Genomic DNA, 104194 nt, shown 5'->3' on the forward strand with positions numbered 1-104194 from the left:
GCGATCATGGGGCCGAACGGCTCCGGCAAATCGACGCTCTCGCACGTCATCGCCGGCAAGCCCGGCTATGAGGTCACCGGCGGACAAATCCTGTTCCGCGGCGAAGACCTTTTGGAGATGGCGCCGGACGAGCGCGCCGCCAAGGGCGTGTTCCTGGCGTTCCAGTACCCGGTCGAAATCCCCGGCGTCGCCACCATGAACTTCCTGCGCACCGCGCTGAATGCGCAGCGCAAGGCGCGCGGCGAGAGCGAATATTCGACACCGGACTTCCTGAAGAAGGTCCGCGAAGTCTCCAAGTCGCTCAACATTCCGCAGGACATGCTCAAGCGCGGCGTCAATGTCGGCTTCTCCGGCGGAGAAAAGAAGCGCAACGAGATCCTGCAGATGGCGCTGTTCGAGCCGAGCCTCTGCATCCTCGATGAAATGGACTCGGGTCTCGACATCGACGCGCTGAGGATCGCGGCCGACGGTGTCAACGCGCTGCGCTCGCCCGAGCGCGCCATGGTCGTGATCACCCACTACCAGCGGCTGCTCAACTACATCGTGCCGGACTACGTGCACGTGATGGCCAAGGGCTCGGTGGTGAAGACTGGCGGCAAGGAACTGGCGCTGCAGCTGGAAGAATCCGGCTATGCGCAGTTCGAAGACGCCTAAGCCTGAACGGAATTCGTGATGAACGTCGTGTTGGCAAAAACCGATTCTGGGCGCGCAGTGAGCACCAGCTTTGCGCTCGCGCGTGAGCGGTTGCCTGGCTCGGGCAAGGTCGCCGAGCAAAGGCAGCAGGCCTTTGAAGCCTTTGAGCGCGCGGGCCTCCCGCATCGCCGGATCGAGGACTGGAAATACACCGACCTGCGCGTCCTGATGCGCGAAGTGCTGCCGCTGGCGGCTGCACCCGATACGGCGGCGCTGTCGCGCGCGGAAGCCGCGCTCAAGCTGCATGCGATCGAAGGCACGCGGCGGCTGGTGCTGGTCGACGGCGTATTCGCGGCAAAGCTTTCTGATCTCGGCAAGGGCGAAAAGGGCCTTTCCGTCCGCACGCTGCGTGAGGTGCTGGAGGCGGGGGACGGCGAGTTGCTGGCCTCCGATAACTCCAATCCCATGATCGCGCTGAACACGGCGATGGCGACCGACGGCGTCGTGATCGAAATTGCCAACGGCACTGTGCTGGAGCAACCGCTGCACGTGGTCCATGTCGCGAGCACGGGCACGCCGGCTGCGATGTACACCCGTTCGCTGCTCCGCCTGGGCCGCGACGCGAGCGCGACGCTGGTGGAAAGCTTTGTCGCCACCGAAGGTGCAAAGGCGTATCAGACCTACGACTCCCTGATCGTTTCGCTCGGCGACAATGCGCGGCTCGATCATCTCCGTCTGGTTGAGGACGGGTTGGAAGCCTTCAACATTGCTTCCGCCGCGGTGACGCTCGGCGCGCATGCGCAGCTCAACACCTTTGGCATGGTGTCGGGCGCGAGCGTCAGCCGCTATCAGCCGACCATCATCTTTGCAGGCGAGGGCGCGCGGGTCGACACCAACGGTGTCAACCTGATCAAGGGCCGGCAGCATGCCGACACCACGCTGTTCATGGATCACGCGGTGCCGCACTGCGCCAGTCGCGAAGTGTTCCGCGCCGTGATCGACGACCGCGCCCATTCGGTGTTCCAGGGCCGCATCGTCGTCCGTCCGGACGCGCAGAAGACCGATGCCAAGATGATGACGCGGGCGCTCCTGCTCTCCGATGAGGCCGAGGCCGACAACAAGCCTGAGCTCGAGATTTTTGCCGACGACGTCACCTGCGGCCATGGCGCGACCACCGGTGCGCTGGACGAAAGCCTGTTGTTCTATCTGCGCGCGCGCGGCCTTCCCGAGAAGGAAGCGCAGGCGCTCCTGATCCAGGCCTTCGTCGGCGAGGCCATCGAATCGATCGCGAACGACTCGCTGCGAGAGCATGTGATCGCGGCGGCACAGCGCTGGCTGGAGGCACGCGCATGAGCACGCATCCGGCGGTCGCCAACGGCGCCTATGATGTCGCGCGGGTGCGCGAGGATTTTCCGGCGCTGGCGCTGCAGATCTACGGCAAGCCGCTGGTCTATCTCGACAACGCGGCCTCCGCGCAGAAACCGAACGCGGTGCTCGACCGCATGGCCGAAGCCTACAAGACCGAATACGCCAATGTGCATCGCGGCCTGCATTACCTCGCCAATGCCGCGACCGAGGCTTACGAAGGCGCCCGCACCAAAGTGGCGCAGTTCGTCAACGCGCAGCGCAGCGAAGAGATCATCTTCACTCGCAACGTCACCGAGGCGATCAATCTGGTCGCTTCGTCATGGGGCGAGCCCAATATCGGGCAGGGCGATGAGATCGTGCTCTCGATCATGGAGCACCATTCCAACATCGTGCCCTGGCATTTCCTGCGGGAGCGGCATGGCGCCGTCATCAAATGGGCGCCGGTCGACGACGACGGCAATTTCCTGATCGAGGAGTTCGAGAAGCTGCTCTCGCCGCGCACCAAGCTGGTTGCGATCACGCAGATGTCGAATGCGCTCGGCACGCTGGTTCCGGTCAAGGAGGTCGTCAGGATCGCGCACGATCGCGGCGTTCCGGTGCTGGTCGACGGCGCGCAGGGCGCCGTGCATCTGCCGGTCGACGTCCAGGACCTCGACTGCGATTTCTACGCCTTCACCGGCCACAAGGTTTACGGCCCGACCGGCATTGGCGTGCTCTATGCCAAGCATGAGCACCTGGTCGCGATGCGGCCGTATAACGGCGGCGGCGAGATGATCCGCGAGGTCGCAAAGGACTGGGTCACCTATGGCGACCCGCCGCACAAATTCGAGGCCGGAACCCCGCCGATCGTCCAGGCGATCGGGCTGGGCGCTGCGATCGACTACGTCAATTCGATCGGCAAGGAGCGCATCGCCGCCCATGAGCACAGCCTGCTGACCTACGCCCAGGAGCGCCTGCGCGAGATCAATTCGCTGCGGCTGATCGGCACCGCCCGGGAGAAGGGGCCGGTAATCTCTTTCGAGATGAAGGGCGCCCATCCCCACGATGTCGCGACCGTAATCGACCGCCAGGGGATTGCGGTGCGGGCCGGCACCCATTGCGTGATGCCGCTCTTAGAGCGGTTCAATGTCACAGCCACATGCCGGGCCTCGTTCGGCATGTATAATACGAGGGAAGAGGTCGACCATCTGGCGCAAGCCTTGATCAAGGCTGGGGAATTGTTCGCATGACCGAGACTGCCGACGACGTCAAAACCGCCCATGTGGAGACAAGCTCCGCCTTGCCGCCGGAAGAGACCGAGCGTCTCAGTCAGGAGATCGTGGCGGCGTTGAAGACGGTGTTCGACCCGGAAATCCCGGCCGACATCTATGAGCTCGGATTGATCTACAAGGTCGATCTCAAGGACGACCGCAGCGTCGACGTCGAGATGACGCTGACCACGCCGAACTGCCCGGCGGCCGGTGAATTGCCCACCATGGTGGAGAACGCGCTGGCCAGCGTTCCCGGCGTAGGCGTCGTCAATGTCAACCTGGTCTGGGAGCCGGCGTGGACGCCGGATCGGATGAGCGACGAGGCCCGCCTCGTGCTCAACATGTGGTGAGGTTCGTTGCCGAAGCTATCCGGTGTCATCGAGACTGCACTCTATGTCGATGACCTCGACCGCGCCCGCGCGTTCTACACCGATGTGCTCGGTCTTGAGCCTCTGACGAGCGACTCGCGGTTTATGGCCTTCGACATAGGAGGCCGGAATCTGCTGCTGCTGTTTCGTCGCGGGGCTACGCTTGAGACGGTCCATCTGCCCGGCGGCACCATTCCGCCGCACGACGGCAGCGGCCCGATCCATGCGGCCTTTGCCATCGCCGCAGATGAATTGCCAGCCTGGGAAAAGCGGCTTGGCGAGCACGATGTCGCGATCGAAGGCAGGACCGATTGGCCGCGCGGCGGCAAGAGCATCTACTTCCGCGATCCGGACAATCATTTGCTGGAACTGGTCACACCGGGAGTATGGGCGATCTACTAGGTGTGTGTCGTTCGGAGAAGTTCTAGCCAATTGCGAACATGAGACCTTCACAGCCGGAATTTCGTTGTTATTTTTGAGATGACAGACTTTGCCGCTCTGCATCGTAGGGAGAGAGAGCCGCTGCAATGGATACCATCGCACCAGTTGCCAAGCCGAAGCCGCGGCCCCGCCCGCAGGTCATGAAGCTGACGGACGCCGCGGCAGCGCGGATCATGGAACTGACCAACCGGGCCGATTCCGAGATCGTCGGCCTTCGCGTCGGCATCAAGAATGGCGGCTGCGCGGGACAGTCCTATACGGTCGAATACGCCCACGAGATCCGGCCGACCGATGAGGTGGTCGAGGACAAGGGCGTGAAGATCCTGGTCGATCCCAAGGCAGTCCTGTTCCTGCTCGGCACCGAGATGGACTACAAGGCCGATAAGATGCAGGCGCAGTTCATCTTCAACAACCCGAACCAGGTTTCCGCCTGCGGCTGCGGCGAGTCGGTTCAGCTGACACCGGCGAAGGTGTAGACCGCTCGCCAAGCACACGGGACCTCATCCGAGGAGGCCGCGCAGCGGCCGTCTCGAAGGATGGCCGCGGGTGAGATCGGGGCCTCATGGTTCGAGACGGCGCTGCGCGCCTCCTCACCATGAGGGGTGAGAGCGGGGCTGGGGCCATGATGGACCGCGAATTCCTGATCGACCTGTTTGCCGATTTCGGCCCGGTCACCATCCGCCGCATGTTCTCCGGCTACGGCATCTCTGCCGACGGCACCAACTTCGCGTTATCGCTGCGTGCTGGGCTCTATTTCCGCGCCGACGAAGAGACCATTCCGCGGTTTGAAGCGGAAGGCTCGAAGCCGTTCCAATATCAAACGAGCACCCGGACCGTCACGGTGAACTCCTACTGGCAGTTGCCGGCGCGGCTGTTCGACGATTCGGAAGAGCTGGCGCAATGGGCAAGGGCCGCGCTCGCCGCCGCGCAACGCGCCGCATTGCGCAAGCGGCCGAAAGCAAGGAAGGCGGCGAAGAAGGCCTCGGCAAAGAAAGCCAAGAAGACGCCAAATCGTAGGGTGAGCAAAGCGAAGCGTGCCCACCGTTCCAGATAGCGCGTGCGATGGTGGGCACGGCGCAAGTGCGCCTTTACGCACCCTACGAAGCTACAGCCCGTCATTGCGAGGAGCGCAGCGACAAAGCAATCCATGCCTCCACAAGCGGTGAGATGCATTGCTTCGCTTGCGCTCGCAATGACGGGGGAGAGAGCGTGACAGAACGTTCGCCTACGAAATCATCACGCAACGCGGCTGCGGATTTCGGCGGTGTATTCGGGGTCGACTTCGCAGACCACGCGGTTGCGGCCGGCGCGCTTGGCGGCATAGAGGCAGGCATCGGCGCGCTCGATCAGCGCATCCGTGTCGTCGCCCGGCTTCAGCAGGGAGACGCCGACCGAGATGGTGACGCGGCCAAGGATCTCGCCGGTGGATTTCTTCTTCAATTCCTTCGCCATCACGGCGCGGCGGATATGGTCGGCCACCGTCAGCGCCTGGCGCAGGCTGGTGTTGGGCAGCACAACCGCGAATTCCTCGCCACCGTAGCGCGCGGTGATATCCTGGCCCTTGATGGTCTGCTTCAAGGACATGCCGACCAGCCGCAGCACCTGATCGCCGGTGAGATGGCCGTAGGAATCGTTGAACGATTTGAAATGGTCGATGTCGAACATCAGGAGCGACAGCGGCTGGTCATTGGCGATCGCGGTCTGCACGGCCATCTCGATCGAGCGGTCGAAATATTTGCGGTTGCCAAGCCCGGTCAGCGGATCGGTCAGGCTCTCGGCGCGGATCGCCTCCAGGCTGTGCTGGAGATTGCTGATCTCGGTCTTTGACAGCGCCAGGCGATTCTCGAGTGCCTTGTTGGTTTCGCGCATCTCATGCGTCGACTTCACAAGCTGCTCGATGATCGGCTTGAGCTGGTCGCGATTCTTCACGCTCGCGAGCCTTTCGCTGGCGCCGCTCAGGCTTGCATCGTAGCTCGCGGACATGCCGAGCGCGTCCGAGATCAGCGTTACGACATCGTCGATCTCGCCGATGACGCGCGCGCCGACCTTGTCGATGCGATCAGATGTCTTGATGTGAGAGAGATAGGTCTCGTAGATCTGCTCGAGATCGGCTTCGCTCAGCTTGCCGTTGCGCGCCAGAGTCTCGTTGATGATCTTGTTGAGGGGAGCATTGTATCCGGTCGCGTAGACATACCAGATTTCGTAGTTGCGGGGGACGGCGGGCTGACGAAGCGACCTGATCTGCCCAAGCGCAACCTCGGCAAAAGCCATCGTGCGTTCGTGTTCGTCCAGCAGCTTGACCACTGACTAAGTCCCCAATACCGAGCCGCGCCGCTCAGCCGCAATGAATAAAAGTATCGTTGCCACGCTAATGGAGGATAATGAACGCCCCGTAAATAGGGGAATCGCACGCCGCGCGCCGACGATTCTGATGGAAGAATCGGCGGCACGAAAAAAACGAACCAAGCCAAGAGATTAGGGCGTCGGCCTGATCCGGGCCGACGCTGCGCAAAGCGCTAGACGCGGGCCCGCACGGGGCGCAGCAGAAACGCGGGGAGATGCGAGTGATCGGCTGGTTCTGAGTCGACGTCGCGCTGTGTGCGTCGCGGCTCCGGGCGGCCGATCGAAGGCACGCGCGGGCTGGTGGCGGCCGGCGGCTGCGAATTGGCATTGCGGCTATCGCGGCCGTGACCAACTCGCGGCTCACGTTCGCGCCGCGAGTTGCGGCCGCTGCGCTCGCGCGACCCGTCGCGCCGCCGCGCCTCGCGCGGCTGCTCGTCGGTCTCGTTCTCATCCGATTGAACCGAGAAGTCGCCTTCAGCGCGCGGGATCGGCTGGCCGATCAGCTTCTCGATTGCAGCGACCGACTTGGTGTCGAGCGGCGTGACGATCGAGATTGCGGTACCGGTGCGGCCCGCGCGGCCGGTGCGGCCGATGCGGTGAACGTAATCGTCGGGGTGATGGGGGACATCGAAGTTGAAGACGTGGCTGACCGCGGGAATGTCGAGGCCACGCGCCGCGACGTCGGAAGCGACCAGCAGCGGCAGCTCGCCCTTGCGGAACTGATCGAGCGCGGCCGTACGGGCGGACTGGTCCATGTCGCCGTGCAGTGCGCCGACACTGAAGCCGTGCTTCTGCAGCGACTTGTGAAGAACGGCGACTTCGCGCTTGCGATTGCAGAAGATAATCGCGTTGTTGAGATCTTTGGCCCCGCGCAGCAGGCGGCGGAGGATTTCACGCTTCTGGTGCGGCTCGCGTCCGGAGGGCACCTGCGATTGCGTGACGGTGACAGCGGTAGTGGCGGGCTTGGAGACTTCGACCTTCACGGGGTTGTGGAGGAAAGCCTCGGTGATGCGCCGGATTTCCGGCGGCATGGTGGCGGTGAAGAACAGCGTCTGACGGGTGAAGGGCACCAGTTTGCAGATGCGCTCGATATCGGGGATGAAGCCCATGTCCAGCATGCGGTCCGCTTCATCGATCACGAGCAGCTCGACGCCGGTGAGCAATAGTCCGCCGCGCTCGGTATGGTCGAGCAACCGGCCGGGGGTCGCGATCAGGACATCGACGCCACGGGTCAATTTGCTGTCCTGGTCGCCGAACGAGACGCCGCCGATCAGGAGCGCCACGTTGAGTTTCTGTCCGGCCCCATAGCGGTCGAAGTTTTCCTTCACCTGGGCGGCGAGCTCGCGTGTCGGCTCGAGGATCAGGGTCCGTGGCATTCGTGCCCGGGCCCGGCCTTTCTCGAGGATGGTGAGCATCGGAAGCACGAAGGCGGCGGTCTTGCCGGTGCCGGTCTGGGCGATGCCGAGGACATCGCGGCGGGCGAGAACGTGGGGAATCGCCTGTTCCTGGATGGGCGTGGGATTGGTGTATCCGGTGGCCGCTACGGCGGCCAAGACCTTGTCGGAAAGGCCGAGATTGGAAAAAGACATTGAGCCTCTTGTCGACACCGCCGTTCGGAATCGAGGGTAAAAAGGCTGGTCGCGTTTCGCCCCGAAACGGCGTTGCTTCTCAAAAAAGCTCGGGGGCTCTGACTGACGCTGACAGGCGGCAAACTCAGGGAATCGCGTTTCGATCCAAGGCCGCGTTGTCCGGAACATAGGTTCGAAATCGCCAAAGTCAATCTGGGAACTGCCCAAATGCTCGAAAAAGCTTAATGTTTTCGCACAAATAAGGGGCGAGCTGTCATTTGGCCGTCAAATGGCGGGGCGGTACTGGCCGAACGCGAAAGCTCGTACACTGAACCCGTTGGGGCGGTGTACCGACTATGGCATCGACGGTCGCGCGTTACGGGGCGCTTGGTGAGACGGGGCAGAGAATGGCTGGCTTTCTTTCGAGAGTTCTGATGGTCGCGGGCATTGCCCTGGCATCGGCAACTCTCGCCGCGCCCGCGCTGGCTGAAAAGCGCGTTGCGCTGGTCGTCGGCAACAACGAGTACAAGAACGTCCCCAAGTTGCAGAAGGCGGTGAATGACGCCCGCACCATGGCGGACACGCTGAAGCAACTCGGCTTCTCCGTCATGATCGCCGAGAATCAGAACCGGCAGCAATTCTCCGAGACGCTGCTCGCCTTCGACAAGGCGATCGAGCCTGGCGACACCGCGTTCTTCTTTTACGCCGGCCATGGCTTCGAGATCGCCGGCCAGAACTTCCTGCTGCCGACCGACGTGCCGGCGGCGACCGAGGGCCAGGAAGAATTGGTGCGCGACGCATCTGTTCTCGCCGACCGCATCGTCGAGCGCCTGCAGAACAAGAAGGCGCGCACCTCGATCCTGGTGTTCGATGCTTGCCGCAACAATCCGTTCGAGCGGCCGGGAACGCGCGCGGTCGCCGGCGGTGGCGGGCTGGCGCCGCTGACGCAGTTGCCGGAGGGCGTATTCTCGGTGTTCTCGGCCGGCCCGCGCCAGACCGCCCTCGATCGGCTGTCGAACGACGATACCAATCCCAATTCGGTGTTCACCCGTACCTTCGCCAAGCAGTTGCTGCAGCCCGGAAAGAATCTGGTCCAGGTCGCCCAGCAGACACGGCGCCTGGTCAGCGAGGCGGCTGAGACCATCAGGCACAAGCAGATCCCTGTTTATTTCGACCAGATGGTGGATGACGTGTTCCTGAACGGCATGACGAAAGCGCAGGATGTGGCGGGAGCTGCCGAGGTACCGCAGAAGCTTGCAGCATTGCCGCCGGTCTCGGTGCCGCGTATTCCGAAGGACGATTCCGTCAACGCGCCGATCGCAAGTTTCTCCCGCCATAATGGCGGCTGGACGGTGGTGTTCTCGATCGCGGACCCTGCGCTCGGAATCTCCTGGCGGATGGGCGACGGCGGCGATTTCCGCGAGACCGGATTCATCGACGCGCTTGATCCGCGCACGCGCAAACGGATGCCCAATCCGTCGATCGAACTGGCAGCCGATGCGCCGGCCGGCACCATCCAGGTCCGCTATGTCGATGCGGCCGGGGAGATGCAAGGGCCATTTCCGATCCGGTTCGACCCCGAAGCGGCATTGATCCGCGACCAGCGCAAGATCCTCGACATGACTGCGACGAGCTGGCTGTCGTTCCGCGAGTTCAACGGGCTCCTGGTCTATTACACCCATCTGATGTCCTACCGCTGCGCGATCCGCGAGGCGCGTATCGGTATCGACAGCGCAGTGCCGGACAAGGTGCTGAAGATGCCGCCCTGCGATCCGCGCGACCCCAGCGTGATCCCGCACGAGGCGCAGCCCTATCTGAAGCTTGCGCCGCAGACCAAGTCGGTCTCGGTGGAGCTGACCTATCGCGACGGCAGCGTATCGGAGATCAAGATGTTCCGACGCTAGTCGTCTGATTGGCGCTATAGTTCAAGCCGGGTCTCGACGAGGGCATCATGAGCGCAAGCGTATCGCAGCATCCGTCGGTGCGCAGGATGAAAGTGCGCTGCTGCATCGTCGGCGGCGGGCCGGCGGGCATGATGCTTGGCTACCTCCTGGGCCGCGCCGGCGTCGATGTGGTGGTGCTGGAGAAGCATGCTGACTTCTTTCGCGACTTTCGCGGCGACACCGTGCATCCCTCGACCTTGCAGGTGATGGACGAACTCGGGCTGATCGACGGCTTCCTCAAGCTACCGCACCAGGAATTGCAGAAGCTCGAAGGGATGTTCGGCGGCACCAAGGTCCGGATCGCCGATCTCTCCCGCACGGACGCAAAATACCCGTTCATTGCTTTCATGCCGCAATGGGACTTTCTCAACTTCCTGCGCGAGAGCGGCAAGCGTTTCGCTTCACTGCAAGTGCTGATGAGCACGGAGGCGACCGATCTGATCCGCAATGGCGAAGCGCTTGCCGGCGTGAGGGCCAAGACGCCGGAGGGCGCGCTCGACATCGAGGCCGATCTGACGATTGCTTGCGACGGCCGTCACTCGACTGTGCGCGAGCGCGCCGGACTTGCGGTCGAGGAGATCGGCGCGCCCATGGACGTGTTGTGGTTTCGCGTCGGGCGGCGGCCGGACGAAAACGAGAACCTGTTCGCGCGGGTCGAGCCCGGCAAGATGATGGTCACGTTCAACCGAGGCGATTACTGGCAATGCGCCTATGTGATCGCCAAGGGACAATACGACGCGGTGAAGGCGAGGGGACTTCCGGCGCTGCTGGATGACGTGGTGCGGCTGGCGCCGGTCCTGAAGTCCGGCATTTCCGATGTCAAAAGCTGGGACGACGTGAAGCTCCTGACGGTTGCGATTAACAGGCTAAAGCGCTGGACGCTGCCGGGGCTGCTGTGCATCGGCGACGCCGCGCATGCGATGTCGCCGGTCGGCGGCGTCGGCGTCAACCTGGCGGTGCAGGATGCGGTCGCGACCGCCAATCTGCTGGCGGCAAAGCTTGCGGGCGGCTGCCCGACCGAGGATGAACTCGACGCGGTACGCAAGCGGCGCGAATTTCCGATGAAGATGACGCAGACGATGCAGACCATCGTGCAGAACAGGATCATCAGCACGGCGCTCGGACCCGCCAATCAGCCAGTCAAGGTTCCGCTGGCGGTGCGGCTGGTCACGGCGATGCCCTGGTTGCAGGGCATCACCGCGCGCTTCGTCGGGATCGGCGTGCGTCCCGAACATGTGCAGTCGCCCGCGCTCTCCTGAATCAGCCCATGATCGAATAGCCGCCGTCGACGGGGATGGCGCTGCCGGTGATGAAATCGGAAGCCGGCGACGCGAGGAACACCGCGATCCCCGAGAGATCGTCGATATCGCCCCAGCGCGCCGCCGGCGTGCGCGCCAGCACCCGCTCATGCAGCCCGGCGATCTCGCTGCGGCCGCGCCGGGTCAGGTCGGTGTCGATCCAGCCGGGCAGGATCGCGTTGATCTGGATGTTATCGGCCGCCCAGGCGCAGGCACAGGAGCGCGTGAACTGCACGATGCCGCCTTTGCTCGCGGCATAGGCCGGCGTGAAGCTGGCGCCGAAGATCGACATCATCGAGCCAATATTGATGATCTTGCCGCCGCCGGCTTCTTTCATCGCCGGATGGACCGCCTGCGAGCATAGGAAGGCGCTGGTGAGGTTGGTCGCGATCACGCTGTCCCATTCGCCGATATCGAGCTCATGCGGCGGCTTGCGGATATTGATGCCGGCGTTGTTGACGAGGATATCGATTCGCCCGAACTCGGCTTTGACGCGCGCCACCATGTCGGCGACGGCTTTGCTGTCGGTGACATCGGCGGCGATCGCAACGGCCTTGCCGCCGCGCTGCTTAAGTTCGGCGACCGCGGCCGCCGACTTCTCTTCGTTGCGGCCGACGACGGCAATCGCAGCGCCGGCATCCGCCAGCCCGCGCGCCATCCCAAGCCCGATTCCACCATTGCCGCCGGTGACGATCGCAACCTTGCCAGTAAGGTCGAAGAGGGGCGTTCCCATTGTTGTTTTCCGCTTCTGTTGTCGAGATTGAGGGAAGATGCCGACTGGGGCGAGGCTTTGCCAGCCCCGGATGTCGCAGACGTGCCAGTCTTGCAACGAACCCCAGGCGCAAACGCAAAAAAAGCCCCGGGCGATGCCGGGGCTTCTGCCTGCCAGTTCAGCAGAGATCAGTACCTGCCGACGACCGGGGTACCCCAGTTGAAACGGTAGACGATCGAGGTGCTGATCGTCTGCACCCAAGGCTTGAAGGTCGTCGAAATTCCCGTCGGTGTGCCATCAAGGAACGATGAGGGCAGAGAGATGCGGTCGTAGAACGCGGAGCGATATTCGGTCTTCATGAACCAACCAGGTGCGCTGATGCCGAAGATATCGAGGTTGTTCTCAACGCCGCCACCGACGAACCAGCCGTCACGACGGAACGAAGGAGTGGTCGCACCGACCGGGTTTCCGGCGAGATCGGAAAGGGTCGTGCCCGACCATTCCGAACCCGAATAGCCGCCGTTGACATAGGAGTAGACATTCGGCGCAACCAGATAGCCGAGGCGCACACCGGCCGCATAGCTAGTCCGAAGCTTCACACGCCCCTCGACCTGGTCGATCGGGTCGGTCAACGAACCACGAAGGCTGCCGAACTGGCCGTCGGCGAACACGCCGGCAACCCACCGGCCGTTGAACTGCCAATCGTAGCCGATACCAACGGTACCGAACCAGCCGTCGCCGCCGAGCCGCGTGTCGCGCGACAGCGGAATCGCGCCAACGGTGGTTTGAACGTTGCTGTCAGCATCCCACAGACCGCCGCCGCCACCGCCGAAGACATAGAAGCCGGTCCAGTTATAGACGGGCGCCACCGGCGGCGGCGCCTTCGTATACGGCCGAGCGCCAAGATCAGCCGCCGAGGCCGACCCCGTCAGTGCTGCAACCGCCGCCACAGCGAGTGCCAATTTCTTCATGTTCAAATCCCCAACTTGCAAGACGAGCGCCTGACGGCTGCGTCGATTCCATTCCGTAGCTGCACAAACTATAGCTATTTCAACCAGGAATGCTGTTGCGGGACAGGCACACTTGCCTGAAAACGCTTCGGTTCGTCTTCGGCCCGGAGCGGTGGGCGTGCCGCGGCAGGTTAAAAATCTACCGCGCGTACAGAGGGTTATTCTGGAAAGCGATGGTTAGACGTCAAGCAGGTCGTCGCTGGCAAATTCAGCCTTGTCCGAAATGAAGGCGAACCGCGCCTCGGCCTTGGTGCCCATCAATCGCTCAACCGAATCGGCGGTGCCCTCGCGGTCATCGGCAAGCAGAACGACCCGCAGCAGGGTGCGCTTGGCCGGGTCCATCGTGGTTTCCTTGAGCTGCGCCGGCATCATCTCGCCCAGGCCTTTGAAGCGGTTGACCTCGACCTTGGCGTTGGCATTGAACTCGCTCTTGATCAGCGCATCCTTGTGCGCGTCATCGCGGGCATAGACCGATTTGGAGCCGTGAGTGAGCTTGTAGAGCGGCGGTACCGCCAGATAGAGGTGCCCTTCGTCGATCAGCCGCGGCATCTGGCGGTAAAAGAAGGTGATCAGCAGCGACGCGATATGGGCGCCGTCGACGTCGGCGTCGGTCATGATGACGATGCGCTGATACCGCAGGTCCTCTTCGCGATAATGCGCACCGGTGCCACAGCCGATCGCCTGCACAAGGTCGCTGAGCTGGACATTGCCCATCAGCTTGTCCTTGCCGGCAGAAGCGACGTTGAGGATCTTGCCGCGCAGCGGCAGCACGGCCTGCGTCTTGCGATCGCGCGCCTGCTTGGCGCTGCCGCCGGCTGAGTCGCCCTCGACGATGAAGAGTTCGGAACCTGCAAGTCCGGCGTCGGTACAATCGGCGAGCTTGCCGGGCAGGCGAGCCTTTTTGCCGGCGGTCTTGCGTGCAATCTCTTTCTCCTGGCGGCGGCGCAGCCGTTCCTCGGCGCGTTCGACCACGAAATCGAGCAGCCTGTTGGCCTGCACCGGATTGCCCGACAGCCAGTGATCGAACGGATCCTTGATGGCCTGCTCAACGATGCGCTGGGCCTCCGCCGTGGCCAGCCGGTCCTTGGTCTGGCCCTGGAACTCCGGCTCGCGCACGAACACGCTGAGCATCACCGCGGCGCCGACCATGACGTCTTCCGAGGTGACCGATGCAGCCCGCTTGCCCTGGCCGACGCGCTCGGCGTGATCCTTCAGGCCGCGCAGCAGCGCGCTCCGCATGCCGGATTCATGGGTGCCGCCATCGGGGGTCGGAACGGTGTTGCAGTAGGAGGACAGGAAGCCGTCGGCGTCCGCCGTCCAGGCCACCGCCCATTCGCAGGCGCCGTGGGCGCCGTTGCGGCCCGACTTGCCGGAGAAGATGTCCGGATGCACCAGCGTGTCGGCATGGATCGCGGCGGCGAGGTAATCCTTCAGGCCGCCGGGGAAGTGGAAGGTTGCCTCCGCCGGCACATCCTCGACGCCCTTCAGGAGTTCCTGGTCGCAATGCCAACGGATCTCGACGCCGCCGAACAGATACGCTTTGGAGCGCGTCATCTTGAACAGGCGCTGCGGTTTGAATGTGGCCTTGGCGCCAAAGATGTCGGTATCGGGCTTGAAGCGGATGCGCGTGCCGCGGCGGTTGCTGACCTTGCCGAGGTCTTCGAGTTTGCCCTTCGGATGGCCGCGCTCAAACGTCATGCGGTGGAGCTTCTGGCCGCGCGCCACCTCGACCTCAAGCCGCGAGGAGAGGGCGTTGACCACGGAAACGCCGACGCCGTGCAGGCCGCCCGAGGTCTCGTAGACCTTGGAGTCGAACTTGCCGCCCGAATGCAGCGTGCACATGATGACTTCGAGCGCGGATTTCTTCGGGAATTTCGGGTGCGGATCGACCGGAATGCCGCGGCCGTTGTCGGTGACTGTCAGGAAACCGTCCGCGGTCAACTCCACCTCGATGAAGGTGGCGTGCCCCGCCAGCGCCTCGTCCATGGAGTTGTCGATGATTTCGGCGAACAGATGGTGGAGCGCCTTTTCGTCGGTGCCGCCGATATACATGCCGGGCCGCCGGCGGACCGGTTCCAGCCCTTCGAGCACCTCGATATCAGCGGCGGTATAGTCAGCCTCAGCGGAACCCGACCGCGCAGCGACCTTCAGCTGCGCCCGGCCCTTGTTGGGTTCGGCACCGGCGAACAGGTCGTCATTGGATTTGGTTTTTGCGGCGGGTTTCAGTGATTTGGACATGGCTCTTCATAGATTGCGCAAACAGCGCGCAGCGAATCAGTCACTCTGACTATGACACGGATAGGCTTAAAAAGTGACCGCCGGGCAGCGGCAATCGATGCCTCGCCCGGCGGTCACAGAATAGATAGGGACTCTCGATCAGGCGCGCGAGGTGCGGAACACGATCAGGGCAAACAGGGCCATGGAGCCGACCACCAGCAATGAGCCCACGACCGGAGCGATCTCGAAAGAGGATCCCTTAAGGAGCACGATGGCCACGCCCGCGGGGAACAGGATCGCGCCGAGAATGTGCATCCAGCCCTGGATCCGGGCCAGCATCGTCGCCCCCGCGGCCGGAATCAGGTGGTAATAGAGCCCAAACAGGAACAAAAGCACGCCGCCGACGAGATTGAGATGGGCATGCGCCGGCGCCAAAGTGAAGTTTTGCTGGATACCCATAGCGATGCCGCCCAGCATTCCGAGCAGCAGAACGACAGCACTCACGCACATCATCAACGATCCAATCATCAAAAACCTCATCTTGTGGGAAAACGCCGCGGCCATGGGGCCGGGAACTGAAATCACGCCCCTTCCTTCGGCTTTGTGACTTGATTGTCACGCAAGGGGCTGGCTTACCTGTCCTTAGGCTATGAGCCCGCAGAAAGGTTCAAGCCACCTGAGCGGGGCGGGGAAGGCGTTCATTATATGGAAGAATTTGCGCGTGCCGTGGCCGATTTCGTGCGCGACCACCAGGCTTGGGCCGCGCCAATCGTGCTCGTGCTGGCGTTCGGCGAGTCGCTCGCCTTTGTTTCGTTGCTGATCCCAGCCTGGGGTGCGCTTGTCGCGATCGGTGCGCTGATCGGGGTGAGCGGTATTAGTTTCTGGCCGGTCTGGATCGCCGGCGGCATCGGCGCGGCGCTCGGCGACTGGGTCTCCTATTGGTTCGGCTACCGCTACAAGGAAAAGGTCGCGCAGATGTGGCCGCTATCGCGCTACCCGGAGATCCTGCCGCGCGGCGAAGCCTTCGTACGCAAATGGGGCGTGCCCAGCATCTTCATTGGCCGCTTCTTTGGACCCTTGCGTGCCTCGGTTCCGCTCGCGGCCGGTATCTTCGAGATGTCATATTGGCCATTCCAGATCGCCAATTTCATCTCCGCGCTGGTGTGGTCGGCGGTGCTGCTGCTGTTCGGGGACGTGATGGCGCGCATCGCCGAGTGGTTGTGGCGAACGGTGTGAGACGTGGAATAAGCGCCTCAGGCGGGGGTTAGCTCCGTCGATACTGGGCGCTCCATTTTCCGGTAGATTGGGTCCTTGCAGGAAGCCAACGCGGAAATACCGCGATCATCGTTTCAGTGGGAGAGCATCATGGAAATCACACGTCGTCATGCCCTCGCGGGCGCAGCCGCTATTGCTGCTGCGCCACTGTTGCCGAACGTTTCCGCACAGGCCGCGGCGCCGCTCGCGGACAAACAGGCGCCGAGCTTCTACCGCTACAAGGTCGGTGACATCCAGATCACCGTGGTGTCCGACGGCAAGAACGTCTTCAAGCTGGAAGACTCCTTCATCACCAATGCGAAGAAGGAGGAAGTGAACGCGGCGCTGGAGAAGGCGTTCCTGCCGCGTGACGTCTTCACGATCCATTTCGCCCCGCTCGTGATCAACAGCGGCGGCAAGCTCATCGTTCTCGACACCGGCAACGGCCCCACTGCCAAGGTCAACAGCAAGGGCGCCAACGGATTGTTCATCGACAACATGACGGCTGCGGGATTCGATCCCAAGGCGGTGGATATGGTCGTGATCTCCCACTTCCACGGCGATCATGTGAATGGCCTCTTGACGGCGGACGGCACGCCGGCGTTTCCGAACGCCGAGGTGCTGGTGCCTGCGGTGGAATGGAAGTTCTGGATGGACGATGGCGAGATGAGCCGCGCTCCGGCCGGTCGCATGCAGGGTCTTTTCAAGAACAACCGCAGCACCTTCGAGGCGAGCCTTCAGAAGAAGGTGACGCCCTACGAATGGGGCAAGGAGGTCGCGCCGGGACTGCTCGCGGTCGACAGCTGGCCACACTCCGGGCCACACCTCCTACGTGTTGTCGTCCGGCTCGGGGAAGGTGTTCATCCAGTCCGACGTCACCAACAATCCGAATCCGTTCGCGACCAATCCGGGCTGGCACGCCTTCTTCGATCAGGACGCCGACATGGCCGAGAAGACCCGTCGCCGGGTCTACGACATGGTGGCCGCCGAGAAGCTGCAATTGCAGGGCTTCCACTATCCGTTCCCCGGCCTCGCCAATATCGAGAAGGACGGCAATGGCTACCGGGTGATCCCGGCGCCGTGGAATCCGGTGATCTGAATTGGTCCCACGCTCGTCATTCCGGGGCGCGCGCCTTTAGCGCGCGAACCTGGAAGCTGGAGGTTGTGGCGCGCGATTCCGGGTTGGACGCTACCGCGTCGCCCCGGAATGACGGCGTTGCGCCTTGACGATCAGGCTCCGCACCCCTATAGGCTCACGCATGATCCACGTTGCGACCAATTCCATCGCCCGTCGCCGCCGGGCTTGCGCGGTATGGGCGGTCGTCTGCGTTTAAGATCATCGCCTCTGCCGCCGGATCATCTCCCGCGGCATCTTTCCCAAGAAAAGCAACGCGGTCGATCTGGCGGCTCCTAGCCACCTCCGGAGTTCGACATGTATACGCCACCGCCGTTCAAGCCCGACCGCGCCGCAAGTCTCGCCTTTGCGGAAGCGCGCGGGTTCTGCCTTGTCTGCGCCTGGGACGGCGCCAAGCCGATCGCTTCGCCGCTGCCGTTCTATCTGTCCTATGCTGCCGACGGGACGCCGCGCGCGGTGTTTCATCTTGCCCGTCACAATCCGCTGATAAAGCTTGCGGGGACTTCGTCCTGGCTGCTGGCCGTCACTGGATCGGATGCCTATGTGTCGGCGGATTGGTACGTCTCGCGGGATCAGGTGCCGACCTGGCTCTATCAGGCTGTGCACCTGAGCGGTCCGGTGCGGCCGCTATCGGATGATGAGCTTGCGGTGCAGATCGATACGCTCAACGCCAAGTTCGAGAACAGGCTGTTGCCGAAGAAGCCGTGGACGTCGGCGAAGATGACCGCCGCGCGGCTGGAGGCGATGAAGAAGGCAATCGTGGGCCTTGAGATGACGGTTGAAGAGGTCGAGGGCAGCTTCAAGCTCAACCAGCACAAATCCGAAACCGACTACGCGGCGGTGGCGGGCGCGCTCGCCTCGCAGACCGATGCCGGCGCGCAGCAGATTGCGCATCTGATGCGGGAAGCGCGGCCGCAAGCCTTTGCAAATGAACCGAACACGCTCGAAAGGAGCGAGCCATGAGCCTCTCTGACGTCAAGCCATCCCCGACCGTCGGCAGCTCCGCAAAGGCCGCCGTCTTCGTCGACGGTGCCAGCGGAACAACGGGCCTCGGCATCAATGAGCGGCTTCGGCTGCAGAACGACGTGGTGGTGAAGAGCATTGCCGAAGAAAAGCGCAAGGACGCAGGTGCCAAGCGCGCGCTGATGGAGGAGGTGGATCTGGTGATCCTCTGCCTGCCGGACGATGCCGCGAAGGAGACCGTAGCGCTGATCGACAGTATGGGCACAGCGGCCCCCCGCGTGCTCGACGCGTCGACGGCGTTCCGCGTCGCCAGCGACTGGGCGTACGGCTTTCCGGAGCTCGCCCCGGATCAGGCGGACAAGATCCGCACCGCCCGGAAGGTCTCCAACCCCGGCTGCTATCCGACTGGCGCGATCGCGCTGCTCCGCCCGCTGGTGGATGCTGGCGTCCTGCCGGCGGACTATCCGATCACCGTCAACGCCGTCAGCGGCTATTCCGGCGGCGGAAAGTCGATGATCGCAAGCTTCGAGGATGGCACCGCGCCAGCCTTCGAACTTTATGGTCTCGGCTTCGAGCACAAGCACGTGCCGGAGATGCAGCTCTACTCGCGGCTGACGCGCCGGCCGATCTTTGTGCCGTCGGTGGGCAACTACCGGCAGGGTATGCTGGTGTCAGTGCCGTTGCAGCTCGAGACGCTGCCGGGCAACCCCGGCGCGGCCGACCTTCACGACGCGCTGGCGAGACGCTACGCCGGAAGCCGCTATGTCTCGGTCATACCGCTTGAGAATGAGGCTGCCAAGAGCGGGCGGATCGAGCCCGAGGCGCTGAATGAGACCAATAGGCTCGAACTGTATGTCTTTGCCAGCGACAAGCACCATCAGGCGGTGCTGGTCGCGCGGCTCGACAACCTGGGCAAAGGTGCCTCGGGCGCGGCGGTGCAGAACATGCGGCTGATGCTGGGGCTCGCTGAGGCCTAAGCCTGAAGTGGGCGACACTGTTCCCGTCAGCGTGACTGCGTTGCGCACAGCGATGCGGTCACGATTCTGCCGGAGCGACATTGGACGATCGGCACAATAGGGACGCGCTCAAAGGCTCACCAGAAAACTGGATGAGGTCAGTTGCCGCAGATGAGGGCGCGCGCCCGCGATCCGATGGCTGGCGCGCACAGGGCGCATCCTGTCTGCGTACGCTTTTTGCGAACACAATGCGCAAAAAATGATGCTCGTACGCAACGCTTTGCAGTGCAAGACTTCCTATTGCCTTGCAATCCAGTGGTCGCGAGCGCTCCGCAAACACGGAGATGAAGCTGGCTCGCAGGCTCAGCTTGCCGTTGTGGTGACGACGATGGCTACCCGACGGTCGGCTGAATCATTTCCAGTCCAAAGGGGCAGGCATGCGGACCGCTACACTCATGAAACAGTGCCTTGCTATCTGTGCGATGGCCTTGTCGGTCATGGGTTCGCCAGCCCAGGCGCTCGATAAGGTTGTTTACGGCCTAAACTGGGTGCCACAAGGGGAGCACTGCGGGTTCTTCCAGGCCCAGGCCAAGGGCTACTACAAGGACGCAGGCCTCGACGTCGAACTTCGTCCCGGCAATCCAAACGTCAATATGCCCCTCATGGTCGCTGCCGGCGAAATCGACATGGGCATGGGGTCGAGTTTCACAACGCTCAATCTGGTCAATCGGGGCGTTAAGGCCCGTACGGTCGCGGCATTTTTCCAGAAGGACCCGCAGACGCTGGTGGCTCATGCGGGCCAGGGCGTTTCCACCCTGCAGGACGTGAAGGACCGGCGGATCATGATCGGCCAGTTCTCACGAAACGAATTCTGGCAATTCCTGAAAGCCAAGTTCGGCTTCTCGGATGATCAACTGGCGGCCTACAGCTATTCGGCTGCGCCGTTTCTTGCCGATCCCAAGGCCGTGCAGCAAGGCTATATCACCGAAGACGCCTTGCTGCTCGGCAAGGCCTTGCCTGCACCGCCCGTATCGATCCTGCTTGCCGACTATGGCTACGACAATTATGCGACCACGATCTTCGCCACTGACGCCTATATTGAAGGTCATTCCAACACCGTTCAGGCCTTCGTCGATGCAACCCGAAAGGGGTTCGAAGAATGTATGACGGGTGACGCCACACCGGCCATGAAAGCTATCCTCGCCGTCAATCCAACCGGGGGAGAGGAACTGTTCCGCTTCAAGCTCGATCAGATGCGCAAGCGCGAGCTTGTCCTTGGAGGCGATGCCGACAGGCTGGGGATTGGCGCCATGACCGACGAACGCTGGACCCGCTTCTTCGACACGCTCGCCACGGCAGGAGTCTATCCGAGAACGCTCGACGTGAGATCCGCCTACACGCTGCGATTCAGCAACATCAAATGACCGCTCGACCACCTGATGTGTTTGCCGAGAGATTTCGATGCCTCAGATGACCCTTCCCATCGTCGATATAGCCCCCTTCGTCCAAGGTGACGGTGCGGCCCGCCAGAAGGTCGGACTGGCGTTTGGTCATGCGTTCGAAAGTATCGGTTTCGCCGTTGTGGTCGGGCACGGGGTGCCGGAACAGCTCGCGAGCGACACCTATGGCGCTGTGAAGGATTATTTCGCGCAGTCCATGGCGACGAAGCTGCAGAATGCGGCACCCGAGAAGACCAAGGGGCGCGGCTATCTGCCGATCGGAATCGAGAGTGTCGCCAAGACCCTGTCGGGCGAAACGCCGCCTGACCTGTGCGAGGCCCTGGTGTTTGCGGCTCCGCACCGGGAAGCCCACAGCGGCCGGCCGAATATATGGCCCGCCAGTCCGGTCGGGCTTCGAGACTTGGTTGAAGCCTGGTCGGCCGAGATTATGACGCTCGCCGCCCATCTCACGCGTCTTTCGGCGTTGGCCCTCGATCTGCCAGAAGACTATTTCGCGTCTTCGTATGCCGATCCATCGATCACGCTGCGCTTTGTGCATTATCCCGATCAGCCGCAACCGCCTGCGCCGGGTCAATTGCGCTATGGCGCCCATCATGACTACGGTGGCCTGACCATCCTGCGGCAGGACGAGGCGCCGGGCGGTCTCGAGGTCTGTGATCGCGACGGGACATGGAGCGAGGTTGGCGTCGTCCCGAATTCCTTCGTGATCAATGTCGGCGATCTGATGTCGCGATGGACCAATGGCCGCTGGCGCTCGACGCTGCATCGGGTATCCAACCCCGATCGCAGCCTCACAGGCTCGACCGCGCGCCTCTCCATGGTGGCCTTCACGGGACCGAACGAGTCGGCCGAAGTCGCCTGCCTCCCGACTTGCGTCGATGCGGAGCATCCCGCGCTGTACGAGCCCGTGTTGGCTGGCGACTACATTCGCGCCAAGCTGACGGCATCCATGGATTTGGGCGTGAAGCCCGAGGCCAGGCCACAGCCGTGAAGCACTGTAATCAGAACACCCTGAAGATCGCCACCGCGAGTACGGCCTGCGCCAGGAAGCCGACGACGAAGGCGAGGGTGCGGAACACCGGCAGGCCGAGCGTATAGACGATCAGGTGCGCGACGCGGGACCAGAAATAGACGGCGCAAGCGAGCACGGTCCATTTGGTCGAGTAGTCGATTGCGTTGAGGATCAAGACCAGCGGCGCGAAAATGATGAGGTTCTCGACCGCGTTGTCATGCGCGAACATCAGCCGGTTCGCCCAGTCGGCGTGAGGCTTGTCGTTGCGCGACGGATTGGCCATCGCGCCGGCGAGGCCGCGGACCTGGCAGCGGTTGATGGCGTAGGGAATCCACAATATTCCGGTCAGAATTACCGTCAGCGTCAGCCAGAACAGTTCGCGCGTCATTGGTTTCCCCTCGGTTGAGCTGCGTCCCGTCTGGAGCGTGATGGTTTTTCTGCTCCGATGGACGCTTGATTATACCGAAGCGGCGCGCCTCGCGCTATGCGCGAACCCGGACATAGCTGCCGGGAGCTTCTTCGATCGGTGGCAGTGCCTCCGAGCCGACCGCGCGCGCAGGCACTGTCTCGGCATCGATGCTTTCCAGCCATTCGCGCCAATCGGGCCACCACGATCCCTTGTGCTCCTTGGCGCTCTTCAGCCAGTCGGAAAGCTTGGCGTCCTTGATGTTGTCGTTGGTCCAGTACTGGTACTTGTTGGCCGCAGGCGGGTTGACCACGCCGGCGATATGGCCGGAGCCGGACAGCACATATTTCACCGGCCCGCCGAAGAATTGCGATCCGTACAGCACCGACTCGGCCGGCGCGATGTGATCCTCGCGGGTCGCGAGGTTGTAGACCGGCACCTTCACCTTGGAGAGATCGAGCAGCGTGTTGTCCAGCACCATGGTGCCGGAGGAAAGCCGGTTCTCCAGATAGCAGTTGCGCAGGTAATAGGAATGGTTCGCCGCCGGCATCCGCGTCGCGTCGGAGTTCCAGTGCAGCAGGTCGAACGAGGAGGGCGGCTGCCCCTTCAGGTAGTTGCTGACGACATAATTCCAGATCAGGTCGTTCGAGCGCAGCATGTTGAAGGCCATCGCCATCTTGCTGCCCTCGAGCACGCCACGCTGCTCCATGTCGCGCTCGAGCGCGGAAATCTGGTCCTCGTCGACGAACACCAGGAGGTCGCCGGCATGGGTGAAGTCGACCTGCGAGGCGAAGAACGTGGCCGAGGTGACGCGCACCCGGCGCTTCTCGGCGAGCCAGGCGAGCGTCGCGGCAAGGAGGGTGCCGCCGACGCAATAGCCGACGGTGTGAACCTTCATCTCGCCAGTCACCTTCTCGATGACGTCCATCGCGGTCAGCGGTCCTTCGGTCATGTAGTCGGAAAAGGTCTTCTTGCCGAGATCGCGATCGGGATTGACCCAGGAGATCACGAACACGGTCAGTCCCTGGTCGACGCACCATTTGATGAAGGACTTCTCGGGCCTGAGATCGAGGATGTAGTACTTGTTGATCCATGGCGGCACGATCAGGAGCGGCGTGCGCAGCACCGCCTCCGTGGTCGGCGAGTACTGGATCAACTGCATCAACTCGTTTTGATAGATCACCTTGCCCGGCGTGGTCGCCATGTTGACGCCGACCGCGAGGTTGGTCGGGTCGGACTGGCGGATCCGCAGCGTGCCGTGGCCGGCCTCGATGTCCTCCGCCAGCATCTTCATGCCGCGAACGAGGTTGTCGCCGTTGGTCTCCATCGTGGTGCGCAGCACTTCCGGATTGGTCAAAACGAAATTCGACGGCGCCAGCGCGTTGGTGATCTGCTGGACGTAGAACTCGGCCTTTTTGCGGGTGTGTGGGTCGATGCCCTCGGCGTTGCGCACCAGCTCCTGCGCCCATTGCGTGGTGAGCAGATAGAGCTGCAGGATGAAGTCGAAGAACTGGTTCGATCGCCATTCCGGGTCGGCGAAGCGCTTGTCGCGCGGTGCGGGGTCAATCGCGGCCTTGGCTTCCTGGCCGGCCAGGCGGCGGGCGGCTGAGCCGAACAGGTCGAGATAGGCCTTGCCGAGCTTGGTCTGCAGGTCAGCGGCCCGATCCTGGTCCGAGAGCCAGTATTCGGCGACCGCGGTGAAGGTCTTGATCACCTCCGCAAACTCGCCTCCCGCCTTGTCCTTGATGTCAGCGTTTTCGCGCGGCTTCAGATAGGCCGCAAGCGCTTGGCCGGAGCTCTCCAGCGCACGCGCAATGTTCATTGCGAAGGCTTCGCCGTCGAACTTCTTTGTGGCCTGGGTTTCGAGGGTAACGTCGCTCATGCAGTGGACACTATCGCTTCAATTGAGCCGCGTCATCGCGCGGTGCGGCAAGCAAGATGTAGGATTTCTCTAGGTTTTCGCATTGTTGCACTGCGACAAATTCCTCCCAGTTCCGACACATTGAAGCCGCATCAATCGGATTTGTTGTTCACGACTTAATCGTTTCGGGCGACAATGGTTTGAACGGTTAGGGCAGAGCCGAAGCGATTAGACGATTTGTCGCTGCAAAGCTCGTACCAGTGATTGGTTACCGGCAAGTGGGGACTTCCGGACGTATGCGTATCGATCGAATGAAAAGGCTGCTCGCGGTCGGCGCGCTGCTCGGGTGCGCGGTTGCGCTTGGCGGCTGCTCCACGTCGATCGCGGATCTTCCCGGCGTCGGGGTGCCAGCCGATGCCCCGGCGCGTCCGAAGGAGGCCAGCGGCTATCTTCCGGTGCACGATATGCCGCCGGATCGTGAGGAGGCGCCGATGAAGCCGGCGGAGCAGGCCAAGATCGAGGCCGAGCTGAAGGCCGCGCGCGACCGCCAAGCCACGGCCGCACAAAACGCCGGCAAGTGAAGCGGCAGCAAGCTAATCGCTGGCGCTGCCACCGCTACATGCTAAAAGAACCTCAATTCAACCGCATATCCGGTCGCCGAGCCCAGATTTTGCGTCTGGAAACGCTCTAAGTCATTGATTGGGCGTAATTTCCGGGCCAAACCGGGCTTGGTCTCGGCAAACCGCGTAAAGGCGCGCGATTCTGCCGTGCCGGTCGTCGGAGCAAAGGTCCCATGGAAGAGTTCTATCGCATTCGCCGTCTGCCGCCTTACGTGTTCGAGAAGGTCAACCAGGCCAAGGCAGCGGCGCGTAATGCCGGGGCCGACATCATCGACATGGGCATGGGCAACCCGGACCTGTCGACGCCGCCCCATGTGCTCGAGAAGTTGAAGGAAACCCTCGGCAAGCCGCGGACCGACCGCTATTCGGCCTCGCGGGGCATCAACGGCCTTCGCAAGGCGCAGGCTGCGTATTACGCGCGGCGATTCGGCGTGAAGCTCAATCCGGACACCCAGGTGGTGGCGACGCTAGGCTCGAAGGAGGGCTTTGCCAATGTGGCGCAGGCGATCACCGCGCCCGGCGACGTCATCCTGTGCCCGAATCCGAGCTATCCGATCCATGCCTTCGGCTTCCTGATGGCGGGCGGGGTGATCCGCTCGGTGCCGTCGGAGCCGACGCCGCAATTCTTCGAGGCGGTGGAGCGCGCGATCATCCATTCGATCCCGAAACCGCTCGCGCTCGTGGTCTGCTATCCCTCCAACCCGACGGCCTATGTCGCCGATCTCGACTTCTACAAAGACCTCGTCGCCTTTGCGAAGAAGCACGAGATCTTCATCCTGTCGGATCTCGCTTACGCCGAAGTTTATTTCGACGACAACAATCCGCCGCCTTCGGTGCTGCAGGTGCCGGGCGCGATGGATGTCACCGTCGAATTCACCTCGATGTCGAAGACCTATTCGATGGCCGGCTGGCGCATGGGCTTTGCGGTCGGCAACGAGCGCATCATCGCGGCTCTGGCGCGGGTGAAATCCTATCTCGATTACGGCGCCTTCACGCCGATCCAGGTGGCCGCGACTGCGGCGCTGAACGGGCCGGACGACTGCATCCGCGAGATGCGCGAGACCTATCGCCGGCGACGCGACACGCTGGTGGAAGCCTTCGGCCGCGCCGGCTGGGACATCCCGCCGCCGCAAGCCTCGATGTTCGCCTGGGCGCCGCTGCCGAAAGCGTTCGAGGATGTCGGCAGCATGCAGTTCGCGACCCTGCTTGTGGAAAAATCCGGCGTGGTGGTGTCGCCCGGCGTTGCCTTCGGCGAGCACGGCGAGGGCTTTGTCCGCATCGCGATGGTGGAAAACGAGCAACGTATTCGCCAGGCCGCGCGCGGTGTGCGCCGCTTCCTTGAAAGCGGCATCGAAACGTTGCACAACGTGGTTCCTCTCGCCAACCGGCGTTAATCTCCTCCGGCAGGTCTGTTTGCAATGGTCGCACCGCTGAAAGTGGGCATAGCGGGGCTCGGCACCGTTGGCGCCGAAGTCGTCCGCCTTATTGAGCAGCAGGGTGCCGCCTTGGCGGCGCGCAGCGGCCGCGGCGTGCGCGTCGTCGCGGTCACCGCGCGTTCGAAGAAGAAGCGCGGCCTCGATTTGCGCGGCATCGACTGGGCCGAAAGCCCGCAGGCGCTGGCCGAGGATTCCAATGTCGATTGCTTCGTCGAATTGATGGGGGGCGCCGATGATCCCGCCTTCTCGGCCATCGAGACTGCGCTGAGGGCCGGCAAGTCGGTGGTGACAGCCAATAAGGCGCTGATCGCCAAGCACGGGCTGAAGCTTGCCAAGGCCGCCGAGCAGAATGGTGGCGCACTGAATTACGAAGCTGCCGTCGGCGCGGCCATTCCCGTGATCAAGACGCTGCGCGAGGGGCTCTCCGGCACCAGCGTCAATCGCGTCTACGGCATTCTCAACGGCACCTGCAATTACATCCTGACGCGGATGGAGCATGAGGGACTGTCGTTTGAGGAATGTTTGAAGGACGCGCAGCGGCTCGGTTATGCCGAAGCCAATCCGTCCTTCGACGTCGACGGACACGACACCGCGCAAAAGCTCGCGATCCTGGCGAGCCTCGCCTTCGGGACCAAGGTCGCGCAAACCGCTGTCTATGTCGAAGGCATTTCCTCGATCACGCCCGAAGACCTGCGTGCGGCGGAGGAACTCGGATATCGCGTCAAGCTGCTCGGCGTTGCGGTGCGAACTGCAAAGGGCATCGAGCAGCGCGTGCATCCCACCATGGTGCCGAAATCTTCGTCGATTGCCCAAGTGATGGGCGTCACCAATGCGGTGACGATCGACGGTGAGGGCATTCCGCCGATCACACTGGTCGGGCCGGGCGCTGGCGGGGCGGCGACCGCGTCCGCCGTCGTTGCCGATATCGCCGACGTCGCGCGCGGCATCCGCGCAACGCCGTTTGGCCGGCCGGTCGACAGCCTGCGCGCGACGACAAAGGCGCCGATGGAGCGCCATGAGGGCGGGTATTATATCCGTCTTCTGGCCCGCGACCACGCCGGCACCGCCGCGACCATCGCAACGCGGCTTGCGGAACAGAAGATTTCGCTGGAATCGATCGTGCAGCGCCACCGCAATGACGGTGATGTTAACGGTTCGGCCAAAAAAGCTTCACCGGTTCCTGTCATTCTGATTACCTATGCGACCAGTGAAGATGCGGTTCACCGGGCGCTCAAGGCCGTGCAGCGCGACAGGGTCATCAGCGGTCGCCCGCAGGTGATCCGAATTGAGAAAAATTAGTGTGCGATAGCGAACGCCTTCTACGTTAGATGATTGAATGCGGGCGAGGGGCCCGAAGGCTGAAGGAGTGCAGAGATGTCGACCCATATTTCCGTCCCGCCGCAACTTTTGCTCGAGCGCATTCTCACGCTCGAAATCGTGCGGGTGACGGAGCGGGCGGCGGTGTCGGCCGCGCGGCTGCGCGGCCACGGCCAGGAGAAGGCGGCCGACCAGGCCGCGGTCGACGCGATGCGCCGCGAACTCAACAAGTTGCCGATCGAGGGCACCATCGTGATCGGCGAGGGCGAGCGCGATGAGGCGCCGATGCTGTTCATCGGAGAAAAGGTCGGGCTCAATGCCGGGCCGAAGGTCGATATCGCCGTCGATCCGCTGGAAGGCACCACGCTCTGCGCGAAGAACATGCCGGGCGCGATCGCCACGATGGCGATGGCCGATGGCGGCACGCTGCTGCACGCGCCCGACGTCTACATGGAGAAGATCGCGATTGGTCCGGGCTACGACAAGAACGTGATCGAGCTCGACGCGTCGCCGGCTGATAACATCCAGCGGCTCGCCAGGGCCAAGGGCGTGCCGGCATCGGCGATCACAGCGCTGGTGCTCGACCGTCCGCGCCATGCCGACATCATCACGAGCATCCGCTCGACTGGCGCCGCCGTGCGCCTGATCACCGACGGCGACGTGGCCGGCGTGATCCACACCACCAACCCGGACGAGACCGGCGTTGACATCTATATGGGCACCGGCGGTGCGCCCGAGGGCGTGCTGGCCGCGGCAGCGCTGCGCTGCATCGGCGGCCAGATGCAGTGCCGCCTGATCCTCGACAGCGAGGAGAAGCGCGAGCGCGCGCACAAGATGGGCATCACCGATCCGAAGATGATTTACGGCATCGAGGACATGGCGCGCGGCGACTGCTTGTTCGCCGCCACCGGCGTCACCACGGGCTCGCTGCTGACGGGCGTCAAGTTCAAGAAGGACACGATCGAGACCGAGACGGTGGTGATGCGCTCGGTCACCGGCACCGTGCGCTACATCAAGGCGGAGCACCGCCAGCTCGAGAAGTTCCATCTCGATTGAGGATACTCCTTCGTCATTCCGGGGCGATGCGAAGCATCGGACCCGGAATGACGGCGTCAGAAACAAACGGGAGGCGAGCATGGCCGATCTTTCGGCGGTGAAGGCGCTGGTGTTCGACGTGTTCGGCACCGTCGTCGACTGGCGCACCAGCCTGATCAACGACTTCACGAAATGGTCGAAGACGCGCGGCATCGAAGCCGACTGGACCGCCCTCGTTGACGGCTGGCGCGCGGTCTATGCCGCCTCGATGGACGAGGTGCGCAAACATCCCGAACGCGGCTATGTCATCCTCGACATGCTGCACCGCCGCTCACTGGAGAAGCTGGTCGAGCAGCAGGGCATCAAGGGATTGACGGACGTCGACCTGCATTACCTCACCACGGGATGGCACCGCCTGCATCCCTGGCCCGATAGCGTAGCGGGGCTGGCGCGGCTGAAGGCGAAATACATCATCTCGCCGCTCTCGAACGGCAATGTCGCACTGCTGACCAACATGGCGAAGTTCGCAGGGCTGCCCTGGGACCTCGTTATGTCGGCCGAACTGTTCGAGCACTACAAGCCTGATCCCGAGACATATCTTGGCGCCGCGAAATTGCTGTGCCTGCCGCCGGAGCAGGTGATGATGGTGGCCGCGCACAACGGCGATCTCAAGCATGCGCAGCAGAACGGCCTGAAGACCGCCTTTGTGGCGCGTCCGACCGAATACGGCCCGCTGCAGAAGGTCGACTTCGAAGCAACCGGCGACTGGGATATCGTCGCCAAGGATTTCGGCGCGATCGCCGATCGGATGGGTTGCTAGCTGAGCAGCTCGTCGCGAAAAGCCAAGAAGAGCGCCACGCAGAAAGCCCTCAGCCTGAGGAGGCCGCGCAGCGGCCCTCTCGAGGGATGGGCCGCGGGCGAGATCGGGGCCTCATGGTTCGAGACGCGCTGGCGCTCCTCACCATGAGGGGACACCACACCGATCTAGGCCTAGGAAGCCGCCCCGCAGAGAATGACGCCGTACCAGCCGAGACCCTTGTAGGTCTCGTAGCCCGGCGTGGCGTGGAAGGCGACCAACGCGCCGGAGCGGTCGTGGTAGAAGCCGCTGCGCTGGCCGCCGAGTGACAGCGAGACGTGCTCGGTCAGAAGGCCCTTGCCGTCGGATGCCGCGATCACCCGGAAATGGGAATCGACCAGCAGCACGCGCGCTTTATCGGCGGCGCCGACGCGCACGCCCTGCACGATGGCGCGTGCCTGCGGCTCCCAGTCGAAATGGATCGCGAGCACGCCGGTCGGCTTGCCATGGGCCTTGCCGCCTTCGCGGACGCTGGCGCAATAGGTCGCGACTTGCGCGTTGCCGAGCAGCGGCTGGCACTCGACGTCGCCAGCGACATAGTCGTCGCCCGAGCGCAGGTCGCGCGCCTGGCGAAACCATTTTGTGGCCGCGACGTTCTGGCCGATCACCTTGAAGCGATCGGCGCGCCCGTTGGCGAGCACGTTGCCTTCGAGATCGCAAAGCCAGAGATCGAGGTAGACGGTGTACGCGGAAAGGATCACGCCCAGCCGCTCGGACGTGTGCGCGACCACCGCCGGTTGCGGTGACGCAGCGCAGTCGACGACGGCAGAATCGGTCGCCCACCAGCGCACATCGCAGGTGCGTTCATAGAGGTTGCGGTCGATCAGCTCGATCGCGTTCAGCGACAGGTCCACCATGCGCTCGCCGCGCGAGCGGTCGGTCATGCGCTCGATCGAGCTCATGAGACTGCCGGTGCGCCGCGTTAGTTGCGTCTCGAGCTCGCGCGCGATGGTCTCGACCTGCTGGCCGACGCCGCGCACTTCCTGCGCCACCACGGCAAAGCCCGCGCCTTGCGCGCCGGCGCGCGAGCTTTCGATCAGCGCATTCAGCGCCAGCATCTTCATCTGGTTGGTGATCTTCTGGATCGACCTGGTCTTCTCGCAGGCGATCTGATTGACCTCCGCGGTCAGCCGCGCGATCAGCGCCGAAATGTCGGATTCATCGTCGATGTCAGGCGAGACCGCCGATTCGCTCGCGATTGATTTCGCGCGCGGGAGCGCGATGGACATAGCCGGACTTCCCTTGCATTAAGCCTTTGACCGCTTCCTGCGGACGGAACGGAACCAAAAAATCGCACATCAAACACGCGTCCTTTTTCGGCGATTTCGGCTAACATCGGCTTAATTTTCCGAAATTGCCACCTATGTGGGACTGCACTTTATTTGGGCACTCCGCCGTTTCCCGTTGTGAATCCCTCTCCTGACACCGCCCGACGAAGGCCTCGACACCCCCGCAAGCCAATTCCGCAACGTCCGTCTCCTGCGAAAAGCGGGCAAAACCGCCTGGCAGCGCTTCGCGATCGCCCGCTCAGGGTCGAGGATGGCAGCTCTGATTCGCTCTCATGCGAGCGCCACTCGTCGTCGGGATCGTTATGACGCTGCACACCGCCATCCTGCCCGTGGAGATGCCGCCGGCCTTTCTCGGCGTGGCGCGCTCGCTCACGGGCAAATTCTGGCGCGACCGTTTGGACGCGCGGGGAGCGGCGCGCGCGCTCGCGATCGCGCAGCGCCACCAATTGCCGGAAATGCTGGCGCGGGTGCTCGCGGGTCGCGACGTCGCGATCGATGATGTGCCGGATTTCCTCGATCCCACCATCCGCAAATTGATGCCGGATCCCTTCACCGTGACCGAGATGGAGGCCGCGGCAAGGCGGATCGCGGATGCGGCGATGCGTAATGAGAAGGTCGCGGTCTTCGGCGACTACGACGTCGACGGAGCAACCTCGGCGGCGCTGCTCACCTGGCACTTGCGGCATTGCGGGCTCGATCCGCTGATCCACATTCCCGACCGCCTGTTCGAGGGCTACGGCCCGAACACGGAGGCCGTGCGCGCGCTCGCCGCCAAGGGCGCGACGTTGCTGGTCACCGTCGATTGCGGCACCACGAGCCTGGAGCCGCTGGCGGAGGCGCGGCGGCTCGGCATGTCCGTGGTCGTGATCGATCACCATCAATGCGGCGAGGTGCTGCCCGAGGTGGACGCACTGGTGAATCCCAACCGGCTCGACGATCTGTCCGGCCTTGGTCATCTCGCGGCCGTCGGCCTCGTGCTGGTAACGCTGGTCGCGGTGAACCGGGAATTGCGCCAGCGCGATTTCTGGACTTCGGAAATGCCGGAGCCGGATCTCTTGGGCATGCTGCATCACGTCGCGCTTGGAACGGTGGCTGACGTCGCGCCGCTGATTGGGCTCAACCGCGCTCTGGTCGCCAAGGGGCTGATCGCGCTGCGCCGGCGCGACCATGTCGGGCACACCGCGCTGATGGATGTGGCCCGGCTCAACGGCCCGCCGGAGGCCTGGCACCTCGGCTTCATGCTGGGACCGCGCATCAATGCGGGCGGGCGGATCGGGCGCGCCGACCTCGGCGTGCGGCTACTTCTGGAATCCGACCCCTCGGAGGCGGCACGGATCGCGGCCGAACTCGACCGCCTCAACAGCGAGCGGCGCGTCATTGAGCAGGCGGCCGAAGCGCAGGCCGAGGCGGAGGCGCTGGCCTCGCTCGGATTGGAGGACAAGGGCGCTGTCATCGTCACGGCCGCCGAGGGCTGGCATCCCGGCGTCGTCGGCCTCGTGGCCTCGCGCCTGAAGGAGAAATTTGGCAGGCCGGCCTTCGCCATCGCGCTCGAGCCGGGCGGCATCGGCACCGGCTCGGGTCGCTCGATCGGCGGCGTCGATCTCGGCAAGGCGGTGCGGCAGGCGGTGGCGGACGGCCTGCTGCTCAAGGGCGGCGGCCATGCGATGGCTGCAGGCGTAACGCTGCGAAAGGAGAAGCTCGCCGAGTTCCGCGCCTATCTGGAAAGCGTGCTCGCCGCCGACGTCGCCAATTCGCGTCACGAGAATGAATTGTTCATCGACGGCGCGGTGAGCGCTCGCGCCGTAGCGGTGGAATTTGCCGCGATGCTGAACCGCGCCGGCCCGTTCGGCAGCGGCAATCCAGAGCCGGTGATCGCGCTGCCGTCGCACCAGCTCGTCTATGCCGATGAAGTCGGACAGGCGCATCTGCGACTGCGCTTCAAATCGGGCGACGGCGCGATCGTGAACGGCATGGCGTTCCGTTCCGTCGGCCAAAAGCTCGGCAATGCGCTGATTCAAAATCGCGGCCAGCCGCTCCATGTCGCGGGCTCCCTTGCGATCGACCGTTGGCAAGGCAGCGAACGTGTGCAATTGCGTGTGCTCGACGTCACGGTCCCCGATCAGGGGCCCGCGGTGATCAGATAAGAAAACAGTCGGGGAGAGCACATGGCAGGACAGGTGGAAGGCAAGGTGGCGCTGGTCACCGGCGGCGCCTCGGGCATTGGCGCGGCGGTCGCGGAATTGCTGGCGCAGGAGGGCGCCACGGTCGTAGCGACCGATATCGACGAGCTCAGGGGACCGGAGCTCGTTACCGGCGTCAACAAGGCCGGCGGCAAAGCGGTGTTTCTGCAACAGGACGTCACCAGCGAGGCACGCTGGGCGGAGATTATCTCGGAGATCGAGAAACGGTTTGGCCGGCTCGATGTGCTGGTCTCCAATGCGGGTATCGGCATCTCCGTGCCGTCGATCACCGACATGACGCTCGCCGACTGGCGCCGGCAGACCGCGATCAATCTCGACGGCGTTTTCCTCTCGGTGAAATATTCTCTGCCGCTGATGCGCAGGAGCGGTGGCGGATCCGTCATCATGATGTCCTCGCTCGCGGGCCTGCGCGGCGCGGCGGGCCTTGCCGGATACTCCGCGACCAAAGGCGGCGTGCGGCTGCTTGCGAAGTCTGTCGCGATGGAATGCGCCGCTGCGGAAGACGGCATCCGCGTCAACTCGGTCCATCCCGGCATCATCGACACTCCGATCTGGAGCAAGATCCCGACGGAGGCGACGGGGAACCGTGCGAACGCGCCGATCGATCCCGAAGAACGTGCGAAGATTGCAACCCCGCTCGGCCGCGCCGGTCAGGCGGCGGAGATCGCCAGCGGCGTGCTGTATCTGGCCTCCGATGCGTCGCGCTACGTGACCGGGACTGAGCTTGTCATCGACGGCGGCATGAACGCGGGTGCTGTTGTACGGCGACCATGACACCTGCGTCATTGCGAGCGCAGCGAAGCAATCCATCTCTCAACTCGCGGCGACGTGGATTGCTTCGCTGTGCTCGCAATAACGGTTGCGCTAATTCCCCTGCCGCAACCGCGCCAGCACCTTCAGCCCGCCATAACCGTCGGCCGGCAACAGGCTCATCTTGGTCTGATAATCCCGGATCGCCTTCATCGTGTCGTTGCCGACCCGGCCGTCGGTGCCGCCGGTGTCGAAGCCGGCCTTGCTGAGCCGGGTCTGCATTTCCTGCACCTCGGCCAGCGTCAGCGCGCGCTCGGAGCCAGGGAAGGGATGGATGAAGGGCGGCGCGCCGAGGATGCGGTCGCCGAGATGGCAGATCGCCAGCGCATAGTTCATCGAGGGGTTGTAGCTGCGCACGGCATAGAAATTCGGACCCAGCAGGAAGGCGGGGCCGCCCACGACCGGAATCCATAGCTGCGCCGATGCATTCGGCTGCGGGAACGGCTGGCCGTCGGCCCGGGTCACGCCGGCGCTGGCCCAGGCCGCGTAGGTGCGGCTGCCGCTCATGTTGCCATTGGCCCGCACTTCATAGCCCCAATGTTGCCCGCGGTGATATTTGCCGCGGTTGACGAGGTATTTCGCGGTTGATCCGAGTGCATCGTCCGGCCGGCCGAATGGCGAGACCTTGCCATCGCCGTCATAGTCGAAGCCGACATTGAGCCACACTTCCGGCATCCATTGCGAATGCCCCATGGCGCCGGCCCAGGAGCCGCGCATCTCCTCGGGCGTGCTCCAGCCGCGGTCCACGATCCTGAGCGCGTTGATCAACTCGGTCTCCCAATAGGCCTTGCGACGCGGTTCGTTCCAGGCGAGCGCGGCAAGTGCAGGGAATACCGGCTTCATGTGGTTCTGCTGCACCAGCGGATCGCCGTAAGCGGATTCAACGCCCCACAGTGCCAACAGCGTGCCGCGCTCGACGCCAAAATCCTTCTCGATTCGCGCGAACAGCGCCTCGTTCTTCTTGAGCGCCTCACGGCCATTGATGATGCGCCAGTCGGAGACGCGACGGTTGATGTATTGCCAGATTTGTTCGTTGAATTCCGGCTGCTTCTGCATCTGCCGGAACACGCTCATGTCAGGCTCGATGCGGCCCATCACGCGGGTCCAGGTCGCCGCCGAGATTCCCTTGGCGAGCGCGCGCGCGCGGAAATTGTCGCGCCATTGGTCAAAGCCGGGTGGCGCGGCAAGCGCAGTGAACGGGCCGGCAAGTAGGGTGCCGGCCGCGATGCTGCCTTGCAGGAAAGCTCGGCGGGCGTGGGATTTCAAAGAATCAAGTTGCTTCATGCTGCCAATCTAGCGGCGCCATCCAAGGACACAAAAAGTCACATCGCCGCGGGAACCTAGCTATCCTGCAGCTCTGTGGCGATTTTGGACAGCCAGCGCCGCACGATCAGTTCTGCCCTGGGGTTGAGCCCCTTGGCCAGCCGCCGGTCCACGGCATGGGCGTGACGCCGGCATTTTTCCAGGAGCGCGGTTCCGCGCCTGGTCAGCGTCCATTGCAGGACGCGGCCGTGAACCGGATGCGGTGTCTTCCGGATCGCGCCGTCGCGCTCGAGATTGCGGATGATGACGCCGACGGTCTGCGGCGTCAGCAACGCCACCCGCGCGAGATCGGCGCCGGACAGCCCGGGATAGGCGCGCAGCATCGTCAGCACGACGAACTGTGGCGGGGTAACGCCGAGCTTTCCCAGCGCCCGCTCCATCGTCAGCCGCGTCGCCGCCTGGGCCTGCCGCAGGAGATAAGCGAGATAGCCTTGCTCGCCGCGCTTGCCCTGGCCGGGTCGTGGTGGGCGGATGATTGCAAGTGCCGGATCTGTCTCGGCGGGCGCTTTCCGGCTCCGAGTGGGATTTTTCGATTTTTCGATTTTTGATGTCTTACGAACCGTGCCGGTGGACCGTGCAGTCTTGCGCGCCATATCAGTGCTCTTATAATCTACCAGCATACTGATAACATGAGGCGAAACTGATGTCACACGCGAGAGCCGAATACGCTGACTTTCAGAAGCTTGCACCCGATGTCTACGATGCGGTGCGGGCGCTGGGTCAGATGGCGGCCAAGGCAGGGCTCGACAAGCAGTTGCTCGAACTGGTCAAGCTGCGCGCCTCGCAGATCAACGGCTGTGCCTTCTGCGTGCAGTTTCATATCCTGCAGGCCGAGAGCCTCGGCATATCGGCCGACAAGCTCAACCTCGTCGTGGTCTGGCGCGAGGCCCCGCAATTTTCCGCGCGAGAACGCGCTGCGCTGGCATGGACCGAAGCGCTGACGAAACTCGGCGACGGCGTGAGCGACGAGGTTTATGCTGAAGCGCGCGCGGAATTCTCCGAGCCGGAACTGAGCTATCTCACCTCGGCGATCGCGGCGATCAACGTCTGGAACAGGTATGGCGTCGCCCATCGCTGGACGCCGCCGGCGCGAAAGCCGTCCTCGGTCGGCGCAGCCGCGTCGTGAATAGAGAAGGCAAAGGGGCGAATAACGTCTTTCTCCAAAGGAGAACAACATGGCATCGATGCTCGCGACAACTCCTTTCGCATCGACACGGCCCATTTCGCTCGCGGTTATTGCGGGTCTTGCCTGCGCCTTGGTCACCGCAAGGACATTGCCGGCGATGATGGACACGGTATCCGGCGCCATCGCGCCGCTTTGCGCGAACGCCGCCGAGGGATCGCCGCTCGACAAGGTTGAGCCAATCGGCTCGTACGCGCTGCCAAACGTGCCGGGCAAGCGTGTCACCATCGTGCGCGTGTTCTACGGCCCCGGCGGTTTCACGCGCCCGCATCGGCATGCCGGCTCGGTGACGGCCTATATCACAAAGGGCGAAATCCGCTCGCAGCTCGGCGGCGGACCGCTTGAGACGTTCAAGGTCGGCCAGTCCTTCTTCGAGCCGCCGGGTTCGACGCACCTGGTCTCAGCCAATGCAAGCAACACGGAGCCGGCGGAGTTGATTGCCGTATTCGTAGCCGACGAGGGCGCGCAGCTTACGACACTCATTGAGTAACGGAGGCCTAACGCCGTCATTGCGAGCGAAGCGAAGCAATCCACGCCTCCACAAGTGGCGAAATGGATTGCTTCGCTTCGCTCGCAATGACGTGGAAAGAGCGTGCCCCGCACGCGAAATCTTCCAGCGCCCTTGTCCGCCTACGATTCGAGTCTAGTTGCCGCCGCCTTCCTGCGGATCGAGACGTTGGATCACGTCTTCCGGCTGCGCATGCGCCACCGCGGCCGCTGCCGGCGGTTCTGGGCCGATCTCACGGCCGCGGCCGCGGATCAGGCGTTCATAGGCTGAGACCAGCGTGGTGTAGGGATTGACCCAGAGCCAACCGTCGCGCGTGAACACCTGCACGTCGAAATGCAGGTGGCGCGTGGTGCCGTTGGGATGATCGAGATAATTCGAGACCGCGCCGATCTTTTCGCCTTCCGTGACGCGGCGTCCGTTGAGAAGGCTGTCCGCATCCATCGCCGACGGGGTCATATGCATATATCGGAAGCGAATATGCTCGGTCTGGGTGTTGACCTGCAGCGTCGCCCCCTGTTGGCCCCGTGAACGGATCACGACACCATCGCGCACGGCAACGATCGCCTGTCGCTTGGGATCGCAGGGTTCTCCGCTTTCGTTGTCGCGCGGGCAGGGGCCCGGGCGGATATCCTGCCCCTGGTGGCCAAAGCCGTTGGCGCACTGGCCGACTTCGAAACTGCGCGCCTCGCAAAAGCTGTCCTGCCAGGGATATTGGTCGGCGCGCCTGCCGAACGATTGCGAATGGATGAAGGCCGGCGCTTTCGCCAATGGGAAGCGGATCTGCGAATAGACGGTCAGGTCGGTGCGGCCACCCTGCTTGTGGTAACCGCTGTTGGCGACGATGTCGCCGCTTGTGCGATAGGTGAACTCAGGTGAAATGGCGGCCGGCCGCTCGGCGCTGACGGAGGCGATGTCCCGCCGCAGCCGCGAGGGTTGGCCGCCGGCGATGCGCAGCGCCTTCAGGAAGCGTTCGGCGACCGGATAGGCCTCGCGGCAGGCCAGCCGTCGCAGCCGCGGCGTGCTATCGAGGCAGTGGATCGAAACCACATAGGGTACGCCGAAGCGGGTGAAGGCATAGCGCACATAGCCTTCGCGGATGAAGCGTCGGATATCAGGATATTGTGCCGAAAGCGATTTGACCGGTTCGCCTTTGCCGCCGGGCCGATCGTTGAGATCATAGAGCAGCAGCGAACCGGTGATATGCACCTCGATCGGTCTTGCGTAAGTCCGCTCCGGCATTCCGTTGCCTGCGCCCGGCTCGAGTGCGAACATCGCATCATAACCGGCGGCTCCTGCAGTGAAGAGATCCACCGGACGGAAGTCCGCCTGATAGCGCGACATCGACAAGCTATCCGGCGTGCCGCTCCGCCGCGCTTCGAGATAGGTTGCGGTATCGAACGGCAAGAGCACCGGGATCGGGCTGCGGCCGATGCCGGGGAATAGCTGCGAGGTGATCGCGTTCAATTGCACCAGCGCGGGCCGTGCGCGCGGATCGTATGAAGGTACGCGGCGCTGGCTCGCAAATGTGAAGTTCGCAGCGATCGAAGGCTGGCTATTGATCTCGGCGCGGAGCTGATCGAGCACCGCGCGCCATTCGACGCGCACGGCCGAGATCGAAGGGGTACGGAATTCGTCGGCAGAAGCGGCGAGGGGGTTGGCGAGAAGCGACGCGAAAGCTGCCAGCCAAGGTGCCACAAAGCAGACAGCTTTCACTTTCAACGCGTCGTCCCCCGGCGCGGTCCCCCCTTAGCTCGATCGGCTAATCCTTCGCGCGTTCGACGTATGAGCCGTCTTCGGTCATCACCACAATGCGCGTGCCGGTCGAGATATGCGGCGGCACAGCGGTGCGAATGCCGTTCGACAGCACGGCCGGCTTGTAGGAGGAGGAGGCGGTCTGGCCCTTCGTCACCGGCTCGGTCTCGACGACCTCCAGGGTGGCGCGCTGCGGCAATTGGATCGCGACCGGATTGCCCTCATGCATCGAGAGCTTCACGGTCATGTTTTCCTGCAGATACGGCGCGGATGACCCGACGATGTCCTTCGACACCTGGACCTGGTCGTAGGTCTCGCCATTCATGAAATGGAAGCCGTCGGCGTCCTCATAGAGGTAGTTGAAGTTGCGATCCTCGACGGTCGCCTTCTCCACCTGGTCGGTGGTCTTGTAGCGTTCGGAGACTTTCACGCCGTCGCCGATGCGACGCATTTCGATCTGACTGACCGGGGTTCCCTTACCGGGATGGATGTTTTCGGCGGAAAGGACAACGTAAAGCTTGCCATCCTGCTCGATGATGTTGCCCTTGCGGATGGAACTGGCGATGACTCTCAAAGTGGTTTTCCTGAATGGTTCGGCCGCCGGCTCGGCTCGGCTGATGCGCTCGGCGGCCTGGCGGCAGTTTCGGGCTGCAACATACTGATTTGCCCCCGAGATGCCAGCCTTTTGCGGCCGGTTTCGGCAGGTTGCTGACAGGTGTGGCGTCCTCTACGAGGTGTCAACCGCGCGAACGGCGGGCCGGAACGTGGTGCCGCCCCGCTCTATGGACAACACATTCACCGTCAGGCATCAAGGGGTCGCCGGACGTCGAGGAAATCGAGCGATTTCAATGAGATTTACCGATTTTCTCAACTTGTTAATGGATAACCCGACGCATCGCGTGAAGCGTCCTTTGGCAGGAGCGCAGCCATGAGCGGCGTCGACCGCCCGTCCCCCTGGTGGAATCCAGCCCGGCACGCCGACAGAAAACCGTTTCTCGAGGCGCGGAGCGCTGTGACGAAGGCGGTGCGGGCTTGGTTTGAGGGGCGGGGATTCTTGGAAGTCGAGACCGGCATCCTGCAGATTTCGCCTGGCAACGAGACCCATCTGCATGCGCCGCGCACGGAGTTGACGCGGGCCGATTGCAGCCGCGTGCCCCGCTACTTGCGCACGTCACCCGAATTCGCCTGCAAGAAGCTACTCGCGGCGGGTGAAACAAAGATCTTCGAGTTCGCGCGCGTGTTCCGCGACCGTGAACGCGGTGACCTCCATTTGCCCGAGTTCACCATGCTGGAATGGTACCGCGCCAATGATGATATCGACGCCGTGGTGACCGACACCCTCTTGATCATCGCCGAGGCCGCGCACGCGACGGGCATCAAACAATTCTCGTTTCGTGGCAAGACCGCAGAGATCGGCGGGGTGCCTGAACTGCTGACGGTCTCGTCCGCCTTCGAGTGCTTTGCCGGGATCGATCTCCTGGCGACCGTCGTTGACGGCGAGGGTGACCGCGCGGCGCTAGCGGATGCGGCGCGGGAACGGGTACGGATTGCCGAGGATGACACTTGGTCGGATATTTTCAGCAAGGTCCTGGTCGAACACGTCGAGCCGCATCTCGGCCAGGGGCGTCTGACCGTGCTGTCCGACTATCCGATTCCAGAAGCTGCGCTGGCGCGCGCGGAACCGTCCGATCCGCGCGTCGCCGAGCGCTTCGAGGTCTATGCCTGCGGCGTCGAACTCGCCAACGGGTTTGGCGAACTGACCGATGCCGCCGAGCAGCGCCGCCGCTTCGCTGCGGCCATGGACGAGAAAGAGCGTCGCTACGGCGAGCGTTATCCGCTGGATGAGGATTTTATTGCCGCCGTCGGCGAGATGCCTGAGGCGAGCGGCGTCGCGCTCGGCTTCGACCGGCTGGTGATGCTGGCAAGCGGCGCGCTAAGGATCGACCAGGTGGTGTGGACGCCGCCGGCAGGAGAGACATGAACCGGATCGACCGAAAGCTGGCCGCAACCCTGCGCCAGCCCGCCGAACTGATCGAGCGCGGCCTTGCGCGGCAGGAGGCGCTTGCCGATCTGGAGCAGGTCGCCGCGCGCTACGCGATCGCGGTGACGCCTGACATTGCGGCGCTGATCGACCCGAATGATACGAACGATCCGATCGCGCGGCAATTCATCCCCGCCGCGGATGAACTCGTGACGCATCCCGGCGAGAACGCCGATCCGATCGGCGATGATGCGCATGCGCCTGTTCCCGGCATCGTGCACCGTTATCCGGACCGGGTGTTATTCAAGCTCGTGCACGTCTGCGCGGTCTATTGCCGGTTCTGCTTCCGCCGCGAGATGGTCGGGCCGGGGAAGGCGACGGCGCTGTCGGAGGACGCCTACCGCGATGCGCTCTCCTACATCCGCTCGCAGCCGGAGATCTGGGAGGTGATCCTGACCGGCGGCGATCCGTTGATGCTGTCGCCGCGGCGGCTCGCGGAGATCATGGCCGATCTCGCTGCCATCGATCACGTCAAGATCATCCGCCTGCACACGCGCGTGCCGGTGGCTGATCCGGCCCGTCTCAATCCAGAGATGGTCCGCGCGCTGCGTGTGGAGGGCGCGACGACCTGGGTTGCGATCCACGCCAATCATCCGCGCGAACTGACGCCCGAGGCGCGCGCCGCCTGCGCGCGGCTGGCGGATGCCGGCATTCCCCTGGTGAGCCAGACCGTGCTGCTCAAGGGCGTCAACGATGATGCCGCCACATTGGAAGGCTTGATGCGGGCCTTCGTCGAATGCCGGATCAAGCCCTACTACCTGCACCACGGCGATCTCGCGCCCGGCACCGCGCATCTGCGTACGACCATCGAGGAGGGGCAGGAACTGATGCGATCGTTGCGGGGCCGCGTCTCGGGCCTGTGCCAGCCCGACTACGTGCTCGACATTCCCGGCGGCCACGGCAAAGCGCCGATCGGGCCGGGCTATTTGACGCAGGACAATCTCTCGCAGCGTGAAGGAGTTAATGAAACACGCTACCGTGTCGTCGATTATTGCGGTGACGTGCATCTCTATCCACCTAAGGTGTGAGCGCAGATGCAGTAATATCGACGCGCCTGAACGGGCGCGATAAAGTGTGTCGAGAGGCAGGAGAATCAGGATGCGGAAAACAATCTTGTCGATGGCACTTGTGACCCTGATCGGTGCGCCTGCCTTTGCGCAGGGTGGAACCACGACAGTGCCGAAAAGCACTCCCGAGACCAGGCCGATTCCGGAAGCGCCGGTCGGCCACCGTCAGCCGCGCCGCGGCGATGTGCCGGGCGAGAGCAATATCAACGACCCGAACAATCCGGTGAACAAGGAAGATGCTGCCCTTGATCGCAAGATCAAGAGCATCTGCAGGGGTTGCTGAGGCGAGCCGCCGGGCGTTGCGTCGCCCAGCGGCCCGTAGCCACAAGCGTCTAGGCCAACCGTTCCCGGACATCGCGGCGCTCTGCCTTGCGGCGTGCCTCGACCGCATCGGCAAGCACGTTGAGCGAGGAAACCGTCGTCTCCCAATCGATGCAGCCGTCGGTGATGCTCTGGCCGTAGGTGAGCGCGATCCCCGGCACCACGTCCTGTCGCCCGGCGACCAGGTTGCTTTCGATCATCGCGCCCATGATGCGCGTCTCGCCGCCGGAAACCTGACTGGCTATGTCGGCAACGACCAGCGGCTGGTTCTCCGGCTTCTTGCTGCTGTTGGCGTGGCTGGCGTCGATCATCATGCGCTGGTTGACGCCTGAGCGTGCCAGCTCGGTTGCTGCGGCATCGACGCTTGCCGCATCATAGTTCGGCGCGCGGCCACCGCGCAGGATGATGTGGCAGTCCTCATTGCCGCTGGTCGCTGCGATCGCCGAGCGTCCGCCCTTCGTCACCGCCATGAAATGGTGCGGGTGGGAGGCCGATTTCACGGCGTCGGCGGCGATGCGCACATTGCCGTCGGTACCGTTCTTGAAGCCGACGGGGCAGGAGAGCCCGGAGGCAAGCTCGCGATGGATCTGGCTCTCGGTGGTGCGCGCGCCGATCGCGGCCCAGCTCACGAGATCGGCGATATATTGCGGCGTCGTCATGTCAAGGAATTCGGCGCCGGCGGGCAGGCCGAGATTGTTGACGGCGGAGAGCACGCTGCGGGCGAGCCGCAGGCCTTTGTTGATGTCGAAACTGCCGTCGAGGTTGGGATCGTTGATCAGCCCCTTCCATCCGACAATCGTGCGCGGCTTCTCGAAATAGACCCGCATCACGATCTCGAGCCGGTCAGACAGCGTCTCGCGCAAGGTGGCGAGGCGCTCGGCGTAGTCGATGGCCGCTTCGGGATCGTGGACGGAGCAGGGGCCGACGACAACCAGGAGGCGGTCGTCCTTGCCGTTCAGGATGGCGTGGATGGCGTTGCGCGCCGCCATCACCACCCGCGTCGCCGTCAAGGTGCGCGGGATCTCGCGCATCACCTCTTCGGGCGTACTCAGCTCTTTCAGTTCTCTAATGCGAAGATCGTCAGTGGTACTCAACACGGCGGGCTCCTTTTGATTTTTTGAACCTGCCGGCCAACAAAAAAGCCGCCAGGTCTGGCGGCTGTTCGGACGTCTTGCTGCAATTTCACTAAATTGAGCGCGATCCTCCCGCCGCCAGCGAGCTGTCGTAGCTAAAGTACCAAAAATAGCTGGTGGCGGCGTTGATCATGGCTGGGTCTATAGCGGAAGGATTCCGCCTTGTCACCTCCAAAGATCGGTTCTGATTCAATCAGAACCGATCTTCAGTTTCTTATTTTGACGCGTTTTCTTCACGCGAACCGGTATCCACTTCGCTCGAAAACGCTCTAAATCACGGGTCGGTGCTGTGGGCGGCGAGCGCCATGCCGATCAGGCTGGCGCCGCCGAATAACAGATTGAGGCCGACCAGGAGCCCAAGCGCCCATTCCGCCGAGCCGGGCAGGCCGGCGACGATGATGAAGGCGATCAGGATGTCCATCAGCCCTGCGATCAGGAGCCACGACCAGCGCCCGGTCAATTCGCGCCGGTGCTCCAGCGCATACATGATGGTGGCGACGCCCTCGGCGACGAAATAGGCTCCGACCACGATGGTCAGCGTCAGCACGCCCTGCATCGGCCGCGCCAGCAGGATCAGGCCGGCGAGCACGGCGAGCGCCGCCGAGATCAGCGACCACCAGAAGCCCGGCATCTCGCGCGCCCAGTAGGTGACGATCAATCCGCCGATCCCGGAGATCAGGAACAGCCAGCCGAGGAAGATGGTCACGGCGAGGCTCGCGAAGGCCGGCACGATCAACGCGGCGAGGCCAAGAACCACGAGCAGGATGCCTTCGAACAGGAAGGCCTTCCAATGCGCCTTCACCGTGGCGTTCACTTCGGACTGCAGCTTGTCGAGGTTATCTGGAAGGGTCATCGCAGCTCTCCCGGCGGGTGCCTGATTGCACGCGATCCTAGAGCGTGTCCGGTTCTGATTATATCAGATTAGCCCGGCCCCGGCGCCGACGAAAAGCCCTCCGATGTCGTGCGAATTCGATTTCGCCCGAAGATGTAAATCGCGGTGGTCGCGATCAGCAGCGCTATACCGATCACAATGGAGATCGCCGCGACCGGGACCAGGATCGCCGCCGCATTGTGCTCGGGATTGATCAGCCAGCGACGGATCGACGTCAGCACGAAGGCCAGCCCGAGAAAGCCGGCGCCGCTGCCGAGGACGAGCACGGCCCACATCCGCCGCAACTGGCTCAGCCGTTCACGCGCGAGCGCGGTGCGCGGGGCATGATGGCGGCCGACCCGGTAGATCAGGCGGATGGCGAAGCCGATCGAGCTGAACCCGATCAGGACGCTCGCCGAGCCCAGGACCATCCGCAGCGTGGAGCCGAGATCGCCGCCCCGCTGCAGGGTCAGGAGCGGGAAGTCGAACGCGGCATGCAGCAAGACCGGGGCGAGCAGCACCATGCCCCAGCTCGACAAGCGCGCCCAGGCGCGATTCTTGCGGTGCGCGCCGAGCGCGGTGCCGGAGCGTGCGATCGCGACATAGGCGCCGGCGATGATGCCGAGCGCGCCGTGAAACGGCACCGTGAGCACGCTGCGCAGCACGGCGAGTGCGCGCCACATCTCGGCGTGCTGGACGAGGTAGGCGAGGTTCTCATAGGCGGCGAAACCGAGCCCTACGGCGGCGCCGTAGACCACCGGGTCCATCGGGTCGGCGGAGGCGCGCCGCCGCCGGGACGACACGGCGATGATCACCGCGATCTTCACGATCTCTTCAGGGAGGGCGACGCCGAACAGCGAGCGCACCACCAACGTCATCCAGGGGTTTTCCGGTATCGCCAGCAATGCGTTGAATGGCGCCCGCACCAGCCCAAGCAGCGAGATGCTGGCCGCGCCGAGCACGAAAGCGAGCCAGACCTGTCCCGGCGGGCCCGGGCGCTCGTCGGCGGCGATGACGAGCCAGAGCATCAGAAGCGCCGGCGCAATAGCGGCGGCACCGATGACGGTTGGGAGAGACTCGAGCAATAGCATCTGCGGGTAATCAAAACCGGGTACGAGTAAGGAAAATGGCCACAAAGCCAGCGCTTGGCAAGGCAACGTAACCGCTTTGCGATGGGTTCGGCGCGCCACATTCACGGCTTTTTGTCGCATGGCACGGTCGGTCGTTTCCGGTGTCGAGCCCGGGATCCGGCAGTCCGTAGGATGGGTAGAGCGGTTGACAGGACGCCGGATACTGGATGCCCCGCCGGAGCCTGTCATCGGGCTCGCCAAAGGCGAGACCCGGTGGCGGGGCATGACGGTAGAGTTTGGTGAGAGGATGTGAGTTCGCATTCTCGCGGCGCCATGCGTCCGAGCTTTGCTTTACTTTCCACCCTCCTCGAAACACAGAGGGCGCAGGGAAAGCCGGGTGCCGGCTGCACCCGTGGGTCCCGTGCAACAAAAAGCACGGGGGTAGGACCACAGGTTCAACCGAAGCATTCCGGCTTTCCCTGCGCGATGGTGTTACGGTTTCCTTCGTGCTCTCCTCGGTGACCGGGCTTTCTTGCCACCGTCGTCCGCGGCAGCTCTTGCTGCTCGCGCACTTAGCGCCAGCGTCGGGGCGCCAGGACCACACGACTTCGCCGTCCGTGCTGCGCGTGCTCGTCAGTCACACACTTCACGTCCACCGCATCTCACCGCAACGTTCGTGACGATCGCGAGCCGCCCCTCATTGGCCGTGAGACGCGCGGAGTTAAATCACTGATTTGCCCGACGACGGAAGCGGAATGTTTTTTCCGCGAGGGCTGGACAGACTTTCGGTGATTTGCCCGTCGGGTTGTTATGTCGCACTCAAGCCAACCACATCGTCATTGCGAGCGGAGCGCAGCAATCCATAGCACCGCAAGCAGAAGCATGGATTGCTTCGCTCTGCTCGCAATGGCTGGGGCTGTCATTCGGGGGCGATGCGAAGCATCGAGCCCGGAATCCATTTTGCTGCTTGCGCAAATGGACGAATGGATTCTCTGATGTGCAATTGCACATCATAGTTCGCGCTGCGCGCGCCCCGGAATCACGGAGAGTGGGAAGCCTGTGGCGCGCGCTCACCGCACGAGCAAGCGCCGGCACGCATCGACAAACACCTTTGCCCCCGTGACGATGTCGGCGTCGTCGGTGTTCTCGCTCCAGTGATGGCTGATGCCGCCGATCGAGGGCACGAACAGCATGGCTGATGGCATGATGGTGGCGAGGACCTGGGCGTCATGGCCGGCGCCGCTCGGCATCCGGATCGACTTGCCATCGGCAAAGCGTGCGCTCGCGGCTTCGATCGCGTCCTGGAACGCGGCATCCATCGTCGCCGGCGCGCCGGTGCGGATGCGCTCGACCTCGACGCTGCAGCGGCCTGCCGCCGTGACCTCGGCGGCCATGCGGCGCAAATGCGCTTCCAGACGTTCGATCATGCTCGGATCGTCGTCGCGCATCTGGAACAGCATTTCGGCGCGGCCGGGAATGATGCTGGGCGCGCCGGGATCGAGCGTGATGCGGCCGGTGGTCCATACCGTGCGCCGTCCGCACAGGGCAGGGAAGCTATCGTCGATCGCGACGCAGAACTTGGCGAGCGCAAGGCCAGCATCGCGGCGGATCGACATCCGCGTGGTGCCGGCATGGTTCTGCTCGCCGGTGAAGGTGATGCGATATTGCCAGATGCCGACGATGGAGGTGACGACGCCGATCTTGAGGCCGCTGTCTTCGAGTGTCCTGCCTTGCTCGATATGGGCTTCGAGATATCCGACGTGCCGTCCGCGCTCGGCGGTGACGCGCGGGCGCCCGCCAAGCCCGACGTTCGCCAGCGCATCACGCATGGGACGGCCATTGCTGCGGTCGCAGGCGGCGTCGATCTCGGCGTCCGTGACGGCGCCAACATAGGAGCGGCTGCCGAGGAAATGGCCGAAATGTCCTTCCTCGTCGCACCAGGCGGCAACCTCGACGGCACCTTGGAGGCTCGCGTCGGGATTGAGGACGCGGGCGGCTTCGAGCGCATAGACGACGCCGAGCGGTCCATCGAGCCAGCCGGCGAAATTCTGACTTTCGAGATGCGAGCCGGCCAGGAGCCTCAAGCCAGGTTTTGCGCTGGTGCCGAGAACGTTGCCGATGCCGTCGATCGTGGGAGCGAGGCCGGCTTCCGGGAGCTTTGCGGCAAGCCACGCGATCGAGCGCATATGCGGCTCCGAAAAGGTCGGCTTGTGCACGCCGGTCTTGTAGGCGCCGATGGCGCGGAGCGCATTGAGATCGGCAAGAACGCGCGCGCCGTCGACGGGCAGGTCTGGATCGGGCATGGCGGATGCACCCGTTGATGGTTTCTTTCCACGCAGGCTCGCATACGCCGCGCGCCAGGGAAAGCCGGCGCTGCCGGGGGCGTGTCTCCCGTCGGACAGGCGATAGGGCCGACCTCTGGTCTGCGCGGACCAAACGGCATAAATGACGGAGTGGCGAGGCCATTTTGATTTGGCGCAAGCCAGGAAGACCAAAACTTGCTTTCAATGCGCGATCAGCCCCATCAGACGGGCAGCGAAATAATCGGGGAGGCGGCCATGGGCGAGATCACTCTCTTTGTCGCCATGCCATTCGACCTGACCGACGATGGTCTCGTCGCCGGCGAGCCTTTCAAATGCGCGAGCCCTGCGGCGGCGATCGAGCGCGCGAAAGGGTTTTGGCAGATCCTGGGCCATGCCGGAGCCGTCGCGTTCGTCCGCGTCGGCTATCCGGAATCGACGACGACCGTGCTGCGCGCGTTCGGCAACGTGCCGGACGATCTATTGGGCGGTTACCACGACCCCAAGCGGACCTTCTTGGTCCGCTGAAGCAAGACTTCGCCGCCGCTTCCGCTGCGGCTCGGCCCCACGCCTGATCACAAAAACGGCATCGCAGCGGCGCGCAATTGCCCCGCCTTCACCATGATTTGGGGGCGTAAATCCCGGGAATGCCGGGCAAAGCATGGGCAAGACAGCGCCAATGACGGCTCATCTCCCCAAGACAGCAGAGGAGGAGCACGAGGAGCAGCTCCGCAACCTAGTCCGCGTTGTTTCAGCCTGCACCTTGGGACTTTGGTCCTTTGCTGCAGGCATCCTGATCGGGACCTTTCTTCTGTTTTGAATCGTGTTGCAGGGGTCGTCAGACGCGACCTATCGCGCAGCTAACACGCGAACCTTCCTGAATTTGCGAACCTTTCTGAATTTGCGAACCTTTCTGAATTTGAACGTGAACGTCTTCGTGGCTCCGACACTGCAAATCACGCCGTCAGCCACCCAAACGCACGGCGCAGGTACGCTCTCGCGTCCTTTTCCACCGGTGTCCCGTGGGCCATCAGCACCTTTTCGGCTGGCCATGCCAGAATGTAATCCAGAGACTTTCGCGCAGCGCGGCGGTTGGTAAAGGCGACACGAAACTTGCGCGGCACCGACGGCTCGGGCCCCACCATGAGGTCCAGCTTCGCGACCATGGCCCGCCAGCCGGAATTGCGGTCGGCCGGAATCTGCTGGAGCAGATCGGTAAACAGCACGGTCCCGCTCTTGATGTGAAAAAACACCACCTCCGTCGTGATCAGGTTGCCGTGCATCAGGACCTGGTCGATCTCCTCGATCCAATCCGGGCTCGGCACACTTTCGAGGTCAGCATCAAAGACGATGTCCTCGCGCTTCTTTCGCAATCCTGGCGGGGCGTAGACCTTGGCGTCAGGGTAGGCGCGCTTCCACTCTGGAAGAAACAGGTGATGAAGTGAATTGGGAGCAACGATGTGCCGCACCTGACCGATGGCATCGACATCCGCCCGCAGGCTATCGCTGAGCTCTATCGGCGACCAGATGAAGAGACCTCCGTCTGACAGTCTGATGACAGCCATCCGGGTGGGATAATGAAATCCGGCTACGGATACGTCGGGTCCATCTGCAGTCCAGATCTCGCGATCGAATTCCTTCAACATGGCCGGTCCAACTGGTGCCGTTCGAGAGGTGATTACCTGCTTCCCAAATCCTGTGCGAAACGCAGGAGGTAGCCGTCAGGGTCTTGCACCAGGAATTGCCTGTTGCCGCGCTCTTCTCCTGCGACCCGATACCAGGCGTCATGACACTCTCTGAAGAGAGGCCATTTCTCTCGCTTCAGTGCATCGAGAAGAGGGGCCACGGAATCGACGAAGATCTGAAAGTTGATCCCGCGTCCCAGCGGTCGTTCGAGAGCTCCAGTCTTCCAGTTACCATTTTGTTGCTTCAGCATCACCTGAGCGCCTTGCAGCTCAAGATACATGAAGCGATTTTCGAGGCGCTGATACGCAATCTGGAAACCGAGTATCTTGCACCAAAATGTCTTGCTCTGTTCCAGGTCAAGCACGTCCAGCTCCGGGACGAGGCGAGCAAAGCCGCCAGTTGGTAATCTATCTGCTGGTATTCCCATGGCTCACCGGTCCTCGGAATTTGAAGCCCTGACAACATGACGGGTCGATTTACCGTATCGAATCGATGCGAGAAAGTCGGGAGCAACCATGCACTCGGATTTGAGTCGCTTCCGAGCAGCCGGACGTCTATGTTACGCTCATGTCGCGCCTGATGTGTCTGTCGATTGCCATCGTCCTGTCGCTGCTGCCGGTCGTAGCGCCGGCTGCGCCGGTTCATAAACGAACGCCGCCACGCTGGCACGGCTACGGTTTCCTTCCGGGCTATCAGCAGCCACCGAACAACAGCCTTCCGCTTTTCAAGCAGAAAGCTTTGGCTTCGCGCATGGCGCGCCGTGACCGGCGCCATTGGTACATCGATCCGGTGCCACGCTATTATGGGTGGGATGGCGAGTGGCACTATTTCGGTCGGCCCGGATTCTACGGCGGCCGCTACAATGGCGGCAGCTTCGGCCCTTGCTGGACGCGGACGCCGATCGGGCCTGTCTGGAATTGCGGCTGATCAGCCGATTGCTCAAAGATCGCACGTGTGCAGCCACGCCAGAGCGCTTCGGTCAGAAGCGGGGGGTGCGTGGAAATGTAATCCAAATTTAAGGTGACGCGCCGCTGCAGCGGGTTAGTTTCGCTGTACGCCGTTCGATGACCTCGATGATTGGGCCCGCGGAATGGGACGTTTTGCAACGACGGTTGACCTCTATGAGCAATTCCGGCCGCCTTATCCGCCCGCGTTCTTCCGTGAGGTCGCCCAGCGCCTGGCGCTCACCAAGCAACATGCGCTGATCGATATCGGCACCGGGCCGGGCCTGCTCGCGCTCGGCTTTGCGGACTATGTCGGACGCATTGTCGCCGTCGATCCCGAGCCGAACATGCTGGCGGCCGCGCGGCAGGCGGCCAAGCAGGCCAGACGGGACGTGACGCTGGTCGAGGGCAGGGCGGAGGACTTGCCGGAGAGCATCGGGCGCTTCGATCTCGTCACCATCGGTCGAGCGCTCCACTGGCTGGACGAGAGCACTTTGGGCCCGTTGTTCGAACGGCTGGTGGCGCCGGGTGGCGTCGTCGCCATATGCGCGTCCTCCTCTGTGAGGGACGGGCGCAATGTGTGGCTCGAGGAATACACTGCTGCGCGGCGTCACTGGTCGGACAAAGAACTATGGTCCGAGTCGCGTTCGGGGCAGCGCGTGCATCGCGAGCTTTCCTCGCTGCTGCAAGGCACCACATTTCAGGCCACTGAAGAGATCCGGGTCGAGAGCGTGAAGGAGACCAGCGTGGCTGACCTGGCGCAACGCATGTTGACCTTCTCGTCGTCCTCGCCGGCCGTCTTGGGCGCGAAGGTCGAGCCGATGCTGCGCGATGTCGAGGCGCGCTTGATGCCGATGAGCCGGGATGGTGTGCTCACCGAGTTCGTCGTATCAACCGCGGAGATCGCGCGCCGTCGGTAGGAAGAGCAGGGAGCTTAAACGCTGCTCCTCACTGGCTTGCGCATTCTTTCTTCTCAGCGATCTCCATCGCTTTAGCGATCTCCATCGCCCTCAGCGATGTCGATCGCCGCTTCGGCCATCTTTTCGCTCTGATCAATGGGCATCTAGCTAAAACGATTTGTTAGCCATTCTGCACTTAGCTCGCAGCATCAGTTGTATCAGAGTATCGCCATGCGTCATGTTCGGAACCCGGCCTGCCGGATCGCCATCCTGCTTCTTCCGCTCGCGCTTGGTGCCTGCGCGCAATATGGCGTGACGAATACGGCTTCGACCGGACCGAGAACGTTCGCCTGGGATGGGGCGGGCGAGGATCCGAACGCGCCGCGGCGAGCGCCCAGGCATTCAGCCAGCGTGGCTCAGGCGATCGAGCCAGCGGCGGATGAGCGCGAGCAGGTTTCTGACGAAGATGCCGATCGTAAGCTCGCCAGCAAGCTCGTGATCTGCAAAGGCTGCATCAAGCCGCAGGAGACCGCAGAGCGGCCTGACGGATCGCGCGTCGCCAGTCGCTAATCCGGGTGTGATGCACACATGCGCATTGCGCGCTGCAGTTCGTTTTCGATCCGTTAATTTTCATCGCGCTCACGTTGCATCGAAAGCACACCGCGCGTTGTTCGCTTCGAACAACACGCAGCGTTGTTGCCGGATAAATGAGAGTCACTTAGCGTAACAGTCGATAACATTTCGCAATCCGCGAACACGGGCGGGACTGCAACCTTTCCGTTGGCAGAGCGCGTCGTAGGGGCTGAGGGACGATGCGCGAATGCATTGGGGCTATGCTGGTTCGACCGCAATCGGACCGCACGGAGAGAATGAGAAGGTCGACTTCGATGCCTTCGCCGATCGCTTCGGCGCGCTCGTCTCGCTCGCCAATGCAGACAGCCTGCTCGGCCGCGCCGGGCTATTACTCAATCATCAAAATATCTGGAACGACGGCTCGGGCATCGTGCGCTCCGACGTCTACGCGATCGGCAATTTGCACTGCGAGTTCCTCAAGGGCACCAGGATCGATGTCGCCGGCGCAGGCTTCGCCAATGCGAACGACCGGCTGTGGGGCAGCATCGGCGGCGGCACTTATAGCTGGGCGAGCGGCCGCTACGCCGTGTTCGGCGAAATCACCTATCGCGCGAGCCTCGAAGACGCCGGCGAGAACCACAGCTACAAGGGCACCGGCGGCTTCCGCATCACCTGGTGACGGCGGCTTCAGATCGCTCGGGCCGTGCCGTTCCGGACGCAGCTCGCGGCAGCACGCCGCAGCCTCAGGCAAGCAAGCCGCGCTAATTGTGAACCGACTGTAATCCTTGTCTCTCTGGTGTTGGCCGCACGTCGCGACCATATCTTGATCAGGTCCAATGAGCGGAATGGCGGAGGATCGATGGCCGACGCTATGGAACTGCGGAAACGAGCGGAAATGTTCGAGCGGCGCGCCGAGGAGGCGAAGGATCCGATCTCGCGGGCGCACTACCGCGAGATGGCGGCGCATTACCGAACACTGGCCGTCGAGCACCAGCCTGTCCGCAACGAGGAATCGGCCGATCATTAGGTGATCGCCCGCCTGACAGCCTCAGCCTTCGAAACCGAAGCGTAGCGCGCAGGTTCGCGGCAGCGCAACCCGACCCAAGCAGGTCGAGAACAGGACTCGCTAACCCCGGCGAGGAGGGGTAGGCTTTTGGTCTTAACGCTGAGGGGGCAAAAGTGCGACAGCTCTCGCGCCTTGTTGTAATTGCACCTGCCTTTGGTTTGGACAATGCCCAGCGAAATGATGATCCGCAGGCTGCGGGTCAATTCCAAATTGAGCGAGGATGATGTCTCGGCGCTCCGCTCCTTGCGTGTTCAGGTAAAGGAATTTCCGGAAGAGACAGTCGTCATTAGCGAAGGCGAACACGCGACGCATTGCTGCGTGATCCTGAGCGGGTTTGCCTATCGTGCCAAGGTGGCGGAGAACGGCAAGCGACAGATCCTCTCGTTCCACCCCGCAGGCGACTTGCCGGACCTGCAGGGGCTTTTCCTTGATCGCATGGACCATGATCTGGTGACGCTGTCGCGCGCTCGGGTCGGCTTCATCGAACATCGGTCCATCCATCAGCTCATCGAGGCGCGGCCATCGATCGCGCAGGCGCTCTGGCGTGAAACGCTGGTGGACGCGGCTGTCTTCAGGGAGTGGATCGTGAGCCTGGGCACGAGAACGGCCGCGGGACGCATGGCCCATCTCATTGCCGAACTCCGCCAGCGGCTGACCGCAATGGGGCTGGCCGCCGATGACGAGTTCGAATTTCCGATCACCCAATCGCGGCTGGCGGAGGCGCTGGGGCTAAGCGCTGTCCATGTCAACCGGGTTCTCCAGTCCTTTCGCGCGGAAGGCGTGCTCGACATTCAGAAGAACATGGTGAAGCTGAGCGACATCGAGAAGCTCGTGGAGATCGGAGGATTCAACGACACCTATCTGCATCAGCAATGAAGCTTTTGCGGAACGAGCGGGAGCGCCTCGCGTTGGCGCAAAATGCATACCTATCAGTTTCACATTGCCGGGCTCAGGCCTTTCCACGACGAGGAGGGCATGGAACTACCGGATGCCGAAACCGCCTGGGCGGAAGCGCTGCGGCTGGTGCGCGACATCGAGGGATCGCTGCAACCGAGTGAAAGCTGGTCTCTGGAGGTCGTCGAAGACGGCGCGACAATTTTCCGCATCAATCTCGCGACCGAAGACATGCGGATCCGGCGCAGCAGCCGTCCCGCCATGACGATGAAGCGCTCGAAAACGCTTTAGAGACCCGCTCCCGTACCGCTTGTGTTCAAAAGTGCACACACCGGGCGTTGTGCACGTCGTAGGATATGTGCTTAGAGGGTGCGATCTCCGGGAATCTGGAATCACATGGGTTATTTGCAAAGGCCCTGCCTCATGGGAAAAGCGAGCAGCATTTCGCAGCGGAGGCGTAGCCAATGCGACGACCATGCGGGCCTCTCATGTCGGAGGCACATTTTTATCTCAACACAACCAGCCTGTTCGATCTTCAGCGCGAAGTGACGGCGCTGTTTGCGCTTCGCAAACGCGTCGCGGATGCCGAGTTGGCAGCCACGCGTCGCGCACGCGAGGTCCGCGCCTCAGTCGAACGGCACGCCCCCTCCCGCGGCAGACGAAAGGCTCATTGATTTCCGGGACTACGCGGCGGTTCGCCAGCGAAGCCTTGCTGTGCCGAGCTTGCGAGGTGGCGACGTGTGAGATCGCTGCGGAGAGGGACATGCCTGCATCCGCTACAACCTGTCCGAGCGTCCACTACTGTGCGGACGGCGGGGGCAGCCGGTCACTTCCAGGCACGGGCCATCTGAGCAAAAGGCCGAGGATCGGCCGGCAATGCCTCCGCCGAGGCGACGGCGTCGATCGCGCGAGCAGCGAGACCAACCGTCAGCACACTGCAATCGTCCGTCAGGCAGCGGACTGCTGCGACCGGCTAGATGAATGGCAGCTGAACGAACGCGAGAGAAAATCTGGCGTTTGTCTAACACAGGTAAGTGGACTCCATTGTCAGAGGAGGCAATGCTGCTTTTTCGGAAGGGAGGCGCCTATGGCTGTTTCGATCGAAGCTGGCTCGAAGAAAGATTTTCAAACTTTGATTGTCGACGTTGACAGGTTGGAACAGCAGAGAGCTGAACTGCTTGCACTTCGAGAAAAGGTGTCCACTGCGGAGCGTGCTACAGCTTCGTTGGCATCGCGTCCTCAGGAAAATCCCTCCAAAATTGGCTTACTGACACCGCGGCAATTGATCGGTCCTCAGGAAAAACATGATGCCCGACGGTTAGGTCGAACCGGTTTTTCGAGACGTCATAGCGGGTGCGATCGCTTCCGGCCTTGACGTGCGTCTGGCGCGGATTCTTTCCGGCGCGCATGAGATGAAAGACGACCTCGTGTGCCCGCAGTGCGGCGCCAGTCTGCAAAACTTTCCGCGTTGGCAAGCTGTCTGCACCAAAAGGGCAGGGTCGCTCACTCAGTGCGGAGGTTGTTACGCTCCAGGCTGGAACCTAATTGCGACATAGACGTTCGCTTTCGCGAATGAGCAGCGCCGTCGCCCCGGCGCAGCAAGCGTCGTGGCCGAGGCGTTGAGCTGTGCTGCTGGGAGGGGATGCTCATGAGACTTACTCTTTCGGTCATCAAGGCTGACATTGGGTCCGTAGGCGGGCACACGAAACCGTCTTCCCGCATGCTCGCAACTGTCGAGGGCGAGGTCGCCAAGGCGATCTGCAATGGGCTCTTGATCGATGCCTTCATCTGCCACACCGGCGATGACATCGCGATCATCATGACGCACACACGGGGCGAGGGGAGTTCCGAGGTCCATCAACTCGCCTGGAAGGCGTTTCTCGCCGCCACTTCGGTCGCCAAGACTGCCGGTCTCTACGGTGCCGGCCAGGATCTTCTCGCAGACGCACCTTCCGGAAACATTCGCGGTGCCGGCCCTGGTGTCGCCGAGCTCAGCTTCGAGCACAGCCTCTCGGCTCCGAGACCGGCGGAATCATTCATGGTGTTTGCCGCCGACAAATGCGGCCCCGGCGCCTACAATTTGCCGCTCTACCTTGCCTTTGCTGATCCAATGTATTGCGCGGGGCTGATGCTGCCTCCAATGATCAAGGGATTCCGTTTCCATATCATCGACATGGACGACACGGCCGGCGACAGCGTGATCGAACTCAACGCGCCCGCGGACAACTACCACATTGCTGCGCTGCTCCGCGACAACGAGCGTTTTGGCATTGATCGCATCGTTTCTCAAACCCATGGTGAGGTCGCCGCCGCAGTGTCGGCGCAGCGTCTTCACGCGATCGCAGGCAAGTACACCGGCAAGGATGATCCGGTCGCGATCATCAGGAACCAGGGAATTTTCCCGGCGCCCGAGGAAATCGTCTCGCCCTTCGCCAAGGCGCATTTCGTGGGTGGCGACGCGCGCGGCTCGCACGTGATGCCGCTCATGCCCGTGCCGCTTAATACGCCGGTGACTGGCATGTACTGCCTGCCGATCGTTTCCTGCGCAGCCTTTTCGATCGACAGGGAGGGCCGCTTTTCGGAGTCCTACACCGACTTCTTCGACAATCCGGCGTGGGACGAGGTGCGCCGGAGCGCACAGCGCAAGGCAATCGAGATGCGCAGCCAAGGCTGGTCCGGCGCTGCGATGCTGCCTTATTCCGAGCTGGAGTATGGCGGCTTCCGCGACACCGTGTCCGGACTACTGAAGCGTTTTCGGCTGCGCGAGGAGCGCAAGCCGGAAGCGGCCGAGTAGGCTGCGCCAGGCGGCAGCAGTGGAAGCGTCGAGTTGCGGCGAGAGCGCATTTGCGAGTCCTGATCTTGGGAGGCGAGCGTGGCGAAAAAGCGCATCGGTGTTCTCACGGGCGGCGGCGACGTTCCCGGCCTCAACGCAATCATCAAGACGGTGACCTATCGCGGCAGCGAGGACGACATCGAAGTCGTCGGTCTCCGCCGCGGTTGGGAAGCCCTGACGCACCTGAACCTCGACGACCCCGCCAGCAAATCGCACTACCTCATTCCGCTCAGCCGTGAGAACACCCGCATCATCGACCGACGCGGCGGCACCGTGCTGCACTCCAGCCGCACCAATCCCTCCAAAATGAAAAAGCTCCCCGATCATCTCGTCGGCAGCGACCCTCCGGTCTCGGAGAGCACCAAGGGCGGGATCGCAACCAAGACCTGGGACCTCAGCGGCCAGGTGTTGGCGAACCTGTCGGCGCTCGGCATCGAACATTTGATCGCCATCGGCGGAGACGACACGCTCAGCTATGCGGACAAGCTGAACGGACTCGGCGTCAAGATCATCGCCATCCCGAAGACGATGGATAACGACGTCCGCAACACGGAGTACTGCATCGGCTTCTCGACGGCGATCACCCGCGCCAGCGATGCGATCCAGCGGCAGCGCACCACAGTCGGCTCGCACGAGCGCGTTGGCATTTTCCGCATCTTTGGCCGCGATGCCGGCTTTACGGCACTCTATACAGCATACGCGACCTCGATCCGATGCCTGATACCGGAGTACAAGGTCGATCTCGATAAGCTGATCCAGTTGCTGATCGAGGACAAGCGCGGCAACCCAAGCAACTATGCGCTGATCGTGTTGAGCGAAGGCGCGGAATGGGAGGGCTACAAAGCGCACGAATACGGCGAACCGGACGCCTACGGTCACCGCAAGAAGGCGAGCGTGGCCGAAGCGCTTGCCGACGAGATCAAGCGGCGCGCCGGCGAGGAGACCATCGTCTCCGATCTCACCTACGACCTGCGTTCGGGCGATCCTGACTTCATCGACAAGCTGGTCGCCCTGACTTTTGGAAACATGGCCTACGATGCTATCCTGGAAGGCAAGACCGGCCTCATGTCGGCGCTGGTCGAGGGCCGCTATGACCTCGTGCCGATCCCTGACGCCAGGCTCGGACCGCGCAAACTGGACGTCGCCAGCACATACAACACGCAGCGCTACCGTCCTCTCTATTCCAACAAGCGTGGGCTGCCGATCTTTCTCACCCGCGCCTCTTAGGGTGGCAGGTAGAAAATGCTCGAGAACGCGGTATCCAGGATTTCGATCCGTCGTTGCTGGAACGATCCTGGCCTTCGTACAGTCGCGACCTCGATCACGAGGCCGCGATCTGCCGAACATGCATAGGCAGACACGCCAGTTCCGACATCCTCTTGCGAGGCGGATGCGCGCGCTGCGTACGCCGTCCTAGACGGGGGGGCGCATTGAATTTGCTAACCCAAGGGAGAACGACCATGAAACTTGCGACGATAGCACTGGCTTCTGTGTTCGCGCTCTCAAGTACGTTCGCACTTGCATACACGAAGCATCATAAGTCAGGCGCCAGGACGCATTCCGGTAGTTACGCCCGGACGCAGCCCTCTATGAACTATAATGGGAGCAATTACGGCTGGAACAACCCCGGTTGGAACAACTACGGTGGGAGCAGCTACGGTTGGAGCCGCGGTGCAGGCGGCGGCCCGAACAACCGGGGCGGATTGGTCGGCGGCGACGACTCCGGCACCTACAGACCGTAGGAAGTGAAGGCGCCGGCGCACGGCTGACCGGGTCGTCGGCGTTTGATCGCGGCAAGCTTCTGCTCGAGGCGATCGAGCAGCGGCGCATATTTTGATGATCTCGGCAGCTTATGGATATGCGCGGGCACGACAACATCGAGCACGCCGAGGTCTATTCGTGCGAGGTGGAACAGAGCCGGATGGCAGCCGCTGCGACGGAGGCGAGAGCGATAGAAGCGTCCTAGTCATGAAATCGCGCCACAGCAGTGTGGCCGTAGTTTCCAATTTGAAAGGCGGTTACCCGGTGGCGCGGGGCCGTTCCTCGTGTCCGAATTGCCACTCGACAATCTAAGCCGATTCCGTGAAAGCACGCTGCTCCTCATCGCCTCACCGATCGCAGTTTCTTGGCGCCGGCTCAGCGGGCGGTCGAGAGCAGGTCTGCCCAGGCTCTCGCGACCTTCTGCTCTCCCAAAGAGCCGAAATGGCAATCGTCGTACCGATCCAGATCACCAAGCAAGGCGTCTAAGTTAACTCCCCTTCTCAGATCAGCGCTGCCATCGGGAAGGCCCAACTGAGCGCGCGCCACCGGGTTTTCGGCAGAGTGGAAGCGTGTTCCTCCGTTGCTTGCCGATAAACACTTGGTCGCAATGGCAACGTATACCGGCGCACCGACGCCGTGAGATCTCAACGAGGTGACCAGCGACAGGAAGCGATCGCGGTAATCCTTCTCGTTCGTTCCCACCACGTAGTCGATCTCACCTTGGACCCAGAGGACGTGCGTCACAACATAGCCTCGCTGCTGCAGCTGACTCGTGGTGCCGATCATGATTCCGTTCAGATCGCCACCCAGCGCCCAGCGGGAGACCTCAGAGCCGGTTACGGCCACCGGAGCCAGGACGACCTGGTCGAACGATCCACGATCCAGCAGAAGGTTGCCAAGCTGGGTCCAATATTCTCCGCTGATGCCGTCAGATCCCAGCAGGGGTGACGCGGCCGCATAGCATTGTCCATCGAAGAAATTGACGACCCTCTCCCCGTGTTCCGAGCGGAACCGCTGCCCCGCGTGATTCCCGGCGTTGGACTGTCCGACTAGCAACAGCACGGCCGTACGTTCCGTCTGCTGCGGGCAGGCAATAGCTTTCTTTTGATCGCCGGATGCCAGCCGTCCCGCCTGGTCAAATGTGTAGCGGTCGGGAGCCATCCGAGATTTCATCGCGTGAAGAACCGGAAAGGGAAAAAAGTCATGGCGACCGCTGTACGCTCCAAGCAGATACGTCGCGGTCAAGACAAGAATTGCCAACAAAAAGCTCGCGCGCGACATGTGCATTCGAACACCTGCGGACCTAGCCCCGCCGCGGTTGGTAAATTAGCGCAACCATTGAAGGCGCGAAACGGCACTTGCGAGAGGGCCATGACCCTCCACGAATGTGGATAGTCTTCGACCTGCACCTCATCTCTTGTGCCCATTCGATCCTGCGAGATCCTGCAGGCCTCCGCAACGTCCTCATCGCTCAGCGGCTGGTGCACTCGCAGCCAAGTCGCCTTGAAAACTGCCTTGGCCCTCTCGAGGTCCGCACAGCTACCGCGATGGTCTGGCTGCTGCGGTACGTTCCTGTAGATACGCCGGATCGAGAAGCCATCCCAGATGACCACATGGTCGCCGCCGATTACGGTGGGCGGAGGAAGAGATCGGCGGGCGCGGTCGGCATGTCTGCTAAAGATCGTGGCTTGTTATCATTGGGCGCTTGCCCGAGGGAGCGGAGCCCTTCGCTCTTTCGAGCGCATCCAACCTTCTTCTGCGATCCAACCTGTCAAGCAGCCCAGCCTCGAACACCGTGCCGGAGACATCATAGTCGCCGCAGAAGCCGCAACAGATCGTCCGTCCATCGAACGTCGCAACGGTAATGTCTTGGGCCTCAGCCCCGCAAAGGGGGCAACTGATCGGTTTCAAATTGGCCATATTCCGCCTTCCGCGCATTTCTGCGAACATTCGGTTTATTGCAACCAACAAATTTAATAAACTAACATATTTAATTGTTAAATGTCATATTTAATTACACAGTTTGAATTGGTCAGAATGCAGGAGGTATCTGTGAAGATTGTATCTGCGATTCTCGCTGCTTTTTTTGCCCTAGCTTTGATCATGACTGCCCCGCCTGCGAATGCCTGCAACGGCGGCGGGAATTGCGAGAACGCCCCCGGCCGAGACCCGCCCGGTCACCGCGTCGACGGAGCCCCTGGTCCAATCGCCGGCGCCGGTCTCCCGATGCTCGCTGTCGGCTATGGCGTCTATTGGTTGGTCAAGCGGCGGCGCAAGCATGCGTGAAGTTCTGAAGCTCAGCGCCATGCCGGCGACGGGGAGTGCCCGCGGCCGCTTGCACCGACATGTGTGACGGCCTCGTGTCATGTCCCGAGAGGAGCGGTCTCAGCATTGCCCCCAGCCGGGACCGCTCCTTTTCCATGCCGCTAGTCTGTCCAATGTACCGATTGACTGCCCGGAATAATGCGCGGATCGCTTCCTGATAGGTCGTGACACAATAGCGTCCGTAGTTCTTCGACCGTGTACAAGGTTCCTGTGCTTCCCCCGGCGGGGCTTGGGCGGTGAGAATTGGCCATCTATCGACTGTTGCAAAGCTCCGTCGTGGAGCCGGAAAAGTTCAGCCGCATCACAGCGGCTTATGAGCGCGCGTTGCAGACGCTAAAAGTCAAGGATCGCGATGATCCTCTAACGGAAATGATCGCGAGAAACATCATCAAGATCGCGCAATCCGGCATCAAGGACCCCGCACAAATTTCGGCTCTGGCAATCAAAGAGCTCGAAATGCGATAGGTCTGCCGCTCGCATCTTCCATGTCTGGAACCGAAACCTTTGTAGCCCATGCGCATTGATGGGGGGCTTCGCCGGATGCGAGGTGATAATGAATCCTTTCTCAGCCGGCGATGTGTTCCTGACAGTTGCCATCACGTCGACCACGTTTTTAATCGGGTCAGCGTCTTCATCCTGATCGGAATGTTCTGATGGCAGCAAGGAAATTGTCGGCGCGTTTGTCGTATCGGTTTGCGGCCTAGGCGACACCTGCTAGATTGGCCACATGGCGCTCAAACGGATGGACAACGTAGGAATCCTCGTCGATGACCTCGGGGATTTCTTTCGCGAGCTCGGGCTTCAGCTCGAAGGGCGAGCCACGAGCGAAGGAGAATTGGCCGGACGTGTCACTGGACTGGGCGATCAGCGCGTCGAGATCGCCATGATGCGCACGCCGGACGGCCTCGGCCGGCTCGAGCTATCCGCTTCCTCACGCCGCCTCCCGCTGCGGATCACCGTAACGCCGGTTAACGCTCTAGGCTACCTCCGCGTCATGTTCGCCGTGGACGACATCGATGAGACGCTTGAAAGGCTCCGCAATCGCGGCGCGCAGCTTATCGGCGAAGTCGTTCAGTATAAAGATGCGTATCGGCTCTGCTACATCCGCGGGCCCGAAGGGCTTCTCATCGGGCTCGCCGAAGAACTCAGCCGAGCGCAATGCGAGGACAATGACGAAGGGCGACAATGTCAGGGAGCGCGTCCCACAAAGGGCCGTTGTTAGACTAGTCTTCCGGGAATTTGATGGTTGAGACGGGCCATTTCCCATCATGGCCTTTGATGGAAATCCGCAGCCCGTGCAACTCATCTAACCAAACGTTCTCGACCTCGCCGGCCTTTCCGTTCGTGAGGACGACGGCGATGCCGATCAGTTCGGATTGTGCCTCACCGAATTCATTCAAAATTTTTGATGCACGAAGCTTAACCGATGGCATTGCTGGCCCCCGTTCCGCCGAGTCGTTGGTGCTGCCCCAACGCAGCTTAACGGCCCGGCTTGCCCCAATGCTCGGCGGCTGGAATGATCGATGGTGCCTGATTTTCCAATTGTCTGAGCCGGTTGATTTGCGTTCTGACGCTCGGTGGCAATTCAGGCTCTGGTTTTAGCAACGTACGCAATCTCTCGCCGATCTCTCGAACAATGGCGCGGCTGTGTTTGTGGTCGAGGTCGATGGGGTTGCGCATGGCGAAGCTCGGCATAAGAAAACCAACAGAAACCCGGCACCAACTAGCCCTCCGCTAGCGAGTACCGCTGGCAATTCCGAATGGAACCGGAGACCGCCGCTTTTGGCTATCTGCGCGAGCGCTTGTTCTGAAACAGCGGGTCTTTGTGACCTTTGGCTATCCGCGATATGCGCCGTGTAGTTTAACGGCGAGTGGCGGTCTCACACCTTCTAAAATCGTGACGCGAGCGTTCGTTCCCAATTTCTTCTCGCAGTAATTCGGCCGAGCGGTGCCATTCTCACGACGTGGCCAACAGAAAGGGAGCTTGAGAGTCCACTCTTGCCAACCGGGTGACCATAGGACTTTCCGATCGTTCAGCGTTCACCCGGCCAGCAGGTCGACGGCGGATCCTGCGCGGATATCTTCGTCGGCCGCAGCGCCGCGAGGTGGCTGCGCTTGTAGGGATAGCCTCGCTCCTCGGAGCACAGCTTGCAGCGCATGTAGCGCTCAAGCTCATGGATCGGCGTCGTCTTCGGCCGGCGCACGATATCGAGGGCGACCGTCTGGTGCGTCTCGCAGCCGAGACACTTCACCTCGAGATAGGTGTAGCCGGCGTCGAGTGCGTCGCCGAGGGCGGGCGAAGGCTGCGCCGGGCCCTGGAACGCCAGCATGCGCTTGTTCCAGGCTTCACAGGCGAGCCGATCGGCGCGCTGGCGTGCTTCGGCGGCCTGCTCGGCGGCGGCGCGCACGGACGCGCCGAATGGTCTCGCGTGACTTGGCGCCGATCATCTGAAAATGAGCTTCGCGGCTACCGGCGGCAAGCCGCTAGCGCTTGCGGTGTGACGTGCTGAGTAGACTAGGAACTGGAGCCGCGCTTCCGAAGGGTCGCGGCTAACCGCCTTGGCTAACCTGTCCGGCTATCTCTTTGATTTTATTGGCTTTTGGCGCTCCCTAGCGGAATCGAACCGCTCTCTCCACCGTGAAAGGGTGGCGTCCTGACCGATAGACGAAGGGAGCAAAACAATCGGCAAATCAATGCGTTAGCCGCGGGATATGCCAGATCGGCCGCCGACGGTTACTGGCGGCGACGGAGCGAACGTATAGTGGTGATTGGATGGGGGGGCAAGCCGCAGGACGGCCCTTTTTGCAGCCGTCCCCGGATCGATCAGCACAGGCGCCGATACCCGAAAAACCGCGGGTGTTTCGCAACGCTTTGTAAAGCCTGGTGCCGTAGGCGTCGGCCATGGCGTTCAGCCGCAAGAAGCGCGAGGCGCGCAAATCGATGCACCAGCCCGGGTGGATCACGCTGGAGGGCGGATTCGCCGCGCGGCCCTGCGTGGTGCAGGACATGTCGTCCACCGGCGCCAAGATCACGATCGACGATCCCAACACGCTGCCTGGAAAATTGCGCCTGGCGTTCTCGCGCGACACCCGCACCGGACGGCCCTGCGAGGTGGTGTGGCGCCGCGGCAGGACGGTGGGCGTCAAGTTCGTGAGCTAGCAGTTCCCGCCTTCGCGCGTTAAAAGGCCCGATGCGAAAGACGCTGATCCTCGTCCTCGCGCTGCTGCCGGCAATCGCACTCGCGGAGCAGCCTCATCGAACCAAGTCCGGCAAAGCAACGGCTTCCGCAAAGCCGCTCCCGCTGAAGAGAGGCGCACGGCCCAATGCGTGCGCAGAATACGGCGCGGGCTTCGTCAGGATCGAGGGTTCCGACACCTGCATCAAGATCGGCGGCGCCATCGACATTGGCGGCGGCGTCTCGATCGGCGGGCGTTAGAGCTTCGGTTCTGATTGAATCGAAAACGAAGCTCTAGATTCTTTGTTTGTTTTCTTCACGCGAACCGGTGCCCACCCTCGGATCAAGTCCGAGGGCATGCTTCGCTCGAAAACGCTCTGTGAAATCAGCTCACGACAACGGCGGCGCCAGGAACTGGACGAAGCCCGGGCGTGCGGAAATCTCGGCAAACCAGCGCTCCAGATTGGACAGGCTCGGCTTGGTGATGCCCTCGACGCCGAACCAGCGCCGTGCAAAGGCACCGATCGCGATGTCGGCGATGGTGAACCCGTCGCCGTCGATGAAGCGCCGGCTCGCCAACTGCGCATCGGCAATCCGCCACACCTCGGCTTCGGCATCGGCGTCCTTCTGGATCACGGCCATGTCGCGCTTCTCCGGCGGTGTGCGCACCAGCGCCCAGAACACCGGACGGTCGACCGGCTGCAGCGTCGATAGCGTCCAGTCGAGCCAGCGATCGACGCTGGCGCGCTGGCGCGGCGCGGCCGGATAGATCGGTGAGCCCTCGCCATAGGCGAGGCAGAGATAGCGCATGATCGAATTGGATTCCCACAGCGTGTAGCTGCCGTCGACCAGCGTCGGCACGCGGCCGTTGGGGTTCATTGCGAGATAGTCCGGCTGGTCGTTCTTGCCGAACTCCATGCCGGCATCGATGCGGTGATAGGGCAGCTCGAGCTCGCTGAGGCACCACAGCACTTTCTTCACGTTGACCGAGTTGGCCCGGCCCCAAACCGTGAGTTGATATTTTTCCGCCACGCGTCTTTCTCCCATGCCTTCTTGCGTTGGCGGCGGAATAGCAGAAAGCGCGATCCCGATCATCCCGCACCAACAAAAAATCAGGCCCGCTGAGCGGCACCTGATTTTGTTGGGTTGGGTGGGCTGCGTGCGATCAGTGTCCGAAGAACAGCCACAACAGGATGATCACCGGGATTGGCACGCCAAGCAGCCACAGCAAGAGTCCTCTTGCCATCGTTTCCTCCTCCATTCGTATCGGTGAGGAAACGCGCGATCCACACGCTCGTTCCGTTATGGATCGCAGCGCTCATGCTGTGACCTGACGTGCGCGCAGTGTTTGCGCGAGGGCTACCAGTGGCCGGTGTTCGGCATCGACAGCCACGGCTCGGCCGGGGGCTTCGGATCGCCCTTCTGCAGCAGCTCGATCGAGTGCAGATCCGGCGAGCGCACGAACGCCATGTTGCCGTCGCGCGGCGGGCGGTTGATGGTGATGCCGAGCTTCATCAGCCGATCGCAGGTCGCGTAGATGTCGTCGACCTCGTAGGCGAGATGGCCGAAATGGCGGTCCTCGCCGTATTTCTCCTCGTCCCAGTTATAGGTGAGCTCGACCAGCGGCGCGCCGCGCGTGCTCGGCAGCTTCTTCAACTGGTCGACATCCTCGGGCGCACACAGGAACACCAGCGTGAAGCGACCCTTCTCGTTGTCGATCCGGCGCACTTCCTTCAGCCCCAGCGCGTCCTGGTAGAATTTCATCGCGATGTCGAGATTGCGCACGCGCAGCATGGTGTGGAGATAACGCATGGTGTTGGCTCCCTCTGGGGGGTTGTAGCGTCTGGTTTGGGCGGTTCGCGAGACCAAGGTGATGATTAATCATCCCGCTCGATCTTTTTGCTTGAGAATGACCCTTTCGAAAAACGGTATCCAATTTTCCGGATCACGCCCTAGATATCAGAAAAGGCCGTGAAGGGCAGGGTGTCGAACGGGCTCCCATGTAACAAAGTGGAAGCACTGGCTGTGCCAAGGTGAGGCCATGGATGGCGTTGTCCCGTATCTGTTCGAACTGGTCGCTGGGTTGATGGGGCGTGCCCTGGATTGGACGGGGCGTCGATTGGGCCGCATGCCTGACCGGGACTTCTCGCAGGTGACCACGCTGCAGAAGATCGGCCGCCTCACGCTCTGTTTCGCCATTCTCGTCGGACTCGGTGGTCCCCTGATCTGGTGGGTATTTGGATAGCGAGGCGGGCAAGCGATCTCCGCCCGAATTCATTGAAACCCGCAACGACACATGGTCGTGAGTCTCGGGCTTGTGAGTGGCAGGCAACAGCGCTCCGACTATCTTGCCGCGCGGGGAGGACGCTATGCCATACAGTCCTGAACTCATCGAGACCATGCGGGCCGCGTTGGAAGCGGTCATGGCGAAAATTCCCGCCGATCAATCCGTGTTCGGCGTCAAGGCGGCGGTGGCCGAACGTATTCTGAGAGCGGCGGCTCACGGCCAAACGTCATTCGATGGCCTCGTCGCGTCAGCGTCTGACCAGGTGCAGACGATCATCGCCACGCTGTCGTGAGCGGCGCCGGTGAATTGCCCAAGAGTCAGAACAAGTCCGAAAAAGAAAACCCCGCGCGTGGGGCACGGGGCTTTCGGGCTGACGGTCTGGGGATTCAGGGCGCGAGCCGCCAGCTTCAGTCGATAACTTAAGGTTGAATTTTCAAAAAGCAACAGCGCCGCCTAGAGGAGTATGTTCTCCGGGCGACGCTGCCGCGAATTACTGGGCCCTGAAATCCCCAGTTCCACTATGTCTGTCGGCGTGCAAAAGAGGTTCAAAAGAAAACCCCGCGACGGGGGCATCGCGGGGCTTCTTAGCCGGTAGGCGGCAGGGGGAGTGTTCCTACCGGCACTTCCTGATGCTCATTCAATTCCTGACGATCAGAAGTGTTCCTGCGGAGTGTTGTCACGGGTCTCAAGGCCGCGCGCGGCATGCCGCAACGGCTTGGTGTTCTGATCTCACCTTTTTACACAAGCGTTTGAGCCTGCATCGCATTCCTATGCCGCCGCGCGCATGTCGGAACCGAGGCGACGTACGCAGCGAGGAGCAGATCCATGAAAAGCATCATTCTGGCCACGGCGATCGTGGCGGTGGCGGCAACGTCCGGACAGGCGTTCGCACGTTCGGACGCCTCAACGCCGCGGCAGGAAACGGCGGCCGACCAGCGCGCCTACGACGCGCTCAACATGTTCGATCAGCAGATGGCACCGCAAATGAGCGATGCCGACGCCCACCGCTATCATGGCGGGCCAAAATCCAACGACTAAGCGCTGGCGCGGTTCGGCATTCACGCCAGGAGAACGCGGAGGCGCTTGCCGTCACGCCTTGCGGTCGAGCAGCGCGTCGCGTTCGGCGTGGGTCTGGGCGTCGATGACGCTCTGGACATCGGCATTGATCTGATGCGGCGGCGCTTTTGCAGTCTCGTCGATGACGAGCTGAACCTTCGCCTGCGTCACCGCGGCAGGGACGGGGTAGATGACCATGACGGCAACCTCCTGCCCAAAAATCCCAGATCCGCATTTACGTTTTCTAAAGAGGTGCGGTTAATGGGGATGAATTCGGTTGTCCAAACGTCCGGGATCTCCGATCGCGAGCAGGGGCGGGGCGTGTGTGGATCGCTGCGCAGCAAGATCAGGAAATTGCTTGGCAAAGGCCGGTCCGGCGGCCTGTGGATTTGCTGCGGATAAGCTGGGGACGAGAGGTAGCGGATGGCGCCCGTGCGGCACCGTGTTCCTAACGATCTCTTTCGGGGCAGCCGATAACGCTATTCAGTTAGGTTAAGGGCAGGATCGCGTTGCGATAACCGGAGGTTGCGCATAGGGATCAGCTGCGGAACCCGAGCCATGATGATCCCTTCATTCCACAATGCAGACAGGCGAACTCACCGGCGCGTGATGCTGGTGGGGCTGTTGTTTTGTCTCGCCTTCGTCGCGATCAGCTTTTCGCTGCGGCCGCAGGCGGACGATGGACGCGTGCTGGTGAAGGCCGACCGCCTGGTGCGCACCGCGGGCGAACCGCATAAGGCGAATTAGCGCGGATCCTGTCCGGGCAATTTCTCGCTAGAGGAGCGGTGATACATCGCGATGGCGATGAACCCGCCATAGCCGATGATGTTGATCAGAATTTCCAGCCAGACCGGCATGGCCACACCCCTTCTGCACCACAATACGCGCGGAGGTCGTGGTTTGTTCCTGCGCCAATCCATGGGTGGTCCGGTCGAATTGCATAGCTCGAAGGGAGACGGGGACCCGGCCCAAGCGCTGCAAAGACGGCTGTTTGCGGCGATATGCCTGCCGGTTCCCGATGCAACCAATCGGGAATTTCTGCGTTGGAGCCGCGGATGAATCCTTAAGGAGGCGAGGATGAAAAAGGCTTTCGTAGTTTTGGGTACGGTCGCCGCGCTGGGGGCGACCACAATGAGCTCGCCGGCCGAGGCGTACTGGCGCGGCGGCGGCTGGGGCTGGCGGGGTGCAGGTCCGGGCTTGGCATTCGGTCTCGCCGCGGGCGCACTGATTGCGGGCGCTGCCGCAGCGTCCAGCCCCTATTACTACGGTTACGGTCCGGGCTACTACGGCGGATACTACGGACCGAGCTACTACAACTACCCGGCCTATTATGGCGGCTACGGGTATCGACGTTACTACGGCGGTGGTCCTTACGCCTACGGGGGCGGCCCTTATTATCGGCGCGCCTACTGGGATCCTTATTGGTAACAGAAAGCCCGGAGCGACGCGCCCCGGGCTTTTTGACTCCACTTGTGCTGCGAGCGCCTAATCGGTCTCGATCGGTGCCTGCTGATAGCCGTGCCAGGCGCTGCCAAGCGTGCTCTCGTAATACTCCTGGCGCTCGCGTTCGAACTTTCGCTGGGTCGCCTTGAAGCTTGCAATGCGAGCGGCGATCTCTTCGCGTTCACGTGCGAGCCGCTCTTCCTTCTCGGTCATGGCGTCTTCGGTCATGGCTTTGATCATGGCCCATCCCTGTAATCGTAATGTCATCGGGGGCGAATTCGCCTCCCCAATGGGGCGCCAATGGGGAGGAGCCGGTGCAGGATTGTGGTGAGATGATGGGCAGCGAAGGCGGTGGATAAGGCGCGTACGCTGCTTGTCGCTTCTCCGCGGCCCCGCTAGCCAAAAAGGGAAACTGGGGAGGCCGTTCATGGCAAAGATCGATCTGGATTCACTAAGCATCGAAGAACTCGCAAGCTTGCGCGAGCACGCGACCGACAAGCTGTTCGAGAAGGTCGCGGCGCGCCGCGCCGAACTCGAAGCGGAATTGGAGAAGCTTGCCCAATACGGCAAGCCGGTGAAGAAGTCCGATGCCGCGCCGGTTGCGAAGGCGAAGAAGAGCGACGAGGTGAAGGAGCCGAACGAGGCGAAGGAGCCGGTCGCCAAAGCGGCGTGACAAACAAGGCGGCGTGACAAAGGCGGCCTGAGAGCCGCATCCTAGGTGCGATCCCTCGGTCCGGTTGGCCGTGCTATAGTGCGCGCGGTCAACTCGGGTTTCTCACGTGATTACAAAAGATCTGCGCAGCGGTGTCGAGGCGCTCGGCAATTTGATCGCCGAGGCCTCCACCATCGTTCCCTTCACTGGTGCCGGCATTTCAACCGAGAGCGGGATTCCCGACTTCCGCTCGCCCGGCGGGCTGTGGACGCGCAACCGGCCAATTCCATTCGACGAATTCGTTGCAAGTGCCGACGCGCGCGACGAGGCCTGGCGCCGGCGCTTTGCGATGGAGCCGACCTTCATGGCGGCGAAGCCCGGGCGCGGGCATCGCGCGCTCGCCTCGCTCTATCGCGCGGGGAAGATTCCGTCGATCGTCACCCAGAACATCGACAACCTGCATCAGATGAGCGGCTTCAAATCGGATCATGTGGTCGAACTGCACGGCAACACGACCTATGCGCGCTGCATCGGTTGCGGCAGGGCGTACGAATTGCCGTGGGTCAAGCAGCGCTTTGACGAGAACGGCAGTGCGCCCGATTGCACCGACTGCGGCGATCCCATCAAGACCGCAACCATCTCGTTCGGCCAGGCGATGCCGGAGGATGCGATGCGACGGGCGACGGAACTTGCGCAGCACTGCGACTTGTTCCTTGCGATCGGGTCTTCGCTGGTGGTGTGGCCCGCGGCCGGATTTCCGATGATGGCCAAGAACTGCGGTGCCAGGCTTGTGATCATCAACAACGAGCCGACCGATCAGGACGACATTGCGGATCTCGTGATCCGTCACGACATCGGCGAGACGCTTGGGCCGTTCGTGGGCAATTGACGCTCAATTGATTCGCGGTCGTGCAAGTCTGTTCATAGTTCCCGCCGGATTCATTTTTTATCTATGCGATTCAAGCGGGAGTGTTATCTTTTGATTCGAGATTCGCGTGCGTTGTTCATGAGCGGTCGTGCAACAACGCATTGATAAGGTACCGTCGCAGAGAGACGGATTGCAGATGATGTGCGGGGTCCGGGGTCATGGGGTCGGACGGATTTGAGTCCAAGAAGCTCGGCGGTCCACCATCAGGTGGCGCCGGGCAGGGTAGGCTTGTGCCGGGTGAATACTCGGAGAGAGCACCGCGCGATCCGGCGGCGGATGCGTTCTCCGGCTTGGGCGATGCCGCCAACCTCGTCGAGATTTCCGGCGTCATCAAATGGTTCGATGCCTCGAAAGGCTACGGCTTCGTCGTCCCAGACAATGGCTGGCCAGATGTGCTTCTGCACGTCACCGTGCTCAGGCGTGACGGCTATCAGACGGCCTACGAGGGCGCTCGCGTGGTGGTTGAATGCGTGCAGCGCGCCAAGGGCTATCAGGCGTTCCGCATCCTCTCGATGGATGAAACGACGGCGATCCATCCGGCGCAGATGCTGCCGCCCAGGACCCATGTCACGGTCACCCCGACCAGCGGACTCGAGCGGGCGCAAGTGAAGTGGTTCAACCGGCTGCGCGGCTTCGGCTTCCTGACCTGCGGTGAAGGGACACCCGACATCTTCGTGCACATGGAAACGCTGCGCCGCTTCGGCATGACCGAGCTGCGCCCCGGCCAATATGTGCTGGTGCGGTTCGGGCCCGGCTCCAAGGGTATGATGGCCGCGGAGATCCACCCGGAGACCGGCCCGTCGGCGCTGTCGTCGCACTGATTTCCCGCTTAAGCTCTGACGGAAACGTGAGCCGAACGGCGCCCGTTATGTTTTTGCCCTCTGGCCATCGGCGCGGTGCTCGGGTTAGGTTCCGCGCGATTTGATTTTGCCGTGAGTGCAGTTTCCATGACTTTCGATCGTGTCACCGGGCATCGCCTGCTCGTTGCCCTGTTTGCGTCGCTTGCCCTCCTGTGTGGTGTGATCGCGAGCCCGGCCGCAAGGGCTGCGACGGTCCAGCCGCTCGAGATCGTCACCAAGAATGGAGTGCACGTCTTCTCCGTCGAACTCGCGACGACCGAGGAGGAGAAGACGACGGGGCTGATGTACCGGAAGGAGCTGCCCGACGGCAAAGGCATGCTGTTCGACTTCTCGCCGGAGCAACAGGTGTCGATGTGGATGAAGAACACCTATGTATCGCTGGACATGATCTTCATCCGCGCCGACGGCCGCATCCTGCGGATCGCGGAGAATACCGAGCCATTGTCGACCAAGATCATCTCGTCCGGCGGGCTCGCCAAGGGCGTGCTGGAGGTGGTCGCGGGCACGGCGCAGAAATACGGCATCCAGCCCGGTGACCGGGTGGCCCACCCGCTGTTTAATGGCAAATAGAGCATGATCCGGAAAAGTGGGCACCGGTTTTCCGGAAAGATCATGCTCAACAAAGAGATGCGATGCTGATCCGATCAGCCTGATCGGATCACCATCGCGCCTGGCGAGCGGCTTGCTGGCGCCCGCCTAACCGTGTATCGACATCGCCTGCGGATTGCTCGGGGTATAGCGCAGCCTGGTAGCGCGGCAGTTTTGGGTACTGCAGGTCGTTGGTTCGAATCCAGCTGCCCCGACCAAAATATTAGTGGAATCAAATATTTGAGCGACGTGCTGCGTCCCGCCCGCTGATTTGCTGTGCACTGTCGGGAGTCTCGGGGTCAGCCGGAGAGAGCTGGTCGAGGGGCTTCCATGAGCGCGCGATCTGGCGAGTGCGCTCCGTTTCCAATCTTTGCAACCGGAAGGTGAATGGCGTCGGACGAACGTCCGATGCGCGACTGCCCGACCCATGGAATAACGTCGTTCTGTAATGCGCATGGAATCGATGACGATCCACGCGGGAGGAGGCGGCTTACTCTTATGCCGTCGAATACGAACGATTGCTGCGTCAGTGGGTAGGGAGCAAGAAAATGCGCTCGGATATCGGCATTGCTATCGTTGGATTTGTCCTGACGTTGTCGGTCTCGGTAGAAGCACATGCATCGTGCACAGGGCCGAGGAGTATGAAGGGAATCTGGAAGGGTAACGACACAGGTACCTACTTTGTCGCGCAACGCGGAAATACTGTTTGGTGGTTTGGACCGAGTAAAGAGCGGAACTTTGCCAACGTTTTTCGAGGCACGCTACGTGGCGACATCATTGACGGCGAATTTTCGGATGTTGCCGGTGGCTTCAATTTTGCCGGTCCGCTGCGTCTCCAAATTGTGAGAGGCTTCGGTAACTCGATAGCTTCGTTCAAGAAGGTGAGCGGCGGATTTGGGGCGAGCCATTGGTCTTTCCCGTGTGATGATCAAAGCCTGATCCCTGCACGAGAATAGCGAAACGCTGAAATTGCTATGGGGGCCACCCCGATTTCCCTCTACCGCTCGGAATAGGGCGTGCCATCCTTGTGCACGAACCGGCCGTCGGCGTTGGAGCTCATCATGTCGACGTCCGAGCAGATGGTGACGTCGGCTGGCGAGCGCGAGCCGACTTCGAGATAAACCGCCATTGCGCCCGACTTGTTGACGAGGTGATGGCCGTTGCCGGAGCCTTTCGGAAACGCCGCGCAATCGCCGGCGCGCAGCACCGTATCGCCGCCATCTTCAATCAGCGTCAGTTCGCCTTCGAGCACATAGACGAATTCGTCTTCGTCCGAGTGCCAGTGGCGCTGGCTCGACCAGTTGCCCGGCGGCAGGTGCATGAGATTGACCCCGAAGTCGGTGAGGCCGCCGGCATTGCCCAATCGCTGCCGCACGCGTTCGGCACAGGCGGCGTCGAATGGCGGCGGGTAGCCGGAGCCCTTGCGTTTCGGGACAGTGGCGATATCGATCTTGGGCATGAGGTCCTTTCCATGACACCCGAGGCCGCACTGCTTGCTCAACGCTGACACGTCAACCGCGCAAGATGTCCTGATCGGTAGATTAGGAAAAGATCACTGGTGTAGTGGAAATACTCGCCCGTGAAGTCCTTGGTTTTGAATCTGAGTTGAATCCTGTTGTTGCTGACGACCGTAGCGCGCTGCGGGCCATTCCCGGTGTCGATCGAAATCGGCGGACCGAGGGCAAGCGTCACGCTTTTTGACGACGGCGCCGATCCAGTCGGATCGAACAGGGAGCCGCTGCAGGTGAGAGAGGCAGGCTGAGCAACGGCAGAAGCAATCATCGAGGCGAGGGCTGACAGAATTATCAGAGGCGTTCTGAACATTCATGGCTCCAAAGAAAAGAATTCAGGAATCGCGGCGGGGCTTGCAGGGGCGCAGCATAGTAGGTGGCATCCGGCTTTGCTAGCAACGGTTGTGGTTGCCAAATCGCACGTCAAATCAGCGGATCCGATCATGCCGCCACCGTCAGGCTGCAGGAATTTTTGGGACGGGCGCTTGCGCCTGCACGCTGGTGGCGGCGAAGCACCGAGGGGGCAGCGCACTCCCTTTAGGTGCGGGACGCCTTAATCGTTTGACGGGAGGAACGGCAGAACCGGCACGTCAATGCCGATGGCCAATTCGAGCACCGCGCCGATCGCAGCGATTGCCGCGCACAATTCAAGCAGGACGAATGCGAACAGCGCGCTCAGCCCAATAACTGCGTTCTTGCGGCCGTTCCACATGATATCACCTGCAATCCTGGCTCTCGGAGAGAAAGCTCGATTTAGCCCGGTCGGGTCATAAGCCGGAAACCTGGTACGGTAAACTCGCTTACCATCGCGGCCACCAAGCTCAAGACGAGCCTGATCTTAACCTAACCGATCAACCTTAACGTCCGTGTAGCGGGGCCGCGAGGTGCTTTTGCTGCCGCTTCAGCATCCGCGGCAGATCGATCCGATCATCTTGTCGACTTTGGCGTCCTCGCGATCGAGCGAGGGATCGGTGCCGAGCAGCGGGCCTTTCTGGGGACCGTTGGCGATGCCTTCGGACGAAAGTGCGGTTCCGAGCGAGTTGGTGCCGGGCGTGGTGGGGCTGGTTCCAAAAGCGCCGCCGGTCACCGGCAGGCCGCCGCTTGTGGGCAGGCCGCTGCTCATGGGCATGCCTCCGTGCATCCCCATGCCACCCATACCGTGCCCCATGCCGCCTCCGCCGCCGCGTGCGAATGCTGCGGTGGTCGAAAGGCCGACGGCGAGGGCGATACAGAGGAGGGATAGTTTCTTCATGGCGAGACTCCTGTCTTCGCGAGACGGCTGGGCCAGCCCGTCCGGCCGGCGCCAGTAGAAGTGAAGTAGGTGTTGTGGTGCCGCGCGAATGCGGTCTCGCTCATCAAATCCTTTGGCGCGAACCATCCCGCCGGATCGCGGCCGTGAGAGCGACGGCAATGCCGTTCGTCATTCTCAACGATTTGTAATCAAGGCCTGGCTGTGAGCGGCGATAGCCGCTTCCTCATCGGTCGGGACTACCAGGGTTGCAACACTCGCCGTCTTCGCACCGATCCTGAGTTCATTGGCGCTGTTGGCGCGATCATCGATCTCCACGCCGAGCCAGCCAAGGCCGGCGCAGATCCGCTTCCGCACCTCGGGGCTGTTCTCGCCGATCCCGGCGGTGAAGACGATCGCATCCAGGCCGCCCAGGCTGTGGGTCATCGCGGCGATTGCCGCCCCCGCGCGGAAGGCGAACAGTTCGAGCGCCTCGGCGGCACGCGGATCGTCGCTCGTGGTGAGCACGCGCACGTCGGCGCTGATCCCGGACACGCCGAGCAGTCCGGACTCGTAATAGAGCACGTGCTCGATCTCGTCGGCCGAGAGCCCACGCTGCTGCTGCAGATAGAGGGGCAGGCCGGGATCGATCGCGCCGCAGCGCGTGCCCATCATCAGCCCGTCCAGAGTCGTGAAGCTCATCGTCGTATCGATGCTGCGCCCGTCGCGCATCGCGCACAGGCTGGCGCCGCTGCCGAGATGGGCTGTCACGATCCGCCCCGTCGCCAGATCCGGCGCGATTTCGCGTAAGCGGCGGGCGATGAACTCGTAGGAGAGCCCGTGAAAGCCGTAGCGGCGCACGCCTTCCTGTTCGAAATGCCGCGGCAGCGCAAAGCGGCTCATGGGCGGGGCGACGCTGTGGTGAAAGGCGGTATCGAAGCAGGCGACCTGCGGCAGGTCCGGCCGCAGCTTCTGCATCGCCTCGATCGGCGCCAGACAGACCGGCTGGTGCAAGGGCGCGAGCGGGGTGAGCTCGCGCAGCGCCTGCAGGATGGCCGGCGTCACCTGCACCGGTTCAAAGAATTTCAGGCCGCCATGAACGACGCGGTGACCGACCGCGACGAGAGTTCCACCGGCGAGGAATTCATCGATCCAGTGCAACAGATCCGAGAAGAAGCGCTCGTCGTCCGCTTCCGCCGCGGCGTGCCGCTCGAACAGCACGTTGCCGTGGAGGTCCTTCACGACCATCTGCGGCTGATGCTGATGATGGTCGAGCATGCCCTTGCACAGCAGTGCGGGATCGCCTGAGCCGCCGCTCGCAAACAGCGCCAGCTTGATCGTGGACGATCCCGCATTGAGGACGAGGAGGGCGTTTGGCATCTTCTTCAGCCTCAACGCTTGTGATCGGGCATCAGTCGCCGGCGTTCGCGGCCGTGCCGTACGGCCAGGACCAGTCGCGGATATCGGGCATGTCCTCGCCGTGCTCGCGGACATATTTGCCGTGCTCGATCAGCCGGTCGAGGCAATGCTGCTTCACGGCTGCCGCGGAGGCCGCAAGTCCCGGCACGCGGTTGATGACCTCGATCGCCAGATGGAAGCGGTCGAGCTCGTTGAGCACGACCATGTCGAACGGCGTCGTCGTCGTTCCCTCTTCCTTGAAGCCGCGCACATGGATGCCGGAGTGGTTGGTGCGCGCATAGGTGAGGCGGTGGATCAGATAGGGATAGCCGTGATAGGCGAAGATCACCGGCTTGTCGCGGGTGAACAGGGTGTCGAAGTCGCGGTCGGTGAGGCCATGCGGATGCTGCTCGCGCGGCTGCAGGGCCATGAGGTCGACGACGTTGACGACCCTGATCTTGAGCTTGGGGATCTGCTTCCGGAGAATGTCGACAGCGGCGAGTGTCTCCAGCGTCGGCACGTCGCCGGCGCAGGCCATCACCACGTCGACGTCGTTATCCGGTGTTTCCGTTCCGGCCCATGGCCACGCGCTGATTCCGGCCTCGCAATGAACTGCGGCCTCCTTGATCGTCAGCCATTGCGGCGCTGGTTGCTTGCCGGCCACGATGACGTTGATCCGGTCGTAGGTGCGCAGGCAATGGTCGGTGATCCATAGCAGCGAGTTGGAATCCGGCGGGAAGTAGACGCGGACGATGTCCGCCTTCTTGTTGGCAACGAGATCGACGAAGCCCGGATCCTGGTGGCTGAAGCCGTTGTGATCCTGCCGCCAGACATGTGAGGTGAGCAGATAGTTCAGCGAGGCGATCGGGCGCCGCCAGGGCAGGCCGCGGGAGACCTTCAGCCATTTGGCGTGCTGATTGAACATGGAATCGACGATGTGGATGAAAGCCTCGTAGCAGGAGAACAATCCGTGTCGCCCGGTGAGCAGATAACCCTCGAGCCATCCCTGGCAGAGATGCTCGCTCAAGACCTCCATCACCCGGCCGTCCCGGGACAAATGGACGTCGTAGGGCTCGATCTCCTCCATCCAGACGCGATCGGTCGCTTCGAACACGGCATCGAGCCGGTTGGAGGCGGTCTCGTCCGGACCCATGATGCGGAAATTGCGCGTGCTTTCGTTGCGCTTCATGACGTCGCGCAGGAATTTGCCCATTGTGCGCGTTGCTTCATCGATCACGCCCCCGGGCGTCGTGATCTCGATCGCGTAGTTGCGATAGTCGGGCAATTCCAGTTCGCGCCTGAGCGTGCCGCCATTGGCATGCGGATTGGCGCCCATCCGCCGCGCGCCGTTCGGCGCCAGTTTCTGCAATTCCGGAACCAGCCTGCCTTGCTCGTCGAACAGCGTTTCCGGCTGGTAGCCGCGCATCCATCGCTCCAGTATCGCGAGATGGCCTGGATTGCTGCGGACTTCGGCAATCGGCACCTGGTGCGCGCGCCAGAACCCTTCCACCCTGAGGCCGTCGACTTCCTTGGGTCCGGTCCAGCCCTTTGGGCTGCGCAGCACGATCATCGGCCATCGTGGCCGCTCTTGTGATGGCGATACGCCTCGCGCGGCCTGCTGGATGGCGCGGATGCGATCGGTCGCCGCATCCAGCGTGGCAGCCATCTGCCGGTGCATTGTCGCGGGATCCTCGCCCTCGACGAACATCGGCTCATGGCCGAAGCCCAGGAACAGATGGCGGATTTCCTCGTCGCTCATCCGCCCGAGCACGGTCGGGTTGGCGATCTTGTAGCCGTTCAGATGCAGGATCGGGAGCACCGCGCCGTCGCGCGCAGGGTTGAGAAACTTGTTCGAATGCCAAGAGGCGGCGAGCGGGCCGGTCTCGGCTTCGCCGTCGCCGATGACGCAGGCAACCAGAAGATCGGGATTGTCGAATGCCGCGCCATAGGCATGAGCGAGCGCATAGCCGAGTTCGCCGCCTTCATGGATCGAGCCAGGTGTCTCCGGCGCGGCGTGGCTCGGGATGCCTCCGGGAAAAGAGAACTGCCGAAACAGCTTGCGCAGGCCGTCGACGTCGCGCGTGATGCTGGGATAGATCTCGGTGTAGCTGCCTTCGAGATAGGTGTTGGCGACCATGCCGGGCCCGCCATGACCGGGGCCGCAGATATAGATGACGTCGAGATCGCGGTGTTTGATCACGCGATTGAGATGGGCATAGACGAAATTCAAACCGGGCGTCGTGCCCCAATGGCCGAGCAGGCGCGGCTTGATATGTTCCTTGCGAAGCGGCTCACGGAGCAGGGGATTGTCGAGCAGATAGATCTGGCCGACCGAGAGGTAGTTGGCGGCGCGCCAGTACCGATCAAGGAGATCGAGTTCGGCGCTATCGGGAACGGCGGACGGGCTGCTTGCATCTTGCATTGAACGCCTCGTTGTTTCCTGGCGACGATTGCCAATCGTGACGGCTTTTGCTGGACGCGCTACTGTCTATTTCTGCGCGGTACGGGTGTTGAGCCAAATCAACCGCATCCAGCCATCATCAATCTGGCGCCATGCGCATGCGCCAGCCGCGCCATCTGTTCGACGACAACGAGCGCGGATCGGCGCCGTTCCGGCGCACGAAATGTCAAATTATAGCGGCGGCGTTTGACAAAACTGCGATGCCGCGCTTTTGAGCAGAGGCGTGCGCCCCAAGCCCGGTAGGATGCGTCGGCGCTACCGGCTGGAGATCAGTTTCAGCGGAGGCTGGAGGGTCGCTTCGAGTTCCACCCGCAGGCGCTGGACTCGGGGGTCGCTCGATCGCTCGGCGCAGACCGTGTACTGATGGACGGATTGAGCCAGCGCCCGCCGCTCCGCCGCGGTCTTCGACACCGAGGCGAGCTTGAGCACGATGGCGCCCAGGTTCACCAGCATTTCGTCGAGCGTCCGGTCGATCTTGTCGAGCTCGTTCGTCATCCGCACTCCTTGCACGTCAATGAAGGCTGGTGAATGACGTTCCTGTGGCAACATCGGTAAGGCTAACCATTGGTAAAAGGTTCGCCGTGTGTGTCCGTAGCCCGGGTTGCGCTGCGCTCCACCCGGACTACGAGATTTCTGCTGACGTTGCAGGGATCGGCGTACTGATCCAGAATTTCATCGAGGAAACCCGAGAGGACAGACCATGGCGCGCAAACTGATCGACATCTCCGTCCCCCTGCAGAACGATGTGCCGGCCGATCCGCCGGGCAACCATCCGACCATCCAGTATATCGACCACCAGCAGGGCCTGCCGCGGATGCTGGAATTCTTCCAGGGGTTACGAGCGGAAGATCTACCGGACGGGCAGGGCTGGGCGGTCGAGCAGGTCAATCTCTCCACCCATAACGGCACGCATCTGGATGCGCCCTGGCACTTCCATCCCACGATGAACCGCGGCGAGCGCTCCTGGACCATCGACGAAGTGCCGCTGGAATGGTGTTTCCAGCCGGCCGTCAAGCTCGACTTCCGGCATCTACCGGACGGCTATGTCGCGAGCGCCAAGGATGTCGAGGAGGAGCTCATCCGCATCGGCCATACGCTCAAGCCGCTCGAGATCGTCGTCGTCAACACCAGCGCCGGCGCAAAATTCGGCCGGCCGGATTATGTCGTCTCCGGCTGCGGCATGGGCTATGAGGCGACGATGTATCTGTTGGAGCGCGGCGTGCGGCTGACCGGCACCGACGGCTGGAGCTGGGATGCGCCGTTCGTCTACACCGCGAAGAAATATGCCGAGACGAGGGATGCCAGCCTGATCTGGGAAGGCCACAAGGCCGGCCGCCACATCGGCTATTGCCACCTCGAGAAGCTGCACAATCTCGAACTGTTGCCCTCGACCGGCTTCATGGTGTCGTGCTTCCCGGTGAAGATCGAGCGCGCTTCCGCTGGCTGGACGCGGGCGGTCGCGATCCTCGAGAGCTGAGCCGCGAGAGCTCTCTTGCCAAAAGAAAATCAGGTGCGCCGTTTCCGACGCACCTGATTTTTCCTTTGATCTAGTGCAGTAGCGTCGGGCTAACGCTACTACCTGCAGACGCGAACGCCGCGCGGGGTCCACCAGCAGCGCGGGCCACCATAGCCGCCGTAGTAGCCGTAGCCGCGGGGATACCAGCCACGGCGATAACCGCCGCGATAACCCCATCCGCCGCGACCGCGACCCCAACCGCCGCGTCCGCGATACTGCGCCTGCGCCGACGAGGTGGTCGCGCCGACCAGAATCGCCGAGGTGCTGGCGACATAGACGAACAGCAATGCCACCGCGGCAAGGCAGCGCGTCAGGAAATTGTAGCGTTTAACCATTCAGTAATCTCCCGGTCACTTCCAGACATCCAAACAATCCGAACTGTCTTGCTTAGACGTTTGAGACAGCCACTAGTTCAGATGCACTAAGACAAAATTTTGTCGAACGTTCTTGCGCTTCGCAAAAACTCTATTGGGCGTGTCGGGGGAGGTCAAGTTATAGTCCCGCTTGCAGAAATGCATCGTTTGTCTTGCCGTTCATCCGTCGTTCATCTTGTTCATCTTCGTCGTATCCAATGATTTGTGCGCCGCCGAACCATGGCGACAAAGATTCCGACAAAATCTCGCAGAGAACTTGATGTCGACACGATCGCGTATCCTAAGCCACGCGATGATTCCCGCCTGACGAGTCCCCATGCCCAAGCAGCACACCTACGTCCTCGGCCTCAACACCTACGATCATGACGTCAGCGCCTGCCTGTTGCGCGACGGCGCGATCGCCTTTGCGATCGCCAAGGAGCGGATCACGCGCGAGAAGCACGCGTCCGGATTCTACAAGGAGGCGATCGACTATTGCCTCAAGGCCGAGGGCATCACGCTCGATGATGTCGATCTGGTCGTCAGCAATTGCTACATCCTGCCGGTGCCGGAGTTGGAAGAGCGGCTGATCTATCAGGACATGGCCGGCTTTCTTCCGTATCCCGAGCGGCAGGAAGCGTCCAAACATCCGCTGTTTCGTTCGACCTCGGGCAAGGTGGTATCGCTCTCCCACCATCTGGCGCATGCCTACAGCGCATTTGCGGTGTCGCCGTTCGATGAGGGTGTGGTGATGGTGGTCGACGGCGTCGGCAACTATCAGTCCGACGTCATGGAGCAGTATCCGAACGCGGATGCGGCGTCGCCGCTGGCGCGTGAATCCGAAAGCTACTACCGGTTCGAGGGCGAGAAGCTGGAGTGCCTGAAGAAGGTCTTCATGGAGCCTTCGCGCGGCATGCTCAGCGACGAGTTCTACAATATGCCGGGCCTCGGCGCGCTCTATAGCCGTGTCTCGTCCTACGTGTTCGGCGACTGGAACAAGTGCGGCGAATTGATGGGCCTTGCCCCCTACGGCCGTCGCGAGCAGGTCAAGCATCTCCTCGACATGAGCGACGGCAAGTTGCACGTGCCGCCATGGACCAGCGAATTCAATCAACCCTATCTGCTCGACAGCGGCAGTTGGGACAAGAGCCCGGCGATGCGTCACTGGGAGGACATCGCCTGGCGCGTGCAGGACGACACCGAGAACGTGCTGCTCGCCCGCGCGAGCTGGCTGCGCGAGACCACGGGCGCCAAGAACCTCTGCATCGCCGGCGGCGTCGCGCTGAATTGCGTCGCCAACGGACGGATTGCGCGGGAAGCCGGCTTCGAGAACGTCTGGATCCAGCCGGCGGCGGGCGACGACGGCACCGCGATCGGCTGCGCTTATTACGGCTGGCTCGAGATCCTGAAACAGCGGCGCAACTTCGTGATGGAGCACGCTTTCGTCGGCAGGCCTTATAGCGAGGCGGAGGTCGCGGCCGCGCTGCAGAAGTTTTTGGTGCGCGTGCAGGTGGACGCGAGGCGCAGCGACGATATCTGCCGCGATACCGCCAAGCTGCTCGCCGACCAGCGCGTGATCGGCTGGTTCCAGGGGCCGTCCGAGTTCGGGCCGCGCGCGCTCGGCAATCGCAGCCTGATTGCCGATCCGCGCCGGGCAGAGATGAAGGACATCCTCAACAGCCGCGTCAAACACCGGCAGGCGTTCCGCCCGTTTGCGCCGCTGGTGCTGGCCGAGCGAATGACGGAGATCTTCGAAGGTGAGGAGGATTCGCCGTTCATGCTGATCGCCAAGCCGGTCCGTCCCGAGTGGCGCGACAAGATTCCGGCCATCGTCCATGTCGACGGCTCGGCGCGCGTGCAGACTGTGCGCGAGGCGACCAATCCGAGGCTCTACCGGCTCCTGAAGGAGTTCGAGGCGCTGACCGGGGTGCCGGTGCTGATCAACACCTCCTTCAACGTCAAGGGCGAGCCGATCATCGAGACGCCGGAGGACGCCGTGAACTGCTTCCTCGCCACAGGGGTCGACAACCTGATCCTGCACGACACGATCGTGTCGAAGGGCCGGATGCACAAGGTCGTCGCGCCGCTGGTCAGGACCTATGGCGATGTCGCCAGCATCGTCGCCTCGACTGCCCCGCCGCCGAGTTGAGATTACCTCGTCCCGCTTGCGGGGAGAGGTCGGATCGCATCGTAAGATGCGATCCGGGTGAGGGGGGTCTCCGCGAGTCAGACTCTCACCGTTTTTGCGGAAGCAGCCCCTCACCCCAACCCTCTCAGGGCGAGCTCTGCTCGTCCCGGCCCCGTGAAGAACGGGGAGAGGGAGAAGATGGCGCTACGTCGCCTTCGCCGGGGTCGGTGGCGTCTTCGGCAGCGGCTTGTCCTGCCGTTTCGACCAGGAGATGTAGTAGGCCACGATCGTCATGATCGCGATGCCGGTGACGCTGACGAAGATCTGCGCGAGCAGCGAGCCAGAGCTCATCGACAGCTCGAAGTGCCCGACAAAGGACAGGAACACGCCGACACAGAACACCGCGAGCGACTGCTGGCCACAGACGATCAGCGGATCGAACACCTTCCATTCCAGTGCCGCCCAATCCTTCGGGATGAAGCGGATCACGAGGATGACGATCACCGCGAAGTGGATGAAGCGGTAAGGCGCGAGGTTGGTCTTGTCGTTCGGGTTGAAGGCTGAATAGAGCCAGTCCGGGAACATGGCGCCGAAATCCGGGAAGCGGCCGGCCATGGTCATGATCAGCGCGAAGATCATATAGGCGACGCAGAACCAGAGCGTGTAGGGCGAGTTGATGATGTTGGCATTCTGCCGCGCGCCGCCGAGTGCGCACCAGGCGCCGAACACGAACAGAACCTGCCAGGCGAACGGGTTGAAGTACCAGACGCCGGCCGGATAGGCCGGCAGGTTCCACCCCACCTGGCGCGACACCAGCCACAGCGCGATCGAGGCGAGCATGGTCAGGTTCGGTTGCCGCAGCATGAACCAGAGCACCGGCGGGAACAGGCCCATCAGCACGATGTAGAGCGGCAGCACGTCGAGGTTGACCGGCTTGAACTTAAGGAACAGGCCCTGGCGCAGGGTCTCGGTCGCGTTGTCGACGAGGCCGGCGACGTTGAATTCATTGATCAGGTTGGAATCGCCGAAGCGCAACGCCAGGTAGCTGATTGCGGCGATGTAGATCACAAACAGGATGATGTGGGCGACGTAGAGCTGCCAGACGCGCTTGGTCAGCCGGGTCGCGCCGACGACGAAGCCGCGCTCCAGCATCATCCGGGCGTAGACGAACGAGGCGGTATAGCCGGAGATGAAGACGAACAGGTCGGCGGCGTCGCTGAAACCGTAATTCCGCGTGGTGATCCAATTCACCACATTGTCGGGGATATGATCGAGATAAATCGCCCAGTTCGCGACCCCGCGAAACAGGTCGAGCCGGAGATCGCGTCCCTTTTCGGGCAGGGTGGCGTTGATTTTCATGGGTCCCGCTTCGAAGTGATGCTTTCGAGAAGGCCGCGCCGCGAGACATTCGAGCCCATCCGCGGCCAGATTGTCACAGCGCGGTAGAATGGCTATACCGGACGGAAAGGTAACATCCGGGTTCAGGAATCACCCATCACATCCGTGAAAGGTGTCTGTATACTATCCCGGGCGTTCCCTCCACACGCTCCATGTCGCACAATCCCCGAAGGTTCGACGATCCATGACGACAGCTCGCATTTTTAAGCCCGCCAAAAACGCGATGCAATCGGGGCGTGCCAAGACCAGGGAATGGCAGCTCGATTACGAGCCGGAACAGCCGCGGATGGTTGAACCCCTGATGGGCTGGACCTCGTCCGGCGACATGAAGCAGCAGCTCACGCTGCGCTTCCAGACCAAGGAAGAGGCGATCGCCTATTGCGAACGCAAGGGCATCCCCTACCAGGTGCTCGAGCCGAAGGAATCGCTGCACCGGCAGATCGCCTATGCCGACAATTTCTCGTTCCGCCGCGGCGAGCCCTGGACGCACTAACTAACTAGCAGCATGTAAGCGTGCTCTCACAGCGCCCGTAGCAGCGAATATTTGCCGACGATGCGGCCGACCCGCTTCCTCGTGCCGAACAGCATGATCCCGAGATATTCGATGCTATCCGGCGCAAGGCCGCTCATCATGCGCCGGAATTCGCCGTAGTCGTTGGTCTCTTGTCCCTGCACGGGGAAGTCGACGATCTCAATTCCCGCCTCGGCCGCCTTCTGCCGGATTCGCGGCAAATCCTCCTTCGGCGCGCCCAGCACGGGAATTCCGATCGGGATCAGTCCCGCATGGGGATTGCCCGCGGCATCGATCAGCGCATCGCCGACGAGGTGAGGGTGGCGGGCGCCCATCGTCAGGGCCATCACGGCGGCGGCGTTGGCGGCCTTGCCAAGCGGCAACCCCGCATCGATCACCGCCACGCAGCGTTGCGGCTCGGACGCGCCTTCCTCGGCATTGCGATCGGCAGGATGCGACATCACCAACCCCGCTGTACAAGTAACTTGTACACAAGTAACATGCGTGCGTGAAAAACGTCAACCCAGAACGCCCCGGCGGCTGTAAGGGAACGATGGACAAGATCGAGGACTGCATCAGCTTCCTGCTCGGAAAGGCGCAGCAGCGGGTGACACGGCGCGCCAAGGAATTGCTGGCCGAGCACGATGTGACGCCGGTGCAGTACGCCGCGCTATGCGTGCTCTGGGAAAAGGACGCGCAGACGGCGGCCGAGCTCGGCGCGCGCCTTGTGATCGACAGCGCGACCATGACCGGCGTCATAGACCGGCTCGAGCGCTCGGGTCTGATCAGGCGCCACGCCGATGAGAGCGACCGGCGCATCTACCATCTCTACCTGACCGATCGCGGGCGGGCGCTGCGAGCCCCGCTGGATTCCGCGATGGAAAAGCTCAATGCCGAAGTCGTGGAACTCCTCGGCAAGGATTGGCCGCGCTTCCACCGCATGCTGCGCAAAGTTGGTACGTCTGGCTAGGGAAGCGGGAGCGGCAGCGGTGCGTCCTTGGAGACGCCGAGCACCGGAAAGCTCCTGATGGTGCGCACCTCAGCCATCGCCGAGAACTGCAGGAGCTGCTGGTGCATGCCCTGAACACCGGTTGCCACGCATTTGAGCAGGAAGTCTGCCTCGCCTGAAATGCGCCAGCACTGCTGCACCAGGGGCAGGCGGGCGATCGATGCCTCGAACGCCTCCAGCGTGGCCTGGTTCTGGCTGGTCAACTGTATCAGGACAAAGGACACCACCTCGTAACCGAGCGTCCGCTCGTCAAGGCTCGCACGGACGTCCCTGATCACGCCGCGGCTACGCAGCACACGGACGCGGCGCAGGCAGGCCGGCGCGGAGATGCCAACCCGCTGCGCCAGATCGTTGTAGCGCAGCCGGCCGTCCTGCTGAAGCTCGGACAAAATCTTCCGGTCGATCTCGTCGAGCTCGGCGCGCTCCGTCATGAATGCCTCGTGCGTTGACGAACGAATTATCCTGCGGCGACACGCCGGGTTGCCCTACGGCTGACGCGGGCAGGGGGAGTGGCCGCCTGCGGCGCAATGCCCGACAGCACCAGCTTTTCATGGGTGGCGATGATGGCTTCCTTCGAGAGCCGGCCGCCGGGACGATACCAGGTGCAGGGCCCGGTCAGCATCGCCAGGATCGCAAAGGTCGCGACCTGCACATCCACCAATTCGAAGACGCCCTGCGCAACACCTTCCTCGAGGATGTCGGCAAGGCGCCGCTCATAAGCCTCGCGCAAGGCGATCACCGCCGCATAATTCTTCGGCTCCAGGCTGCGCAGCTCGGAATTGGCGATGTAGACCTCGCGCTTGCGCGTCATGTGATAGCTGACGTGGAAGGCAACGAAGGCGCGGATTTTTTCCTCCGGACCGCTCTTGCCGTCGAGCGCAAGATCGAGCTGGCGCAGCAGCTCGTTGATATGGTGCTGCACCAGGTCGAACAGCAATTCCTGTTTGGTGCTGATGTGGTTGTAGAGCGAGCCCGCTTGGATGCCGACCTCGGCGGCGAGCTGGCGCAGGCTCATGGCCTCATAGCCATGCTCGAAGATCAGGCGCGTTCCGGCTTTGCGGATCGCCTCCAGCGTCGTTGGACCGTGTGAGCCGATCGTGCGCGCCATCGGGACCCTCGCGGGAGCGTTAGAAAGAGCGGGAAACTAGCGAACGATCGTATGTTTATAGTCGGAAAATCAAGCGAAATCAACGTGCTATAACCTTGGTAATCGCTCAATGTTGAGCCTCTTGAGAGGATGATAAAAAAACGTATGATCGTTTCGATATAGGATCCATAGCGACGGGAGGAATCATGGCGTCGAAACCGGCGGCAGTGGTCAATTTCGCAAGGCGGGAATCATCCGGCTTGAGTGGCGGGCCCTATCGCGCGATGAGCCGCGATATTCTAGTTTGAAGATTGTCGAAACACGCGGCAGAAAAGCGCAACATGCAGCTTCATTCCACGATCGATCCCAAATCCCAGGAATTTTCCGGCAATGCCGAGGTGATGCGCGGCCTGGTGGCCGAGCTCCGCGACAAGCTGAGCCAGGTTGCGGGCGGCGGGGGCGAGGCGTCCCGTATCAGGCATACCTCGCGCGGCAAGATGCTGGCGCGCGACCGCGTCGACCTCCTGGTCGATCCCGGCACCGCATTCCTGGAATTGTCGCCGCTCGCGGCCAATGGCCTCTATGGCGGCGACGTGCATTCGGCGAGCGTGATCACCGGGGTGGGACGCATCTCGGGCCGCGAATGCATCATCGTCGCCAATGATGCCACCATCAAGGGCGGCACCTATTACCCGATGACGGTGAAGAAGCACCTGCGCGCCCAGGATATCGCGCGGCAGAACAATCTGCCTTGCGTCTACCTGGTCGATTCCGGGGGCGCCTTCCTGCCGTTGCAGGACGAGATATTCCCGGACGAGCGCCACTTCGGCCGCATCTTCTACAACCAGGCGCAGATGTCGGCCGCGGGCATCCCACAGATCGCGATCGTGATGGGCTCCTGCACCGCCGGCGGCGCCTATGTGCCGGCGATGTCGGACGAGAGCATCATCGTACGCAATCAGGGGACGATCTTCCTTGGCGGCCCGCCATTGGTGAAGGCCGCGACCGGCGAGGTCGTCACCGCGGAAGAACTCGGCGGTGCGGACGTGCATTCGCGGCAGTCCGGCGTCACCGACCACTACGCGCAGAACGATGCGCACGCGATCGGCATCGCCCGGCGTATCGTCGCCACATTGAAGCCGCCGGCGCGCGCCGCGCTCAACATGCGCGAGCCGCGGGAGCCGCTTTATCCGGCCGAGGAGATCTATGGCGTGGTCTCCTCCGACGGTCGCAAGCCGTTCGACGTTCACGACATCATCGCGCGGATCGTCGATGGCTCCGAGTTCGACGAGTTCAAGCGGCTTTATGGCACCACGCTGATCTGCGGCTTTGCCCATATCTGGGGCTTCCCGGTTGGCATCATCGCCAACAACGGCATCCTGTTCAGCGAGAGCTCGCTGAAGGGCGCGCATTTCATCGAGCTGTGCTGCCAGCGCGGCATTCCGCTGGTGTTCCTGCAGAACATCACCGGCTTCATGGTCGGCAAGAAATACGAGGCCGGCGGCATCGCGCGCGACGGTGCCAAGCTCGTCACTGCGGTGGCGACCGCCGGCGTGCCGAAATTCACCGTCGTGATCGGCGGCTCGTATGGCGCCGGCAATTACGGCATGTGCGGCCGCGCCTACAGCCCGCGCTTCCTCTGGCTGTGGCCGAATGCGCGCATCTCCGTGATGGGCGGCGAGCAGGCCTCGATGGTGCTGAGCCAGGTCCGGCGCGACAATATCGAAGCCAAGGGCGACACCTGGTCGGCGGAGGAAGAGCAGAAGTTCCGTGCGCCCATCCGCGCGCAATATGAGAGCCAGGGCAATCCCTATTACGCGACCGCCCGGCTCTGGGACGACGGCGTGATCGATCCCGCCGACACGCGCCTTGTGCTCGGCCTCGGGCTATCGGCCGCCGCCAATGCGCCGATCGAGCCGACGAAGTTCGGCCTGTTCAGGATGTGACGATGGACCGCTCAAAGCTCTACCGGCGTTTTCGCACCCTGCTGATCGCCAACCGCGGCGAGATCGCTTGCCGCGTGATCCGCACCGCCAAGGCCATGGGCCTGCGCACCGTCGCGGTTTATTCCGAGGCCGACCGCGATGCCCTGCATGTCGCGTTCGCCGACGAGGCCGTGCTGCTGGGCCCGGCCCGGGCGCGCGACAGCTATCTCAACATCCAGCGCGTGATCGAAGCGGCGCGCGAGACCGGGGCCGAGGCTGTTCATCCCGGCTACGGCTTCTTGTCCGAGAACGCGGAATTCGCACAAGCCTGCTTCGAGGCAGGGTTGGTGTTCGTCGGCCCGACGGCCGAGATGATGAACGCGATGGGCTCGAAATCCGGCTCCAAGGCGCTGATGGAGAAGGCGGATGTGCCGCTGGTGCCCGGCTATCACGGCGAGGCGCAGGACGAGGCCACTCTGGCGAATGCCGCGGAGCGTATCGGTTTCCCGGTGCTGGTGAAGGCCTCGGCCGGCGGCGGCGGCCGCGGCATGCGGGTGGTCAATTCAGCAGCCGAGCTGTCGGCTGCAATCATCAGCGCCAAGCGCGAGGCCAAGGCGGCATTCGGCGACGACCGCATGCTGATCGAGAAATACGTCCAGAACCCGCGCCATATCGAGGTGCAGATCATCGGCGACAGCCATGGCAATCTGCTCTCGCTATGGGAGCGCGAATGCACACTGCAGCGCCGGCACCAGAAGGTGATCGAGGAAGCGCCGTCGCCGACACTGAATGCCACCCAGCGCGAGACCGTCTGCGCCGCCGCGCGAAAGGCGGCCGCGGCTGTCAATTACGTGGGCGCCGGCACCATCGAATTCGTCTCCGATGGCAGGGACGTGTTCTTCATCGAGATGAACACGCGCCTGCAGGTCGAGCATCCCGTCACCGAACTGATCACCGGCGTCGATCTCGTGGAATGGCAACTCCGCGTCGCCTTCGGCGAGAAGCTGCCGCTAACCCAGAACGAAATCAAGCTGAACGGCCACGCCATCGAGGCGCGGGTCTATGCGGAAAATCCGCAGAAGAATTTCATGCCGTCGGTCGGACGCATCAAGACCTGGCGCACGCCGGAGGAGGGCGACGGTTTGCGCATCGATGCCGGCTATCGCAGCGGCGACAACGTCTCGCCGTATTATGACGCGATGCTCGCAAAGGTGATCGCGTGGGCGCCGACGCGCGAGATCGCGATCGAGAAGCTCAATCGCGGGCTGGAAGAAACCGACGTCCGCGGCATCGTCACCAACATCCCGTTCCTGTCGGCGCTGGTGACGCATCCTGCTGTGGTTGCGAATGCCATCGATACCGGCTTCATTGAGCGCGAACTGAAGAGCCTGGCCGCAGAACGTGGGGCTGCCGGTGCGTTCGAGCTGTGCGCCGCGGTCGCTGCGATCTTGAATGAGGAGCAGAAGGCTGCACGGAAGGAGGCGCATTCGCCGTGGCAGACCTTCGGCTGGATGCCGGTCGGCCAACGGCAGCGGGTGTTTTCGTTCCGGCAGGGGCAGGGCGCGGAACAGAAGGTGACGCTGCGCTACGGCAACGGGCCGTCGACGGTGTCGGTCGGCGATCGCACGTTCGCGCTGGCGCTGGCGCCGTCCGCGGATGAGGGCTTTGATCTGACGCTTGATGGCACGAAATCCGGTGTGGTGGCCGTGATCGAAGGTCACGAGCTCTATTTGCGGACCCGCAACGGCCGCTTCGACCTGCACTGGGTCGATCCGTTCGGCGGCGAGACCGAGGAGCAGGTCGGCGAGGACAAAATCGTCGCGCCGCTGCCGGGCACCGTTGTCGCCCTGCTTGCCGAAGAGGGCGCGATGTTGGAGAAGGGCGCGGCGATCCTGACATTGGAAGTGATGAAGATGGAACAGACGTTGCGCGCGCCGTATGCCGGCGTGCTGAAGAAGCTGAAATGCAAGGTGGGCGATATCGTCGGCGAGGGCGTCGAGCTCGCCGAAGTCGAGCCGGTGGCCGCGTGATGAGCGAGCCCGTCCGCATCGTCGAGGTCGGCCCGCGCGACGGGCTGCAGAACGAGAAGACGCCGATCAGCGTCGCCGATCGGATCGCCTTCATCGAGCGACTGATCGGCGCCGGCTTGCCGATCGTCGAGGTCGGCGCCTTCGTGTCGCCGAAGGCGGTCCCGCAGATGGTGGGATCGGCCGAGGTGCTGCGCGGCGTCAGCCATCTTCCCGGCGAATTCCACGTGCTGGTGCCGAACGAGAAGGGCTATGAGGCCTCGCAGGCCGCCGGCGCCAAGGTGATCGCGGTGTTCGCCTCGGCCTCCGAAGGTTTCTCGCGCGCCAACATCAATTGCTCGGTCGCGGAATCGATCGAGCGCTTCAAGCCGGTGCTGGCGCGTGCCAAGGCCGACGGCATCAAGGTGCGCGGCTATATCTCCTGCGTGCTCGGCTGCCCCTTCGACGGCGAGGTGAAGCCGCAGGCGGTCGTCGACGTTGCCAGGACGCTGTGGGATCTCGGCTGCTATGAGATATCGTTAGGCGACACCATCGGCGTCGGCACGCCGGTCAAGGCGCGGCACCTGATGCGAGCGGTCGCCGGCGAGGTACCGGCACAAAACCTCGCGATGCATTTCCACGACACCTACGGCCAGGCGCTCGCCAGCCTCTACGCCGGCATGGAGGAGGGCGTCCGAGTCATCGATTCCGCCGCCGGCGGCCTCGGCGGCTGCCCCTATGCACCCGGCGCCACCGGCAATGTCGCGACCGAGGACGTCGTTTACATGCTCGAGGGCATGGGCATCAAAATCGGCGTCGATATTGACAAGCTGCTCGCCGCAACCAACGAAGTGAGCCGTTTGCTCGGCCGTCCGCCGGTAAGCCGCGTCGCCAACGCGCTGAACGCGAAGAAGAAACGCTAGCTTCGCAGGGTGGGCAAAGCGAAGCGTGCCCGCCATCCGCCATCCGCCCTCCGCAAGAAGTGGTGGGCACGCTCCGCTTTGCCCACCCTACAATTGATTGCCGTCATTGCGAGCGAAGCGAAGCAATCCATTGCCGCCACTGGCGCAAGCGGCGAGATGGATTGCTTCGCTTCGCTCGCAATGACGGATGAAAGTTACCGCACGCTCTCCGGCCCCATCACGAGATCCGGCAGCCACGTCGAGATTCCCGGGAAGAAGCAGAGCAACAGCACCGCCAGCATCATCAGGAGCACGAACGGCAGCGTGCCCCAGATCACCTCGCTCAAGGGAATATCGGGCGCGACGTTGCGGATGACGAAGATGTTCAATCCGACCGGCGGATGGATCAGGCCCATTTCCATCACGATGGTCATCACCACGCCGAACCAGATGATGTCGAAATTGGCGGCGCGGAGCGGCGGCAGGATGATCGGCGCGGTCATCAGGATGATCGAGACCGGCGGCAGGAAGAAGCCGAGCACGATCACCATGAGGAGGATCGCCACGAGCAATTCCCAGCGCGGCAGGTGCATCGCGACGATCGCCTCCGCGGCCGACTGCGAGATGTGCAGATAGCTCATCACGTAGGAATAGAGCAGCGACATGCCGATGATCATCATCAGCATGGTCGACTCGCGGATGGTGGATTTCAGGATCGGCTCGAGCTCGCTCGGCTTCCAGACGCTATAGATCACCGCGATCAGCCCGAGCGCCAACAGCCCGCCGAGGCCGGCGGTCTCCGACGGCGTCGCGTAGCCGCCATAGAGCGCGATCATCACGCCGGTCAGGAGCAGCACGAACGGCAGCACCCGCGGCAGCGCGTTGAAGCGGTCGGCCATCGTGAACTCGTCGCGCTGCAGGATCGCGGCATCAGCACCGGTCGCGTCATAGGCGGCGCGCGCGGCCGCATACTCCTTGCGGAAACGGAACATCGCGTAGATGCCGAACAGCGTCACCAGCAACAGGCCCGGTCCGATGCCGGCGAGGAACAGGCGCCCCAGCGATTTCTCCGCCGCGACTGCGAACAGGATCATGGTGATCGAGGGCGGCAGCAGGATGCCGAGCGTGCCGCCGGCGGCGATGATCCCTGCGGCAAAGCCGCCGGAATAGCCGCGCTTGCGCATCTCGGGGATGCCGGCCGAGCCGATCGCCGAGCAGGTCGCCGGCGAGGATCCCGCCATCGCGGCAAACAGCGCGCAGGCGAACACGTTGGCAACCCCGAGCCCGCCGGGCACGCGGTGCAACCAGGCGTGCAGCGCCGAATAGAGATCCTGGCCCGCGCGGGATTTGCCGATCGCCGCGCCCTTCAGGATGAACAGCGGGATCGACAAGAGCGTGATCGAGGCCATCTCCTCGTAGACGTTCTGCGTCACGGTATCGAGCGAGGCCGTCGGCATGTAGATCGCCATGAACACGACGGCGACTGCGCCCAAAGCAAACGCAATGGGCATGCCCGAGAACATCGCAAACAGGGTGGCAAGCCCGTAGCTGATGCCGATCCCAAGTACAGTCATCGGCGCGCACCACCCATCATGGGAATGATGATCTGCAGCAGGAGCTGCAGGCACAGCAGCGACATACCCAGCGCCATCAGCACGTAGGGGATCGCAAGCGGCGGCGACCACATCGAGTTCGAGACTTGGCCATCGACATAGGCTTCATGCGCCAACGTCCAGGATTTCCAGGCAAAGAAGGCACAGAAGGCCAGGCTTGCGACATCGACCAGCCACAGCCTAATGCGATTTGCGAGCGGCGACATCAGCCCGACGAAGGCCTCGATGCTGACATGGCCGCGCTGGGCCTGCACATAGGCCGCCGTCATGAAGGTCGCGCCGACCAGGAGGAATACCGCGGCCTCGTCCTGCCAGTAGTTCGGGCTATGAAACAGCGCGCGGCCGAGCACGCTGTAGCTCAGGATCACGCAGGCCGCGATCAGCGCGATGGAGGCGAAGACGACGATGATGTTGTTGCAGATGCCAAGCCCGCGCGACAGCGCTGCCACGAGTGCATTGCCCGTGACGGCGGTCTGGCGTTCGGCTTGATCCGCGACCGGACCATGCATCATGCGGCGACGTCGCTTGCGAGCTTCAACAGATTAGCTGCCGTCGCGGTTTTAGCACCATAGTCCTTCCAGGCGGTATCGCGCGCAATGTCGCGCCACTTGTTGACGGTGACTGCGTCAAGCGCGCTGACCTTTGCCCCGGCCTTCTCGTAGACCTTGGCGACCTCGACATCGTCGTCCTGCGCGCCCTTCTTGCCGAAGGCCTCGAGCTCCGCGCCGACCGCAAGGATGACGTCCTGCTGCTTCTTCGGCAGCTTGTCGAAGATCGCTTTCGACATCATGAGGGGCTCCAGCATGAACCAGTAGGAGGTGCCGGCGCCGGAGGTCAGCGATTTCGCGACTTCCTCCAGGCGGAACGAGATCAGGCTGGTGGAGGAGGTGATGCCGGCGTCGCAGGCACCGGTCTGCATCGCAGCATAAAGCTCGTTGGAGGGCACCGACAGCACGGCCGCGCCGGCCGTCTGCAGCACCATGTCCATTTCGCGCGAGCCGCCGCGCACCTTCATGCCCTTGGCGTCCTCGGGCGCCACGATCGGCTTGGAGCGGCTGGCGACGCCGCCGGCCTGCCAGACCCAGGTCAGGAGGATGATGCCCTTATCCGCCAGGAAGTCGGAGAGCGCCTTGCCGACCGGTTCCTTCTTCCAGCGCAGGCCTTGGTCGTAGGTCGTGACCAGGCCCGGCATCAGGCCGATATTGGTCTCCGGCAGTTCGCCCCCGGCATAGGGCATCGGGTAGAGGCTGATATCGAGCGCGCCCTTGCGCATGGCCGAGAACTGCGCATTGGTCTTGATCAGCGAGGAATTCGGATAGACTTCGGCAGCGATCTCGCCGCCCGAGCGCTTCGCCACCTCAGCGGCGAACATCCGGCACAGCCGGTCGCGAAAATCGCCCTTGTCGATGGTGCCGCCGGGGAACTGGTGCGAGACTTTCAGCGTGGTCGCGGCATGAGCGGTTCCGACGCCGAAGCGCAGCACCGCGGGCGCGGCAAGCGCCGTGGCAAAAAGGTGACGGCGAGTGAGCATAAAGTTTCTCCCATTGGCAAAAGCTGTTCTTGTTTGGCGATAAGGCGGAACTTGAGGGCCGCATTTAGGCGAATTTGCCAGAATTTTCTCTAGGCTGATAGTTTGAGGCGGCTTGGGCGCTTGGCGCCAAAGCGTCACACCTGGGTAGGCGTTGCTGCACTGCACAGTGCGGGGCGAGCGCCTGATTTTCAGGCTCATTTTTTTCGGTGATAACAGTGCGTTAGAGAATACAAACTGTCTAATCAGCTAACGAAAATCAACGAGTTACGTCGGATTAGTCTAACCGTCGGGCCAGCCTGCGCCGTCACGTGACGGCAGGCCCAGCCGTGAAGGTGCGCTGCCACATCACCTGCCGAGCTTTTTGATCACGCCCGCGCTCGGGCCATGTGGCAGTTGCGTGCCTGCTCTTGGATGGCTTTCGCCCACAACGAAAGACGATCCTCCAAGGTGATCTGTTGCTTCAAACGACGCCGCTGGATGATCATAACGCGCCTCCCACGTTTGACTAAGCGGGAGCGCCGTCGGGCGTTCTCATCACCAACTGATGCCACCGCCCGCGCGGTGATCCAGAGAAAATGCCGTGTATAAGGCGAGGTCTCTGCAACAAATGTTAGTTCGGAACTTGGATTAGCAAGGGGCTCGCTCTGGCGCGAGCCTGTATACCTCCCCAGGCTTGAGGTTGCGTCCCTCCAAAAGCCTGTGCTGCTGTTGGGTAAGAACTGCCGATACAATTTCAGCTGTCCAACCTTCAGGAACAGCCGCGAGCACCAGCGTCAACGCCTGGCTCGGTTTGGCGAATGCTACCCACATCTGCTTCGCAGCCGACGCGTCGTCTGAGGTCACTTCAACGACAGTGAAGGAATTTCCGAACGACTCTGCCATGCTTGGCTAATCCGGCAGCCCGATGCGAGTTGCAAAGCTAATTGCGACCGGGAAGTCGAACTGGACCCGCAATCAAACGATACGTGGGTACCCACGCACTGTTCCACGATTCCATGGTCGTCCCGCAAACCGAGCACTCGAAGCTGGCAATCTGCCGACCTGGGGCCATTGCCTCGCTTCGGCTATAGACCGCTCCGCATTGGCAGGATCGGTGATGAGCTTCCGGCATGCTTGTTTATGCACCCAAACGGCAAAATTGGCTGCAATGAGAAAAATGGAACTAGGTCAATAAGGTGGGCAGCCGGTTTGACCGAGGACGGAGCAGCAACCGATACCCCCAACCGGCTGACCCGACCGTTGTGGACGAATACGCGCCCTACTAAGGTGGCGGCGAACTCTTCTGAGGTGAGCGGCAAGTATGCATCTGGAAGATTTGTACCGGCTCCTGCGCAGCGAGCACGTCCAGGCGCAAGGGATCGTTGATACCCTGGAGGAGCCCCTCCTGGTGCTTGACCAGACTGGTTGTGTCCTCACGGCCAATCGCGGCTTCTATGAAACCTTCAGGGTGGCACGGGATGACACCGTTGGGCGCAGTCTGTTCGACCTCGGTAACGGTCAATGGGACATACCGGAACTCAGACGCCTTGTTAGCGAGATCATTCCCCGGTCTACCGCTGTCGTCGGCTACGAAGTAACGGGGGAATTCCCGACCATCGGTCCCCGCACAATGCTGGTCAGCGCGCGCCGTTTGGTTCACCCCGACAATAACAGCACGAGCATCCTGATCCTGTTCGAGGACGTGACCGACAGACGGCACAGCGACGTTCAAAAAGACATTCTCCTCGCGGAAACGCGCCACCGGATGAAGAACCTTCTCGGGATCGTGCGCTCTCTCGCCAATCAGACTGAGGTGGAGGGACGGTCAGCCAAGGAGTACCGTGACGCCTTCTTGGGGCGCTTCCATGCTGTGGCCGAAGCCGAGACCCTCGCCCTCGCGGGCGGCGCTGAAGCCGATCTGAGTGCCCTGGTGGAGCAATCGTTGAAGGCCGCGGGTCCAGAGCGATACCGGGTGATCGCCGGACCGGCAGTGCGACTCAAGCCGCCGCAAGTCGTGCCGATGAGCCTCATTCTGCATGAACTCGTCACCAACGCCTGGAAGTATGGAGCGTTCTCCAGGCCGGGAGGGCTCGTAAACCTGAGCTGGCGCACGTCGGAAGAGCAGGGCAAGACCTTCCTCCACATCAAGTGGGGAGAGGAAAACGGCCCGCCCGTCACTCCACCAACTCGCTCCGGCTTCGGCTCAAGGCTGATCAATCTCAGCGCCGTGCAGGGCTTACGCGGCACCGTGGAACTGAAGTATGAGCCAACCGGTTTAAGGGTTCACATCACCGCGCCTGTGGAGCCTTGAACCCCGGGGACACATCGTGCACGACGCTCCCCAAATATTGGTTGTCGAAGACGAGTACCTCATCGCATTGGAGCTCGACACTGAGTTGAGGACTGCGGGATACCGCGTCATCGGTCCGGTCCCAGATATTGACAGCGCTTTGGAGCAGTTGAAGGCTGAAAGGCCCGACGCTGCCATCCTCGACGTCAACTTGGTCGGACAATGGATCACTCCCGTCGCGGAAATGCTCAAGGCGATGTCTGTGCCGTTCATTCTTGCCAGCGGCTACGCCGCGGCCGACCTCCAAGCCCATCCAGTCCTGCGAGATGCTGTCAATGTGGGGAAATCGTGGAGACCCGAATTTCTCCTGAAGGCTCTTCGTGACGCACTAGACGGGGCGTGAGCTTGTCCCTTCTGGCGCTCTCGGTCGCATTGGCCTCACGAGAGCTAGGAGGACTTCGGCTTCGGGCCATTCGGGACCGGCAGGCTGGACGGCTGAACTCGTGGTTCAACCCCTGACGCAAGAGCAGAAAAGGCTGTTCGAGGAGCTGAAGCTTAGGCCGGGAGATGTTTACATATTAGGCGGATAGCTGGTTCAATTCGAGGCAAGGGTATCGCTCTTCCGACTACATCGACATGTTCAATAGGCGCGGGTGCATCCGGAACGTTGTATGATGGATGCAAAGCAGGAGATTCAATGAGCATTGTAAAACGTCATCTGGCCGAGCAAGAAGAACGCCTGGTACTGATCGAGGAAATTTGCATCGATACAGGGGCGCTTGTCTTGGATACCGCCACCGACGAAGTCTACTTCTCTGCAGACGAAGAGGCGTACAAGAACGCCTACGTCACCGTGTTTCAGGCCTGGGCGAAGGGCACGATCAAGGGCACCGCGGAACAAGTTTTCGAGGCCACGAAATCCATTCTTGAGGACTAGACATTCCGCCTAGTACACAAGAGGCCAAATAGATCGGTAAACGTTGAGGTAAAAACATGTCACACGCCTATAAGCTAAATGAAGATGTTCGTCATCAACCTCAAGGGCCACAAGGACGCGCCGCAACTGATCCGCCGATGATTTACACTATCGTACAGCATATGCCCATCGAGTCCGATGGACGACTTAGGTACCGTATCAAATGCAAGTCCGAGAAGATCGAGCGCGTCGTTACGGAAGATCAGCTTTCGTATTTTCAATGATCTCCGCATCATTGCCGCATGCGTCCATCGGCCTCCGACAGTATCGGGAGGCAGCTAGGAGGAAAAATGTCAGACCGGCGGGAGCTCTATCGTAGCCCAAATGGCGACGCATGGTTCATCGCACGCGAGCCGACAAACGGTTACGCTTTCATCATCCACCAGCCCAATGCGCCCTCTGGTGGCCGGTTATCTCACGTCGAGTTGGGGGAGTTCTTGCGTGACGGCAAGGGACCCGAACAACAAGCATTGTTGCGATTGATCGGAACGCTGGTCGAGATACCGCCGTTTGCGTAAGATCCTAACACTCATTGATCATGGCCGCATCGCCTTATAGCGCCGATGGCGATTTAAACCGCTACTGCCAACTTGAAAGCGAGTTGATAAAACTACCTCGGCCACCAGCGAGAGTGGCGGCTTTGGTTGGGGCAGTTGCTAAGAGCAGAGGTGACAGCCAGACCTTCAGCGCAAGCCAGAAGCGTCAGACCGACGCGATAGCTGAAGGAATGAGATATCGAGTCACTTCGCGTAGCCCTGTGATCGGAGCCAAGCGATACGACGCTCTCCATTCATCCAATCGTCAATATCGGCTTTGCTCGTGAAGCCCGTTATCTCTCGGGCTTCTGCGCCCGGGTACTCGGCGATAATAGCCCAGTCGCCCTCAGATTTGCGAACTGGTTTGAAGCTCACTTTTGCTTTTGCCATGCCGAACTATGGAGGAAACTGGACGAAAAGGGAACCTCGTCGAAGAATGAATTTTCCATGATGCCTTGAGGCAGAGAAATCAGGTGATCAAAAAACTCGACCCACTCAAATCGAGAACATAAATGTCTAACCCGAGACGGAAACTGTCTAACCGGCCTAGCTGTGTATCGCTAAGCCATTGATTTTATGGTGCCCAGGGCGGAATCGAACCACCGACACTGCGATTTTCAGGCAGCGCGCCAGTCTGCACACCGCTTCAAGACTTTGTGACGGGGTAACAAGGGCCGTTTTGGCCACGTCGAGGGGAGAGCGGCAGACGTCGCTCCATGATCAACCCAACAAGGATGACCACCATGACCTTCTCGACCCGTATCGGCCTCGGCGTCTCCGCCGCTCTCGTTGCCCTCAGCGTTGGGCTCTCGCCCGCAGCCTTTGCCCAGGACAAGATGGGCAAGGAGGACACCATGAAGAAAGACACGATGTCCAAGGATGCCATGTCCAAGGACGCCATGTCGAAGCATGACGGCATGAAGAAAAGCGACGGGATGATGAAGAAGGACGATGCGATGAAGAAAGACGACGGCATGAAGAAGAACTGATCGCCGTCTCGTCTGAGAAGGACTCACCGCGAGCGCTTCTCGCGGAGAGTCCTTTTACATCGAGTATCGAGGGCAAGCTTTGCTGGTCTCGATGGTGTCGCAGCAAAGCGTCACCTCTTTTTCTTGCCGCGCTCCTTGCGGGCGGCGTAGCGCGCGTCGCGCTTGGCCTTCTGTTCGGCCTCGAGCGCGGCCAGCCGCGCGATTTCCTCTTCTTTCTCGCGGGCGATTCGTGCCGCGTCGGCGGCGGCAGCCTCTTCCTCAAGGCGCTTCTGCTCGGCCTTGGCTGCTTCCCGCGCAAGCCTTGCCTGCTCCCGGTTGGCGGCAAGTGCCGCGCGCTCGGCGGCGCGCGCCTGCACCGCGGGATCATCGGGCCCGGGACGGGAACGGAATTTTTGCAAAATGTTCTGCCGGGACTGCTGCGCAGCCTTCTGGCGGTCGGAAAAGTTCGGTTCCTTGAAGCCGCTCATAGAGAGCCTTGTTATCTTCACTGCTGGTTGGAGGAATGATGAAAATCGGGTTCGGCACAGCACATAAGTGAACCCGGGGCAAAATGCCAGCGTCCAATTTGGCATGCCAAATGGGGGAGCTATCCGTAGCCAGCAATGTGCGCGCGGGAGAAGTGAGCCTACCCCCCGAGAGTAACACGGCGATGCGCGTCGAACTTCGCTAAAATTCTACGCGACCTAGAAGCTGTCGCGGTGGCGGGAGGTTCCCAGCACCCTGGCGACCGTCTGCGCCGTCATGGCCACGCGATCGGAGGTCCGCTGCGCTTCTAACTTGTCCCGGGCTTTCTCGTGGATCAGGAGCTGGATCAATTCGAGCCGCTTGCTCTCGTCGACCGCTTCCGCCAGCAGTTTCTTGTAGCGATGATAGTCGTAGCCCGTTTCTTGTTTACCCATGTTGTTTACCCATGGCACGCTCCGCACACGCGCTTCCCTGAAGGCGCGCAGTGTTGAGCAGCGCGGGGACGCGCGCAACGGATTTGCGACACTTATGCCCAGGCTTTGCAGATGTGATCTGAAGTTGTTGTGATCACACGGGCACTTGCGAAGCAGCTACTGCAACCACGATCTCTTCTGCGGTGACGGTGCGGGAACCGACACGATCATGACAGACCCGAGGGGAGGCGGCAGCCGCCGCGGCGCGATTGCCGGTCTCTTGATTGCGGCCGCGATGCTGGCAGCGGGCTTGTGGCTGGCGCGCGAGCTGACCGCGGCGAGCAAGATGCAGGACTGCCTGATGTCCGGGCGGACCAACTGCAACGTGATCCAGCCGGCGCAATAAGCGGCCGGCGCCAGCGCTAAAACGCCGCGGGGCGACTGTGATTCCGATCACAGGAAGAGGGGCGACGAGGTCCTATGCTCCGCGCAAACTGAACAGGAACGATCGCATGATCCACCAACTCTATAGCCGCAAGGGATTAGCGCTGCTGGCCGCCATCGTCGTGATCGGCCTTGGCGTGGCGCTCCTGTCAGCCGGCAGCCTCTCTCAGGAGACGGTGGCGAGCGCGGCGCTCGGGCCGGGGTGGCAATGCAGCCGCATCGCCTTTGTCATGACGACCTGCACCAGGGATGCAAGGCCGGAGCGCGCGCGTGCGCACGCGGAGCAGCCGTCGCCCGGTTAGGCTTCCCGTTGATCGACAGGTCAGCACGCATCGCGTGTGACCGCCGCAACATAACCGCGGACGTGACCGCTATACCCTGAGATTCGCGCGGACCTTCCCGCGTTGGCGCGAGGCGGGCTTTCGTGGTCTAGTGCGTGCATTGCACGAAGCGACTGGCGTTCGACACTCTTGGAGTTTTCCGTCCGATAAGCAGTAATTTGCGCCTCACGGGATGGCTGACCGCGATCGGCCGTCAGTGGTTGCGCTTACCCATGCAAAGGCCGTGATCGTACGGACTTGCCCGTTATCGTTTCCTGACATCCAAATGCGTTGTGCGGGGCATTCAATCCTCGTGATTGATTGCCACGCGTTCACTCGTCATTCGGTTTGTCGGTTCAATGTCGCATCATCTGCTGAAGGCCATCGACGCCATCTATCAATCCGCGGCGGAGCCGTCGCATTGGCCGGTGGCCCTGCAGAGCATTGCCGATTGCCTCGACGATGTCGGCGCTATCCTGCTCTATGGCAGGGACGACGGAAGTTTTGGCGCCATCCAGTCCGCCTCGCTCGATGTGATCGCGGAAGAATACATGCGCGAGTGGACGTTTCGGGATATCCGCGCGATCCGTGCGCGCGAGCGCGGCTATTTCTTCAATCGTGATGTCCTGACCGACCGCGACGTCGTCTCCGACGAGGACATCGCAACCGACCCCTTCTATTCCGAGCTGCTTCGGAAACACGGCCTGAAATATTTCGCCGCCGCAACGGTCTCGCCGGATGCGAAGATCGAGGTGGCGATGAGCATCCAGCGCGCGAGCAGCAAGCCGGTCTATAGCGACGCCGAGCTCGATCTCGTGGCCCAACTCGGCCGTCACGTCGAGCGCTCGCTTCGCCTTGGCATTCGCCTGATGGACTCCGAACTAAGCAAGCTTGGCCTCGGCGCCGCGCTCGCGAGGTTGGGAACCGGGGTCTTTGTGCTCGATTCGGTCGGCCGCGTGATCTTCTCCAACCCGAAGGCGGAGTCGCTGCTCGGGGATGGGCTCGAGATCGTGGAGGAGAAGCTTGCCGCGGGATCGCTGGCGCTGAATTCGCCGGCCTCCGCGGCGATGAAACGTCTCGCGGCGTACCGCGCCGAGGATGTTCTGGCTGGCGAAAAGCCGATCATCGTGCACCGGCGGACGTCGGGACGGCCGCTTGCGCTCTATGTCCTGCCGGTCTCGATGGCGGCCAACAGCATCAACCAGTTCCTGACCCAGGCCAGGCTGCTCATCCTTGTCGTCGACCCCGACAACAGCAGCCCACCGGACCCGTCGCTGATCCGCGATGTGCTCGGCCTGACGCTGGGCGAGGCCAGGGTGACGGCGCTGGTCGGCACCGGCCAGTCGCCGCGCGACGCCGCCGACAAGCTCGGCATCACCGAGGAGAGCGCCCGGACCATCCTCAAGCGCGTGTTCTCCAAGGTGGGCGTGTCGCGGCAAGGCGAACTGGCGGCGCTATTGGCGCGGCTGGTGCTCAGATAGCCCGGTTGCCGGCGCAAGGCCCGGCAGGCCGGCCGTATCGCCCTCGAACGCCAGAGAAAATCATCGGACAGTTCCCATTTGGGGAATGTCGGCGCGCCCGCGACCGGTGAAGAGATCAGCATGACCGACGGTCGGGTGAGGCCGGGGCCAGCAGCGCCTCACCTCCGACGATGGCAACGAGACCAAGCTTTGGGAATTGGCGCGCCCGGGTTTTGCTCGGGGCGTGGTTGGCGGGGCCAAACCACGCGGCGGCATTGATCTTCGCCGCTCGCGTCAGCTCTGCCCCAATTCAGGCCATTGTTCCAAGGCCGAAAACGGCGGCGAATTCACCGGCAGGACATTCCGGCTTCCATCTCGCCCCAGAAGCCGCACTGCGTGGCGGGCCTTGCGTGCAGTTCGTTCCGGAGTACCAGCAGGCAGGCCCCCACCAGAAGGGCAGCCGAGAGCGTGACAAGCAGTTTTCTCATCGAGTTCCAGTGAATCGCGGACGGGAATCTGCGAGCCGCCTTAAGGCATGCCGGCGCCGCCAGCAAGGCGCACTGGACGCAAACCTGCCCATCTTCTCTGGCCGCCAATAACCGGCAGCCCGCCTATCCACCCGAACAGGGGGGCTACGCCGTTGCCGTCAGTTGGCCCAGGCGGTCGCTCAGCGCCCGGATGGTCGATTTGAGATTGTCCCGTCGCGTCGAGAGCGTTCTGGCGAGCAGCGGATATCGCGGGTCCGCAGCGTTGCTGACCCCTCCGGAGGCTTCCTCCGTCGCGATATCGCAATCGAGGATCCGGACAGACCTTTGCAGATCCTTGAGCATCGTCTGGATGACGATGACGTCACGTAACGCGGTGATGCTGGAATTCCCAGTCTGAGACGCGGCACCCATGGGCATTGCTCCCGCTTGATCCAACTCGGCGCAGCCTCGTCGGGGGCTGCAGTGTCGGAGCAGCGATTAGCAAGACCTTTGCCAAATTCGGCAACGAGGGATTAACCATGCCAAAGCGCCTCCCGCGTGCCTCTCCAGCGGTCGCGCGAGCCGCGGAGCCTTGCCCCGGAAGACGTCTCGCCCGAGCGCGCTACTCATCAAACGGCCCCAGGGTGCGCTGGGGCCGCCAACCTTGGAGGTTTTCCTCCGGCCGGTGGGGGTAGGGGGCGTTCGACCGGAGGCTGGGATTCGACGCTGGCCCCGCGGTTTCGTTCCTCGCCCGGCGGACACTACCTGCCGACGCGCGCCAGGCCGTCGGCGATCCGGCTCTTTTTCCGCACCTTGATTCTGAAATCCTCGATCCGTTTTCCCAACCTCAGCTGCGCGACCAGCCACCGCGGCTTCTTGCCTCGACCAGCCCAGGTTTCCGATGGCTGATCAGGATTACGGTACTTGGGCTGTATCTCCGGATATGGCCGATGCGCCGAAGCGGGGACCCGCAGCTTCCTCAGACGATCTTCCAACTGCGCCTTCATCGACAGAATCTTCTGTCGCAGGACGCCAGCGAGTTCGACACGCAACGTCCACAGACGGTCAGAACTCATCCGCTTGAGTTCGGTTCGTCTCATGACATAACTCCATCACGATCCCAACCTCATAATGATCGCTCATTATCCACCCGCCTCCCGCTGGGTACGCTGCGACAAAACGTGCCTCAACAATGACGAATCCGTGTAAGAGTGCATCATCGTCTGCAAGATGATTTGATGATCAAATTCGTACCTTGCGAACCTTTCTGCAGCCCTCGCGCAATTGCGCAAGAAAGCGACCATCGATATCAATCGGGACGGCGGCTCTCTCTCAGCTCATGATTCTTTCGCGATGGCTCATCATCTGTTGTTCCTGTGCACGGGCAATTATTACCGCAGCCGGTTTGCAGAAGAGCTATTCAATCACCGCGCAGGGCTGGCCGAGTTGAACTGGCGCGCCTTCTCGAAAGGGGCCGCGGAAAGGGGATCGCCCGACAACGTCGGCCCAATGTCGCCTTTCGCTCTCGATGGTCTGCAGGCCAGGGGCATCCGGCCGGTCGGAAACTTGCGGTACCCTCAACCCTGCACTCTGCCTGACCTGGAGAGCGCGGATCTGATCATCGCGCTGAAGGAAGCAGAGCATCGGCCGCTCATCGAACGGCGTTTTCCGGAGATGGCGGACAGAGTGAGATACTGGCATGTGGACGACGTAGACGTCGCCAAGCCTGCCATTGCCTTGGCCTTGATCGACCGCCACGTCGACGATCTATTGGGCTCGCTTTCGGACGCGCGCGCGTCCTGAACGGCGCGGATCGTCTTCATCGTCAGGCGTAGCGCAGCCGTCGTCGGAGGCAGCCTAACGGAGATCGATCTGCCGGCCGTCGTGGGTGTGGAAGACTAGAGCGTGATGAAGTTAGGTTCGTGCATATCCTGAGTTTGCCAAGTAGCTTGCGCATTCTTTGGGCGTGAAGAGCT

115 protein-coding genes, 2 tRNA genes and 1 pseudogene are annotated in these 104194 nt (G+C 62.4%); 70 read left to right on the forward strand and 48 right to left on the reverse strand.

From position 1 onward, the window contains the following. The 7 genes from sufC to AC5ZGW_RS23385 all read left to right on the forward strand — a co-directional run. Positions 1-654, forward strand: a 654-nt coding sequence (gene sufC, locus AC5ZGW_RS23355) for a Fe-S cluster assembly ATPase SufC (RefSeq protein WP_496113965.1), incomplete at its 5' end; no start/stop codon positions are given. Between the two features lie 18 nt (positions 655-672). Then, positions 673-1986, forward strand: a complete 1314-nt coding sequence (gene sufD, locus AC5ZGW_RS23360; RefSeq protein WP_130228019.1) for a Fe-S cluster assembly protein SufD — start codon at positions 673-675, stop codon at positions 1984-1986. Beyond that, positions 1983-3230 carry a cysteine desulfurase gene (locus AC5ZGW_RS23365; RefSeq protein ID WP_130228020.1) on the forward strand — a complete coding sequence of 416 codons (1248 nt, stop codon included), beginning with the start codon at positions 1983-1985 and terminating at the stop codon, positions 3228-3230. Before sufD ends, AC5ZGW_RS23365 begins: the two co-directional genes overlap by 4 nt. Continuing rightward, entirely contained in the window at positions 3227-3601 is a 375-nt protein-coding gene (locus tag AC5ZGW_RS23370) for an SUF system Fe-S cluster assembly protein (RefSeq protein WP_028169354.1), read from the forward strand. The genes AC5ZGW_RS23365 and AC5ZGW_RS23370 overlap by 4 nt, the downstream gene beginning before the upstream one ends. Before the next feature lie 6 nt (positions 3602-3607). Further along, complete coding sequence (locus tag AC5ZGW_RS23375; RefSeq protein WP_130228021.1) at positions 3608-4021, forward strand: VOC family protein; 414 nt, start codon at positions 3608-3610, stop codon at positions 4019-4021. A 125-nt stretch (positions 4022-4146) separates the two neighbouring features. Then, the gene (locus tag AC5ZGW_RS23380; protein WP_130228022.1) at positions 4147-4536 is read left to right on the forward strand and encodes a HesB/IscA family protein; all 390 of its coding nucleotides are present in this window, start codon (positions 4147-4149) and stop codon (positions 4534-4536) included. A gap of 149 nt (positions 4537-4685) precedes the next feature. Beyond that, positions 4686-5114 carry a TfoX/Sxy family protein gene (locus tag AC5ZGW_RS23385; protein WP_165435390.1) on the forward strand — a complete coding sequence of 143 codons (429 nt, stop codon included), beginning with the start codon at positions 4686-4688 and terminating at the stop codon, positions 5112-5114. Positions 5115-5296: 182 nt separating this feature from the next. On the opposite strand, the gene AC5ZGW_RS23390 is transcribed toward AC5ZGW_RS23385, so the two are convergent. Further along, positions 5297-6364, reverse strand: a complete 1068-nt coding sequence (locus AC5ZGW_RS23390; protein ID WP_130228023.1) for a GGDEF domain-containing protein — start codon at positions 6362-6364, stop codon at positions 5297-5299. A 212-nt stretch (positions 6365-6576) separates the two neighbouring features. After that, entirely contained in the window at positions 6577-7992 is a 1416-nt protein-coding gene (locus tag AC5ZGW_RS23395) for a DEAD/DEAH box helicase (protein ID WP_130228024.1), read from the reverse strand. Between the two features lie 413 nt (positions 7993-8405). Here AC5ZGW_RS23395 and AC5ZGW_RS23400 point away from each other — a divergent pair, with 413 nt between their 5' ends. Both AC5ZGW_RS23400 and AC5ZGW_RS23405 read left to right on the forward strand, forming a co-directional pair. Continuing rightward, positions 8406-9875 carry a caspase family protein gene (locus AC5ZGW_RS23400; RefSeq protein ID WP_245474893.1) on the forward strand — a complete coding sequence of 490 codons (1470 nt, stop codon included), beginning with the start codon at positions 8406-8408 and terminating at the stop codon, positions 9873-9875. Positions 9876-9922: 47 nt separating this feature from the next. Continuing rightward, positions 9923-11173 carry an FAD-dependent oxidoreductase gene (locus tag AC5ZGW_RS23405; protein WP_165435389.1) on the forward strand — a complete coding sequence of 417 codons (1251 nt, stop codon included), beginning with the start codon at positions 9923-9925 and terminating at the stop codon, positions 11171-11173. Between the two features lies 1 nt (position 11174). On the opposite strand, the gene AC5ZGW_RS23410 is transcribed toward AC5ZGW_RS23405, so the two are convergent. The 4 genes from AC5ZGW_RS23410 to AC5ZGW_RS23425 form a co-directional block, all read right to left on the reverse strand. After that, positions 11175-11945, reverse strand: a complete 771-nt coding sequence (locus tag AC5ZGW_RS23410; protein ID WP_130228026.1) for an SDR family NAD(P)-dependent oxidoreductase — start codon at positions 11943-11945, stop codon at positions 11175-11177. Between the two features lie 167 nt (positions 11946-12112). Continuing rightward, positions 12113-12895, reverse strand: coding sequence for an outer membrane protein (locus AC5ZGW_RS23415; RefSeq protein WP_130228027.1), 783 nt, complete (start codon positions 12893-12895; stop codon positions 12113-12115). A 216-nt stretch (positions 12896-13111) separates the two neighbouring features. Next, entirely contained in the window at positions 13112-15172 is a 2061-nt protein-coding gene (gene parE / locus AC5ZGW_RS23420) for a DNA topoisomerase IV subunit B (protein WP_130228028.1), read from the reverse strand. Between the two features lie 138 nt (positions 15173-15310). Next, positions 15311-15736 carry a hypothetical protein gene (locus AC5ZGW_RS23425; protein ID WP_245474894.1) on the reverse strand — a complete coding sequence of 142 codons (426 nt, stop codon included), beginning with the start codon at positions 15734-15736 and terminating at the stop codon, positions 15311-15313. Between the two features lie 120 nt (positions 15737-15856). Between AC5ZGW_RS23425 and AC5ZGW_RS23430 the strand changes: the two genes are divergently transcribed. The 6 genes and pseudogenes from AC5ZGW_RS23430 (at position 15857) to AC5ZGW_RS23455 (ending at position 21910) form a co-directional block, all read left to right on the forward strand. Next, entirely contained in the window at positions 15857-16387 is a 531-nt protein-coding gene (locus AC5ZGW_RS23430) for a DedA family protein (protein ID WP_130228029.1), read from the forward strand. Positions 16388-16516: 129 nt separating this feature from the next. Then, positions 16517-17504, forward strand: a pseudogene (locus AC5ZGW_RS23435) (MBL fold metallo-hydrolase). A gap of 333 nt (positions 17505-17837) precedes the next feature. Continuing rightward, positions 17838-18503 carry an FMN-binding negative transcriptional regulator gene (locus AC5ZGW_RS23440; protein ID WP_130228030.1) on the forward strand — a complete coding sequence of 222 codons (666 nt, stop codon included), beginning with the start codon at positions 17838-17840 and terminating at the stop codon, positions 18501-18503. Further along, positions 18500-19480, forward strand: coding sequence for an N-acetyl-gamma-glutamyl-phosphate reductase (gene argC, locus AC5ZGW_RS23445; RefSeq protein ID WP_130228031.1), 981 nt, complete (start codon positions 18500-18502; stop codon positions 19478-19480). The genes AC5ZGW_RS23440 and argC overlap by 4 nt, the downstream gene beginning before the upstream one ends. 434 nt (positions 19481-19914) lie before the next feature. Next, positions 19915-20883 carry an ABC transporter substrate-binding protein gene (locus AC5ZGW_RS23450; protein ID WP_130228032.1) on the forward strand — a complete coding sequence of 323 codons (969 nt, stop codon included), beginning with the start codon at positions 19915-19917 and terminating at the stop codon, positions 20881-20883. 37 nt (positions 20884-20920) lie between these two features. Then, positions 20921-21910, forward strand: coding sequence for an isopenicillin N synthase family dioxygenase (locus AC5ZGW_RS23455; RefSeq protein WP_130228033.1), 990 nt, complete (start codon positions 20921-20923; stop codon positions 21908-21910). Between the two features lie 10 nt (positions 21911-21920). On the opposite strand, the gene AC5ZGW_RS23460 is transcribed toward AC5ZGW_RS23455, so the two are convergent. Both AC5ZGW_RS23460 and AC5ZGW_RS23465 read right to left on the reverse strand, forming a co-directional pair. Further along, positions 21921-22319 carry an MAPEG family protein gene (locus tag AC5ZGW_RS23460; RefSeq protein WP_130228034.1) on the reverse strand — a complete coding sequence of 133 codons (399 nt, stop codon included), beginning with the start codon at positions 22317-22319 and terminating at the stop codon, positions 21921-21923. A 94-nt stretch (positions 22320-22413) separates the two neighbouring features. Continuing rightward, a complete protein-coding gene (locus AC5ZGW_RS23465; protein ID WP_463328038.1) occupies positions 22414-24219 on the reverse strand; it encodes a PHA/PHB synthase family protein in 1806 nt (601 codons plus the stop codon). Positions 24220-24509: 290 nt separating this feature from the next. Here AC5ZGW_RS23465 and AC5ZGW_RS23470 point away from each other — a divergent pair, with 290 nt between their 5' ends. From AC5ZGW_RS23470 to AC5ZGW_RS23490, 5 genes are all read left to right on the forward strand, one after another. Next, positions 24510-24779, forward strand: a complete 270-nt coding sequence (locus tag AC5ZGW_RS23470) for a hypothetical protein (protein ID WP_245474895.1) — start codon at positions 24510-24512, stop codon at positions 24777-24779. A gap of 212 nt (positions 24780-24991) precedes the next feature. Continuing rightward, positions 24992-26212, forward strand: a complete 1221-nt coding sequence (locus tag AC5ZGW_RS23475) for an LL-diaminopimelate aminotransferase (RefSeq protein WP_130228036.1) — start codon at positions 24992-24994, stop codon at positions 26210-26212. 24 nt (positions 26213-26236) lie between these two features. Next, positions 26237-27553 carry a homoserine dehydrogenase gene (locus AC5ZGW_RS23480; RefSeq protein WP_130228037.1) on the forward strand — a complete coding sequence of 439 codons (1317 nt, stop codon included), beginning with the start codon at positions 26237-26239 and terminating at the stop codon, positions 27551-27553. 75 nt (positions 27554-27628) lie between these two features. After that, complete coding sequence (glpX, locus tag AC5ZGW_RS23485; RefSeq protein ID WP_130228038.1) at positions 27629-28627, forward strand: class II fructose-bisphosphatase; 999 nt, start codon at positions 27629-27631, stop codon at positions 28625-28627. A gap of 79 nt (positions 28628-28706) precedes the next feature. Next, positions 28707-29426: a haloacid dehalogenase type II gene (locus tag AC5ZGW_RS23490; protein WP_130228039.1), complete on the forward strand. Its 720-nt coding sequence runs from the start codon at positions 28707-28709 to the stop codon at positions 29424-29426. Between the two features lie 170 nt (positions 29427-29596). On the opposite strand, the gene AC5ZGW_RS23495 is transcribed toward AC5ZGW_RS23490, so the two are convergent. After that, entirely contained in the window at positions 29597-30691 is a 1095-nt protein-coding gene (locus tag AC5ZGW_RS23495) for a methyl-accepting chemotaxis protein (protein WP_028167851.1), read from the reverse strand. A 362-nt stretch (positions 30692-31053) separates the two neighbouring features. Between AC5ZGW_RS23495 and recJ the strand changes: the two genes are divergently transcribed. Next, entirely contained in the window at positions 31054-32895 is a 1842-nt protein-coding gene (gene recJ / locus AC5ZGW_RS23500) for a single-stranded-DNA-specific exonuclease RecJ (RefSeq protein ID WP_496113966.1), read from the forward strand. Positions 32896-32916: 21 nt separating this feature from the next. Beyond that, positions 32917-33726 carry an SDR family NAD(P)-dependent oxidoreductase gene (locus AC5ZGW_RS23505; protein ID WP_130229820.1) on the forward strand — a complete coding sequence of 270 codons (810 nt, stop codon included), beginning with the start codon at positions 32917-32919 and terminating at the stop codon, positions 33724-33726. A gap of 90 nt (positions 33727-33816) precedes the next feature. Here AC5ZGW_RS23505 and AC5ZGW_RS23510 read toward each other — a convergent pair whose 3' ends face one another. Both AC5ZGW_RS23510 and AC5ZGW_RS23515 read right to left on the reverse strand, forming a co-directional pair. Continuing rightward, a complete protein-coding gene (locus AC5ZGW_RS23510; protein ID WP_130229821.1) occupies positions 33817-35046 on the reverse strand; it encodes a lytic murein transglycosylase in 1230 nt (409 codons plus the stop codon). 56 nt (positions 35047-35102) lie between these two features. Then, positions 35103-35678, reverse strand: a complete 576-nt coding sequence (locus tag AC5ZGW_RS23515) for a MarR family winged helix-turn-helix transcriptional regulator (RefSeq protein WP_130229822.1) — start codon at positions 35676-35678, stop codon at positions 35103-35105. A 50-nt stretch (positions 35679-35728) separates the two neighbouring features. Here AC5ZGW_RS23515 and AC5ZGW_RS23520 point away from each other — a divergent pair, with 50 nt between their 5' ends. After that, entirely contained in the window at positions 35729-36211 is a 483-nt protein-coding gene (locus AC5ZGW_RS23520) for a carboxymuconolactone decarboxylase family protein (RefSeq protein ID WP_130229823.1), read from the forward strand. A 49-nt stretch (positions 36212-36260) separates the two neighbouring features. Beyond that, positions 36261-36758 carry a cupin domain-containing protein gene (locus AC5ZGW_RS23525; RefSeq protein WP_130229824.1) on the forward strand — a complete coding sequence of 166 codons (498 nt, stop codon included), beginning with the start codon at positions 36261-36263 and terminating at the stop codon, positions 36756-36758. A 153-nt stretch (positions 36759-36911) separates the two neighbouring features. Here the strand turns inward: AC5ZGW_RS23525 and AC5ZGW_RS23530 are convergent, their stop codons facing one another. Together AC5ZGW_RS23530 and efp are read right to left on the reverse strand one after the other, a co-directional pair. Beyond that, positions 36912-38489, reverse strand: a complete 1578-nt coding sequence (locus AC5ZGW_RS23530) for a peptidoglycan DD-metalloendopeptidase family protein (protein ID WP_496113967.1) — start codon at positions 38487-38489, stop codon at positions 36912-36914. A gap of 46 nt (positions 38490-38535) precedes the next feature. Next, positions 38536-39102 carry an elongation factor P gene (efp, locus tag AC5ZGW_RS23535; RefSeq protein ID WP_027578243.1) on the reverse strand — a complete coding sequence of 189 codons (567 nt, stop codon included), beginning with the start codon at positions 39100-39102 and terminating at the stop codon, positions 38536-38538. Between the two features lie 354 nt (positions 39103-39456). On the opposite strand from efp, the gene epmA reads away from it, so the two are divergent. The 3 genes from epmA (at position 39457) to AC5ZGW_RS23550 (ending at position 41919) form a co-directional block, all read left to right on the forward strand. Then, positions 39457-40509, forward strand: coding sequence for an EF-P lysine aminoacylase EpmA (gene epmA, locus AC5ZGW_RS23540; RefSeq protein WP_130229826.1), 1053 nt, complete (start codon positions 39457-39459; stop codon positions 40507-40509). After that, complete coding sequence (locus AC5ZGW_RS23545) at positions 40506-41597, forward strand: lysine-2,3-aminomutase-like protein (protein ID WP_130229827.1); 1092 nt, start codon at positions 40506-40508, stop codon at positions 41595-41597. The genes epmA and AC5ZGW_RS23545 overlap by 4 nt, the downstream gene beginning before the upstream one ends. A 70-nt stretch (positions 41598-41667) precedes the next feature. Then, the gene (locus AC5ZGW_RS23550) at positions 41668-41919 is read left to right on the forward strand and encodes a hypothetical protein (RefSeq protein WP_130229828.1); all 252 of its coding nucleotides are present in this window, start codon (positions 41668-41670) and stop codon (positions 41917-41919) included. Between the two features lie 49 nt (positions 41920-41968). Here the strand turns inward: AC5ZGW_RS23550 and AC5ZGW_RS23555 are convergent, their stop codons facing one another. The 4 genes from AC5ZGW_RS23555 to AC5ZGW_RS23570 form a co-directional block, all read right to left on the reverse strand. Continuing rightward, positions 41969-43054, reverse strand: coding sequence for a 3-deoxy-7-phosphoheptulonate synthase (locus tag AC5ZGW_RS23555; protein WP_130229829.1), 1086 nt, complete (start codon positions 43052-43054; stop codon positions 41969-41971). Positions 43055-43364: 310 nt separating this feature from the next. Further along, a complete protein-coding gene (locus AC5ZGW_RS23560) occupies positions 43365-43943 on the reverse strand; it encodes an HdeD family acid-resistance protein (protein ID WP_028167863.1) in 579 nt (192 codons plus the stop codon). A gap of 68 nt (positions 43944-44011) precedes the next feature. Continuing rightward, positions 44012-45052, reverse strand: coding sequence for a PrsW family intramembrane metalloprotease (locus AC5ZGW_RS23565; protein ID WP_130229830.1), 1041 nt, complete (start codon positions 45050-45052; stop codon positions 44012-44014). Positions 45053-46101: 1049 nt separating this feature from the next. Continuing rightward, a complete protein-coding gene (locus tag AC5ZGW_RS23570) occupies positions 46102-47334 on the reverse strand; it encodes a Zn-dependent hydrolase (RefSeq protein WP_130225672.1) in 1233 nt (410 codons plus the stop codon). A 204-nt stretch (positions 47335-47538) separates the two neighbouring features. On the opposite strand from AC5ZGW_RS23570, the gene AC5ZGW_RS23575 reads away from it, so the two are divergent. Then, entirely contained in the window at positions 47539-47859 is a 321-nt protein-coding gene (locus tag AC5ZGW_RS23575) for a hypothetical protein (protein WP_349645070.1), read from the forward strand. Positions 47860-48287: 428 nt separating this feature from the next. Here AC5ZGW_RS23575 and AC5ZGW_RS23580 read toward each other — a convergent pair whose 3' ends face one another. Then, positions 48288-48977, reverse strand: coding sequence for a DUF4336 domain-containing protein (locus tag AC5ZGW_RS23580; protein ID WP_130225673.1), 690 nt, complete (start codon positions 48975-48977; stop codon positions 48288-48290). A 32-nt stretch (positions 48978-49009) separates the two neighbouring features. After that, complete coding sequence (locus tag AC5ZGW_RS23585) at positions 49010-49381, reverse strand: bleomycin resistance protein (RefSeq protein ID WP_349645067.1); 372 nt, start codon at positions 49379-49381, stop codon at positions 49010-49012. Positions 49382-49584: 203 nt separating this feature from the next. Here AC5ZGW_RS23585 and AC5ZGW_RS23590 point away from each other — a divergent pair, with 203 nt between their 5' ends. From AC5ZGW_RS23590 to AC5ZGW_RS23640, 11 genes are all read left to right on the forward strand, one after another. Continuing rightward, positions 49585-49944, forward strand: coding sequence for a hypothetical protein (locus tag AC5ZGW_RS23590; RefSeq protein WP_130225675.1), 360 nt, complete (start codon positions 49585-49587; stop codon positions 49942-49944). A 163-nt stretch (positions 49945-50107) separates the two neighbouring features. Further along, on the forward strand, positions 50108-50881 hold the full coding sequence (locus AC5ZGW_RS23595; protein WP_130225676.1) for a class I SAM-dependent methyltransferase: 774 nt from the start codon (positions 50108-50110) through the stop codon (positions 50879-50881). Between the two features lie 210 nt (positions 50882-51091). Next, positions 51092-51430, forward strand: a complete 339-nt coding sequence (locus AC5ZGW_RS23600) for a hypothetical protein (protein ID WP_130225677.1) — start codon at positions 51092-51094, stop codon at positions 51428-51430. Between the two features lie 250 nt (positions 51431-51680). Then, positions 51681-52112 (forward strand): autotransporter outer membrane beta-barrel domain-containing protein, encoded by a 432-nt coding sequence (locus AC5ZGW_RS23605; protein WP_130225678.1) that lies wholly within the window; start codon positions 51681-51683, stop codon positions 52110-52112. A gap of 180 nt (positions 52113-52292) precedes the next feature. After that, positions 52293-52460, forward strand: coding sequence for a hypothetical protein (locus AC5ZGW_RS23610; RefSeq protein ID WP_155255580.1), 168 nt, complete (start codon positions 52293-52295; stop codon positions 52458-52460). 204 nt (positions 52461-52664) lie between these two features. Beyond that, on the forward strand, positions 52665-53375 hold the full coding sequence (locus AC5ZGW_RS23615; RefSeq protein ID WP_130225679.1) for a Crp/Fnr family transcriptional regulator: 711 nt from the start codon (positions 52665-52667) through the stop codon (positions 53373-53375). Positions 53376-53417: 42 nt separating this feature from the next. Beyond that, entirely contained in the window at positions 53418-53684 is a 267-nt protein-coding gene (locus AC5ZGW_RS23620) for a DUF6894 family protein (RefSeq protein WP_456641567.1), read from the forward strand. A 796-nt stretch (positions 53685-54480) separates the two neighbouring features. Then, positions 54481-54768 carry a hypothetical protein gene (locus AC5ZGW_RS23625; protein WP_130225681.1) on the forward strand — a complete coding sequence of 96 codons (288 nt, stop codon included), beginning with the start codon at positions 54481-54483 and terminating at the stop codon, positions 54766-54768. Positions 54769-55041: 273 nt separating this feature from the next. Continuing rightward, entirely contained in the window at positions 55042-56187 is a 1146-nt protein-coding gene (locus AC5ZGW_RS23630) for a fructose-1,6-bisphosphatase (RefSeq protein ID WP_130225682.1), read from the forward strand. Positions 56188-56265: 78 nt separating this feature from the next. Further along, positions 56266-57453, forward strand: a complete 1188-nt coding sequence (locus AC5ZGW_RS23635) for a 6-phosphofructokinase (RefSeq protein WP_130225683.1) — start codon at positions 56266-56268, stop codon at positions 57451-57453. Between the two features lie 362 nt (positions 57454-57815). Beyond that, the gene (locus tag AC5ZGW_RS23640; RefSeq protein WP_165435190.1) at positions 57816-57968 is read left to right on the forward strand and encodes a hypothetical protein; all 153 of its coding nucleotides are present in this window, start codon (positions 57816-57818) and stop codon (positions 57966-57968) included. Between the two features lie 394 nt (positions 57969-58362). Here the strand turns inward: AC5ZGW_RS23640 and AC5ZGW_RS23645 are convergent, their stop codons facing one another. Continuing rightward, positions 58363-59268 (reverse strand): sialate O-acetylesterase, encoded by a 906-nt coding sequence (locus AC5ZGW_RS23645; RefSeq protein ID WP_130225684.1) that lies wholly within the window; start codon positions 59266-59268, stop codon positions 58363-58365. Between the two features lie 1287 nt (positions 59269-60555). On the opposite strand from AC5ZGW_RS23645, the gene AC5ZGW_RS23650 reads away from it, so the two are divergent. Then, on the forward strand, positions 60556-60777 hold the full coding sequence (locus AC5ZGW_RS23650) for a hypothetical protein (RefSeq protein WP_130225685.1): 222 nt from the start codon (positions 60556-60558) through the stop codon (positions 60775-60777). A 262-nt stretch (positions 60778-61039) separates the two neighbouring features. Continuing rightward, a complete protein-coding gene (locus AC5ZGW_RS23655; protein ID WP_349645068.1) occupies positions 61040-61534 on the forward strand; it encodes a VOC family protein in 495 nt (164 codons plus the stop codon). A 1-nt stretch (position 61535) separates the two neighbouring features. On the opposite strand, the gene AC5ZGW_RS23660 is transcribed toward AC5ZGW_RS23655, so the two are convergent. The 4 genes from AC5ZGW_RS23660 to AC5ZGW_RS23675 all read right to left on the reverse strand — a co-directional run bounded on the left by AC5ZGW_RS23660 (position 61536) and on the right by AC5ZGW_RS23675 (position 62988). Then, positions 61536-61745: a PRC-barrel domain containing protein gene (locus AC5ZGW_RS23660; RefSeq protein ID WP_130225686.1), complete on the reverse strand. Its 210-nt coding sequence runs from the start codon at positions 61743-61745 to the stop codon at positions 61536-61538. Positions 61746-61791: 46 nt separating this feature from the next. Next, a complete protein-coding gene (locus AC5ZGW_RS23665) occupies positions 61792-61992 on the reverse strand; it encodes a hypothetical protein (RefSeq protein ID WP_245474690.1) in 201 nt (66 codons plus the stop codon). Positions 61993-62345: 353 nt separating this feature from the next. Continuing rightward, on the reverse strand, positions 62346-62720 hold the full coding sequence (locus tag AC5ZGW_RS23670) for a hypothetical protein (protein WP_130225688.1): 375 nt from the start codon (positions 62718-62720) through the stop codon (positions 62346-62348). A gap of 193 nt (positions 62721-62913) precedes the next feature. Beyond that, a tRNA-Glu gene (locus AC5ZGW_RS23675) sits at positions 62914-62988 on the reverse strand. A 226-nt stretch (positions 62989-63214) separates the two neighbouring features. On the opposite strand from AC5ZGW_RS23675, the gene AC5ZGW_RS23680 reads away from it, so the two are divergent. Then, positions 63215-63472 (forward strand): PilZ domain-containing protein, encoded by a 258-nt coding sequence (locus AC5ZGW_RS23680; protein ID WP_028168579.1) that lies wholly within the window; start codon positions 63215-63217, stop codon positions 63470-63472. Positions 63473-63503: 31 nt separating this feature from the next. Beyond that, complete coding sequence (locus AC5ZGW_RS23685; RefSeq protein WP_130225689.1) at positions 63504-63749, forward strand: porin; 246 nt, start codon at positions 63504-63506, stop codon at positions 63747-63749. 129 nt (positions 63750-63878) lie between these two features. Here the strand turns inward: AC5ZGW_RS23685 and AC5ZGW_RS23690 are convergent, their stop codons facing one another. Then, positions 63879-64520, reverse strand: a complete 642-nt coding sequence (locus AC5ZGW_RS23690; RefSeq protein WP_245474691.1) for a glutathione S-transferase family protein — start codon at positions 64518-64520, stop codon at positions 63879-63881. A gap of 327 nt (positions 64521-64847) precedes the next feature. Next, a complete protein-coding gene (locus AC5ZGW_RS23695) occupies positions 64848-65300 on the reverse strand; it encodes a VOC family protein (protein WP_130225691.1) in 453 nt (150 codons plus the stop codon). 229 nt (positions 65301-65529) lie between these two features. On the opposite strand from AC5ZGW_RS23695, the gene AC5ZGW_RS23700 reads away from it, so the two are divergent. The 3 genes from AC5ZGW_RS23700 (at position 65530) to AC5ZGW_RS23710 (ending at position 66813) form a co-directional block, all read left to right on the forward strand. Then, positions 65530-65733: a hypothetical protein gene (locus tag AC5ZGW_RS23700; protein WP_130225692.1), complete on the forward strand. Its 204-nt coding sequence runs from the start codon at positions 65530-65532 to the stop codon at positions 65731-65733. A 124-nt stretch (positions 65734-65857) separates the two neighbouring features. Then, positions 65858-66067, forward strand: coding sequence for a hypothetical protein (locus AC5ZGW_RS23705; RefSeq protein WP_130225693.1), 210 nt, complete (start codon positions 65858-65860; stop codon positions 66065-66067). A gap of 533 nt (positions 66068-66600) precedes the next feature. Further along, positions 66601-66813 (forward strand): hypothetical protein, encoded by a 213-nt coding sequence (locus AC5ZGW_RS23710; RefSeq protein ID WP_028168574.1) that lies wholly within the window; start codon positions 66601-66603, stop codon positions 66811-66813. A gap of 51 nt (positions 66814-66864) precedes the next feature. Here AC5ZGW_RS23710 and AC5ZGW_RS23715 read toward each other — a convergent pair whose 3' ends face one another. After that, positions 66865-67029, reverse strand: a complete 165-nt coding sequence (locus AC5ZGW_RS23715; protein ID WP_165435191.1) for a hypothetical protein — start codon at positions 67027-67029, stop codon at positions 66865-66867. A gap of 360 nt (positions 67030-67389) precedes the next feature. On the opposite strand from AC5ZGW_RS23715, the gene AC5ZGW_RS23720 reads away from it, so the two are divergent. Together AC5ZGW_RS23720 and AC5ZGW_RS23725 are read left to right on the forward strand one after the other, a co-directional pair. Further along, entirely contained in the window at positions 67390-67578 is a 189-nt protein-coding gene (locus tag AC5ZGW_RS23720; protein WP_130225694.1) for a hypothetical protein, read from the forward strand. A gap of 330 nt (positions 67579-67908) precedes the next feature. Next, entirely contained in the window at positions 67909-68259 is a 351-nt protein-coding gene (locus AC5ZGW_RS23725; protein ID WP_130225695.1) for a hypothetical protein, read from the forward strand. A gap of 57 nt (positions 68260-68316) precedes the next feature. Here AC5ZGW_RS23725 and AC5ZGW_RS23730 read toward each other — a convergent pair whose 3' ends face one another. Then, the gene (locus AC5ZGW_RS23730; protein WP_130225696.1) at positions 68317-68514 is read right to left on the reverse strand and encodes a hypothetical protein; all 198 of its coding nucleotides are present in this window, start codon (positions 68512-68514) and stop codon (positions 68317-68319) included. Between the two features lie 187 nt (positions 68515-68701). Here AC5ZGW_RS23730 and AC5ZGW_RS23735 point away from each other — a divergent pair, with 187 nt between their 5' ends. The 6 genes from AC5ZGW_RS23735 to AC5ZGW_RS23760 all read left to right on the forward strand — a co-directional run bounded on the left by AC5ZGW_RS23735 (position 68702) and on the right by AC5ZGW_RS23760 (position 72258). Further along, on the forward strand, positions 68702-68947 hold the full coding sequence (locus AC5ZGW_RS23735) for a hypothetical protein (RefSeq protein WP_028168571.1): 246 nt from the start codon (positions 68702-68704) through the stop codon (positions 68945-68947). 106 nt (positions 68948-69053) lie between these two features. Further along, positions 69054-69815, forward strand: a complete 762-nt coding sequence (locus AC5ZGW_RS23740) for an SIR2 family NAD-dependent protein deacylase (protein ID WP_130225697.1) — start codon at positions 69054-69056, stop codon at positions 69813-69815. Positions 69816-70012: 197 nt separating this feature from the next. Next, entirely contained in the window at positions 70013-70675 is a 663-nt protein-coding gene (locus tag AC5ZGW_RS23745; RefSeq protein ID WP_130225698.1) for a cold-shock protein, read from the forward strand. A gap of 126 nt (positions 70676-70801) precedes the next feature. Next, positions 70802-71284, forward strand: a complete 483-nt coding sequence (locus AC5ZGW_RS23750; protein WP_130225699.1) for a DUF192 domain-containing protein — start codon at positions 70802-70804, stop codon at positions 71282-71284. 159 nt (positions 71285-71443) lie between these two features. Beyond that, positions 71444-71520 (forward strand) — tRNA-Pro (locus tag AC5ZGW_RS23755). A 330-nt stretch (positions 71521-71850) separates the two neighbouring features. Next, entirely contained in the window at positions 71851-72258 is a 408-nt protein-coding gene (locus AC5ZGW_RS23760; RefSeq protein WP_130225700.1) for a hypothetical protein, read from the forward strand. A gap of 41 nt (positions 72259-72299) precedes the next feature. Here AC5ZGW_RS23760 and AC5ZGW_RS23765 read toward each other — a convergent pair whose 3' ends face one another. The 7 genes from AC5ZGW_RS23765 to AC5ZGW_RS23795 all read right to left on the reverse strand — a co-directional run bounded on the left by AC5ZGW_RS23765 (position 72300) and on the right by AC5ZGW_RS23795 (position 78395). Beyond that, positions 72300-72761, reverse strand: a complete 462-nt coding sequence (locus AC5ZGW_RS23765) for a cupin domain-containing protein (protein ID WP_130225701.1) — start codon at positions 72759-72761, stop codon at positions 72300-72302. Positions 72762-72799: 38 nt separating this feature from the next. Further along, the gene (locus tag AC5ZGW_RS23770; protein WP_130225702.1) at positions 72800-73126 is read right to left on the reverse strand and encodes a hypothetical protein; all 327 of its coding nucleotides are present in this window, start codon (positions 73124-73126) and stop codon (positions 72800-72802) included. A gap of 240 nt (positions 73127-73366) precedes the next feature. Then, positions 73367-73525, reverse strand: coding sequence for a hypothetical protein (locus AC5ZGW_RS23775; protein WP_165435192.1), 159 nt, complete (start codon positions 73523-73525; stop codon positions 73367-73369). Between the two features lie 189 nt (positions 73526-73714). Beyond that, a complete protein-coding gene (locus AC5ZGW_RS23780) occupies positions 73715-74065 on the reverse strand; it encodes a hypothetical protein (RefSeq protein ID WP_028166795.1) in 351 nt (116 codons plus the stop codon). 174 nt (positions 74066-74239) lie between these two features. Beyond that, positions 74240-75421, reverse strand: a complete 1182-nt coding sequence (locus AC5ZGW_RS23785; protein WP_130225703.1) for an acetate/propionate family kinase — start codon at positions 75419-75421, stop codon at positions 74240-74242. A gap of 31 nt (positions 75422-75452) precedes the next feature. After that, entirely contained in the window at positions 75453-77861 is a 2409-nt protein-coding gene (locus AC5ZGW_RS23790) for a phosphoketolase family protein (protein ID WP_130225704.1), read from the reverse strand. A 294-nt stretch (positions 77862-78155) separates the two neighbouring features. Then, on the reverse strand, positions 78156-78395 hold the full coding sequence (locus AC5ZGW_RS23795) for a hypothetical protein (protein WP_130225705.1): 240 nt from the start codon (positions 78393-78395) through the stop codon (positions 78156-78158). Between the two features lie 205 nt (positions 78396-78600). Here AC5ZGW_RS23795 and AC5ZGW_RS23800 point away from each other — a divergent pair, with 205 nt between their 5' ends. Next, entirely contained in the window at positions 78601-79377 is a 777-nt protein-coding gene (locus AC5ZGW_RS23800) for a cyclase family protein (RefSeq protein WP_028166799.1), read from the forward strand. A gap of 98 nt (positions 79378-79475) precedes the next feature. Here the strand turns inward: AC5ZGW_RS23800 and AC5ZGW_RS23805 are convergent, their stop codons facing one another. After that, the gene (locus AC5ZGW_RS23805) at positions 79476-79751 is read right to left on the reverse strand and encodes a hypothetical protein (protein ID WP_130225706.1); all 276 of its coding nucleotides are present in this window, start codon (positions 79749-79751) and stop codon (positions 79476-79478) included. Between the two features lie 355 nt (positions 79752-80106). On the opposite strand from AC5ZGW_RS23805, the gene AC5ZGW_RS23810 reads away from it, so the two are divergent. Then, positions 80107-81918, forward strand: a complete 1812-nt coding sequence (locus tag AC5ZGW_RS23810; protein WP_130225707.1) for a carbamoyltransferase family protein — start codon at positions 80107-80109, stop codon at positions 81916-81918. A 183-nt stretch (positions 81919-82101) separates the two neighbouring features. Here AC5ZGW_RS23810 and AC5ZGW_RS23815 read toward each other — a convergent pair whose 3' ends face one another. Beyond that, positions 82102-83256 carry an OpgC domain-containing protein gene (locus tag AC5ZGW_RS23815; protein ID WP_028166802.1) on the reverse strand — a complete coding sequence of 385 codons (1155 nt, stop codon included), beginning with the start codon at positions 83254-83256 and terminating at the stop codon, positions 82102-82104. 223 nt (positions 83257-83479) lie between these two features. Between AC5ZGW_RS23815 and AC5ZGW_RS23820 the strand changes: the two genes are divergently transcribed. Then, complete coding sequence (locus AC5ZGW_RS23820) at positions 83480-83788, forward strand: ETC complex I subunit (protein ID WP_035691450.1); 309 nt, start codon at positions 83480-83482, stop codon at positions 83786-83788. 26 nt (positions 83789-83814) lie between these two features. On the opposite strand, the gene AC5ZGW_RS23825 is transcribed toward AC5ZGW_RS23820, so the two are convergent. Continuing rightward, a complete protein-coding gene (locus AC5ZGW_RS23825) occupies positions 83815-84267 on the reverse strand; it encodes a DUF2000 domain-containing protein (protein WP_130225708.1) in 453 nt (150 codons plus the stop codon). A 92-nt stretch (positions 84268-84359) separates the two neighbouring features. Here AC5ZGW_RS23825 and AC5ZGW_RS23830 point away from each other — a divergent pair, with 92 nt between their 5' ends. Then, positions 84360-84776, forward strand: a complete 417-nt coding sequence (locus AC5ZGW_RS23830; RefSeq protein WP_130225709.1) for a MarR family winged helix-turn-helix transcriptional regulator — start codon at positions 84360-84362, stop codon at positions 84774-84776. Here the strand turns inward: AC5ZGW_RS23830 and AC5ZGW_RS23835 are convergent. Then, complete coding sequence (locus tag AC5ZGW_RS23835) at positions 84773-85246, reverse strand: Lrp/AsnC family transcriptional regulator (protein ID WP_130225710.1); 474 nt, start codon at positions 85244-85246, stop codon at positions 84773-84775. The two genes, AC5ZGW_RS23830 and AC5ZGW_RS23835, sit on opposite strands and share 4 nt — an antisense overlap. Positions 85247-85272: 26 nt before the next feature. Further along, positions 85273-85923 carry a TetR/AcrR family transcriptional regulator gene (locus AC5ZGW_RS23840; RefSeq protein WP_130225711.1) on the reverse strand — a complete coding sequence of 217 codons (651 nt, stop codon included), beginning with the start codon at positions 85921-85923 and terminating at the stop codon, positions 85273-85275. A 320-nt stretch (positions 85924-86243) separates the two neighbouring features. On the opposite strand from AC5ZGW_RS23840, the gene AC5ZGW_RS23845 reads away from it, so the two are divergent. The 3 genes from AC5ZGW_RS23845 to AC5ZGW_RS23855 are packed head-to-tail and all read left to right on the forward strand — an operon-like array spanning position 86244 to position 90756. After that, positions 86244-87848 (forward strand): carboxyl transferase domain-containing protein, encoded by a 1605-nt coding sequence (locus tag AC5ZGW_RS23845; RefSeq protein WP_130225712.1) that lies wholly within the window; start codon positions 86244-86246, stop codon positions 87846-87848. A gap of 2 nt (positions 87849-87850) precedes the next feature. Continuing rightward, entirely contained in the window at positions 87851-89857 is a 2007-nt protein-coding gene (locus AC5ZGW_RS23850) for an acetyl/propionyl/methylcrotonyl-CoA carboxylase subunit alpha (RefSeq protein ID WP_130225713.1), read from the forward strand. Then, positions 89857-90756: a hydroxymethylglutaryl-CoA lyase gene (locus AC5ZGW_RS23855; protein WP_130225714.1), complete on the forward strand. Its 900-nt coding sequence runs from the start codon at positions 89857-89859 to the stop codon at positions 90754-90756. Before AC5ZGW_RS23850 ends, AC5ZGW_RS23855 begins: the two co-directional genes overlap by 1 nt. A gap of 194 nt (positions 90757-90950) precedes the next feature. Here the strand turns inward: AC5ZGW_RS23855 and AC5ZGW_RS23860 are convergent, their stop codons facing one another. From AC5ZGW_RS23860 to AC5ZGW_RS23870, 3 genes are read right to left on the reverse strand one after another with little or no spacing between them, the layout of a single operon-like run. Beyond that, positions 90951-92309, reverse strand: coding sequence for a TRAP transporter large permease (locus AC5ZGW_RS23860; protein ID WP_130225715.1), 1359 nt, complete (start codon positions 92307-92309; stop codon positions 90951-90953). Beyond that, positions 92306-92860, reverse strand: coding sequence for a TRAP transporter small permease (locus AC5ZGW_RS23865; RefSeq protein ID WP_130225716.1), 555 nt, complete (start codon positions 92858-92860; stop codon positions 92306-92308). Before AC5ZGW_RS23865 ends, AC5ZGW_RS23860 begins: the two co-directional genes overlap by 4 nt. Further along, positions 92857-93879, reverse strand: a complete 1023-nt coding sequence (locus AC5ZGW_RS23870; protein ID WP_130225717.1) for a TRAP transporter substrate-binding protein — start codon at positions 93877-93879, stop codon at positions 92857-92859. Before AC5ZGW_RS23870 ends, AC5ZGW_RS23865 begins: the two co-directional genes overlap by 4 nt. A 1300-nt stretch (positions 93880-95179) precedes the next feature. On the opposite strand from AC5ZGW_RS23870, the gene AC5ZGW_RS23875 reads away from it, so the two are divergent. The 5 genes from AC5ZGW_RS23875 to AC5ZGW_RS23895 all read left to right on the forward strand — a co-directional run bounded on the left by AC5ZGW_RS23875 (position 95180) and on the right by AC5ZGW_RS23895 (position 98649). Next, on the forward strand, positions 95180-96169 hold the full coding sequence (locus AC5ZGW_RS23875; protein ID WP_130225719.1) for a sensor histidine kinase: 990 nt from the start codon (positions 95180-95182) through the stop codon (positions 96167-96169). Positions 96170-96185: 16 nt separating this feature from the next. Then, entirely contained in the window at positions 96186-96551 is a 366-nt protein-coding gene (locus tag AC5ZGW_RS23880; protein WP_245474692.1) for a response regulator, read from the forward strand. Between the two features lie 294 nt (positions 96552-96845). Next, positions 96846-97085 (forward strand): hypothetical protein, encoded by a 240-nt coding sequence (locus AC5ZGW_RS23885; protein ID WP_130225720.1) that lies wholly within the window; start codon positions 96846-96848, stop codon positions 97083-97085. Positions 97086-97414: 329 nt separating this feature from the next. Next, positions 97415-97642 carry a hypothetical protein gene (locus AC5ZGW_RS23890; RefSeq protein ID WP_130225722.1) on the forward strand — a complete coding sequence of 76 codons (228 nt, stop codon included), beginning with the start codon at positions 97415-97417 and terminating at the stop codon, positions 97640-97642. Between the two features lie 761 nt (positions 97643-98403). Further along, on the forward strand, positions 98404-98649 hold the full coding sequence (locus AC5ZGW_RS23895) for a pentapeptide MXKDX repeat protein (RefSeq protein WP_130225724.1): 246 nt from the start codon (positions 98404-98406) through the stop codon (positions 98647-98649). Between the two features lie 110 nt (positions 98650-98759). Here the strand turns inward: AC5ZGW_RS23895 and AC5ZGW_RS23900 are convergent, their stop codons facing one another. Together AC5ZGW_RS23900 and AC5ZGW_RS23905 are read right to left on the reverse strand one after the other, a co-directional pair. Then, entirely contained in the window at positions 98760-99116 is a 357-nt protein-coding gene (locus AC5ZGW_RS23900) for a DUF6481 family protein (RefSeq protein ID WP_130225725.1), read from the reverse strand. 216 nt (positions 99117-99332) lie between these two features. Then, positions 99333-99548 carry a hypothetical protein gene (locus AC5ZGW_RS23905; protein ID WP_130225726.1) on the reverse strand — a complete coding sequence of 72 codons (216 nt, stop codon included), beginning with the start codon at positions 99546-99548 and terminating at the stop codon, positions 99333-99335. A 208-nt stretch (positions 99549-99756) separates the two neighbouring features. Here AC5ZGW_RS23905 and AC5ZGW_RS23910 point away from each other — a divergent pair, with 208 nt between their 5' ends. The 3 genes from AC5ZGW_RS23910 to AC5ZGW_RS23920 all read left to right on the forward strand — a co-directional run bounded on the left by AC5ZGW_RS23910 (position 99757) and on the right by AC5ZGW_RS23920 (position 101772). After that, on the forward strand, positions 99757-99933 hold the full coding sequence (locus tag AC5ZGW_RS23910) for a hypothetical protein (protein ID WP_165435193.1): 177 nt from the start codon (positions 99757-99759) through the stop codon (positions 99931-99933). A 106-nt stretch (positions 99934-100039) separates the two neighbouring features. Further along, positions 100040-100273: a hypothetical protein gene (locus AC5ZGW_RS23915; protein ID WP_028166817.1), complete on the forward strand. Its 234-nt coding sequence runs from the start codon at positions 100040-100042 to the stop codon at positions 100271-100273. A gap of 377 nt (positions 100274-100650) precedes the next feature. Beyond that, a complete protein-coding gene (locus AC5ZGW_RS23920; protein ID WP_028166818.1) occupies positions 100651-101772 on the forward strand; it encodes a helix-turn-helix transcriptional regulator in 1122 nt (373 codons plus the stop codon). 326 nt (positions 101773-102098) lie between these two features. Here AC5ZGW_RS23920 and AC5ZGW_RS23925 read toward each other — a convergent pair whose 3' ends face one another. The 3 genes from AC5ZGW_RS23925 to AC5ZGW_RS23935 all read right to left on the reverse strand — a co-directional run bounded on the left by AC5ZGW_RS23925 (position 102099) and on the right by AC5ZGW_RS23935 (position 103225). Beyond that, on the reverse strand, positions 102099-102239 hold the full coding sequence (locus AC5ZGW_RS23925) for a hypothetical protein (protein ID WP_165435194.1): 141 nt from the start codon (positions 102237-102239) through the stop codon (positions 102099-102101). A gap of 144 nt (positions 102240-102383) precedes the next feature. Beyond that, positions 102384-102650 carry a hypothetical protein gene (locus tag AC5ZGW_RS23930; RefSeq protein ID WP_245474693.1) on the reverse strand — a complete coding sequence of 89 codons (267 nt, stop codon included), beginning with the start codon at positions 102648-102650 and terminating at the stop codon, positions 102384-102386. A gap of 329 nt (positions 102651-102979) precedes the next feature. Next, positions 102980-103225, reverse strand: coding sequence for an H-NS histone family protein (locus AC5ZGW_RS23935; protein ID WP_463328029.1), 246 nt, complete (start codon positions 103223-103225; stop codon positions 102980-102982). A gap of 277 nt (positions 103226-103502) precedes the next feature. Here AC5ZGW_RS23935 and AC5ZGW_RS23940 point away from each other — a divergent pair, with 277 nt between their 5' ends. Further along, positions 103503-104021 (forward strand): arsenate-mycothiol transferase ArsC, encoded by a 519-nt coding sequence (locus AC5ZGW_RS23940; RefSeq protein WP_245474694.1) that lies wholly within the window; start codon positions 103503-103505, stop codon positions 104019-104021. The last annotated feature ends 173 nt before the right edge of the window (positions 104022-104194 follow it).

The sequence above is a fragment of the Bradyrhizobium sp. Crot121 genome, assembly GCF_059512385.1.

Excerpts from the sequence above, each read along its gene's own strand:
- sufD (WP_130228019.1), top strand. The coding sequence starts at position 673 with ATGAACGTCGTGTTGGCAAAAACCGATTCTGGGCGCGCAGTGAGCACC.
- AC5ZGW_RS23365 (WP_130228020.1), top strand. The coding sequence starts at position 1,983 with ATGAGCACGCATCCGGCGGTCGCCAACGGCGCCTATGATGTCGCGCGG.
- AC5ZGW_RS23370 (WP_028169354.1), top strand. The coding sequence starts at position 3,227 with ATGACCGAGACTGCCGACGACGTCAAAACCGCCCATGTGGAGACAAGC.
- AC5ZGW_RS23380 (WP_130228022.1), top strand. The coding sequence starts at position 4,147 with ATGGATACCATCGCACCAGTTGCCAAGCCGAAGCCGCGGCCCCGCCCG.
- AC5ZGW_RS23385 (WP_165435390.1), top strand. The coding sequence starts at position 4,686 with ATGGACCGCGAATTCCTGATCGACCTGTTTGCCGATTTCGGCCCGGTC.
- AC5ZGW_RS23395 (WP_130228024.1), bottom strand. The coding sequence starts at position 7,992 with ATGTCTTTTTCCAATCTCGGCCTTTCCGACAAGGTCTTGGCCGCCGTA.
- AC5ZGW_RS23400 (WP_245474893.1), top strand. The coding sequence starts at position 8,406 with ATGGTCGCGGGCATTGCCCTGGCATCGGCAACTCTCGCCGCGCCCGCG.
- AC5ZGW_RS23405 (WP_165435389.1), top strand. The coding sequence starts at position 9,923 with ATGAGCGCAAGCGTATCGCAGCATCCGTCGGTGCGCAGGATGAAAGTG.
- AC5ZGW_RS23410 (WP_130228026.1), bottom strand. The coding sequence starts at position 11,945 with ATGGGAACGCCCCTCTTCGACCTTACTGGCAAGGTTGCGATCGTCACC.
- AC5ZGW_RS23415 (WP_130228027.1), bottom strand. The coding sequence starts at position 12,895 with ATGAAGAAATTGGCACTCGCTGTGGCGGCGGTTGCAGCACTGACGGGG.
- parE (WP_130228028.1), bottom strand. The coding sequence starts at position 15,172 with ATGTCCAAATCACTGAAACCCGCCGCAAAAACCAAATCCAATGACGAC.
- AC5ZGW_RS23430 (WP_130228029.1), top strand. The coding sequence starts at position 15,857 with ATGGAAGAATTTGCGCGTGCCGTGGCCGATTTCGTGCGCGACCACCAG.
- AC5ZGW_RS23440 (WP_130228030.1), top strand. The coding sequence starts at position 17,838 with ATGTATACGCCACCGCCGTTCAAGCCCGACCGCGCCGCAAGTCTCGCC.
- argC (WP_130228031.1), top strand. The coding sequence starts at position 18,500 with ATGAGCCTCTCTGACGTCAAGCCATCCCCGACCGTCGGCAGCTCCGCA.
- AC5ZGW_RS23450 (WP_130228032.1), top strand. The coding sequence starts at position 19,915 with ATGAAACAGTGCCTTGCTATCTGTGCGATGGCCTTGTCGGTCATGGGT.
- AC5ZGW_RS23455 (WP_130228033.1), top strand. The coding sequence starts at position 20,921 with ATGCCTCAGATGACCCTTCCCATCGTCGATATAGCCCCCTTCGTCCAA.
- AC5ZGW_RS23460 (WP_130228034.1), bottom strand. The coding sequence starts at position 22,319 with ATGACGCGCGAACTGTTCTGGCTGACGCTGACGGTAATTCTGACCGGA.
- AC5ZGW_RS23465 (WP_463328038.1), bottom strand. The coding sequence starts at position 24,219 with ATGAGCGACGTTACCCTCGAAACCCAGGCCACAAAGAAGTTCGACGGC.
- AC5ZGW_RS23470 (WP_245474895.1), top strand. The coding sequence starts at position 24,510 with ATGAAAAGGCTGCTCGCGGTCGGCGCGCTGCTCGGGTGCGCGGTTGCG.
- AC5ZGW_RS23475 (WP_130228036.1), top strand. The coding sequence starts at position 24,992 with ATGGAAGAGTTCTATCGCATTCGCCGTCTGCCGCCTTACGTGTTCGAG.
- AC5ZGW_RS23480 (WP_130228037.1), top strand. The coding sequence starts at position 26,237 with ATGGTCGCACCGCTGAAAGTGGGCATAGCGGGGCTCGGCACCGTTGGC.
- glpX (WP_130228038.1), top strand. The coding sequence starts at position 27,629 with ATGTCGACCCATATTTCCGTCCCGCCGCAACTTTTGCTCGAGCGCATT.
- AC5ZGW_RS23490 (WP_130228039.1), top strand. The coding sequence starts at position 28,707 with ATGGCCGATCTTTCGGCGGTGAAGGCGCTGGTGTTCGACGTGTTCGGC.
- AC5ZGW_RS23495 (WP_028167851.1), bottom strand. The coding sequence starts at position 30,691 with ATGTCCATCGCGCTCCCGCGCGCGAAATCAATCGCGAGCGAATCGGCG.
- recJ (WP_496113966.1), top strand. The coding sequence starts at position 31,054 with ATGACGCTGCACACCGCCATCCTGCCCGTGGAGATGCCGCCGGCCTTT.
- AC5ZGW_RS23505 (WP_130229820.1), top strand. The coding sequence starts at position 32,917 with ATGGCAGGACAGGTGGAAGGCAAGGTGGCGCTGGTCACCGGCGGCGCC.
- AC5ZGW_RS23510 (WP_130229821.1), bottom strand. The coding sequence starts at position 35,046 with ATGAAGCAACTTGATTCTTTGAAATCCCACGCCCGCCGAGCTTTCCTG.
- AC5ZGW_RS23515 (WP_130229822.1), bottom strand. The coding sequence starts at position 35,678 with ATGGCGCGCAAGACTGCACGGTCCACCGGCACGGTTCGTAAGACATCA.
- AC5ZGW_RS23520 (WP_130229823.1), top strand. The coding sequence starts at position 35,729 with ATGTCACACGCGAGAGCCGAATACGCTGACTTTCAGAAGCTTGCACCC.
- AC5ZGW_RS23525 (WP_130229824.1), top strand. The coding sequence starts at position 36,261 with ATGGCATCGATGCTCGCGACAACTCCTTTCGCATCGACACGGCCCATT.
- epmA (WP_130229826.1), top strand. The coding sequence starts at position 39,457 with ATGAGCGGCGTCGACCGCCCGTCCCCCTGGTGGAATCCAGCCCGGCAC.
- AC5ZGW_RS23545 (WP_130229827.1), top strand. The coding sequence starts at position 40,506 with ATGAACCGGATCGACCGAAAGCTGGCCGCAACCCTGCGCCAGCCCGCC.
- AC5ZGW_RS23550 (WP_130229828.1), top strand. The coding sequence starts at position 41,668 with ATGCGGAAAACAATCTTGTCGATGGCACTTGTGACCCTGATCGGTGCG.
- AC5ZGW_RS23560 (WP_028167863.1), bottom strand. The coding sequence starts at position 43,943 with ATGACCCTTCCAGATAACCTCGACAAGCTGCAGTCCGAAGTGAACGCC.
- AC5ZGW_RS23565 (WP_130229830.1), bottom strand. The coding sequence starts at position 45,052 with ATGCTATTGCTCGAGTCTCTCCCAACCGTCATCGGTGCCGCCGCTATT.
- AC5ZGW_RS23570 (WP_130225672.1), bottom strand. The coding sequence starts at position 47,334 with ATGCCCGATCCAGACCTGCCCGTCGACGGCGCGCGCGTTCTTGCCGAT.
- AC5ZGW_RS23575 (WP_349645070.1), top strand. The coding sequence starts at position 47,539 with ATGCGCGATCAGCCCCATCAGACGGGCAGCGAAATAATCGGGGAGGCG.
- AC5ZGW_RS23580 (WP_130225673.1), bottom strand. The coding sequence starts at position 48,977 with ATGTTGAAGGAATTCGATCGCGAGATCTGGACTGCAGATGGACCCGAC.
- AC5ZGW_RS23590 (WP_130225675.1), top strand. The coding sequence starts at position 49,585 with ATGTCGCGCCTGATGTGTCTGTCGATTGCCATCGTCCTGTCGCTGCTG.
- AC5ZGW_RS23595 (WP_130225676.1), top strand. The coding sequence starts at position 50,108 with ATGGGACGTTTTGCAACGACGGTTGACCTCTATGAGCAATTCCGGCCG.
- AC5ZGW_RS23600 (WP_130225677.1), top strand. The coding sequence starts at position 51,092 with ATGCGTCATGTTCGGAACCCGGCCTGCCGGATCGCCATCCTGCTTCTT.
- AC5ZGW_RS23605 (WP_130225678.1), top strand. The coding sequence starts at position 51,681 with ATGCATTGGGGCTATGCTGGTTCGACCGCAATCGGACCGCACGGAGAG.
- AC5ZGW_RS23610 (WP_155255580.1), top strand. The coding sequence starts at position 52,293 with ATGGCCGACGCTATGGAACTGCGGAAACGAGCGGAAATGTTCGAGCGG.
- AC5ZGW_RS23615 (WP_130225679.1), top strand. The coding sequence starts at position 52,665 with ATGCCCAGCGAAATGATGATCCGCAGGCTGCGGGTCAATTCCAAATTG.
- AC5ZGW_RS23620 (WP_456641567.1), top strand. The coding sequence starts at position 53,418 with ATGCATACCTATCAGTTTCACATTGCCGGGCTCAGGCCTTTCCACGAC.
- AC5ZGW_RS23625 (WP_130225681.1), top strand. The coding sequence starts at position 54,481 with ATGGCTGTTTCGATCGAAGCTGGCTCGAAGAAAGATTTTCAAACTTTG.
- AC5ZGW_RS23630 (WP_130225682.1), top strand. The coding sequence starts at position 55,042 with ATGAGACTTACTCTTTCGGTCATCAAGGCTGACATTGGGTCCGTAGGC.
- AC5ZGW_RS23640 (WP_165435190.1), top strand. The coding sequence starts at position 57,816 with ATGAACTATAATGGGAGCAATTACGGCTGGAACAACCCCGGTTGGAAC.
- AC5ZGW_RS23645 (WP_130225684.1), bottom strand. The coding sequence starts at position 59,268 with ATGTCGCGCGCGAGCTTTTTGTTGGCAATTCTTGTCTTGACCGCGACG.
- AC5ZGW_RS23655 (WP_349645068.1), top strand. The coding sequence starts at position 61,040 with ATGGCGCTCAAACGGATGGACAACGTAGGAATCCTCGTCGATGACCTC.
- AC5ZGW_RS23660 (WP_130225686.1), bottom strand. The coding sequence starts at position 61,745 with ATGCCATCGGTTAAGCTTCGTGCATCAAAAATTTTGAATGAATTCGGT.
- AC5ZGW_RS23665 (WP_245474690.1), bottom strand. The coding sequence starts at position 61,992 with ATGCGCAACCCCATCGACCTCGACCACAAACACAGCCGCGCCATTGTT.
- AC5ZGW_RS23680 (WP_028168579.1), top strand. The coding sequence starts at position 63,215 with ATGGCGTTCAGCCGCAAGAAGCGCGAGGCGCGCAAATCGATGCACCAG.
- AC5ZGW_RS23685 (WP_130225689.1), top strand. The coding sequence starts at position 63,504 with ATGCGAAAGACGCTGATCCTCGTCCTCGCGCTGCTGCCGGCAATCGCA.
- AC5ZGW_RS23695 (WP_130225691.1), bottom strand. The coding sequence starts at position 65,300 with ATGCGTTATCTCCACACCATGCTGCGCGTGCGCAATCTCGACATCGCG.
- AC5ZGW_RS23700 (WP_130225692.1), top strand. The coding sequence starts at position 65,530 with ATGGATGGCGTTGTCCCGTATCTGTTCGAACTGGTCGCTGGGTTGATG.
- AC5ZGW_RS23705 (WP_130225693.1), top strand. The coding sequence starts at position 65,858 with ATGCCATACAGTCCTGAACTCATCGAGACCATGCGGGCCGCGTTGGAA.
- AC5ZGW_RS23710 (WP_028168574.1), top strand. The coding sequence starts at position 66,601 with ATGAAAAGCATCATTCTGGCCACGGCGATCGTGGCGGTGGCGGCAACG.
- AC5ZGW_RS23715 (WP_165435191.1), bottom strand. The coding sequence starts at position 67,029 with ATGGTCATCTACCCCGTCCCTGCCGCGGTGACGCAGGCGAAGGTTCAG.
- AC5ZGW_RS23720 (WP_130225694.1), top strand. The coding sequence starts at position 67,390 with ATGATGATCCCTTCATTCCACAATGCAGACAGGCGAACTCACCGGCGC.
- AC5ZGW_RS23725 (WP_130225695.1), top strand. The coding sequence starts at position 67,909 with ATGAAAAAGGCTTTCGTAGTTTTGGGTACGGTCGCCGCGCTGGGGGCG.
- AC5ZGW_RS23730 (WP_130225696.1), bottom strand. The coding sequence starts at position 68,514 with ATGATCAAAGCCATGACCGAAGACGCCATGACCGAGAAGGAAGAGCGG.
- AC5ZGW_RS23735 (WP_028168571.1), top strand. The coding sequence starts at position 68,702 with ATGGCAAAGATCGATCTGGATTCACTAAGCATCGAAGAACTCGCAAGC.
- AC5ZGW_RS23745 (WP_130225698.1), top strand. The coding sequence starts at position 70,013 with ATGGGGTCGGACGGATTTGAGTCCAAGAAGCTCGGCGGTCCACCATCA.
- AC5ZGW_RS23750 (WP_130225699.1), top strand. The coding sequence starts at position 70,802 with ATGACTTTCGATCGTGTCACCGGGCATCGCCTGCTCGTTGCCCTGTTT.
- AC5ZGW_RS23760 (WP_130225700.1), top strand. The coding sequence starts at position 71,851 with ATGCGCTCGGATATCGGCATTGCTATCGTTGGATTTGTCCTGACGTTG.
- AC5ZGW_RS23765 (WP_130225701.1), bottom strand. The coding sequence starts at position 72,761 with ATGCCCAAGATCGATATCGCCACTGTCCCGAAACGCAAGGGCTCCGGC.
- AC5ZGW_RS23770 (WP_130225702.1), bottom strand. The coding sequence starts at position 73,126 with ATGTTCAGAACGCCTCTGATAATTCTGTCAGCCCTCGCCTCGATGATT.
- AC5ZGW_RS23775 (WP_165435192.1), bottom strand. The coding sequence starts at position 73,525 with ATGTGGAACGGCCGCAAGAACGCAGTTATTGGGCTGAGCGCGCTGTTC.
- AC5ZGW_RS23780 (WP_028166795.1), bottom strand. The coding sequence starts at position 74,065 with ATGAAGAAACTATCCCTCCTCTGTATCGCCCTCGCCGTCGGCCTTTCG.
- AC5ZGW_RS23785 (WP_130225703.1), bottom strand. The coding sequence starts at position 75,421 with ATGCCAAACGCCCTCCTCGTCCTCAATGCGGGATCGTCCACGATCAAG.
- AC5ZGW_RS23790 (WP_130225704.1), bottom strand. The coding sequence starts at position 77,861 with ATGCAAGATGCAAGCAGCCCGTCCGCCGTTCCCGATAGCGCCGAACTC.
- AC5ZGW_RS23795 (WP_130225705.1), bottom strand. The coding sequence starts at position 78,395 with ATGACGAACGAGCTCGACAAGATCGACCGGACGCTCGACGAAATGCTG.
- AC5ZGW_RS23800 (WP_028166799.1), top strand. The coding sequence starts at position 78,601 with ATGGCGCGCAAACTGATCGACATCTCCGTCCCCCTGCAGAACGATGTG.
- AC5ZGW_RS23805 (WP_130225706.1), bottom strand. The coding sequence starts at position 79,751 with ATGGTTAAACGCTACAATTTCCTGACGCGCTGCCTTGCCGCGGTGGCA.
- AC5ZGW_RS23810 (WP_130225707.1), top strand. The coding sequence starts at position 80,107 with ATGCCCAAGCAGCACACCTACGTCCTCGGCCTCAACACCTACGATCAT.
- AC5ZGW_RS23815 (WP_028166802.1), bottom strand. The coding sequence starts at position 83,256 with ATGAAAATCAACGCCACCCTGCCCGAAAAGGGACGCGATCTCCGGCTC.
- AC5ZGW_RS23820 (WP_035691450.1), top strand. The coding sequence starts at position 83,480 with ATGACGACAGCTCGCATTTTTAAGCCCGCCAAAAACGCGATGCAATCG.
- AC5ZGW_RS23825 (WP_130225708.1), bottom strand. The coding sequence starts at position 84,267 with ATGTCGCATCCTGCCGATCGCAATGCCGAGGAAGGCGCGTCCGAGCCG.
- AC5ZGW_RS23830 (WP_130225709.1), top strand. The coding sequence starts at position 84,360 with ATGGACAAGATCGAGGACTGCATCAGCTTCCTGCTCGGAAAGGCGCAG.
- AC5ZGW_RS23835 (WP_130225710.1), bottom strand. The coding sequence starts at position 85,246 with ATGACGGAGCGCGCCGAGCTCGACGAGATCGACCGGAAGATTTTGTCC.
- AC5ZGW_RS23840 (WP_130225711.1), bottom strand. The coding sequence starts at position 85,923 with ATGGCGCGCACGATCGGCTCACACGGTCCAACGACGCTGGAGGCGATC.
- AC5ZGW_RS23845 (WP_130225712.1), top strand. The coding sequence starts at position 86,244 with ATGCAGCTTCATTCCACGATCGATCCCAAATCCCAGGAATTTTCCGGC.
- AC5ZGW_RS23850 (WP_130225713.1), top strand. The coding sequence starts at position 87,851 with ATGGACCGCTCAAAGCTCTACCGGCGTTTTCGCACCCTGCTGATCGCC.
- AC5ZGW_RS23855 (WP_130225714.1), top strand. The coding sequence starts at position 89,857 with ATGAGCGAGCCCGTCCGCATCGTCGAGGTCGGCCCGCGCGACGGGCTG.
- AC5ZGW_RS23860 (WP_130225715.1), bottom strand. The coding sequence starts at position 92,309 with ATGACTGTACTTGGGATCGGCATCAGCTACGGGCTTGCCACCCTGTTT.
- AC5ZGW_RS23865 (WP_130225716.1), bottom strand. The coding sequence starts at position 92,860 with ATGATGCATGGTCCGGTCGCGGATCAAGCCGAACGCCAGACCGCCGTC.
- AC5ZGW_RS23870 (WP_130225717.1), bottom strand. The coding sequence starts at position 93,879 with ATGCTCACTCGCCGTCACCTTTTTGCCACGGCGCTTGCCGCGCCCGCG.
- AC5ZGW_RS23875 (WP_130225719.1), top strand. The coding sequence starts at position 95,180 with ATGCATCTGGAAGATTTGTACCGGCTCCTGCGCAGCGAGCACGTCCAG.
- AC5ZGW_RS23885 (WP_130225720.1), top strand. The coding sequence starts at position 96,846 with ATGAGCATTGTAAAACGTCATCTGGCCGAGCAAGAAGAACGCCTGGTA.
- AC5ZGW_RS23890 (WP_130225722.1), top strand. The coding sequence starts at position 97,415 with ATGTCAGACCGGCGGGAGCTCTATCGTAGCCCAAATGGCGACGCATGG.
- AC5ZGW_RS23895 (WP_130225724.1), top strand. The coding sequence starts at position 98,404 with ATGACCTTCTCGACCCGTATCGGCCTCGGCGTCTCCGCCGCTCTCGTT.
- AC5ZGW_RS23900 (WP_130225725.1), bottom strand. The coding sequence starts at position 99,116 with ATGAGCGGCTTCAAGGAACCGAACTTTTCCGACCGCCAGAAGGCTGCG.
- AC5ZGW_RS23905 (WP_130225726.1), bottom strand. The coding sequence starts at position 99,548 with ATGGGTAAACAAGAAACGGGCTACGACTATCATCGCTACAAGAAACTG.
- AC5ZGW_RS23910 (WP_165435193.1), top strand. The coding sequence starts at position 99,757 with ATGACAGACCCGAGGGGAGGCGGCAGCCGCCGCGGCGCGATTGCCGGT.
- AC5ZGW_RS23915 (WP_028166817.1), top strand. The coding sequence starts at position 100,040 with ATGATCCACCAACTCTATAGCCGCAAGGGATTAGCGCTGCTGGCCGCC.
- AC5ZGW_RS23920 (WP_028166818.1), top strand. The coding sequence starts at position 100,651 with ATGTCGCATCATCTGCTGAAGGCCATCGACGCCATCTATCAATCCGCG.
- AC5ZGW_RS23925 (WP_165435194.1), bottom strand. The coding sequence starts at position 102,239 with ATGAGAAAACTGCTTGTCACGCTCTCGGCTGCCCTTCTGGTGGGGGCC.
- AC5ZGW_RS23930 (WP_245474693.1), bottom strand. The coding sequence starts at position 102,650 with ATGGGTGCCGCGTCTCAGACTGGGAATTCCAGCATCACCGCGTTACGT.
- AC5ZGW_RS23935 (WP_463328029.1), bottom strand. The coding sequence starts at position 103,225 with ATGAAGGCGCAGTTGGAAGATCGTCTGAGGAAGCTGCGGGTCCCCGCT.